General features: G+C 68.9%; 104 protein-coding genes, 3 tRNA genes and 3 pseudogenes (2 of these 110 cut by a window edge). 55 read left to right on the forward strand and 55 right to left on the reverse strand.

The window, feature by feature from the left end; translation table 11 throughout:
- The 9 genes and pseudogenes from fdnG to tolB all read right to left on the reverse strand — a co-directional run.
- Nucleotides 1-2,335 (reverse strand): annotated as a pseudogene (gene fdnG / locus ACQ86G_RS29855) (formate dehydrogenase-N subunit alpha); it reaches 733 nt to the left of the window's first position.
- A 373-nt stretch (nt 2,336-2,708) separates the two neighbouring features.
- Nucleotides 2,709-3,803 (reverse strand): iron-sulfur cluster carrier protein ApbC, encoded by a 1,095-nt coding sequence (gene apbC / locus ACQ86G_RS29860; protein WP_431258639.1) that lies wholly within the window; start codon nt 3,801-3,803, stop codon nt 2,709-2,711.
- A 152-nt stretch (nt 3,804-3,955) separates the two neighbouring features.
- A tRNA-Lys gene (locus tag ACQ86G_RS29865) sits at nt 3,956-4,031 on the reverse strand.
- Nucleotides 4,032-4,204: 173 nt separating this feature from the next.
- Nucleotides 4,205-4,280: transfer RNA gene (locus ACQ86G_RS29870), tRNA-Lys, on the reverse strand.
- A gap of 47 nt (nt 4,281-4,327) precedes the next feature.
- Nucleotides 4,328-4,403 (reverse strand) — tRNA-Lys (locus tag ACQ86G_RS29875).
- A 91-nt stretch (nt 4,404-4,494) separates the two neighbouring features.
- Entirely contained in the window at nt 4,495-5,307 is an 813-nt protein-coding gene (locus ACQ86G_RS29880) for a tRNA threonylcarbamoyladenosine dehydratase (protein ID WP_431258640.1), read from the reverse strand.
- A 50-nt stretch (nt 5,308-5,357) separates the two neighbouring features.
- On the reverse strand, nt 5,358-6,167 hold the full coding sequence (gene ybgF, locus ACQ86G_RS29885; RefSeq protein ID WP_431258641.1) for a tol-pal system protein YbgF: 810 nt from the start codon (nt 6,165-6,167) through the stop codon (nt 5,358-5,360).
- A 9-nt stretch (nt 6,168-6,176) separates the two neighbouring features.
- Entirely contained in the window at nt 6,177-6,707 is a 531-nt protein-coding gene (pal, locus tag ACQ86G_RS29890) for a peptidoglycan-associated lipoprotein Pal (RefSeq protein ID WP_431258642.1), read from the reverse strand.
- A 276-nt stretch (nt 6,708-6,983) separates the two neighbouring features.
- Nucleotides 6,984-8,309 carry a Tol-Pal system beta propeller repeat protein TolB gene (tolB, locus tag ACQ86G_RS29895; RefSeq protein WP_431258643.1) on the reverse strand — a complete coding sequence of 442 codons (1,326 nt, stop codon included), beginning with the start codon at nt 8,307-8,309 and terminating at the stop codon, nt 6,984-6,986.
- Between the two features lie 247 nt (nt 8,310-8,556).
- Between tolB and ACQ86G_RS29900 the strand changes: the two genes are divergently transcribed.
- Nucleotides 8,557-9,171 (forward strand): hypothetical protein, encoded by a 615-nt coding sequence (locus tag ACQ86G_RS29900; protein ID WP_431258644.1) that lies wholly within the window; start codon nt 8,557-8,559, stop codon nt 9,169-9,171.
- On the opposite strand, the gene rng is transcribed toward ACQ86G_RS29900, so the two are convergent.
- From rng to ACQ86G_RS29945, 9 genes are all read right to left on the reverse strand, one after another.
- On the reverse strand, nt 9,150-10,643 hold the full coding sequence (gene rng, locus ACQ86G_RS29905; RefSeq protein WP_431258645.1) for a ribonuclease G: 1,494 nt from the start codon (nt 10,641-10,643) through the stop codon (nt 9,150-9,152). The two genes, ACQ86G_RS29900 and rng, sit on opposite strands and share 22 nt — an antisense overlap.
- Before the next feature lie 114 nt (nt 10,644-10,757).
- Nucleotides 10,758-11,366: a Maf family protein gene (locus tag ACQ86G_RS29910; protein WP_431258646.1), complete on the reverse strand. Its 609-nt coding sequence runs from the start codon at nt 11,364-11,366 to the stop codon at nt 10,758-10,760.
- A gap of 7 nt (nt 11,367-11,373) precedes the next feature.
- On the reverse strand, nt 11,374-11,844 hold the full coding sequence (gene rlmH / locus ACQ86G_RS29915) for a 23S rRNA (pseudouridine(1915)-N(3))-methyltransferase RlmH (RefSeq protein ID WP_431258647.1): 471 nt from the start codon (nt 11,842-11,844) through the stop codon (nt 11,374-11,376).
- Nucleotides 11,845-11,848: 4 nt separating this feature from the next.
- Nucleotides 11,849-12,796 (reverse strand): ribosome silencing factor, encoded by a 948-nt coding sequence (gene rsfS, locus ACQ86G_RS29920; protein ID WP_431258648.1) that lies wholly within the window; start codon nt 12,794-12,796, stop codon nt 11,849-11,851.
- A complete protein-coding gene (gene nadD, locus ACQ86G_RS29925; protein WP_431258649.1) occupies nt 12,797-13,453 on the reverse strand; it encodes a nicotinate (nicotinamide) nucleotide adenylyltransferase in 657 nt (218 codons plus the stop codon). It lies immediately after the preceding gene.
- Nucleotides 13,454-13,483: 30 nt separating this feature from the next.
- The gene (hemF, locus tag ACQ86G_RS29930; RefSeq protein WP_431258650.1) at nt 13,484-14,419 is read right to left on the reverse strand and encodes an oxygen-dependent coproporphyrinogen oxidase; all 936 of its coding nucleotides are present in this window, start codon (nt 14,417-14,419) and stop codon (nt 13,484-13,486) included.
- Nucleotides 14,416-15,090: a 1-acyl-sn-glycerol-3-phosphate acyltransferase gene (locus ACQ86G_RS29935; RefSeq protein ID WP_431258651.1), complete on the reverse strand. Its 675-nt coding sequence runs from the start codon at nt 15,088-15,090 to the stop codon at nt 14,416-14,418. The genes hemF and ACQ86G_RS29935 overlap by 4 nt, the downstream gene beginning before the upstream one ends.
- Before the next feature lie 57 nt (nt 15,091-15,147).
- On the reverse strand, nt 15,148-16,431 hold the full coding sequence (gene purD, locus ACQ86G_RS29940; protein WP_431258652.1) for a phosphoribosylamine--glycine ligase: 1,284 nt from the start codon (nt 16,429-16,431) through the stop codon (nt 15,148-15,150).
- The gene (locus ACQ86G_RS29945) at nt 16,428-17,153 is read right to left on the reverse strand and encodes a YebC/PmpR family DNA-binding transcriptional regulator (protein WP_431258653.1); all 726 of its coding nucleotides are present in this window, start codon (nt 17,151-17,153) and stop codon (nt 16,428-16,430) included. The genes purD and ACQ86G_RS29945 overlap by 4 nt, the downstream gene beginning before the upstream one ends.
- 105 nt (nt 17,154-17,258) lie before the next feature.
- Between ACQ86G_RS29945 and ACQ86G_RS29950 the strand changes: the two genes are divergently transcribed.
- From ACQ86G_RS29950 to ACQ86G_RS30015, 14 genes are all read left to right on the forward strand, one after another.
- Complete coding sequence (locus ACQ86G_RS29950) at nt 17,259-18,881, forward strand: helicase HerA-like domain-containing protein (RefSeq protein WP_431258654.1); 1,623 nt, start codon at nt 17,259-17,261, stop codon at nt 18,879-18,881.
- Nucleotides 18,832-19,773, forward strand: coding sequence for a hypothetical protein (locus tag ACQ86G_RS29955; protein ID WP_431258655.1), 942 nt, complete (start codon nt 18,832-18,834; stop codon nt 19,771-19,773). The genes ACQ86G_RS29950 and ACQ86G_RS29955 overlap by 50 nt, the downstream gene beginning before the upstream one ends.
- 16 nt (nt 19,774-19,789) lie before the next feature.
- On the forward strand, nt 19,790-22,177 hold the full coding sequence (locus ACQ86G_RS29960) for a hypothetical protein (RefSeq protein ID WP_431258656.1): 2,388 nt from the start codon (nt 19,790-19,792) through the stop codon (nt 22,175-22,177).
- 223 nt (nt 22,178-22,400) lie between these two features.
- On the forward strand, nt 22,401-22,919 hold the full coding sequence (locus ACQ86G_RS29965; RefSeq protein ID WP_431258657.1) for a DUF6622 family protein: 519 nt from the start codon (nt 22,401-22,403) through the stop codon (nt 22,917-22,919).
- Between the two features lie 148 nt (nt 22,920-23,067).
- Entirely contained in the window at nt 23,068-24,267 is a 1,200-nt protein-coding gene (locus ACQ86G_RS29970; protein WP_431258658.1) for a sensor histidine kinase, read from the forward strand.
- A gap of 23 nt (nt 24,268-24,290) precedes the next feature.
- Nucleotides 24,291-25,133: a LytR/AlgR family response regulator transcription factor gene (locus ACQ86G_RS29975; RefSeq protein ID WP_431258659.1), complete on the forward strand. Its 843-nt coding sequence runs from the start codon at nt 24,291-24,293 to the stop codon at nt 25,131-25,133.
- A 73-nt stretch (nt 25,134-25,206) separates the two neighbouring features.
- Nucleotides 25,207-27,036, forward strand: coding sequence for a glutamine--tRNA ligase/YqeY domain fusion protein (locus ACQ86G_RS29980; RefSeq protein WP_431258660.1), 1,830 nt, complete (start codon nt 25,207-25,209; stop codon nt 27,034-27,036).
- 165 nt (nt 27,037-27,201) lie between these two features.
- Entirely contained in the window at nt 27,202-28,470 is a 1,269-nt protein-coding gene (locus tag ACQ86G_RS29985) for an efflux RND transporter periplasmic adaptor subunit (RefSeq protein ID WP_431258661.1), read from the forward strand.
- Nucleotides 28,471-28,585: 115 nt separating this feature from the next.
- Nucleotides 28,586-29,317 (forward strand): ABC transporter ATP-binding protein, encoded by a 732-nt coding sequence (locus ACQ86G_RS29990; protein WP_431258662.1) that lies wholly within the window; start codon nt 28,586-28,588, stop codon nt 29,315-29,317.
- Between the two features lie 23 nt (nt 29,318-29,340).
- Nucleotides 29,341-30,726, forward strand: coding sequence for a TolC family outer membrane protein (locus tag ACQ86G_RS29995; RefSeq protein WP_431258663.1), 1,386 nt, complete (start codon nt 29,341-29,343; stop codon nt 30,724-30,726).
- An 18-nt stretch (nt 30,727-30,744) separates the two neighbouring features.
- On the forward strand, nt 30,745-32,058 hold the full coding sequence (locus tag ACQ86G_RS30000) for an ABC transporter permease (protein WP_431258664.1): 1,314 nt from the start codon (nt 30,745-30,747) through the stop codon (nt 32,056-32,058).
- Between the two features lie 18 nt (nt 32,059-32,076).
- Nucleotides 32,077-33,309: an ABC transporter permease gene (locus ACQ86G_RS30005; RefSeq protein WP_431258665.1), complete on the forward strand. Its 1,233-nt coding sequence runs from the start codon at nt 32,077-32,079 to the stop codon at nt 33,307-33,309.
- Nucleotides 33,310-33,337: 28 nt separating this feature from the next.
- A complete protein-coding gene (locus tag ACQ86G_RS30010; protein WP_431258666.1) occupies nt 33,338-34,687 on the forward strand; it encodes a sigma-54-dependent transcriptional regulator in 1,350 nt (449 codons plus the stop codon).
- Nucleotides 34,684-36,093, forward strand: a complete 1,410-nt coding sequence (locus ACQ86G_RS30015) for a sensor histidine kinase (protein ID WP_431258667.1) — start codon at nt 34,684-34,686, stop codon at nt 36,091-36,093. Before ACQ86G_RS30010 ends, ACQ86G_RS30015 begins: the two co-directional genes overlap by 4 nt.
- A 3-nt stretch (nt 36,094-36,096) precedes the next feature.
- Here ACQ86G_RS30015 and ACQ86G_RS30020 read toward each other — a convergent pair whose 3' ends face one another.
- A complete protein-coding gene (locus tag ACQ86G_RS30020; protein WP_297532073.1) occupies nt 36,097-36,342 on the reverse strand; it encodes a DUF3297 family protein in 246 nt (81 codons plus the stop codon).
- Nucleotides 36,343-36,411: 69 nt separating this feature from the next.
- On the opposite strand from ACQ86G_RS30020, the gene ACQ86G_RS30025 reads away from it, so the two are divergent.
- The gene (locus tag ACQ86G_RS30025) at nt 36,412-36,954 is read left to right on the forward strand and encodes a DinB family protein (RefSeq protein ID WP_431258668.1); all 543 of its coding nucleotides are present in this window, start codon (nt 36,412-36,414) and stop codon (nt 36,952-36,954) included.
- Nucleotides 36,955-36,969: 15 nt separating this feature from the next.
- Here ACQ86G_RS30025 and ACQ86G_RS30030 read toward each other — a convergent pair whose 3' ends face one another.
- A complete protein-coding gene (locus ACQ86G_RS30030; RefSeq protein ID WP_431258669.1) occupies nt 36,970-37,236 on the reverse strand; it encodes a hypothetical protein in 267 nt (88 codons plus the stop codon).
- Between the two features lie 176 nt (nt 37,237-37,412).
- Here ACQ86G_RS30030 and ACQ86G_RS30035 point away from each other — a divergent pair, with 176 nt between their 5' ends.
- The gene (locus tag ACQ86G_RS30035) at nt 37,413-38,093 is read left to right on the forward strand and encodes a class I SAM-dependent methyltransferase (protein WP_431258670.1); all 681 of its coding nucleotides are present in this window, start codon (nt 37,413-37,415) and stop codon (nt 38,091-38,093) included.
- A gap of 14 nt (nt 38,094-38,107) precedes the next feature.
- Here the strand turns inward: ACQ86G_RS30035 and ACQ86G_RS30040 are convergent, their stop codons facing one another.
- The 5 genes from ACQ86G_RS30040 to ACQ86G_RS30060 all read right to left on the reverse strand — a co-directional run bounded on the left by ACQ86G_RS30040 (nt 38,108) and on the right by ACQ86G_RS30060 (nt 44,462).
- Nucleotides 38,108-38,452, reverse strand: a complete 345-nt coding sequence (locus tag ACQ86G_RS30040; protein WP_088409107.1) for a translation initiation factor Sui1 — start codon at nt 38,450-38,452, stop codon at nt 38,108-38,110.
- 30 nt (nt 38,453-38,482) lie between these two features.
- Nucleotides 38,483-40,783, reverse strand: coding sequence for an alpha/beta fold hydrolase (locus ACQ86G_RS30045; RefSeq protein ID WP_431258671.1), 2,301 nt, complete (start codon nt 40,781-40,783; stop codon nt 38,483-38,485).
- Nucleotides 40,780-41,877, reverse strand: coding sequence for a tRNA dihydrouridine synthase (locus tag ACQ86G_RS30050; protein ID WP_431258672.1), 1,098 nt, complete (start codon nt 41,875-41,877; stop codon nt 40,780-40,782). Before ACQ86G_RS30050 ends, ACQ86G_RS30045 begins: the two co-directional genes overlap by 4 nt.
- A gap of 76 nt (nt 41,878-41,953) precedes the next feature.
- Nucleotides 41,954-42,469, reverse strand: a complete 516-nt coding sequence (locus ACQ86G_RS30055) for a YgjP-like metallopeptidase domain-containing protein (protein ID WP_431258673.1) — start codon at nt 42,467-42,469, stop codon at nt 41,954-41,956.
- Between the two features lie 7 nt (nt 42,470-42,476).
- A complete protein-coding gene (locus ACQ86G_RS30060; protein WP_431258674.1) occupies nt 42,477-44,462 on the reverse strand; it encodes a M3 family metallopeptidase in 1,986 nt (661 codons plus the stop codon).
- 33 nt (nt 44,463-44,495) lie between these two features.
- On the opposite strand from ACQ86G_RS30060, the gene ACQ86G_RS30065 reads away from it, so the two are divergent.
- The 8 genes from ACQ86G_RS30065 to ACQ86G_RS30100 all read left to right on the forward strand — a co-directional run bounded on the left by ACQ86G_RS30065 (nt 44,496) and on the right by ACQ86G_RS30100 (nt 51,444).
- Nucleotides 44,496-44,891: a 2Fe-2S iron-sulfur cluster-binding protein gene (locus ACQ86G_RS30065; RefSeq protein WP_431258675.1), complete on the forward strand. Its 396-nt coding sequence runs from the start codon at nt 44,496-44,498 to the stop codon at nt 44,889-44,891.
- A 256-nt stretch (nt 44,892-45,147) separates the two neighbouring features.
- Nucleotides 45,148-46,692 (forward strand): methyl-accepting chemotaxis protein, encoded by a 1,545-nt coding sequence (locus tag ACQ86G_RS30070; protein ID WP_431258676.1) that lies wholly within the window; start codon nt 45,148-45,150, stop codon nt 46,690-46,692.
- Nucleotides 46,693-46,884: 192 nt separating this feature from the next.
- On the forward strand, nt 46,885-48,444 hold the full coding sequence (locus tag ACQ86G_RS30075) for a protein adenylyltransferase SelO (protein WP_431258677.1): 1,560 nt from the start codon (nt 46,885-46,887) through the stop codon (nt 48,442-48,444).
- Nucleotides 48,441-48,896: a peptide-methionine (R)-S-oxide reductase MsrB gene (gene msrB / locus ACQ86G_RS30080; protein WP_431258678.1), complete on the forward strand. Its 456-nt coding sequence runs from the start codon at nt 48,441-48,443 to the stop codon at nt 48,894-48,896. Before ACQ86G_RS30075 ends, msrB begins: the two co-directional genes overlap by 4 nt.
- A gap of 24 nt (nt 48,897-48,920) precedes the next feature.
- On the forward strand, nt 48,921-49,568 hold the full coding sequence (locus ACQ86G_RS30085) for a septation protein A (protein ID WP_431258679.1): 648 nt from the start codon (nt 48,921-48,923) through the stop codon (nt 49,566-49,568).
- Nucleotides 49,569-49,645: 77 nt separating this feature from the next.
- The gene (locus tag ACQ86G_RS30090) at nt 49,646-49,906 is read left to right on the forward strand and encodes a BolA family protein (protein WP_067281532.1); all 261 of its coding nucleotides are present in this window, start codon (nt 49,646-49,648) and stop codon (nt 49,904-49,906) included.
- Nucleotides 49,907-49,978: 72 nt separating this feature from the next.
- Nucleotides 49,979-50,776 (forward strand): foldase protein PrsA, encoded by a 798-nt coding sequence (locus tag ACQ86G_RS30095; protein WP_431258680.1) that lies wholly within the window; start codon nt 49,979-49,981, stop codon nt 50,774-50,776.
- A gap of 98 nt (nt 50,777-50,874) precedes the next feature.
- The gene (locus tag ACQ86G_RS30100; protein WP_431258681.1) at nt 50,875-51,444 is read left to right on the forward strand and encodes a DUF2062 domain-containing protein; all 570 of its coding nucleotides are present in this window, start codon (nt 50,875-50,877) and stop codon (nt 51,442-51,444) included.
- A gap of 166 nt (nt 51,445-51,610) precedes the next feature.
- On the opposite strand, the gene ACQ86G_RS30105 is transcribed toward ACQ86G_RS30100, so the two are convergent.
- Nucleotides 51,611-52,306, reverse strand: a complete 696-nt coding sequence (locus ACQ86G_RS30105; protein ID WP_421033046.1) for an ABC transporter ATP-binding protein — start codon at nt 52,304-52,306, stop codon at nt 51,611-51,613.
- On the opposite strand from ACQ86G_RS30105, the gene ACQ86G_RS30110 reads away from it, so the two are divergent.
- From ACQ86G_RS30110 to ACQ86G_RS30135, 6 genes are all read left to right on the forward strand, one after another.
- Complete coding sequence (locus ACQ86G_RS30110; protein ID WP_431258682.1) at nt 52,305-53,000, forward strand: arylesterase; 696 nt, start codon at nt 52,305-52,307, stop codon at nt 52,998-53,000. The two genes, ACQ86G_RS30105 and ACQ86G_RS30110, sit on opposite strands and share 2 nt — an antisense overlap.
- 77 nt (nt 53,001-53,077) lie before the next feature.
- Entirely contained in the window at nt 53,078-54,700 is a 1,623-nt protein-coding gene (locus ACQ86G_RS30115) for a phosphoethanolamine transferase (protein WP_431258683.1), read from the forward strand.
- A 47-nt stretch (nt 54,701-54,747) separates the two neighbouring features.
- On the forward strand, nt 54,748-56,070 hold the full coding sequence (locus ACQ86G_RS30120; RefSeq protein WP_431258684.1) for an NRAMP family divalent metal transporter: 1,323 nt from the start codon (nt 54,748-54,750) through the stop codon (nt 56,068-56,070).
- Nucleotides 56,071-56,079: 9 nt separating this feature from the next.
- The gene (locus ACQ86G_RS30125) at nt 56,080-57,174 is read left to right on the forward strand and encodes a tetratricopeptide repeat protein (RefSeq protein WP_431258685.1); all 1,095 of its coding nucleotides are present in this window, start codon (nt 56,080-56,082) and stop codon (nt 57,172-57,174) included.
- A 91-nt stretch (nt 57,175-57,265) separates the two neighbouring features.
- The gene (locus tag ACQ86G_RS30130) at nt 57,266-58,210 is read left to right on the forward strand and encodes a hypothetical protein (RefSeq protein ID WP_431258686.1); all 945 of its coding nucleotides are present in this window, start codon (nt 57,266-57,268) and stop codon (nt 58,208-58,210) included.
- A gap of 150 nt (nt 58,211-58,360) precedes the next feature.
- On the forward strand, nt 58,361-59,164 hold the full coding sequence (locus ACQ86G_RS30135; protein ID WP_431258687.1) for a tellurite resistance TerB family protein: 804 nt from the start codon (nt 58,361-58,363) through the stop codon (nt 59,162-59,164).
- A 135-nt stretch (nt 59,165-59,299) separates the two neighbouring features.
- On the opposite strand, the gene ACQ86G_RS30140 is transcribed toward ACQ86G_RS30135, so the two are convergent.
- On the reverse strand, nt 59,300-60,133 hold the full coding sequence (locus tag ACQ86G_RS30140) for an SPFH domain-containing protein (RefSeq protein WP_431258688.1): 834 nt from the start codon (nt 60,131-60,133) through the stop codon (nt 59,300-59,302).
- A gap of 11 nt (nt 60,134-60,144) precedes the next feature.
- The gene (locus ACQ86G_RS30145) at nt 60,145-60,327 is read right to left on the reverse strand and encodes a hypothetical protein (protein ID WP_431258689.1); all 183 of its coding nucleotides are present in this window, start codon (nt 60,325-60,327) and stop codon (nt 60,145-60,147) included.
- Nucleotides 60,328-60,854: 527 nt separating this feature from the next.
- Between ACQ86G_RS30145 and ACQ86G_RS30150 the strand changes: the two genes are divergently transcribed.
- The 3 genes from ACQ86G_RS30150 to ACQ86G_RS30160 are packed head-to-tail and all read left to right on the forward strand — an operon-like array spanning nt 60,855 to nt 63,316.
- The gene (locus tag ACQ86G_RS30150) at nt 60,855-61,037 is read left to right on the forward strand and encodes a hypothetical protein (RefSeq protein WP_331613886.1); all 183 of its coding nucleotides are present in this window, start codon (nt 60,855-60,857) and stop codon (nt 61,035-61,037) included.
- Nucleotides 61,030-63,009 carry an AAA family ATPase gene (locus tag ACQ86G_RS30155; protein WP_431258690.1) on the forward strand — a complete coding sequence of 660 codons (1,980 nt, stop codon included), beginning with the start codon at nt 61,030-61,032 and terminating at the stop codon, nt 63,007-63,009. The genes ACQ86G_RS30150 and ACQ86G_RS30155 overlap by 8 nt, the downstream gene beginning before the upstream one ends.
- A 7-nt stretch (nt 63,010-63,016) precedes the next feature.
- Complete coding sequence (locus ACQ86G_RS30160; protein WP_431258691.1) at nt 63,017-63,316, forward strand: hypothetical protein; 300 nt, start codon at nt 63,017-63,019, stop codon at nt 63,314-63,316.
- Between the two features lie 42 nt (nt 63,317-63,358).
- On the opposite strand, the gene ACQ86G_RS30165 is transcribed toward ACQ86G_RS30160, so the two are convergent.
- Entirely contained in the window at nt 63,359-63,844 is a 486-nt protein-coding gene (locus tag ACQ86G_RS30165) for a DUF4275 family protein (RefSeq protein ID WP_431258692.1), read from the reverse strand.
- A gap of 120 nt (nt 63,845-63,964) precedes the next feature.
- On the opposite strand from ACQ86G_RS30165, the gene ACQ86G_RS30170 reads away from it, so the two are divergent.
- A complete protein-coding gene (locus ACQ86G_RS30170) occupies nt 63,965-64,363 on the forward strand; it encodes a GFA family protein (RefSeq protein WP_431258693.1) in 399 nt (132 codons plus the stop codon).
- Nucleotides 64,364-64,488: 125 nt separating this feature from the next.
- Nucleotides 64,489-65,511 carry a tRNA pseudouridine(13) synthase TruD gene (truD, locus tag ACQ86G_RS30175; protein ID WP_431258694.1) on the forward strand — a complete coding sequence of 341 codons (1,023 nt, stop codon included), beginning with the start codon at nt 64,489-64,491 and terminating at the stop codon, nt 65,509-65,511.
- Between the two features lie 114 nt (nt 65,512-65,625).
- On the opposite strand, the gene ACQ86G_RS30180 is transcribed toward truD, so the two are convergent.
- Nucleotides 65,626-66,534 (reverse strand): AraC family transcriptional regulator, encoded by a 909-nt coding sequence (locus tag ACQ86G_RS30180; RefSeq protein ID WP_431258695.1) that lies wholly within the window; start codon nt 66,532-66,534, stop codon nt 65,626-65,628.
- A 149-nt stretch (nt 66,535-66,683) separates the two neighbouring features.
- Between ACQ86G_RS30180 and ACQ86G_RS30185 the strand changes: the two genes are divergently transcribed.
- The 4 genes from ACQ86G_RS30185 (at nt 66,684) to ACQ86G_RS30200 (ending at nt 68,805) form a co-directional block, all read left to right on the forward strand.
- Nucleotides 66,684-67,436 (forward strand): SDR family NAD(P)-dependent oxidoreductase, encoded by a 753-nt coding sequence (locus ACQ86G_RS30185; protein ID WP_431258696.1) that lies wholly within the window; start codon nt 66,684-66,686, stop codon nt 67,434-67,436.
- A gap of 216 nt (nt 67,437-67,652) precedes the next feature.
- Nucleotides 67,653-68,081: a VOC family protein gene (locus ACQ86G_RS30190; protein ID WP_431258697.1), complete on the forward strand. Its 429-nt coding sequence runs from the start codon at nt 67,653-67,655 to the stop codon at nt 68,079-68,081.
- Entirely contained in the window at nt 68,074-68,376 is a 303-nt protein-coding gene (locus ACQ86G_RS30195; protein WP_431258698.1) for a hypothetical protein, read from the forward strand. Before ACQ86G_RS30190 ends, ACQ86G_RS30195 begins: the two co-directional genes overlap by 8 nt.
- Nucleotides 68,377-68,412: 36 nt before the next feature.
- Entirely contained in the window at nt 68,413-68,805 is a 393-nt protein-coding gene (locus tag ACQ86G_RS30200; RefSeq protein WP_431258699.1) for a VOC family protein, read from the forward strand.
- A 99-nt stretch (nt 68,806-68,904) separates the two neighbouring features.
- Here ACQ86G_RS30200 and ACQ86G_RS30205 read toward each other — a convergent pair whose 3' ends face one another.
- The gene (locus tag ACQ86G_RS30205) at nt 68,905-69,345 is read right to left on the reverse strand and encodes a hypothetical protein (RefSeq protein WP_431258700.1); all 441 of its coding nucleotides are present in this window, start codon (nt 69,343-69,345) and stop codon (nt 68,905-68,907) included.
- Between the two features lie 276 nt (nt 69,346-69,621).
- On the opposite strand from ACQ86G_RS30205, the gene ACQ86G_RS30210 reads away from it, so the two are divergent.
- Nucleotides 69,622-70,263, forward strand: a complete 642-nt coding sequence (locus ACQ86G_RS30210) for a hypothetical protein (RefSeq protein ID WP_431258701.1) — start codon at nt 69,622-69,624, stop codon at nt 70,261-70,263.
- Between the two features lie 227 nt (nt 70,264-70,490).
- Here ACQ86G_RS30210 and ACQ86G_RS30215 read toward each other — a convergent pair whose 3' ends face one another.
- A complete protein-coding gene (locus tag ACQ86G_RS30215) occupies nt 70,491-71,318 on the reverse strand; it encodes a lysostaphin resistance A-like protein (protein WP_431258702.1) in 828 nt (275 codons plus the stop codon).
- A 247-nt stretch (nt 71,319-71,565) separates the two neighbouring features.
- Here ACQ86G_RS30215 and ACQ86G_RS30220 point away from each other — a divergent pair, with 247 nt between their 5' ends.
- Nucleotides 71,566-71,898 carry a hypothetical protein gene (locus tag ACQ86G_RS30220; RefSeq protein WP_431258703.1) on the forward strand — a complete coding sequence of 111 codons (333 nt, stop codon included), beginning with the start codon at nt 71,566-71,568 and terminating at the stop codon, nt 71,896-71,898.
- Between the two features lie 76 nt (nt 71,899-71,974).
- Here ACQ86G_RS30220 and ACQ86G_RS30225 read toward each other — a convergent pair whose 3' ends face one another.
- Nucleotides 71,975-72,868, reverse strand: coding sequence for an IclR family transcriptional regulator (locus ACQ86G_RS30225; RefSeq protein ID WP_431258704.1), 894 nt, complete (start codon nt 72,866-72,868; stop codon nt 71,975-71,977).
- 128 nt (nt 72,869-72,996) lie between these two features.
- On the opposite strand from ACQ86G_RS30225, the gene ACQ86G_RS30230 reads away from it, so the two are divergent.
- The 8 genes from ACQ86G_RS30230 (at nt 72,997) to ACQ86G_RS30265 (ending at nt 81,326) form a co-directional block, all read left to right on the forward strand.
- On the forward strand, nt 72,997-73,950 hold the full coding sequence (locus ACQ86G_RS30230; RefSeq protein ID WP_431258705.1) for an MBL fold metallo-hydrolase: 954 nt from the start codon (nt 72,997-72,999) through the stop codon (nt 73,948-73,950).
- A 15-nt stretch (nt 73,951-73,965) separates the two neighbouring features.
- Entirely contained in the window at nt 73,966-75,711 is a 1,746-nt protein-coding gene (locus ACQ86G_RS30235; RefSeq protein ID WP_431258706.1) for an FAD-dependent oxidoreductase, read from the forward strand.
- Nucleotides 75,702-75,992, forward strand: a complete 291-nt coding sequence (locus tag ACQ86G_RS30240; RefSeq protein ID WP_431258707.1) for a DUF2783 domain-containing protein — start codon at nt 75,702-75,704, stop codon at nt 75,990-75,992. The genes ACQ86G_RS30235 and ACQ86G_RS30240 overlap by 10 nt, the downstream gene beginning before the upstream one ends.
- On the forward strand, nt 75,989-77,353 hold the full coding sequence (gene hmgA, locus ACQ86G_RS30245) for a homogentisate 1,2-dioxygenase (protein ID WP_431258708.1): 1,365 nt from the start codon (nt 75,989-75,991) through the stop codon (nt 77,351-77,353). The genes ACQ86G_RS30240 and hmgA overlap by 4 nt, the downstream gene beginning before the upstream one ends.
- A 36-nt stretch (nt 77,354-77,389) precedes the next feature.
- Nucleotides 77,390-78,712 carry a fumarylacetoacetase gene (fahA, locus tag ACQ86G_RS30250; protein WP_431258709.1) on the forward strand — a complete coding sequence of 441 codons (1,323 nt, stop codon included), beginning with the start codon at nt 77,390-77,392 and terminating at the stop codon, nt 78,710-78,712.
- A gap of 161 nt (nt 78,713-78,873) precedes the next feature.
- Nucleotides 78,874-79,680 (forward strand): EcsC family protein, encoded by an 807-nt coding sequence (locus ACQ86G_RS30255; protein ID WP_431258710.1) that lies wholly within the window; start codon nt 78,874-78,876, stop codon nt 79,678-79,680.
- 74 nt (nt 79,681-79,754) lie between these two features.
- A complete protein-coding gene (locus tag ACQ86G_RS30260; RefSeq protein WP_431258711.1) occupies nt 79,755-80,357 on the forward strand; it encodes a hypothetical protein in 603 nt (200 codons plus the stop codon).
- A 156-nt stretch (nt 80,358-80,513) separates the two neighbouring features.
- On the forward strand, nt 80,514-81,326 hold the full coding sequence (locus tag ACQ86G_RS30265; protein ID WP_431261530.1) for a DUF481 domain-containing protein: 813 nt from the start codon (nt 80,514-80,516) through the stop codon (nt 81,324-81,326).
- Between the two features lie 1,095 nt (nt 81,327-82,421).
- Here ACQ86G_RS30265 and ACQ86G_RS30270 read toward each other — a convergent pair.
- Together ACQ86G_RS30270 and def are read right to left on the reverse strand one after the other, a co-directional pair.
- Nucleotides 82,422-83,456, reverse strand: a pseudogene (locus ACQ86G_RS30270) (DUF6600 domain-containing protein); the annotation flags it as partial.
- Nucleotides 83,457-83,672: 216 nt separating this feature from the next.
- Nucleotides 83,673-84,209: a peptide deformylase gene (gene def / locus ACQ86G_RS30275; protein WP_431258712.1), complete on the reverse strand. Its 537-nt coding sequence runs from the start codon at nt 84,207-84,209 to the stop codon at nt 83,673-83,675.
- Nucleotides 84,210-84,263: 54 nt separating this feature from the next.
- Between def and ACQ86G_RS30280 the strand changes: the two genes are divergently transcribed.
- Nucleotides 84,264-85,271, forward strand: coding sequence for an MBL fold metallo-hydrolase (locus tag ACQ86G_RS30280; protein ID WP_431258713.1), 1,008 nt, complete (start codon nt 84,264-84,266; stop codon nt 85,269-85,271).
- 45 nt (nt 85,272-85,316) lie between these two features.
- Here the strand turns inward: ACQ86G_RS30280 and ntrC are convergent, their stop codons facing one another.
- From ntrC to ACQ86G_RS30330, 10 genes and pseudogenes are all read right to left on the reverse strand, one after another.
- Nucleotides 85,317-86,813, reverse strand: a complete 1,497-nt coding sequence (gene ntrC / locus ACQ86G_RS30285) for a nitrogen regulation protein NR(I) (protein WP_431258714.1) — start codon at nt 86,811-86,813, stop codon at nt 85,317-85,319.
- A 42-nt stretch (nt 86,814-86,855) separates the two neighbouring features.
- Nucleotides 86,856-87,968, reverse strand: coding sequence for a nitrogen regulation protein NR(II) (glnL, locus tag ACQ86G_RS30290; protein ID WP_431258715.1), 1,113 nt, complete (start codon nt 87,966-87,968; stop codon nt 86,856-86,858).
- 87 nt (nt 87,969-88,055) lie between these two features.
- On the reverse strand, nt 88,056-88,604 hold the full coding sequence (locus tag ACQ86G_RS30295; RefSeq protein ID WP_431258716.1) for a hypothetical protein: 549 nt from the start codon (nt 88,602-88,604) through the stop codon (nt 88,056-88,058).
- A 228-nt stretch (nt 88,605-88,832) separates the two neighbouring features.
- Nucleotides 88,833-90,251 carry a type I glutamate--ammonia ligase gene (glnA, locus tag ACQ86G_RS30300; protein WP_431258717.1) on the reverse strand — a complete coding sequence of 473 codons (1,419 nt, stop codon included), beginning with the start codon at nt 90,249-90,251 and terminating at the stop codon, nt 88,833-88,835.
- A gap of 241 nt (nt 90,252-90,492) precedes the next feature.
- Complete coding sequence (locus tag ACQ86G_RS30305) at nt 90,493-91,287, reverse strand: competence/damage-inducible protein A (RefSeq protein ID WP_431258718.1); 795 nt, start codon at nt 91,285-91,287, stop codon at nt 90,493-90,495.
- A 59-nt stretch (nt 91,288-91,346) separates the two neighbouring features.
- The gene (locus ACQ86G_RS30310) at nt 91,347-92,315 is read right to left on the reverse strand and encodes an EI24 domain-containing protein (protein WP_431258719.1); all 969 of its coding nucleotides are present in this window, start codon (nt 92,313-92,315) and stop codon (nt 91,347-91,349) included.
- The gene (locus ACQ86G_RS30315; RefSeq protein WP_431258720.1) at nt 92,315-93,367 is read right to left on the reverse strand and encodes a sterol desaturase family protein; all 1,053 of its coding nucleotides are present in this window, start codon (nt 93,365-93,367) and stop codon (nt 92,315-92,317) included. The genes ACQ86G_RS30310 and ACQ86G_RS30315 overlap by 1 nt, the downstream gene beginning before the upstream one ends.
- Before the next feature lie 78 nt (nt 93,368-93,445).
- Complete coding sequence (locus ACQ86G_RS30320; RefSeq protein WP_431261531.1) at nt 93,446-94,336, reverse strand: polysaccharide deacetylase family protein; 891 nt, start codon at nt 94,334-94,336, stop codon at nt 93,446-93,448.
- 98 nt (nt 94,337-94,434) lie between these two features.
- Entirely contained in the window at nt 94,435-95,463 is a 1,029-nt protein-coding gene (locus ACQ86G_RS30325) for a YncE family protein (protein WP_431258721.1), read from the reverse strand.
- A gap of 350 nt (nt 95,464-95,813) precedes the next feature.
- Nucleotides 95,814-96,625 (reverse strand): annotated as a pseudogene (locus ACQ86G_RS30330) (TIGR00266 family protein).
- 83 nt (nt 96,626-96,708) lie between these two features.
- Here ACQ86G_RS30330 and ACQ86G_RS30335 point away from each other — a divergent pair.
- On the forward strand, nt 96,709-97,515 hold the full coding sequence (locus ACQ86G_RS30335; protein WP_431258722.1) for an IclR family transcriptional regulator domain-containing protein: 807 nt from the start codon (nt 96,709-96,711) through the stop codon (nt 97,513-97,515).
- A 129-nt stretch (nt 97,516-97,644) separates the two neighbouring features.
- On the opposite strand, the gene phbB is transcribed toward ACQ86G_RS30335, so the two are convergent.
- The 3 genes from phbB to phaC all read right to left on the reverse strand — a co-directional run bounded on the left by phbB (nt 97,645) and on the right by phaC (nt 101,592).
- Nucleotides 97,645-98,382, reverse strand: coding sequence for an acetoacetyl-CoA reductase (gene phbB / locus ACQ86G_RS30340; protein ID WP_431258723.1), 738 nt, complete (start codon nt 98,380-98,382; stop codon nt 97,645-97,647).
- Between the two features lie 116 nt (nt 98,383-98,498).
- Nucleotides 98,499-99,686: an acetyl-CoA C-acetyltransferase gene (locus ACQ86G_RS30345; protein WP_331613910.1), complete on the reverse strand. Its 1,188-nt coding sequence runs from the start codon at nt 99,684-99,686 to the stop codon at nt 98,499-98,501.
- Between the two features lie 112 nt (nt 99,687-99,798).
- On the reverse strand, nt 99,799-101,592 hold the full coding sequence (phaC, locus tag ACQ86G_RS30350) for a class I poly(R)-hydroxyalkanoic acid synthase (RefSeq protein ID WP_431258724.1): 1,794 nt from the start codon (nt 101,590-101,592) through the stop codon (nt 99,799-99,801).
- Nucleotides 101,593-101,774: 182 nt separating this feature from the next.
- Here phaC and ACQ86G_RS30355 point away from each other — a divergent pair, with 182 nt between their 5' ends.
- Nucleotides 101,775-102,113, forward strand: a complete 339-nt coding sequence (locus ACQ86G_RS30355) for a hypothetical protein (RefSeq protein ID WP_431261532.1) — start codon at nt 101,775-101,777, stop codon at nt 102,111-102,113.
- Here ACQ86G_RS30355 and pgeF read toward each other — a convergent pair.
- Both pgeF and maiA read right to left on the reverse strand, forming a co-directional pair.
- Nucleotides 102,033-102,833 (reverse strand): peptidoglycan editing factor PgeF, encoded by an 801-nt coding sequence (pgeF, locus tag ACQ86G_RS30360; RefSeq protein WP_431258725.1) that lies wholly within the window; start codon nt 102,831-102,833, stop codon nt 102,033-102,035. The genes ACQ86G_RS30355 and pgeF overlap by 81 nt on opposite strands.
- On the reverse strand, nt 102,823-103,461 hold the full coding sequence (gene maiA / locus ACQ86G_RS30365; protein ID WP_431261533.1) for a maleylacetoacetate isomerase: 639 nt from the start codon (nt 103,459-103,461) through the stop codon (nt 102,823-102,825). Before maiA ends, pgeF begins: the two co-directional genes overlap by 11 nt.
- Nucleotides 103,462-103,513: 52 nt before the next feature.
- Here maiA and ACQ86G_RS30370 point away from each other — a divergent pair, with 52 nt between their 5' ends.
- Nucleotides 103,514-104,062 carry an NUDIX hydrolase gene (locus ACQ86G_RS30370; protein WP_431258726.1) on the forward strand — a complete coding sequence of 183 codons (549 nt, stop codon included), beginning with the start codon at nt 103,514-103,516 and terminating at the stop codon, nt 104,060-104,062.
- A gap of 28 nt (nt 104,063-104,090) precedes the next feature.
- Here ACQ86G_RS30370 and ACQ86G_RS30375 read toward each other — a convergent pair whose 3' ends face one another.
- Entirely contained in the window at nt 104,091-106,019 is a 1,929-nt protein-coding gene (locus ACQ86G_RS30375; protein ID WP_431258727.1) for an EAL domain-containing protein, read from the reverse strand.
- A gap of 22 nt (nt 106,020-106,041) precedes the next feature.
- Nucleotides 106,042-106,665, reverse strand: a complete 624-nt coding sequence (locus tag ACQ86G_RS30380) for a transglutaminase-like cysteine peptidase (protein WP_431261534.1) — start codon at nt 106,663-106,665, stop codon at nt 106,042-106,044.
- A gap of 219 nt (nt 106,666-106,884) precedes the next feature.
- Between ACQ86G_RS30380 and ACQ86G_RS30385 the strand changes: the two genes are divergently transcribed.
- Nucleotides 106,885-107,751 carry an HDOD domain-containing protein gene (locus ACQ86G_RS30385; protein WP_431258728.1) on the forward strand — a complete coding sequence of 289 codons (867 nt, stop codon included), beginning with the start codon at nt 106,885-106,887 and terminating at the stop codon, nt 107,749-107,751.
- 120 nt (nt 107,752-107,871) lie between these two features.
- Here ACQ86G_RS30385 and ACQ86G_RS30390 read toward each other — a convergent pair whose 3' ends face one another.
- The 3 genes in view from ACQ86G_RS30390 to aceF are tightly spaced (at most 53 nt apart) and all read right to left on the reverse strand, a layout consistent with a single transcriptional unit that may run on beyond the window.
- Nucleotides 107,872-108,756, reverse strand: coding sequence for a delta(1)-pyrroline-2-carboxylate reductase family protein (locus ACQ86G_RS30390; protein ID WP_431258729.1), 885 nt, complete (start codon nt 108,754-108,756; stop codon nt 107,872-107,874).
- Between the two features lie 53 nt (nt 108,757-108,809).
- Nucleotides 108,810-110,645 carry a dihydrolipoyl dehydrogenase gene (lpdA, locus tag ACQ86G_RS30395; protein WP_431258730.1) on the reverse strand — a complete coding sequence of 612 codons (1,836 nt, stop codon included), beginning with the start codon at nt 110,643-110,645 and terminating at the stop codon, nt 108,810-108,812.
- Between the two features lie 15 nt (nt 110,646-110,660).
- Nucleotides 110,661-111,918, reverse strand: the 3' portion of a protein-coding gene (gene aceF, locus ACQ86G_RS30400; RefSeq protein ID WP_431258731.1) for a dihydrolipoyllysine-residue acetyltransferase. Its footprint extends 437 nt past the window's final position; only the last 1,258 of its 1,695 coding nucleotides appear in the window; the start codon falls outside the window, past its right edge; it ends in the stop codon at nt 110,661-110,663.

Below are 111,918 nucleotides of genomic sequence, written 5' to 3' on the forward strand. Positions count from 1 at the left end.
CGCGCCGGTTCGCCGGCCAGGCCCAGGCCCAGTTCAGCGTCTGGCCGATGCCCCACGGATCGCTGTCGTCGCGCCGCGCCATCTGGTTGCCGGCCTGCGTCCACGCCCCGGCGTAGATCCAGCAGCCGCTGGACGTGCTGCCGTCGTCGCGCAGCAGTGCGAAGCCCGAGAGCTGCTCGCCCGCCTTCGCCAGCACCTTGGTCGCGTCCTTCGGATCGGTCACGTCGGCCAGCGCCTTGCCGTTGAACTCCATCGCCAGTTCCTCGGCCGAGGGGCTGTTCGGGATCTTGTACGGCCAGCTCAGGTTGACGATCGGATCGGGGAAGGCGCCGCCGTCCTTCTGGTACATCGTCCGCAGTCGCAGGAAGATCTCCGCGATGATCTCCGCATCGCCCTTGGCCTCGCCGGGAGGCTCGGCGCCCTTCCAGTGCCACTGCAGCCAGCGGCCGGAGTTGGTCAGCGAGCCGTCCTCCTCGGCGAAGCAGGTGCTCGGGAACCGGAACACCACGGTCTGGATCTCTTCCGTCTTCACGTCGTTGTGCTCGCCGTAGTTCTTCCAGAACTCGGCGGTCTCCGTGTTGAGCGGATCGATGATGGCGAGGAACTTCAGCTTGGACAGGCTCTCGACCACCTTCTTCTTGTTGGGGAACGATCCGACCGGGTTGAAGCCCTGGCAGATGTAGCCGTTGACCTTGCCCTGATGCATCAGGTCGAACGCCTGCAGCACGTCGTAGCCCTTGTCCCACTTCGGCAGGTAGTGGTAGGCCCAGTCGTTCTCCTTGGTCGCGGCCTTGCCCCACCACGCCTTCTGCTGACTGACGAAGAACTTCGGATAGTTCTGCCAGAAGCTCATCTGGTTGGGGCGCAGCGGCTTGAGCGCCTTGGTCTTGTAGTAGGTCTCGAGGTCCTGCTCCGAGTCCTTGGGCAGCGTCATGTAGCCGGTCAGCGAGGTCGACAGCAGGCCCAGGTCGGTGAGGCCCTGGATGTTGCTGTGGCCGCGCAGCGCGTTCATGCCGCCGCCGGGCTGGCCGATGTTGCCCAGCAGCAGCTGCACCAAGGCGCCGGTGCGGATGATCTGCGAGCCCTGGCTGTGCTGCGTCCAGCCCAGCGCGTACAGGATCGTCATCACCTTGCCCGGGACCGAGGTCTCGCCGATCTGCCGGCAGATCTCGACGAACTTGTCCTTGGGCGTGCCGGTGATCTCGCTGACCTTCTCCGGCGTGTAGCGCGAGAAGTGGGTCTTCATGACGTTGAGCACGCAGCGCGGATGCTGCATCGTCATGTCGACCTTGGCGAAGCCCTTCTCGTCCATCTCGTAGGCCCACGACGCATTGCTGTAGGCGCGCTTGGCCTCGTCGTAGCCGGAGAAGATCCCGTCCTCGAACTTGTAGCCCTCATTGATGATGAAGGGCGCGTTCGTGTAGTGCCGGACGTACTCGGTCTGGATCTTGTTGTTGCTCAACAGGTAATTGATCACCCCGCCCAGGAAGGCGATGTCGGAGCCCGCGCGGATCGGCGCGTAGTAATCGCTCATCGCGGCCGAGCGCGTGAAGCGGGGATCGACGACGATCAGCCGCGCCTTGTTGTGGTGCTTGGCCTCGATCACCCACTTGAAGCCGCAGGGATGCGCCTCGGCGGCGTTGCCGCCCATGATCAGCACGAGGTCGGCGTTCTTGATGTCCACCCAGTGGTTGGTCATCGCGCCGCGTCCGAACGTCGGGGCCAGACTGGCCACCGTCGGTCCGTGTCAAACGCGGGCCTGGTTGTCGAACGCGAGCAGCCCCATCGAGCGCATCGCCTTGTGGGTGATGTAGCCCGATTCGTTCGAGGACGCGGACGCGCAGATCATGCCGGTCGAGAGCCAGCGGTTGACGGGCTTGCCGTCCGCGTTGGTCGCGATGAAGTTGGCGTCGCGGTCGGCCTTGAGCAGCTTCACGAAACGGTCCATCGCCTCGTTCCAGCTGACGCGCTTCCACTCCTTGGCGCCGGCCTCGCGGATCTCCGGATACTTCAGCCGGTTGGGGCTGTGGACGAAGTCCAGCAGGCCCGCGCCCTTCGGGCACAAGGTGCCGCGATTGACCGGGTGATCGGGGTCGCCCTCGATGTGGATGATCTCGGAGGTGACGTTCTTCGCCTTGTCCCCGAGCGAGTACATGATGATCCCGCAACCCACCGAGCAATAGGGGCAGGTGTTGCGGGTCTCGGTCGCCCGGGCAAGCTTGAACTGGCGTGTCTCGGCCAGTGCGGCAGTCGGGGAGAACCCCAGCGCCACGAGGCTGGAGCCCATCACGGCCGCCCCGCTCACCCGGAAGAAGTGCCTCCGGTTCATGTCCATCTTGTGCCTCCTGGGCTCGCCGTTCAGGCGACCTGGGTGAAATGCACGACCGTCACGCGGCCCGTTCGAGCATTTCGGCACAAAGCATCGGCTTTGTCCAATGGGGAGTCACCCTCTCGCGAGAGGAAGAACCGCAACGCGCACCGGGCTTGACGGTGGCTTTTCCGGAGCGGATCTTTTGTGCGGTGCAGCGGGGGCTCGTGTCGTCGCGGGGGTTGCATGCATCGATCGGAGCGCCCCGCCGCGCGAGCGGGTGCCCCTCGCCGCTCACAGTATTCCCTTCGGTCAGGGTTCGCTATGAGGGGCACCCGCCCGCGCGGCTCCCGTTGCGGTGCAGCACGGCGGCGAGGCTGCCAGCGCGTGCGTTGGGGGGTCAGGTGTTTTTCGAGATGGTGATCGTCGGGAATTTCGACGAGTAGTCCTTCGCCTGGCCGGCAAGCTTCACGGCGATCTTGCGCGCGATCTGCTTGTAGGCCTGGGCGTGGACGCCGTCGGGCTCGGCGACGACCGTCGGCTTGCCGCTGTCGGCCTGCTCCCGGATGGACAGCGCCAGCGGCAGCGAGCCGAGCAGTTCCTGGCTGTACTGGTCCGCCATGCGCTGACCGCCCCCGCTGCCGAAGATGTGCTCGGCATGGCCGCACTGGCTGCAGATGTGGATGGCCATGTTCTCGACGATGCCCAGGATCGGCACGCCGACCTTCTCGAACATCTTCAGGCCCTTCTTCGCATCGATCAGCGCGATGTCCTGCGGCGTGGTCACGATCACCGAGCCGCTCACCGGCACGCGCTGCGACAAGGTCAGCTGGATGTCGCCGGTGCCCGGCGGCATGTCGATGACGAGGTAGTCCAGGTCGCGCCAGCGCGTCTGGCGCAGCAGCTGCTCCAGCGCCTGCGTGGCCATCGGGCCGCGCCAGACCATCGCCTGGTCATCCTCGACCAGGAAGCCGATCGACATCAGTTGCAGGCCGTGGGATTCCAGCGGCTCCATCGTCTGGCCATCGGTGCTCTCGGGACGCCCGCTGATGCCCAGCATCAAGGGCAGGCTCGGGCCGTAGATGTCGGCATCGAGCAGGCCGACGGTCGCGCCTTCGGCCGACAGCGCCAGCGCCAGGTTGGCCGCCGTCGTGCTCTTGCCGACGCCGCCCTTGCCGGACGCCACCGCGATGATGTTCTTCACCCCGGGCAGCAGTTGCACGCCACGCTGGACGGCATGGGCGGTGATCTTCGTCGTCACGCCGACGCTGACATTGCCGACGCCCGGCACCGAGCGCGCCGCCTCGACCAGCGCGGCACGCAGCGCATCGACCTGGCTGGCCGCCGGGTAGCCCAGTTCGATCTCGAAGCTGACCGCGTCACCCTGCACCTTCAACTGGCGCAGTTGCTTCGTGGAGACGAAGTCGCGGCCGGTGTTGGGGTCGACGACCTGTTGCAGGGCCTGCAGCAGCGTGGTTTCTTGGATCTGGGACATGTCGGGGAAGGCAGGTGACGGTCTGAGGAATCTGGCAGTCAGTCTAGCTGAGCAGACAAAACCCGATACCGGCAGGCGTTTGACGTCGACCCGGTCGAGTTTCGGCGCGCCAATGACAAAGGGGTTGCAGCACTGCTGCAACCCCTTTTATTTGGTGGGCCCTGAAGGATTCGAACCTTCGACCAACGGATTAAGAGTCCGCTGCTCTACCAACTGAGCTAAGAGCCCGAAATTCTTTTCGTTCCTCAAGTTTCTGCTGAAACTTGCGAAGCCGAGATTATGTCAGATATTTTGATCTCGTCACGCCAAATCCTCTCTGACATCGTTTCGTCGTCCGTGAATCGCACGCTGATCGTTGTCGATCAACACGTTCTTCTCTCTGACGATCCGACAAGGATCGGTGGTGGGCCCTGAAGGATTCGAACCTTCGACCAACGGATTAAGAGTCCGCTGCTCTACCAACTGAGCTAAGAGCCCCCGAGAAATCAACCGCCAGTCATTCCACTGACAGTCATCTGAAGCGATGGTGGGTCGTGCAGGATTCGAACCTGCGACCAACGGATTAAAAGTCCGCTGCTCTACCGACTGAGCTAACGACCCGAAGCCTGCTTCAAGCAGTGAAAGCCAAGTCGAACCCGCCTCGGCTCCTCTGCATCGCTTCGAGGTGTTTGCCCCTCAGCAGAGCCTCACATTATAGGACGGTTTTTTGCGCACGCGCAAGCGTCTTCAAATACCTTGTCACCAGTTCGGCGGCGGCGGTCATGCCGAAGCCGGCCGTGACCGCGACGCTCGAGCCATAGCCGTGGCAATTCAGGTTGCCGTCGAGATCGCAGGCCTCGACCCCCTCTGGCCTCTTCACCGGTTCGCGCGAGAACACGCAGGTCACGCCCATCGCGCCCTGGCGCGGCGCGGCGTGGAACTTGCGCAGCCGCTGCCGCAGATTGGCCAGCAGCGGATCATGCGTCGTCTCGGACAGGTCGAGGATCTCGACGTCCTGCGGCCGGTGCTTGCCGCCCGCGGCGCCGATGCAGATCTGGGGCAGCTTGAGCGCCCTCGCCCACGCCGCGATCTGCGCCTTGGCCCGGACCTGGTCGCAGGCGTCGACGATGCCGTCGACCTGCACGTCGCCGAGCAGCGAGGGCCAGTTCTTGTCGTCGACGAAGTCCTCGACGGTGACGACCTCGCAGCCCGGGTGGATGTCCGCGATGCGCTGCTTGAGCGCCTCCGCCTTGGCCATGCCCAGCGTGCTGCCGAGCGCCTGCACCTGACGGTTGATGTTGGATTCGGCGACGTGGTCGAGGTCGATCAGCACCAGCCGCGCGACACCCATGCGCGCCAGCGCCTCGACGACCCAGGAGCCCACGCCGCCCAGCCCCACGACACAGAAACGCGCCGCGCGCAGCCGCGCGTAGTCCCGGTCGCCGTGCAGGCGGCGCAGACCGCCGAAGCGGCGCTCCGCGTCCGCTTCCAGATCGAGGGGGCCGTGCCCGGTCTCCAGACTCAAGATCGTTGCGCGCCGCAGCGCGTCCTCAGCAGGTCGAGATCAAGCAGGGATCAGCGCAGTCCCGCCGCGCGTTCCTTGGCCGCCTTGGCGGCCTCGCTGCCGGGATAGGCCTTCTGCAGGTCTTCCAGCGTCTTGCGGGCGCTCTTGGTGTCCTTGAGCTCGATCTGGCAGTTGGCGATCGCCAGCAGGCTCTCGGCCGCGCGCGGGTGGTCCGGGTTCGCGGCGACGAAGGCCTTGAAGGTCGCGATCGCGCCCTTGTAGTCGCGCTTGCCGTACTGCGCGTTGCCCAGCCAGAAGCGCACCGAGTCGGAGAAACCGCTCGCCGGAAAACGCGTCAGGAAGGACGTGAAGGCGGAGGTCGCCTCATTGAAATCGCCGCGCCGGATCAGGCCCATCGCGGCATCGAACTGGCGCTTCTCTTCCGGATCGGCCTGGAATTCCTTGCCGTCCAGCGACACCTTCTGCGGCTCCAGCGGGCGCAGCCGGTTGTCGAGCGTGGCCGACTGGTCGGTCACCTTGCGCTGGGTCTCGGACAGATCGCGCGCCAGCTGTTCGTTCTGGCCGCGCATCTTGGCCAGGTCCGATTTCAGCGCCTCGATCTGCCCGGACAGATCCAGCAGACCGCGTCGCGCGGTCTCGAGCTGGCTCTGCAGTTCCGTGACACGGGCACGCTGCGCATCGTCGTTCTGCGCCATCTTGGTCCGCAGGTCGAGGATGGCCTTGCGGGCCTCGTCGTCCTCGAACAGCGCCGCCCGCGCGGGGCCGGCGGCGCTCAGCGCCATCAGCACGCCGACCAGCACGGCCTTGGCCGTCGGGGTCGACGCGAACGGGAGGAAACGATCGCTACGCAGCATGCTCATGTCACCGGATTACTTGTCGCGCAGTTCGACGCGACGGTTCTTGGCCCAGGCCTCTTCGTTGTGGCCCGTGTCGGTCGGACGCTCCTTGCCGAAGCTCACCGCCTCGACCTGGGTCGACGTCACGCCCAGCAGCGTCAGCGACTTGGCGACGGCTTCGGCACGCTTCTGGCCCAGGGCCAGGTTGTACTCGCGGCCGCCGCGTTCGTCGGCGTGGCCTTCCAGGCTCAGCTGCAGCGTCTTCTTGTTGTTCAGGCGCTTGGCGTGGTTCTCGATCAGGCTGCGGTACTCGTCCTTGACGACGAAGCTGTCGAAGTCGAAGAACACGACGCGCTGGTTGGACACGGCGGCGTCCAGCTGGGCGCCGAGGTCGACGGTCTCGACCTTGCGCTGTGCGTTGGCGTTCGGATCGGCCACCGGGGCCTGTTGCGTCGGGACCGGCTCCTTGGTCTCGACCTTGGCAGGTTCATCCAGCTTGGTCGAGCTGCAGGCGGACAGGGCGGCCGCGGCCACCAGGCCAAGCATCAGTTTTTCGAATTTCATGGGCATACGCTCCTATGGGTCAAAGCGGGCGGGGAGTTACGGTCAGGACATGGCGGTGGACAGCGCCGCCGGTGAAGCCGCGGGGAACAACAATTGTGAATCATCGGCTAACACATCCGTGGGGCATGCAGGCCTGCACGGGCGGTTGGTCGAGTCGTCGCGATCACGCTTCGCACGGGACGGGCGAAGCGCGACGCCAACGTAGGCAATCCATGTGCCCGGCGTTGCGAAATCCTTCAATTCCTCGAACGGGGGCCACGCCGGCATCGTCGACGCTCAGTTGCCGAACGGGCCCCACGCCGGCTCCCGGATGTCCGAGACGCCGGGCGTGGCGAGCTTGGCCTTGACCTTGCCGTCGAGCGTCGTCGTCATCAGCACGTCGCGGCCGCCGGCGCGCGTGGCGTAGACGATCAGCTTGCCGTTGGGCGCGAAGCTGGGACTCTCGTCCTCGCTGGTGTCGGTGATCTGCTGGACCTGGCCGCTGCCGAGGTCCATCACGCACAGCTTGAAGGTGCCGCCGCCCACGCGGGTCACGTAGGCCATCGTGCGGCCATCGGGGCTGATGGACGGGCTGATGTTGTAGCTGCCGCTGAAGGTGACCCGCTCCGCGTTCCCGCCGCCAGCGGGCATGCGGTAGATCTGCGGCGCGCCGCCGCGGTCGCTGACGAAGTAGATCTGCGCGCCATCGGGCGAGAAGGTCGCCTCGGTGTCGATCGCCGAGGTCTGCGTCAGGCGCTTGGCGCCGGAGCCGTCCTTGTTGATCAGGTAGAGCTGCGAGCCGCCCTCGCGCGACAGCGTGACGACCAGCTGCTGGCCGTTCGGCGAGTACGACGGCGCGCTGTTGGTGCCGCGGAAGTCCGCCACCTTGCGGCGCTTGCCGGTGCGCAGGTCCTGGATCCAGACCACCGCCTTGCGCGACTCGAAGCTGACGTAGGCGACCTCGTTGCCGTCCGGCGACCAGGCCGGCGAGATGATCGCCTCGGGGCTGTTGAGCACGGTCTGCTCGCCCTCGCCGTCCGCGTCGGCGACGCGCAGCGAGTAGCGCGGACCGGCCTTGTTCACGTAGACCAGCCGCGTGGCGAAGACGCCGCGCTCGCCGGTGAGCTTCTGGTAGATCGTGTCGGCGATCTTGTGCGCCGCCAGGCGCAGGTCGCCGGCGACGACGGGGATGCTCTCGCTGCCCACGTCGGCGCCCTTGACGACATCCCAGAGCCGGTAGCGGACGTCGAAGCGTCCGTCGGCCAGCCGGGTCGCGGAACCGGCCGCCAGCGCATCGGCGGCGCGCGCGCGCCAGTCGACGAACTGGGGTTGGGAGGTCTCGCTCATGCCGGTCTGGCCGGGCACGATGCTGAACTGGCCGCTGCGCTCGAGGTCGGCGCGGATGATCGCGGCCAGGGGCTGGCCGGTGGCCGATTCGTTGTTGAAATCGCTGATCGCGATCGGCAGCCGGGTGGCGCCGACACCGGCGATCTCGACCCGGAACTGCGCGAGCGACGGCATCGCCAGCCCTGCGGCCAGGCCGCCGAGCAGTCCACGGCGCGTCAACGCGCTGATGCCGGGAGGAAGAAGAGCGGAGGGGGTGGCAATCGTCTTGGTGCTCATCGGCTTGCGGAACGAATGGAGGCCTGATTGTGCCCGAGGCCTGGACAGGGGTCGCGACTCGGCGAGGTTACAAAGGGCAAGGCCAACGGCAAGCGGCGCGCCACCCTCTCCTTCAACAAGTCAGTGACCGACCTGGACCAGCCGGTACCGCGCGAATCCTTGATGAGTCCCGGCCATGGCGCGAGGGCCTCCCGTTTTCCAGAATGACGGTTTTCGCTCGCACACCGGATCCCCCGGACACATCGCGATGACTCGCACCTCCATGACCGGCACCTCCTTCAAGCACCTCGTGGCGGCGACGGCGCATTTCCACCGCCTGGTCCGCGCCCAGCTGGTCACCGGCGGTGGCCTGGCCCATGCGCAGACCCAGATCCTGGGCGCTGCCCGGCTGGCCGGCCTGCTGATGTTCCGCAGCTTCCGCGTCGACACCGGCGCGCTCGCGCCGGGCATGCGCGTCCCGTCGGCGGAGGCGGAGATCCACGGCGCCCGGCTGCGCGAGGTGCTGCTGGCGACCCTGCATCAGTTGGGTCATGCCCTGCACCCGGACGACGTCGATCCCCATTGCATGACCGCGGCGCTGTCGCGCCTGGCGTTCATCGAAGTGCATGAGCGCCTCACCCTGCCGGTGCTGGCGTATCTGGAGCACTCGCCGATGGGGGTCCGGGATGCCGCGGTCGCCGCGGCCAGCGCCACCGCGGGCCTGATCCACGACCACGCACCCGCGATGCCGGCGCGCCAGGCGACGGCCCTCGCGCTCCACGGCTTCGAGGAGGGCCTGACGACGGTGCCCTGGCCGCTGGCGTCGACCTGCGCCGCCCTGCTGGGCAGCGCCAACATCGCTCACATCAAGACGATGTCGTAGTGTTCGGTCTGGTTGGTCGGCTCGGCGGTCAGCGAGATCGGCTTGCCGATGAAATCCGACAGGCCGGCCAGGTGCTGGTTCTCCTCGTCGAGCAGCATCTCGACGACGTTCGCCGCCGCCACCACGCGGAACTCCTTCGGATTGAACTGCCGCGACTCGCGCAGGATCTCTCGCAGGATCTCGTAGCAGATGCTGCGCGCGGTCTTGACCTGGCCGCGGGCCTCGCAGGTCGGGCACGGCTCGCAGAGCATGCGGGCCAGCGATTCGCGGGTGCGCTTGCGCGTCAGCTCGACCAGCCCCAGCTGCGTGAAGCCGCCGATCGTCACCTTGGTGCGATCGCGGCTCAACTGCTTGCGGAACTCCTGCAGGACGGCGGTCTTGTGCTCCTCGCGGGTCATGTCGATGAAGTCGACGATGATGATGCCGCCCAGGTTGCGCAGCCGCAGCTGGCGCGCGATGGCGCCGGCCGCCTCGAGGTTGGTCTTGAAGATCGTGTCGTCGAAGTTGCGCGCGCCGACGAATCCGCCGGTGTTGACGTCGATCGTCGTCATCGCCTCGGTCTGGTCGATGATCAGGTAACCGCCCGACTTCAGGTCCACGCGACGCGCCAGCGCGCGGGCGATCTCGGCGTCGATGTTGTTCAGGTCGAAGATCGGACGCTCGCCCCGGTACAGCTCCAGCTTGGCGGTCGCCGTCGGCATGTAGGTCTCGCCGAACGCGCGGACCACGTCGTACTGGAGCTTCGCGTCGATCCGGATCGAATTGGTCCGGTCGCTGGCCAGGTCGCGCAGCACGCGCTCGACCAGGCTCAGGTCCTGGAACAGCAGGCTGCCGGGCGGCAGGGTCAGCGACTTGTCGCGGATCGAGTTCCAGGTCTTGCGCAGGTAGTGGATGTCGGCGCCGAGTTCCTCGTCGCTCGCTTCCTCGGCGTTGGTCCGCAGGATGAAGCCGCCCGTGTTGCCGTCCTGGACGCCGGCCGACACCAGCGTCTGCATGCGCGTGCGCAGCGCGTCGCGCGCCTCGGGCGACCCGATCTTCTGCGAGATGCCGATGTGGTTGTCCTGCGGCAGGTGCACCAGCAGCCGGCCGGCGATCGAGATCTGGGTCGAGAGTCTCGCGCCCTTGGTCCCGATCGGGTCCTTGATGACCTGCACGGTCAAGGCCTGGCCCTCGTAGACCTGGCGCTCGATCGGCACGGCCTGCGCGGCTTCGCCATGCGGGCCGTGATGGCCGCGGGGATTCACGCCGTTCAGGTGCAGGTCGGCGACATGCAGGAAGGCTGCCCGCTCCAACCCGATGTCGATGAACGCGGACTGCATGCCCGGCAGCACCCGCGCGACCTTGCCGAGGTAGACGTTGCCGACGAGGCCCCGTTCCAGCGTCCGTTCGATGTGCAGTTCCTGCACGGACCCGTTCTCGACCACGGCCACCCGCGTTTCCTGCGGGGTCCAGTTGATCAGGATGTCTTCCATGTTCTTGTACTCCAGCGTTCTCGTCAGCCTCGGGGCTGGCGGCAACGCTCGAGTCGCCTTCCGGAAAGCTTTGTCGGTCCAGGGTCCGCTGCCGCTCCGCTTTCCCGTCCGTGTTCAGACGGGGAAACCGGCCTCCCGCAACAGCTCCGCCGTTTCAAACAACGGCAGGCCCATGATGCCCGAATAACTGCCGGCGATGTGTTCGATCCAGGCGGCCGCCTGACTTTGTATCGCGTAAGCGCCGGCCTTGCCCATGGGTTCGCCCGACGCCACATAGGCGCGCAGGCGTTCGTCGCCGATGGCGGCGAAGCGCACCTGCGACACGCTGAGGCCGTTCAGCACGCGGCCGTCCGGCAGGCCGACGGCCACGGCCGTCAGTACGCGGTGCTCGCGGCCTGACAGGCTGGCCAGCATCTGCGCCGCATGCGCCGCGTCGTCGGGCTTGCCGAGGATGCGGTCGCCCAGCGCCACGGTCGTGTCGGAACACAGCACCGGCGCGGGCGGCAGGCCGCGACGCTCGCGACGCTGCAGCGCAGCATCGAGCTTGGCGACGGTGACGCGGCGCACGTAGTCGTCAGGCGACTCGCCGGCGATCAAGGCTTCCAGCGCCTCGGCGTCCTCGTCGGCGCCGGGCAGCAGCAGTTCATGACGAACGCCGATCTGCTCCAGCAACTGTCGCCGACGCGGGCTCTGCGAGGCGAGGTACAGGAAATCTGCGGACATCGTCAGTTCATTCGCGGTGGTACGGATGGCCTTCCATGACCGACCAGGCCCGGTAGAGGCCTTCGGCCAGCAGCACGCGGACAAAGGCGTGTGGCAGGGTCAGGTCGGACAGGCGCAGCTTCTCGTCGGCACTCGACTTGATGCTGTCGTCGAGCCCGTCCGGGCCGCCGATGAAGATGGCGACGTCGCGCCCGTCGCCGCGCCAGAACTCGAGCCGCTGCGCGAGCTGCTTCGAGGTGACGCGCTCGCCGCGCTCGTCGAGGATGACGCGCCGGGCGCCCTTGGGGCAGGCGGCGTCGAGACGCAGGGCCTCGGCCGCCATCAGTTGCTCGGTCGACTTGCCGGTGGTGCGCGGTTCCGCCTTCACCGCCTTGAGCTCCAGCCGCATCTCGGGCGGGAAGCGCTTGGCGAAATCCTCATAGGCCTCATCGGCCCAGGCCGGCATCTTCTGGCCGACCGCGCACAACACCAGCCGCACGGGGTCAGGCCTTGGGCTTGGACTTCGTGCCGGTCTTCACCGTGGTCTTCTTGGCGGCCGGCTTGGAGACCGCCTTGGCCGCCGGCTTGGCGGCCGGCTTTCTCGGGGCGGTTGCCGGCTTGGCAGCGGCGACCTTCGGAGACACCTTCTTCGTCGCCGGCTTCTTGAGACCGACCTTCACCGTCTCGACCGGCGCCTGGGAGGCGGCGGGCTTGCGGGCGGTCTTGGCAGCGGGCTTGGCGGAGGCGGCGGTCGTCTTGATGCTCGTCTTCTTGGCGGCCGGCTTGGCGGACTTGGTCGCGGACGTCTTCGTCGCGGCGGTCTTCACCGGAGCAGCCTTCGTCGACTTGGCGGCGGCGGACTTCGTGCCGGTGGCGCGGGTCGGCGCCTTCTTCGACGCGGCACCGATGACCTCGCCGTCGACGGACTTGACCTTGGTCGCCTTCTTGCCGGCCTTGTCAGCCTTCTCGGCCTTCTCGGACTTGTCGGCCTTGCCCGCCTTCTTGTCCGCGGACTTGTCGGCCTTCTTGGCGGAAGACTTCTTCGCCTTCGGCGCGTCGTCCTCGTCGTCCATCGGCTCGGAAGCCTTCACCAGCTTCGTGCCGCCGTTGCCCAGCTTGAGCTTGACGGGCTTGCCGCCCCAGATCTCTTCCAGGTGGTAGTACTGGCGGATGGCGGGCTGCATCAGGTGGACCACGGCGGCGCCGCAGTCGACGATGATCCATTCGCCGTTGTCCTCGCCCTCGGTGCGCATCACTTGCATGCCGCGCTTCTTGACCGTCTCGCGCACGCTGGAGGCCAGCGCCTTGGTCTGCCGGTTGCTCGTGCCCGAGGCGATGATCACGCGCTCGAACAGCGGCGACAGGCGTTCGGTGTCGAAGACCAGGATGTCCTGGCCCTTCACATCCTCGAGACCATCGACGATGGCACGTTCCAGTTTCTTGATGTCCATTCAGTTCTCACTGTAGAGACGGTGCCGGGAAATATAACCCGCCACCTCTTCGCCCACCACGGGCCCTACGTCAGCGCCCTCGGCCGCCAGTCGGCGGGCCTCGGTGGATGACCATTCCAGCGCCGGCATCGTCAGCCGGACCAGCCGATGCGGCCGTTCCAGCAGCGCCGCCGGCGCCTGTACCTTGTCCTGCGCGCGGGCCGCGACTGCCAGCCCCATGCGCTCGACCAGTTCCTCCCAGCCGTTCCAGCCCGGGAAGCCGGCCAACTGGTCCTGCCCGAGGATCAGCCACAGCGCGTCGTCGGGACGCGCCTGCTGATACTCGCGCACCGAGTCGAGCGTGTAGCTCGGCCCGGCGCGTTTCATCTCGCGATCGTCGAGGACGAAGCGCGGATCCCCGCCCGGCCCCTCGATCGTCAACCGCACCATCTCGGCACGGTCCGCGGCCGCCGCCATCCGGCGGCCCGCCTTCTGCCACGGCTGTCCCGCGACGATCCAGCGGACCTCGTCCAGCGCCAGCTGCTCGAGCGCCGCATGCGCCAGCGCCAGATGCGCGCGGTGCACCGGATCGAAGGACCCGCCGAACCACCCGACCTGACGGATCCGACCCGGCCCCTTCGCCAGATCGTTCGGTCTTCCGGAAGCGCCGTCGCTCACTGCTGATCCCTCCGGCTCACGCGCGCGCCTTCAGAACCACAGGTGCGTCGGCACCTCGTCCGCCCAGTCGCGGGGGCGGAGGAAGTCGCTGTAGAGCTTCGCCTCGGGCGAGCCTGCCTCGGGCTGCCAGTCGTAGCGCCAGCGCGCGACCGGCGGCATCGACATCAGGATGGACTCGGTGCGCCCGCCCGACTGCAGCCCGAACAGCGTGCCGCGGTCGAAGACCAGGTTGAACTCGACGTACCGTCCGCGCCGGTATTCCTGGAAGTCGCGCTCGCGTTCGCCGTAGGCCAGACCGTGCCGACGATCGACGATCGGCTCGTAGGCGGGCAGGAACGCGTCGCCGACGGATTGGACCATGCCGAACGCGTTCTCGACGCCGCCCTCGGCGAAATCGTCGAAGAAGATGCCGCCGACGCCACGCGGCTCGTTGCGGTGCTTCAGGTGGAAGTACTCGTCGCACCACTGCTTGAAGCGCGGATAGAGCGCCTCGCCGTGGGGCTCCAGCGCCGCGCGGCAGGTGCGGTGGAAGTGCTGCGCGTCGCGTTCGAAGCCGTAGTACGGCGTCAGGTCCATGCCGCCGCCGAACCACACGACCGGCTCGCGGTCGGGCGGCAGCGCCGCGAACATGCGCACGTTCATGTGGACCGTCGGCACGAACGGGTTGTGGGGATGCAGCACCAGCGACACGCCCATCGCCTCGAACGGCGCGCCGGCCAGCTCGGGCCGATGCGCCGTCGCCGACGGGGGCAACACCCGGCCCCGCACATGCGAGAAGTTGACGCCACCGCGTTCGAACACGGCGCCGTTCTCGATCAGGCGCACCAGGCCGTCGCCTTCGAGGCGGCCGCCGGGCTCGCGCTGCCAGGCGTCGGTGATGAACTCCTGGCCGTCCAGACGCTCGAGCGTCGTGACGATCCGCTGCTGCAGGCCGAGCAGGTAATCGCGCACCAACTGCGTATTCATCGGGGATCTCCGTCCTTGGCGGGTTCTTTGTGGGATTCCTGGGAGGAACCGGGCTTCAACCGGATCGGGCCGGCGTTCTGGGGGTACTTGCCCCGACGGCCTTGCAGGACCTCGGCGAACAGCGCGAAGTCCCGCGCCGGATCGCCGCTGACCTCGACGAAGTCGGTGAACAGCACCCGCTTCGTCGCGAAGTCGAACGACGCCAGTCCGACCGGCACGTCGGCCTGCACGGCCACGTGGTACGCGCCGGACTTCCAGTGGTCGGCGTAGCCGCGCGTGCCCTCGGGCGCCACGATCAGCCAGAAGGACTCGTCGTGCGCCTTGGCGGCGAGCATCTGTTTCACCGTGTCGGCGACCATGCCGTTGGCCGAGCGGCGGTTCACCGCCACGCCGCCGATGGACCGCATCCAGCGGCCGACGACCGCCGGCCTGAACAGGCTGTCCTTGGCCCAGAACTTCAGCTGGAAGCCCAGGCTCCACTTGGTCAGCACGCCGATCGGGAAGTCCCAGTTCGACGTGTGCGGATAGACCATCACGACGCCCTGCCTCGCCGGCAGGCCCTCGTTGACGATGCGCCATCCGAAGACCCCCAGCACGGCGCGCGCGAGCGCGCTGCCGCCGGGCATCGGCGTCAGCGCGCCGGTCCAGCGGCGAGGGGCGGAAGGGGCCACGGCAGGTCGGGGGCGGAGTTCGTAGTTCGGAATTCGGAGCGGTCGGGTCGGCGCAGGTCAGCGCTTGATCGCCCGGTATCCGATGTCCTGGCGGTACTGCTTGCCGTCGAACTGGATCGATTGCGCGGTCTGGTAGGCCAGCTGCTGCGCGTGGCGCACGGCCTCGCCCAGCGCGGTCACGCACAGCACGCGGCCGCCGCTGGTCACGAGCTGGCCGTCGTCCTGCATCGTGGTGCCGGCGTGGAAGACCATCGCCTCCTCGCCGTCCACGGGCAGGCCGCTGATCGCGTCGCCCTTGCGCGGCGACAGCGGATAACCGCCGGCGGCCATCACGACGCCCAGCGCGGCGCGGCGGTCCCACTGCAGTTCGACCTGGTCGAGCGTGCCATCGGTCGCGTGCATCAGCACCTCGAACAGGTCGCTCTTCAGACGCATCATGATCGGCTGCGTCTCGGGATCGCCCATGCGGGTGTTGAACTCGACGGTGCGCGGCTGGCCGTGCGCATCGATCATCAGCCCGGCGTACAGGAAGCCGGTGAACGGCGCGCCGTCGCGGGCCATGCCCTGGATCGTCGGCATGATGATCTCGTGCATCGCCTTGGCGTGGACGTTGGGCGTCACGACCGGCGCGGGCGAGTACGCGCCCATGCCGCCCGTGTTGGGGCCCTGGTCGCCGTCGAGCAGGCGCTTGTGGTCCTGGCTGGTGGCCAGCGGCAGCACATGCTTGCCGTCGCACAGCACGATGAAGCTGGCTTCCTCGCCTTCAAGGAACTGCTCGATGACGACGCGGGCGCCGCCCTCGTTGTGGACCACGCCCAGCTTGTTGTCCGCCAGGATCCAGTCGATCGCCTCATGCGCCTCGGCCAGCGTCATCGCGACGACCACGCCCTTGCCCGCCGCCAGGCCGTCGGCCTTGATGACGATGGGCGCGCCCTGCGCGTCGACGTAGGCATGCGCCTGGGTCGCGTCGCTGAAGGTCTCGTAGGCGGCGGTCGGGATGCCGTGGCGCTTCATGAACTCCTTGGCGAAGGCCTTGGAGCTCTCCAGCTGCGCGGCCGCCTTGGTCGGTCCGAAGATGCGCAGGCCGCGGGCGCGGAACTCGTCGACGACGCCGGCGGCCAGGAAGGCCTCCGGACCGACGACCGTCAGCGTGATCTTCTGCTCGATGGCGAAGTCGGCCAGCGCCTTCACATCGGTGATCGGCACGTTCTTCAGCAGCGGGTCGCGCGCGGTGCCGCCGTTGCCGGGGGCCACGAAGACCTGGGTGACGCGCTCGCCCTGCGCCAGCCGCCAGGCCAGCGCGTGTTCACGGCCACCATTGCCAAGGACCAGGACCTTCATTCGGACAGGCTCGCGTTGTTGTAGACGTCCTGGACGTCGTCCAGGTCCTCGATCACATCCAGCAGCTTCTGCATGCGGGCGGCATCTTCGCCGGCCAGATCGATGGTGTTCTCGGCGCGCATCGTGACTTCGGCGATTTCGGGCTTCAGGCCGGCCGCCTCGAGCGCGTTCTTGACGGCTTCGTAGTCGGCGGGCGAGGTCAGCACCTCGATGGCGCCGTCGTCGTCGGTCAGGACGTCCTCGGCGCCGGCTTCCAGCGCGACTTCCATGACCTTGTCCTCGGAGGTGCCCGGCGCGAAGACCAGCTGGCCGCAGTGCTTGAACTGGAAAGCCACCGAGCCTTCGGTGCCCAGGTTGCCGCCGTACTTGCTGAACGCGTGACGGACCTCGGCGACGGTGCGCACGCGGTTGTCGGTCATGCAGTCCACGATGATCGCGGCGCCGCCGATGCCGTAGCCCTCGTAGCGGATTTCCTCGTAGGTCACGCCGTCGAGGTTGCCGGTGGCCTTGTCGACGTTGCGCTTGATGTTGTCGGCCGGCATGTTCGCGCCCTTGGCCTTCTCGATCGCCAGGCGCAGGCGGGGATTCATGTTGATGTCGGCGCCGCCGGCCCGGGCCGCGACGATGATTTCACGCGTCAGACGGGTCCAGACCTTGCCGCGCTTCTCGTCCTGGCGACCCTTGCGGTGCTGGATGTTCGCCCATTTGGAATGCCCTGCCATGTCCTCGTTCTCCTGTGACGCGGCCCGGAAGAAATTCTCCGGGGCGGCGCGGTGGTTGCTTCGTTAGACTGCGATTTTAGCTTTTTTGCCTCTGGAGACTTCCGCATGGCCGACCCGATCCTGCTGGCCCGCCACGGCGACATCGAGTGCCAGCTGTTGCCCGCGCTGGCCAACCGCCACGGCCTGATCACCGGCGCGACCGGCACAGGGAAGACGATCAGCCTGCAGAAACTGGCGGAATCCTTCAGCCAGATGGGCGTCCCGGTCTTCATGGCGGACGTCAAAGGTGACCTGACCGGCATCTCGCAGGCCGGCGCGCCGTCGACCAAGCTGCTGGCGGTGCTCAAGGAGCGCGGCTTCGAGCCGCCGGTGCCCATCGCCTGCCCGACGACGCTCTGGGACGTGTTCGGCGAACAGGGCCATCCGGTGCGCGCGACGGTCTCCGACATGGGGCCGCTGCTGCTGTCGCGGATGCTGGCGCTCAACGAGACCCAGGGCGGCGTGCTGCAGATGGTCTTCAAGATCGCCGACGACCACGGACTGGCGCTGCTGGACCTGAAGGACCTGCGCGCGATGCTGCAGCACGTCGGCGACAACGCCAGCGAGTTCACGACGCAGTACGGCAACGTCTCGGCGGCCAGCGTCGGCGCGATCCAGCGCGGGCTGCTGCAGATCGAGGCGCAGGGCGGCGACAAGTTCTTCGGCGAGCCGATGCTCGACATCCACGACTTCATGCAGACGTCGGATGGATTGGGCGTGATCAACATCCTGGCGGCGGACAAGCTGATGGCCGCCCCGCGGCTGTACGCGACCTTCCTGCTGTGGATGCTGTCGGAGCTGTTCGAGGCGCTGCCCGAGGTCGGCGACCTGGACAAGCCCAAGCTGGTGTTCTTCTTCGACGAGGCGCACCTGCTGTTCAAGGATGCGCCGGCGGCGCTGGTGGAACGGATCGAGCTCGTGGTGCGGCTGGTCCGCTCCAAGGGCGTGGGCGTCTACTTCGTGACGCAGAACCCCCTGGACATCCCGGACACGGTGCTGGGACAGCTCGGCAACCGGGTGCAACATGCGTTGCGCGCGTTCACACCGCGGGACCAGAAGGCCGTCAAGGCCGCGGCGGACACGATGCGTCCGAAGCCCGGCTTGGACATCGCGATGGCGATCACCGAACTGGGCGTCGGCGAGGCGCTAATCAGCCTGCTCGACGAGAAGGGCCGGCCCGCCATCACCGAACGGGTGTTCGTGCTCCCGCCGGGCAGCCAGATCGGACCGATCACGCCGGAGCAGCGCAAGGCGCTGCTCGCCGGGTCGCTGGTTGCCGGTGTCTATGAAAAGCACATCGACCGGGAGTCGGCCTATGAAAAGCTGACTGGCCGGGCGTCGACGACGGCGGACGCCGCGCCGCAGCCGTCGCAGGCGGGATCGCCGCGCGGAGGCGCCGGCGCGGGCTCGATCGCCGACGAAGCAGATCAGGCACTGCGCCGGGCGCCGACCACGGGTCGCGGCGGAGCGCCCGCTCCCGCGCCTGCGCAGGACGACGGTGGCGGCCTGCTCGGCGGGCTGAAGGACGTGCTGTTCGGCAGCACCGGCCCGCGCGGCGGGCGTCACGAAGGGCTGGCGGAGACGGCGGCCAAGTCCGCGCTGCGCAGCATCGGATCGTCGGTGGGTCGGGAGATCGTCCGTGGCGTGCTGGGCAGCCTGCTGGGCGGCGGTACTAAGCGCCGCCGCTGAGCTGGCGGCGCCGGGCGCCGCGGGGGCGGCCGAGCCCGCCAGGGCCACGACTGCAACCGCCGTCCCGGCCGCCACGTCCGCTGAGGCCGCCACGTCCACGACCTCCACGACGTCCGCAAGGCCTGACCCCGGGCCGTCGGACATCGCCTGGGTCTGGGACCACCACGCGCCGCCGGCCGGCGCCACGGCCTGGGCAGTCACCGTCACGCAGATGCGGCTGACGCCCGACGGCATCGAGGAGCAACCGCGACGGCAAGGCCTGCCCCCGCCGGGCGGGCGCCCGGTGACGCCGGTCGTGCATGTGGACCCGCTGCCCCAGGGCCGGCGGCCGGTGCCGGCAGGGGAGCTGTACGACGGCGCGGGCGCCAGCGCATCGCCGGGACGTGCGCTCACCGAGCGCCAGACCCGCGCCATCGTCCAGCGCGTGCTGGACGCGGCCTCCCGTTCGACGAGCGGCTGGGTGCAGCTCGACTTCGAGGCCGTGCCCTCGCAGCGCGACAGCTATCACGCGCTGGTGCGCCAGCTGCGCGCGGCGCTGCCGGCGTCGACGCGGCTGTCGGTGACGGTGCTGGCCTGGCAATGCCGCAGCCGCGCCTGGATCGCGCCGATCGTCGCCGACGAGGTCGTGCCGATGTTCTTCCGCCTGGGCCGCGACACGGCCCGCTGGCAGCGGGAACTCGCCGACGGCGCGGACGCGCTGCAGCCGCGCTGCCGCCACGAGGCCGCGGGTTTCTCGCCGCAGGACACGCCGCCGGCGGCCTGGCAGCGGCGCTGGCCGAAGCGCTACTGGTTCAACCTGGCGCGCGGCAAGACGACCCGTTGGCCGCTCGAATGGGAACGACGCGTCTGGGGCGACGCCAATACGACAACGCCTGCAACGTCATCACGCTGAAGAGGGAGACGAATCCATGACCACGACGACCCGCGCCAGGATCCGCCTGACGACGATCGCGCTGCTGCTGGCCGGCGGCGCCGCCACCGGACCGGCCCGCGCCAGCGGCTTCGACGACGCCAACGACTTCGTCGCGGAGAGCCGCACCGAGATCCGGCTCGACCGCTACGTGCAAGGCCAGTTGGGCGTGGTGCTGCCGACGTATTCGAGGCCGATGCTGTACACGGCCTGGCGCGCGATCGCGAGCGCGGACGCGCACCGCCCGCTGGTCCCGATCGCCGGCGAGTGGCTGGACAAGGCCTGCTGCGACGCGGGCGCCGGCCAGTCTTCCTGGGAGCCCGAACGGCAGCCGTCGGTGGCCGCCTGGCTGGCCGCGCGCCAGGAACTGGTCGCCGAGCCGCCGCGCTGGCGTCCGGGCACGATGAAGGAGACCGCCCCGCGCTCCTACGTCGAGTTCCTGAACTGTCCGGACGGCGCCTACGCCTTCGCGGTCGAGACGCTGGCCAGGCTGCGCCAGCGCCCGGACGCGACACCGGCCCGGCTGCGCGCCTGGGTCGACGGCCAGGACCTCGTCTTCGCGCAGTGCGCGCCCGACCTCGCGGCCAAGGCCTTCCCCCCGCCGAAGACACCGCCGGTCGCGCCGCCGGCGCTGACGGACCTGCCGGCGAACGAGGCGCTCGCGTGGCGTCAGGCGCGGCAGTACCAGCGCGCGGCATCCGCCTTCTACAGCGGCGACTGGGCGACCGCCGAGAGCGGCTTCGCGGCAATCGCCGCCGACGACGGCCACCCGTGGCAGGCCTGGGCGTCGCTCGCGCGGATGCGGACGCTGGTGCGCGAGGCGTCGCTGGCCACGCCCGGCCAGCCCGACGGGATAGGCGGTCCGCGACGCCTGCCGACGGTGCTGCTGGATCGGCTGCAACCGCTGGCCGCGCGGATCGCGTCCCACGCGGACTGGCCCGTCCAGCGCGAGGCGGCGGAGAAGCTGCTGAACCTCGTCCGCGCGCAGACCGATCCGGAGCGGCGCTTCGCGCAGCTCAGCCGCGAGCTGGCCCTCCTGGACCAGGCGCCGGCGCCGCAATCGCTCGCGGACTGGGCCCGGATCGCGGATCACTGGCTGGACGGCGGCCCGGACGGCGCGCAGCGCACGCGCTTCCCGCAAGTGGGCGCGCTGCCGGTGATGGACTGGATCCTGGCGTTCAGGCACTGCGGGACCGAGCCGTCGTCCACCCCGCCGTCGGCATCGGCGGTGGCGGCGCAGGTGGCGCGCTGGAAGACCCGCCCAGACAGTGTGCTGTGGCTGATCCCGGCCATGAGCTGCGCCCACGGCGACCTGCTCGCGAAGGACGCCGCGACGTGGCGGACGCTCCAGGCCGCCGCGGACCGGGTACCAGCGTCGCATCCGGGATGGATGACGGTCCGGCTGGAGCAGGTCCGGCTGCTGCGCGAGGCCGGCGAGTTCGACCGTGCCCGGGCCCAGTTGACCGCGCTGACGGCGACACCCGCACCAACGCCCAGCGCGCGCAACCTGATCGCCGAAGAATCATTGAAACTCGCCCGCACGCCGGCCGACGCACTGCCGTGGCTGAGCCGCGAGTACGGGACCTGGTCGCGCTTCAATGGGGGCGACACGCCCTATCCCTACGACTTCCCGCCGCCTAAGCAGCGGGCGCTGGACAACGACGGCGTGGAGGTCCTGCTCGGGCGATTCGGGCTGTCCGAGTGGAAAGCGGCCGTGGCATCGACCGCGGTGGCACCGTCGATCCGGGCGCAACTCGCCTTCGGCCTGTGGTGGCGGGCGGAACTGACCGGACGTACGGAACTCGCGCGCGGCGCCGCGACGGCACTGGCCGGGCTGCTGCCGCGTGCGGACGGCGAAGCGCTGACCGGCCCCTACCTCGGGGCCACCACCGACGCCGAGCGTCGGGCCGCGCTGTGGCGGGCCTCGGTCACGCGCCCCGGCCTGTCGGCGGCGCCGATCTCCGGCATGGGGTCGGTCGACGTGGTCTCCGGACTGAAGGCCGGCGATCCGCAGGAGGCGGCGGCCGGCATGTGGTGCCAGCTGGACACGAACGGCGGCGTGGCGGACGCGAAGGACGCGGCGACGCGCAATCCGGTACCGGGCGCGGTGTCCGGCTGGCCGACGCCCGAAGCCCTGGCGCAGGAACGCGCCGCGCTGCGCACGGTCGGCAGCGCGACCGGCGCCTATGCGAAGTGGGTGCTGGCCGAGAGCAGGCGGCCGGACCGTCCGGCCGACCTGCCCTGGCTGCTGTACGTCGGCATCCAGTCGACCAAGGGCGGCTGCGTGGACAAGGACAACAGCGCCCAGTCCAAGGCCATGTTCCAGACCCTGCACCGCCTGTATCCGAAGTCGGAGTGGGCCAAGCGCTCGCCGTACTTCTACTGAGGCACGGCTTCGGTACTGCCACCGCCGCTGGCCCTCACCCCACCCTCTCCCGCAAGCGGGAGAGGGAGCAAGAGGCTTCAGTACGTCCACGGCCGCCGCACTTCACGCCGTCCGGCCACCGCTCGCGCCGGATCCGGGCGCCTCATCGCAATCCCATGGCCGGCCCGGGCGGGCTCGAAGACAGTCGATCCCATCGACAACGCACTGCCTCACGGAGCCCGCCATGACCCCCACCCCGATCCAGATCCTGTCCCACATCCCCGGCTTCGTCTGGGCGATCCTGGTGATGATCCTGTACTTCGGCCTCAAGCAGACCCGCGACACGGCGATGCGCGCCAAGCGCCTGATCGTGCTGCCGGCGCTGTGGCTGGTGTTCGGCGCCTGGGGCGTCGAGAAGAGCTTCGGCCTGGACGGCCTGGCGGGCCTGGCCTGGCTGCTGGGCATCGTCGCCGGCGTCCTGACGCTGCGCGCGCTGCGCTGGCCCGGCAACGTGCGCTACGACGCCGGCAGCCGCCGCTTCATCGTCCCCGGCAGCTGGGTGCCGATGGCGCTGATGGCCGGCATCTTCGTCCTGAAGTTCGCCTCCGGCATGAGCCTGGCCCTGCACCCCGACTACGCCCGCAACCTCGCCTACGCGATCGGGTTCAGCGCCACCTTCGGCCTGTTCAGCGGCGCCTTCCTGGGCCGCGCCGTCAACATCCTGTCCCACCGCCCGCAGGCGTCCGCCGCCATCGCGGCCTGAGCTGGCAGACACCGGCACGGACGCCGGCACGACCCAGGGCGCACCCCGCCCCCTGGGCGCCCCTCGCACGCCCCCCGGCGGACCGCACGGTCCGCCCGGGAGCAACCACTAGCCGCCGCCCCGGCGCCATCGCCGACACTCCGCCCCCATGAGCCCCCTGCCCCTCTCTCCGCCCGTGCGCTGGATCGTCCGGCACGTGCTCATCGTGCTCACGCTGACCGTGGTCGTCTCCCTGGCGCTGGTGGCCATCTTCAACCAGCCCCTGCGCCCGACGCTGATCTACTGCTTCTTCATCTCGCTGTTCTGCGCCGCCAGCATCAACCTGCTGCGCTACGGCCTGGGCTGGGTCCGCTGGCGGCTGCTGGAGCGACTCGGCCGCGCGCCGGCCGAACCCTTCGACTGGCCGGGCTGGCCGCTGATGGTGGTGTGCCTGCTGCTGGGCACCCTGGTCGGCTACAGCCTGGGCGTGGAGGCCGGCAACATGGTGACCGGCCTGCAGGAGAAGAGCCTGCTCTCCAGCCCCTTGCGCCGCGTGTTCAGCGTGATGGTGATCGCGCTGATCCCCGGCTTCGGCGCGACGCTGTTCTTCCTGTCCCGCCATCGCATCGCCGCCGCCGAGGCCCGCGCCGAGACCCTGCGCCGCCAGGCCGCCGAGACGCAGCTGCGGCTGCTCGAATCGCAGCTCGAACCGCACATGCTGTTCAACACGCTGGCCAACCTGCGGGTGCTGATCGGGATGGACACGGACCGGGCGCAGGCGATGCTGGACCACCTGATCGCCTTCCTGCGCGCCACGCTGTCGGGCTCCCGCGCCGAACGGCATCCGCTCAAGGACGAGTTCGCCCGCATCGCCGACTACCTGGCGCTGATGCAGGTCCGCATGGGGTCGCGGCTGCGTTTCGAGTTCGAGCTGCCCGACGCGCTGCGCGAGATCCCGGTGCCGCCGCTGCTGCTGCAGCCGCTGGTGGAGAACGCCATCAAGCACGGCCTGGAGCCGCACGTCGGCGGCGGCACGCTGCGGGTGCGTGCGGTCGAGGCCGAGGGCCAGCTGTGGCTCGACGTTGAGGACGACGGCGCCGGCTTCGACGCCGAGGCCGCACGCTCACCCGAAGGCGGCTTCGGCACGGTGCAGGTCCGCGACCGTCTGGCGGTCGCCTGCGGACCGCAGGCACAGCTGGAACTCACCCGGCTGGACCTGTCCCGCCCGGCAGGCGGCGGCACGCGGGCGCGGATCCGCATGCCGCTGCCCTCGTCCGCGGGCCAGACCACCAGCACGACCCCGACCCCGCCGACGTCCGGCCCCGTCTCCGGCACCACGTCCGGCACCGCGCCCGGAACCGCACCCTGAACCGATCCGATCTTCCTGGAGGAATGCCCATGCCCACCGCCCTGATTGCCGAAGACGAGGAACTGCTGGCCGCGCACCTGCGGCAGGAACTGAAGGCGCTCTGGCCGGAACTGGAGATCGTCGCGATGGCCGCGCACGGCGAGGAAGCCGTGACGATGGCCCTGACGCACCGGCCGGACGTCTGCTTCCTCGACATCCGCATGCCCGGCATGACCGGCCTCGAAGCGGCCGCGCAGCTCGCGGACGACTGGGAGGACACGGCGGCCGGCGGCGCGCCGTTCCCGCTGCTGGTCTTCGTGACCGCGTATGACCAGTTCGCGCTGCAGGCCTTCGACCGCGCGGCGGTGGACTACGTGCTCAAGCCGGTGCAGCGGGAGCGGCTCGCGCAGACGGTGTCGCGCCTGAAGGCCGCGCTCGCGCAGCGGCAGCAGCCGCCCGCGGCCCTCGAATCGGCCATCGAGCAGCTGCGGGGACTGCTGGGCGTCCCGGCGACACCCGCGGCCGCGGGGGCGGGCGCCGCCCCGGCGGGCGGCACCGCGCCGACGCTGCGGCATCTGCAGGTCGGCGTCGGCGAGTCCATCGTGCTGGTGCCGGTCGACGACGTCGTGTACCTGGAAGCCGCGGACAAGTACGTCCGCGTGCTGACCGCCGATCAGGAGTACCTGGTGCGCATCTCGCTGCGCGAGCTGCTCCCGCAGCTCGACACCGAGCGCTTCTGGCAGGTCCACCGCGGCCACATCGTGCATGTGGACGCGATCGAGCGCGTGCACCGCGACGACACCGGCAAGCTCACCCTGCGGCTGCGCCACCGGCCCGAGCGGCTGGCGGTGAGCCGGATGTACGGGCACCTGTTCCGGGCGATGTGAACATCCCCGCCCGGGAGAGGCCCTGCCGGACGGCACGTAGAATCGTCGGCCTCCCTTGAGACTTCACCCATCGATGTCCAGCCCTGACAAGACCGCCGGCGCGAACGCGCCCGACAAGACGGACGCCGCCGTCAAGCCCAGCAACTTCCTGCGCGCGATCATCGAGCGCGACCTGGAGCAGGGCTTCCAGCCGGCGCGCCACTTCGGCGGCAGCCCGGGCGACGCGGCGCACCACGCCGCCGGCCCGCTGGACCCGGCGAAGATCCGCACCCGCTTCCCGCCCGAGCCCAACGGCTACCTGCACATCGGCCACGCCAAGGCGATCTGCCTGAACTTCGGCCTGGCGCGCGACTACGGCGGCATCTGCCACCTGCGCTTCGACGACACCAACCCGGAGAAGGAAGAGCAGGAGTACGTCGACGCGATCAAGGAGATGGTCGCGTGGCTGGGCTGGCGCTGGGACGCCGCCGACGCGAGCGGCCACGAGACCAGCCACCTCTACTACGCCAGCAACTACTTCGACCTGATGTACCGCGGCGCCGAGTACCTGGTGTCGCAAGGCCTGGCCTACGTCGACGAGCAGTCCGCCGAGGACATGCGCGCCAATCGCGGCGACTTCGGCACGCCGGGCAAGAACAGCCCCTTCCGCGACCTGCCGCCCGAACATCACCTGACCCGCCTGCGCGAGATGCGCGACGGGAAGCACCCGGACGGCGCGATGGTGCTGCGCGCCAAGATCGACATGGCGTCGCCCAACATCAACCTGCGCGACCCGGCGCTGTACCGCATCCGCCGCGCGACGCACCACAACACCGGCGACCAGTGGTGCATCTACCCGATGTACACCTACGCGCATCCGATCGAGGACGCGCTGGAGTGCATCACGCACAGCGTCTGCACGCTGGAGTTCGAGGACCAGCGCCCGTTCTACGACTGGCTGGTCGAGCACCTGGCCGAAGGCGGCCTGCTCGCCCGCCCGCTGCCGCATCAATACGAATTCGGCCGCCTGAACCTGACCTACGTCGTCACCAGCAAGCGCAAGCTGCGCCAGCTGGTCGAGGAAGGCCACGTGGCCGGCTGGGACGACCCGCGCATGCCCACGCTGGTCGGCATGCGCCGTCGCGGCTACACGCCGGAAGCGATCCGCGCGATGGTCGAGAGCACCGGCGCGTCCAAGACCAACGCCTGGATCGAGTATTCGGTGCTGGACGGCTACCTGCGCGCCGACCTCGAAGGCAAGGCCGCCCGCGCGATGGCGGTGCTGGATCCGGTGAAGCTCAAGCTCGAGAACTACGCCGAGATCTTCGGCTCGACCGACCACCGCGAGCCCTGCTCGGCGCCGGCCCATCCGCATGTGCCGGAACTCGGCACGCGGTCGTTCAGCCTCGGCCCCGAGCTGTGGATCGAGCGCGAGGACTTCATGGAAGTCCCGTCCAAGGGCTACCACCGCCTGTTCCCCGGCAACAAGGCGCGCCTGAAGTACGGCTACATCATCGAGTGCACCGGCTGCGAGAAGGAGGCCGACGGCACCATCACCGCGGTGCTGGCCAAGCTGGTCCCGGACACGAAGAGCGGCACGCCCGGCGCGGACGCGGTCAAGGTCAAGGGCGTCATCACCTGGGTCGGCGTGCATGAAGGCGTCGCCACCGAGCTGCGCCTGTACGACCGGCTGTTCACCGAGGCCCAGCCCGACGCCAGCGACCGCAACTTCCTGGAGCTGCTGAACCCGGCGTCCAAGCGCGTGGCGACCGGCTATCTGGAACCGTCGCTGAAGGACGTCGCGCCGGACACCAAGGTGCAGTTCGAGCGCCACGGCTACTTCGTCGCCGATCGCGTCGACCACCGCGCGGGAGCGCCGGTGTTCAACAAGATCACCGGACTGCGCGACAACTTCGCGAAGTGAGTCTGTCCGGACACTGTCCGTCCGAGTGTCCGCGGACACTCGGCGGGCAGACCTCGATGACGGCAAGTCATTGATCTGACAAGGACTATTGAGGAATCGCGGCCTGGCACAGGGCTTGCGATCCAGTGCGGCATCGATCACACGACACCGCCCTCGGACACCTCAATGATTCGCGACACCTCCGGACAGGACGTCCCCCTCGCCCGCCCCCAAGGACGCCGCCGCCTCTGGCTGGCACTGGCCGGCGCGGGACTGCTGATCGCCGCGTTCGCCGCCGCGCCTGCCGTGCAGCGGATGCTGGGCAGCGGCAACTCGGTCAGCCTGCAGCGCCTGTCGGTCGCCTCCGTCGAGATCGGCCCGCTGGTGCGCGACGTCGCCGGCGAAGGCAAGGTCGTCGCCGCGATGAGCCCCACCGTCTATGCGTTGCACGGCGGCAACCTGGTGCTCAAGGTGAAGGCCGGCGACAAGGTCGCCAAGGACCAGCTGCTCGGCGTCATCGACAGCCCCGACCTGCGCGCCAAGCTCGCGCAGGAACAGAGCAATGCCGACGCGCTGCGGACCGAGGCGCTGCGCGCCGAGGTGGACGGCCGCGAGCAGCGCGCCGCCCTGCGATCGTCGTATGAGAACGCCGCGATCGACCTGCAGACCGCGCGCAACGACCTCGACCGCCAGACCAAGGCCTTCGAGGCCGGCGCCGTCGCCGGCATGCAGGTCGAGAAGGCCCGCGACGCGATGGAGAAGGCCCGCATCACCGCGGCCCACGCACAGGCCGGCCTCGGTCTCAAGGACGACAGCCTGAAGTTCGAGCTCCAGTCCAAGCAGCAGGCACTGCAACGCCAGCAGCTGCTGGTCAAGGACCTGGAGCGCCAGGTCGCGGAACTCGAACTGCACTCGCCGGTGGACGGCCAGGTCGGCCAGCTGCTGGTGGCCGAACGCGCCAACGTCGCGGCCGGCGTGGGCCTGCTCACCGTCGTCGACCTGACCGCGCTGGAAGTGCAGATGCAGGTGCCCGAGAGCTTCGCCCGCGACCTCGCCATCGGCATGCCCGGCGAGATCTCCGGCAACGGCCGGCAGTGGAAGGGCCTGGTCAGCACGGTGTCGCCGGAGGTCGTCAACAACGAGGTCGCCGCGCGCCTGCGCTTCGACGGCGCCACGCCCGACCAGCTGCGCCAGAACCAGCGCCTGTCGGTGCGCGTGCTGCTGGACAAGCGCGACAAGGTGCTGACCGTGGCGCGCGGCAGTTTCGTCGAGGACGGCGGCGGCCGCTTCGTCTACGTCGTGCAGGACGGGCAGGCGGTCAAGCGCCCCATCCGCCTCGGCGCGCAGAGCCTGTCCAAGGTCGAGATCCTGGAAGGCCTCAAGCCCGGCGACCAGGTCATCGTCTCCGGCACGCAGTCCTTCGAAGGCGCGGAGCGCGTCACGCTGAGTCCGTGAGCACCCGGTCGATGCGCCGATGTGGCAGGGCGCCCTCGACCTCGTCGCCGCCGACCCTCTCCCCTCTCCCCTCTCAACGATTTTTCTCCCCAATTCAACGCCCGCGAGGAACCTCATGCTGAAGATGCAATCGCTCTCCAAGGTCTACCGCACCGAAATGATCGAGACCTACGCCCTGCGCGAGTTCAACCTGGACGTGCGCGAAGGCGAGTTCGTCGCGGTGACCGGGCCGTCGGGCTCGGGCAAGACGACCTTCCTGACCATCGCCGGCCTGCTCGAGGCCTTCACCGGTGGGCGCTACCAGCTCGACGGCGTCGACGTCAGCGGCATGGACGACACGCAGCGCTCGCGCATGCGCAACGAGAAGATCGGCTTCATCTTCCAGGCCTTCAACCTGATCCCCGACCTGAACGTGCTGGACAACATCGAGGTGCCGCTGCGCTACCGCGGCATGAAGGCCGCCGAGCGCCTGCAGCGCGCCCGCGACGCGCTGGCCCGCGTGGGACTGTCGGCGCGCGAACGCCACTACCCCGCTGAACTCTCCGGCGGCCAGCAGCAGCGCGTGGCCATCGCCCGCGCGCTGGCCGGCTCGCCGCGCCTGCTGCTCGCCGACGAACCGACCGGCAACCTCGACAGCGCGATGGCGCGCAGCGTCATGGACCTGCTCGAGGAACTGCACCGCGACGGCGCCACCATCGTCATGGTCACCCACGATCCGCAGCTCGCCGCGCGCGCGCAGCGCAACGTGCACGTGATCGACGGCCAGGTCGTCGACATCGCCGCCGAGCTCCACATGGACCCCGAGCTGCTGCGCGCGGCCAAGTCCTTCACGCCGACCTCCGCCTGATCCCGTCCCGACCCCGTCCGACCATGACACTGCCCTTCCCTTCGAGGCGCGCGATCGTCCCAGCGATCATGCCGGCGATCGCGGCGGCGCTGCTCTGCGCCGGCGGCTGCCTGCCGGCCGCCGCCGAGGACCTGCTCGAGATCTACGCGCAGGCCCGCGCCGCCGACCCTGTGCTGGCCGGTGCCCGCGCGGTGCGCGGCGAGCAGCAGGAACTCGCCGTCCAGGCCCGCGCGCAGCTGCTGCCGCAATGGTCCGCGCAGCTGAGCGAATCGCACACCCGCGACGACGGCCGCCAGCATCAGCTGACGCACAGCCTGAACCAGGTCCTCGTCGACCTGAGCCGGCTGCGCAGCTGGGACGCCGCCAAGACCCTGGCCACCGCCGAGGACGCCCGCGTGCGCGCCGCCGAGGCCGATCTCTGCGCCCGCGTCGCCCGCGCCTACTTCGGCGTGCTGAACGCGCAGGCCACGCTGCAGACCGCGCAGGCGATCGAGGACGTCTACGGCCAGCAGGTCGCGCAGGCGCAATCGCGCTTCGACGCGCAGCTGTCGGCGTCGCTGGACGTCGAGCAGGGCCGCGCGTATTACGAGCTCGCCCGCGGCAACACGGCCTCGGTGCGCGAGGAGCTCCTCGACGCGCGCCAGGCGCTGGCGCAGATCACCGGCCGCATGCCGGGCGAGCTCAAGCCGCTGGCGCCCGACCTGGCGATGTTGATGCCCGATCCGGCCGATCCCGAGGCCTGGGTGACACAGGCCCTGCGCGACAACCCGTCGCTGCAGGCCGCCGCGCTGGCGGTGAGCGCGGGCGACCAGCGCGTCGCCGCCGCGCGCGCCGCGCACCTGCCGACGCTGAGCGCCGGGCTCGATGGCCAGCGGCTGTCCGGTCCGGCCGTCGCGCCGCAGGACTCGGGGCGCTACACGACGACGGTCGGCCTGAAGCTGACGATCCCGATCTTCGCCGGCGGCGCCACCGAGTCGCAGAAGCGCCAGGCGATCTACCAGCGCGAACAGCTGCGCGACGACCTCGAAAGCGCGCGCCGGTCCATGACGCGCGAGACCCAGGCGCAGTACCAGGCGGTGCTGTCCGCGCTGAGCCAGATGCGCACGGCCGGCGCCGCGGTACAGGCCGCCGAGAAGGCGCTGGCGTCCACACGCAGCGGGCTCGACCTGGGCCTGCGCACGATGACCGACCTGCTGCTCGCGATCCAGACGCAGAGCAACGCCCGCAACGCCTGGGAGCAGGCGCGCCACCGCTACGTGCTGTCCAAGCTGCTGCTGCAGCAGGCGGCCGGCTCGCTCGGCGAGCCGGAACTCGCGTCCGTGAACACGCTGCTGAGCGCCACGACGATGCCCGCCCCGACATCGACGCCTGCGCAGCCGGTCAAGACCGTTCCGCCCGCCAAGTCGTGAGATGAGAGAGGACTCCCCATGCTGACCTACTACCTCGAACTCGCCCTGCGCGCCATGCGCAGCCACCGCGGCCTGACCGCGCTGATGCTGCTGTCGATCGCGATGGGCGTGGCCGCCTGCATGACGACGCTGACGGTGTTCCACGTCATGTCCGGCGACCCGATCCCGCACAAGAGCGGCCAGCTCTTCAATGTGCAGCTCGACGCCGGGGCCAGGCGCGACTGGAAGCCGGGCGACGAACCCGCACTGCAGCTCACGCGCTTCGACGCCGAACAGCTGTTGCGTGCCAAGCGCGCGGTGCACCAGGTCATCATGACCGGCGCGATCGTCGCGATCGACCCGGCGGGCTCCGGCGACGCCGCCCAGCCGCCGTTCTTCACCGGCGGACGCTGGACGACGTCGGACTTCTTCGCCACCTTCGACGCGCCTTTCCGCTACGGCAACGGCTGGACCGCCGCCGACGACGCGTCGGAGGCCCGGGTGGCCGTCATCTCGGCGGAGCTCAACGACAAGCTCTTCGGCGGCCAGGACAGCCGCGGCAAGACCGTGCGGCTGCGCGACAAGGACTTCACCGTCGTGGGCGTGCTGAAGCCCTTCCGCCCCGCGCCGCACTACTACGACCTGACCCTGGGCGCCTATGCGAAGGCGGCGGACGTCTACATCCCGCTGGCGACGTCCTATTCGCTGCGCTTCGGCGCCGCGGGCAACACGAACTGCTGGGGCCGCACCGACGGCATCGATTCACGCTCACTGAACGCGCCCTGCGCCTGGCTGCAGTACTGGGTGCAGCTGGACACGCCGCAACAGGTTGCCGACTACAGGACCTACCTGACGCAATACTCCGACCAGCAGCGCGAGGCCGGCCGTTTCGAGCGCCCGTCCAACCCCAGGCTCAGCAGCGTCAACGAGTGGCTGGCCATCCGCAAGGTCGTGCCCAGCGACATCAAGCTGCAAGTGCTGCTGGCCTTCGGCTTCCTGGCGGTGTGCCTGACCAACACCGTCGGCTTGCTGCTGGCCAAGTGCCTGCGCCGCAGCGGCGAGATCGGCGTGCGCCGCGCGCTCGGCGCGCCGCGGCGGCAGATCTTCCTGCAGTTCCTCGTCGAGGCCGGCACGCTCGGCCTGGTCGGCGGCCTGCTCGGGCTGGTGCTGACCTGGGTCGGCCTGTGGGTGGTGCGCCAGAACCCGTCGGACTACGCGCAGCTCGCGCAGCTCGACTGGCAGATGCTGGCGACCACGCTGGGCGTGTCGCTCGCGGCCAGCCTGCTGGCGGGTCTGCTGCCCGCGTGGCGCGCGTGCCAGATCACGCCCGCCATCCAGTTGAAGACGCAATGAGGCCCTGAGGAGCTCACCATGGACATCCTGCCCATCCTGTCGACGCTCAAGCGTCACAAGACCGCCGCCGGCCTCATCGTGCTGCAGATCGCGCTGACCTGCGCGATCGTGTGCAATGCGCTGTTCCTGATCTTCCAGCGTGTCGAACGCATCACCGCGGAGACCGGCGTCGCCGAATCGGCGCTGACCACCCTGTCGCTGTCGAGCATGGCGCGAGTCGACAATCCCGAGCCGCAGACGCAGGCCGACCTGGCCGCGCTCCGCCAGGTGCCGGGCGTGGACTCGGTCACCCTGACCAACCAGTTCCCCTACGGTCGCAGTTCCAGCAATACCGGCGTGCGCCTGAGCGCGGACGCCAGCCAGCCCAGCCGCGTCGTGGCCGGCCAGTACACCGTCGGCCCCGGCTTCATCCGGACGCTGGGATTGCAGCTGCTCGAGGGTCGCGACTTCGAGGCCAACGAGTTCGTCTCCGGCCCGTCGCTGGACAACAACCCCGACCCGCGGGTGCCGGCGGTGATCGTCAACAGGACGCTGGCGGAGCGCCTCTGGCCCGGCGAGTCGGCCGTGGGCAAGGCCATCTACGTCTACGGCAACGAGCCGCAGCGCGTCGTCGGCGTGGTGAAGGACCTGCCTTCGCCCAACCCGGGCTCCCAGGACGAGAACGCGCTGAACACGATGATGTTCCCCGTGCAGCCGAGCTTCCGCAGCGGCAACTTCATGATCCGTGTCGCGCCAGGCGCCGACCGGGCGGCGGTACTGAAGGCCGCCGGGGACAAGCTGCTGGCCAACAGTCCCGGCCTGCGCCGCGTGATCCGCGACCAGGACACGGTCGAGACGCTGCGCAGCAAGTACTACCGGCAGGACCGATCGATGATCCAGCTGCTGGCCGGCGTCTGCGTCGGGCTGCTGGTGGTGACGGCCTTCGGCATCGTCGGCCTGGCCAGCTTCTGGGTGCAGCAGCGCACGCGCATGATCGGCACGCGGCGCGCGCTGGGCGCCACGCGCGGCCAGATCCTGCGCTACTTCCAGACCGAGAACCTGCTGCTGTCCACCGCCGGCATCGTGCTGGGCATGATCGGCGCCTACGGCATCAGCCTGCTGCTGATGCGCAGCTACGAGCTGCCGCGCCTGCCCCTCGTCTACCTGCCGCTGGGCGCTGTCGTGCTGTGGGCGCTGGGCCAGATCGCGGTGTTCGCGCCGGCGCGCCGGGCCGCGGCGCTGCCGCCGGTGGCGGCGTTGCGCGGCGGTTGATGGTTCCCATTGCTATGCTGCGCCTCCAATGAGAACCGTCCTGATCATCGATGACCATGCCGGTGTCGGCGAGGCGCTGTCGCTGCTGCTCTCGCTGCACGACATCGATCCGCTCTACGCGGCCTCACCGGTCGAGGGCCTGGCGCTGCTGGCGCAGCGCCGCGTCGACCTGGTGATCCAGGACATGAACTTCAGCGCCGACACCACCTCCGGCGAGGAAGGTCGCGCGCTCTTCCAGCAGCTGCGCGAACGCCACCCCGACCTGCCCATCATCCTGCTGACCGCCTGGACGCAGCTGGAACAGGCGGTGGCGCTGGTGAAGGCCGGCGCGGCGGACTACCTGGCCAAGCCCTGGGACGACACCAAGCTGCTGGCGACGGTCGAGAACCTGCTGGAGCTGGCGGAGAACGGCCGCGCGCTGCGCGAGAGCCGGCACGAGCAGCGCCAGCGCCGCGACGAGCTGCGTCGCCGCTACCGCCTCGACGGGCTGGTCGTCGAATCGCCGGCGCTGCTGCGCTGCCTGGAACTCGCGTGCCAGGTGGCGCGCTCGGCCGCCCCGGTGCTGGTCACCGGTCCGAACGGCAGCGGCAAGGAACGCGTCGCGGCGATCGTGCACGCCAACTCGGCGGTGGCCGACGGTCCCTTCGTCGCGATCAATTGCGGCGCGCTGCCGGGCGAGCTGATCGAGGCTGAACTCTTCGGCGCGGAGAGCGGCGCCTTCACCGGCGCGGCGCGCGCGCGCGAGGGCCGCTTCGAGGCCGCCGACGGCGGCACCCTGTTCCTCGACGAGATCGGCAACCTGCCGCTGGCCGGCCAGGTGAAGCTGCTGCGGGTGCTGGAGACGGGCCGCTTCGAGCGCCTGGGCTCCAGCCGTTCGCGGCAGACGACGGTGCGGGTGATCTCGGCGACCAACTCGGACCTGCGCGCGATGGTGCGCGCCGGCACCTTCCGCGAGGACCTGTACTACCGGCTCAACGTGATCGAGGTCGCGCTGCCGGGTCTGGCCGAGCGCGCGCCCGACATCCTGCCGCTGGCGGAGCATTTCCTGGCCGGCCGCGCGACGCTCGGCGACGCCGCGCGCGAGGCGCTGCTGGCGCACCCGTGGCCGGGCAATGTCCGCGAGCTGAAGAACGCCATCGAGCGCGCCGCGCTGCTGGCGCCCGACCGGGTGATCGGCGAGCAGGACCTGGCGCTGCCGGCCGTGTCGCCGCTGACGGTGCCGCTGGGGTCGCGCAACCTCGACGAACCGAGCCGCGAGGCCGTGATCGCCGCGCTGGAATCGGCCTCGGGCGTGATCAGCCGGGCGGCGCAGTCGCTGGGCCTGTCGCGCCAGGCGCTGTACCGACGCATGGAGCGCTACGGGTTGGACATCGGATGAGCGAGGCGTCGCCGCCCCCACGGCAGCGCCCGGCGTCCCGACGATCGGGCTGGCACCGCTCGCTGCACATGCGGCTGGCGCTGTGCCTGATCGCGGCGGCCATCGCCGCCGTCCTGATCCACCTGACGCTGACCTTGTGGCCGGTGCCGCAACTGCTCCAGTCGATGGGCCACGAGGCGCCCGGCACCTGGAGCGCCGCCGCGGTCGGGCTCACCTTCGTGCTGATGCTGCCGATCGTCTGGGGCTTGGCGAGCCTGCTGCTGATGCCGTTGTCGCGTTTGCTGCGGGCGCTGGAAAGCACCGTGCTCAGCTACCGCGACGGCGAGTTCGGCAGCGGCATCGCCGCCGAGCCGCCCGGCGGCCTGTCGGAGCTGTCGACACTCACGCGCCTGCACAGCGAGCTGGGCCTGGCCCTGCGCGAACAGCGCCGCCACCTCGCGCAACGCGAGCTGCTGCTGGACACGGTGGTGCAGAACACGCCGGTGGCGCTGCTGCTGACCGATGCGAACGAGCGCATCGCCTACGCCAACATCGCCGCGCGGCAGTTGATGGACCAGGGCCGCAGCCTGGCCGGACGCGGGCTCGACGAGCTGCTGGTGCATGCGCCCGAAGACCTGCGCCTGGCCTTCGCGGGCGCGCAGGACGGCCTGTTCAGCGTCATGCAGGACGGTCAGGAAGAGCGCTACCACCTGTCGATGCGCGACTTCCGGCTGCAGGGACAGCCGCACCGCCTGCGGCTGCTGCGTCGCATGACGAAGGAGCTGTCGCGCCAGGAGGTCGCCAGCTGGAAGCGGGTGATCCGCGTGATCAGCCATGAGCTGAACAACTCGCTGGCGCCGATCTCCTCGCTGGCGCACAGCGGCGCGGAGCTGTCGCGCCGCGGCATGCACGAGCGCGTGCCCGGCGTCTTCGCCAGCATCGGCGACCGGGCCAGGCACCTGCACCAGTTCCTGGCGGGCTACGCGAGCTTCGCGAAACTGCCGGCGCCGGTGCTGGCGCCGGTGGACTGGCGCCCCTTCGTCGACTCGCTGGGGGCGCACTACGCCTTCGCGCTGACGGGCGAGCTGCCCGCGGTGCCGGGACGTTTCGACGCGGCGCAGATGGAGCAGGCGTTGATCAACCTGCTGAAGAACGCGCACGAGTCCGGCAGTGCGCCGGAAGACGTGAGCCTGAGCGTCGGCGCGGCGCGCGAGGACTGGCGCATCGAGGTCGGCGACCGCGGCCCGGGCATGACCGAGGCGCAGCTGTCGCAGGCGCTGATGCCGTTCTACTCGACCAAGCGCGGCGGCAGCGGCCTGGGCCTGGCGCTCGCGCGCGAGATCGCCGAGGCGCACGGCGGCCGCATCGCGATGGGCCACCGCGAGGGCGGCGGCCTGTGGGTGGCGGTCAGCTGGCCGAGGCGCTGAGCGTCACTTGTAGAACGCTTCGACCTTGCCCTTGAGCTTGATCATCATCGGCTGGCCCTTGCGGTCCACCGTCTTGCCGGCGGGGACGCGGATCCAGCCTTCGGAGACGCAGTACTCCTCGACGTCCTTGCGTTCCTTGCCGTTGAAGAGGATGCCGATGTCGTGCTCGAACACGGCGGCGACGTGATGCGGGCTGCGCGGGTCGATGGACAGGTGGTCGGGCAGTTCGGGGCGGGTGGTGTCGCTCATGACAGGATCGTGCGTGGGGAATCGGAAAACGCGTGATTGTCCCGCAGACCGGCGCCTAATATCGGCGGCATGACCGCCATCGCCAAGACATCCCTTTCCTGCTCCGCCATCGACGCCGTCACGCTGGACGCATTGGCGGCCTTCCCCGCGCAACTCGCCGCGCACTTCGCGCTCTTCCCCGTCGAAGCCCGGCATTGGGCGCCGTCGTCCTGGGACGGTGTCCCGAGCGAGCCGCTGACCGCGATCGAGCAGGTCTGCCACGTGCGCGACATCGAGATCGACGGCTACCAGCAGCGCATCCGCCGCACGCTGGCCGAGGACGATCCGCTCCTGGCGTCGCTGGACACCGAAGCGCTGGCGCGCGAGCGCAGGTACGGCGAGGACGATGCCGCGACCGCGCTGGCCGCTTTCGCCGCGGCCCGCCGGGAGACGCTGGCGCTGCTGGCGGCGATCACGCCGGAGCAGCTGGCACGCCGGGCACGTTTCGAGGGCTACGGCCCGTTGACCTTCAAGTCGCTGATCCACTACTTGTGCAGCCACGACCAGCAGCACCTGGCGGGACTGCAATGGGTGCTGGGGCAGTACGACGCGGCGCAGCTCGCGGCGCGCTGAGGTCGCAGCCGGGAACTACTCGTCGCAGCGCCGGACCACCGGCGTCGCGTACTCGTGACCGACGACGGCGCGGGCGAAGAGGTAGTTGTCGCGGGCCTGCTCGCTGAGCAGGTCCAGCATGACCTGGCCCCGCTCGTCGCAGGGGAAGGACAGGCCGCGGCCCGAGTGGAAGAGCGACTCGAACCGCAGCAGATATCGGCCCTGGCTGTGCCCGAAGGCAGGGCCGAGGCTGCTGCGCGAGCCTGTGTCGCTGTGGAGCGCACCGAACTGGGAAGGACGCATGGACGGTCTCCGCGGCCCCCGGGGAGGTGGGGCCGGACGAGGCAACCTTAGGACGCTGCCCCGGCGACCGCACGTGCAAACGTCGCAACTCGCGTCACCGGATGCAACCGGACCCCTCACTCGGGGGCCGGTATCCGCCCGGAGTTCTCGCCAGCGCTTGCGGCATCATGGAACGCATGGAACGCACCGACCCAGACACCGACGACTTCTACCGGCGTTACGCCGAGCGTCTCGCCTCGCAGCCCGAGTCACCTCGCAGCGCGATGCTGCCGGTCGTCGAGGCGGCGCTGCCGCGGGGCAGCCGGGTGCTCGATGTCGGGGCGGGTGCGGGACGCGATGTCGCCGGGATGCTGGCGGCCGGACTGGACGCGTACGGCGTCGAGCCGAGCGCGGAGATGCGGGCACGCGCGCTGGCTCAGTTCCCGGCGCTGGCGGATCGGCTGCATCGCCTGCATCGGCTTCGTGAAGGCGCCCTGCCCGACCTGGGCCGCCCTTTCGCCGACGCGGTGCCGGAGGGCTTCGATGGCGTCGTGTGCAGCGCGGTGCTGATGCATGTCGGGGAGGACGCCCTGCCGGACGCGCTGTCCGCGCTGGCCGCCACGCTGCGGCGGTCCGCCGATGGCCGCCATGCCGCGCCCGGCACGGTGATGCTGCTGTCGCTGCCCGAGCAACTCGACGGCTCGCTGGCCGAAGGTCGCGACGTCGACGGCCGACGTTTCGCGAATCACGCGCCGGCGCGCGTGGCGACGCTGCTGGCGACGATGGGGTTCTCGCTCGCCGCCCACACGGTGAGCGATGCGGTGCTGAGCGCGAGCGGGACGCGCTGGCACACGCTCACCCTGCGGGCGTCCGCTTGAACGGGCGCTGAGCCTCAGCCGCCCGCCTTCTTCGGCGCGAATCCCGCCGTCGTCAGCCAGGCCATCACCTTGTCCAGGTGATCGCCCTGGATCTCGATCGTGCCGTCCTTGACGGTGCCGCCGCTGCCGCAGGCGGCCTTGAGCTTCTTGGCCGTCTCGGTCAGATCGGCCGCCGTCATCGGCAGGCCGAGGATGACCGTCACGCCCTTGCCCTTGCGGCCCGCCGTCTCGCGGCGCACGCGCACCTTGCCGTCGCCCAGCACGGCGTTCGCCGCCTGCGCCTTGCAGCGGCAGTCGGCCTGCGCCTGCCGGCAGTCCGGGCACACGCGCCCGCCGTTCGTGGAATACACCAGCGCCATCGCTCCGCTCCTGTCTCGTGAGGCCGGCGCTCAACGCGCCAGCGTGCGCGCGAAGAAGGCGTCGATCGTGCGGTACAGGTGCAGCTTCGCGCTGCGCCCCGCGATGCCGTGCGCCTTGCCCGGGTAGATCATCAGTTCGAACGGCTTCGCCTCGTTCTGCAGCGCCTCGGTCAGGCGCAGCGTGTGTTCGAACAGCACGTTGTCGTCCGCCGTGCCGTGCACGATCAGCAGCGGCTTGGTCAGCAGCTTCGCGCGCAGCACGAGGTTGGCCTGGCGGTACGTGTCGGTCTGACCGCCCTTGCCGTCCTGCGGCATCCCGAGGTAGCGCTCGGTGTAGGCCGTGTCGTAGAGCGTCCAGTCGGTCGGCGGGGCGACCGCGACGGCCGACGCCAGCGGCGTGTCGGCGTCCAGCATCGCGCGCTCGGCCAGGAAGCCGCCGTAGGACCAGCCGAAGAAGCCGATGCGCTTGGGATCCACGCCCGCCACCTGCTTCGGCAGCTGGCGCACCGCGGCGAACAGGTCGTTCACGTCGACGGCGCCGAAGGCCAGCCGATGCGCGCGGGTGAACTCGCGGTCGCGGTTCTGCATGCCGCGCGTGTCCAGCGTGAACACGCCGTAGCCGCGCCGCTGCCAGTAGGCGATCAGCGCCGTGTCGCGGCTCCAGTTCCAGTTGGTCGTCGAGGTGCCGGGGCCGCCGTAGGCCATCGCGATCACCGGATGCGGGCCGGCCTTGCCGTCCAGCGGCGCGAAGTACAGCGCGTTCAGCGGCGTGCGGCCGTCGGCGGCGGTGATGTCGACCACCTCCGGTTTCGGCACGATGCGCGCCAGCAGCGCGTCCGGGGCGTCGCCCGGCAGCGCCACCGGCTTCGCGCCGGACTTCGCGGTCACCGCCTGCAACGACAGCGCCGGCGGCTCGCCCCACGCGCCGCGCGTGACCAGCACCCGCGAGCAGTCGCCATCGCCGCGGGCGTCGCGCCATTGGCGCGGCTGCGCGCCGTCGAGCGGGCGACTCGTTCCGTTCAGGTCGATCGCGAACAGCTCGCGCGAACGACCGCGGTCGCGCGCCGCCGCGTACACCACCGTCTTGCCGTCGCTGCATACACGATGCGCGACCGGCTCCGGCTCGTTCGTCAGCGGCCGGCGTTCGCCGGTGCGGCGGTCCACCAGCACGAGCTGGCGACGGCCCGAGGATTCGCTGGACCACAGCAGCGCCGGCTGACCCGACAGCGTCAGGCCGTCGATCTCCTGCAGGTCGTCATGCACCTCGACCCACGCCGGATCGCGCTCGTCGATCACGGTGCGGCCCGGGCCGGCGCCGTGGGCGTATTCGGTCAGCGCCAGCTTGTGCTGGTCGCGCGTCAGCGTCTGCAGCCACGGCGTACCGTCGCCGAACCAGCCGGCGCGGGCGATGTATTCCGCGTCCGAGGGCAGCGGCAGCGGCGTCATGCGGCCGTCCGACACCTGCAGCGTCCACGCGGTGACGCGGGCGTTGTTCTCGCCGGCGCCCGGGTAGCGCTGCTGCGTCATCGTCGTGCGGTCGGAGAAGATCTGCGCGCGCGTCTTCACGGGCACGTCGCGCTCGTCGACGTTCAGCGCCAGCAGTTGCTTGCCGTCCGGCGACCACCAGTAGCCGCGCTGGCGGCTCAGTTCTTCAGCGGCGATGAATTCGGCCAGGCCCCAGAACCGCGTCTCCGTCGCACCCTTCGTCAGCGCGCGGGCGGTGCCGTCGCCCTCCAGCGCCTGCACCCAGAGCTCGCCGCCCTTCACGTAGGCGATGCGGCTGCCGTCGGGCGAGCAGGTCGGATCCTGCTCCGGCACCTGGTCGTCGTTGGTGAGCCGTTGCGCCTTCGGCCCCTGCTCGCCGAGGCGCACCAGGTACAGGTCGCCCGACAGCGGGAACAGCAGCGCCTTGCCCGACGGACCGCACCACTGGTAGCCGGTGATGCCGCCCTGCGAGATCCGCTTGCGCTCCAGCGCCATGCGTTCCGCCTCGGTCAGTTGCTGGCTGCGACCGCCGAGCACGTCCGCCGCCGACACCAGCTTGCGCGGCGCGCCACCGGCCGCGGGCTGCGCCCACAGCTCGAGCTGCTCGCTGTCTGTCTCCGACGGGCGCAGGTAGCTCACCCAGGCGCCGTCGGGCGAGATCTCGGCCTGCCGGACCAGGCGGCCCTGCAGCGGCGGATCGCCGAGGACGCGCTCCAGCGTCAGCGGGACGACGTCCTTGGCGGCGGGCGAGGCGGAGGCGAAGGCGGCGGTCGCGGCGCCGGCGAACACCGGCGCCAATGCGGCGGCGAGCGCCAGCAGGCGCGAAGTCAGACGGTAGGCGGTCATGCGGCGATCAGCGTGTCGCTGTCTTGTTGTTGATCGGGATCGGCAGGGCCGACGGCGGGCTCGTCCGCTTCGCAGGCGCTGAAGGCGTCGACGAGGTCGTCGTCGTCCAGGTCGGGCGGCGGCGCCGTCGGATCGAGCGGGCGGCCAAACAGCGTCATCGCCATCACGTCGGGGGCGTTGATCGTGCGGACGCGTTGGTGGGTCTCCTCGGCTTCCGGATAGTGGCGGCGAAGGTAGTGCAGCCACTGCTTGAGCCGGCCCGCCTGGTGGCGCGTCGCCACGTTGCGACGCACCTGGGCGAAGAAGCCCTCCATCAGCGGGATCACGTCCGACCACGGCAGCGCGGCGGCGCCCTGCCCGTTGCCCTGCGAATGACCCAGCGCCGCGCGCACCGCCAGCGCCAGTCCGGGATCGGCCACCATGCCGCGCCCCAGCATCAGCGAGGTGCAGCCGGACTCTGCCAGGCAGCGCAGCGCGTCCTCGACGGTCCACACCTCGCCATTGGCGACGACGTCGATGCCGACGGCCTCACGGAGCACGCCGATCTGGTCCCAGTAGGCCGGCGGCTTGTAGCCGTCGCGCTTGGTGCGGCCATGCACGACCAGTTCCGACGCGCCGGCGGCCTCGATCGCGCGGGCGCAATCGAGCATGCGGCCGCGGTCCTCGTTGCCGAGCCGCATCTTGGCCGACACCGGCAGATGTGCCGGCACCGCGCGGCGCACCGCGGCGACGATCTCGCCGACCAGTTCCGGCTCGTCGAGCAGCACCGCGCCGCCGCGATGGCGGTTCACCGTCTTGGCCGGGCAGCCGAAGTTCAGGTCGATGCCTTCCGGGTCGAGCTCGGCGAGCCGCGCGGCGTTCTCCGCCAGGCACTGCGGGTCGGAGCCGAGCAGCTGCGCCCGCACCGGCACGCCGGCGCGCGTGCGTCCGCCGTGGAGCAGCTCCGGCACGATGCGCGTGAACACGCGGCGCGGCAGCAGCCGATCGGTGATGCGGATGAATTCGGAGACACAGCGGTCCACGCCGCCGACACGGGTCAAGGTGTCGCGCAGCATGTGGTCCAGCAGGCCCTCCATGGGCGCCAGCAGAATCATTGGAGGCAGGGAACCCGCCGCGCTCGTGGCGCCGCGGGTCGGCGGTCTGGAAAGACCGGGAGCATAGCGGAAGCGCCTATTCCTCGACCTTCCGGGCCTTCGCGCGCTTCTCCTCCTGGTCCCGCACGCTCAGCCACAGGCGCACATCGAACTCCAGCTGCGAGTAGTCCGACGCCATGTGATGGCACAGCGCGTAGAACGCCTTGTCGTGCTCGAGCTCCTTCAGATGCGCGAGCTCGTGCACGACGATCATCTTCAGGAACTCCGCCGGCGCCTCGCGGAACAAGGTCGCGACGCGGATCTCGCGCCGCGTCTTGAGCCGGTTGCCGTGCACCACCGCCTGCCGCGTGTGCGTGCCCAGCGCATGCTGGATGACCTTGAGCTTGGCGTCGTAGGCCACCAGCGCCAGCGGTCCCGCGTTGCGCATGAAGCGCTGCTTCAGGTCCTGGGTGTAGTCGAACAGCGCCTTGTCGCTGCGGACCTCGTGCGGCTGCGGGTACTTGCGCGCCAGCAGCGGGCCGAGTTCGCCCGCGTCCAGCAGCTGCTGCGCCTGCGCGACCAGCGCCGGCGAATATCCCTGCAGGTACTTCACGACGCGGTCAGTGCGCGACAGCGGCGGCCGAAGCGGCCGGCGTCCCGTAGTTCGCGACTATCCAGTGCTCGAAGCGATCGAACATCGCCTGCTCCGCCGCCGTGCCGCCGTCGCCGTTGTCGGCCAGCAGTTCCGCGCCATGGACCACGCGGACATGCGCGTCCAGCGGCGGACCGTCGTCGGTGCGTTCGCCGCGGCGCCCGGACGCCTCCAGCAGGTCCTGCGCCTTCGCCCAGGCCTGCTCGACCGTCTCGTCGCAGGCCTCGGCCAGATAACGCGCCGAGAAGCCCTCGCCGGTCAGCCGGCGCAACGTCGCGTCGTGCGACAGGCTGTTGCCCGGCGCCCAGTAGGCCTGCGCGAGCGCCGGTCCGATCGCCGGGTTGTCGGTGAGGTAGCCGTCGCGTTGCAGGAAGAACGCTCGCGTCTGGTAGACCGCCATGTGGGCCAGCAGGTAGCCCTGATACGAGGCCGCCGACTCCTGGTTCAGCAGATGCGGGATCGCCAGGATCGGCCGCGGCGCGCGGTCCACGCCCTGGATGCGGCGCTCCATCGCGCGGGCCAGCGCCAGCACGGCTTCGGGCGTGCGCTCTTCATCGGACATCGCGTACAGCGCGGCCTCGAAGTACGGCACCACGGCGATCGCGCGCTCGTCGAAGGCGCGCATCGGCTGCGCCGAAGCGATGCGGTCGTGGATCAGTTCGTCGGGAATCGCCTGTCCGTCGACGGTGCGCGCATACCGCTTGAGCCAGTCCGCATCGCCCAGCAGGCTGTCGCAGAACATCGACTGCGTCTCCGCATAGGCCATCGAGGTCGGCGCGAACTCCTGCGAGAAGCACGGCGAGTTCTGCGTCACGTTGGCGAAGTGGGCCGCATGGCCGCCCTCGTGGAACAGGGTCATCATCGCCCGCGCGCCGCTGCCGACCTGGTCGGGCTTGGCCTCGGCGGTGAAGTTGATCTCGCCGGCGTGCCAGCGGCCCTGCTCGTCGAACCAGGTCGGCAGCGGGCCGTGGCAGAAGCCGTTCTGGTACTTGCCCGGGCGCTGCAACAGGTCCAGGCGCATCGTCGCGCCGCGGTACTGGATGCCCAGCCGGCGGAAGCTCCGCACCCAGCGCCGCAGCGCCGGACCGAAGGGCATGTACGGGTCCATCCGGCGGGTCACGTCGCCGGTGCTGTGGAAGCGCAGGTTCCAGGGCGCCAGCGCATCGGCGCCGTGCTTCGCGATGAGCGCGTCGTGCGCGCGCTGCTGCGCCTGCTCGGTGCGGGCGACGAAGTCGTCGAGCACGCCGAAGAGCTCGGCCTTCGTCATGCGCTCGTTCTTGCGCAGCTTCATCTCGAAGTAGTCGGGGAAACCCAGCGCCCGCGCCAGCCGGTTGCGCAGCGCGACGATCTCCAGGAAGCCGTTCTCCAGCACCCAGCGCTCGATGCCGTGCAGCGCCTCGTAGGAGCTGCGGCGACGGGATTCGTCCGGGTTGGTGGCCGCGTTGGTCGACAGCATCGTCAGCGTGGCCGCTTCGGTCTCGCCGCAGTCGTTGACATGCGTCGGCGCGAAGTCCTTGCGTTTGGCGAAGAGCACCCGCTCCGCCTCGATCAGCTCGGCCATCAGCCGACGACCTTCGTCGTTGTCGACGATGTTGGCCTCGAACACGCCCAGCCAGCCGCGCAGGCCGTGGGCCAGTGCCTGGCGGGCGTCCGCGCCGGCATCACCGCCGGCGCCCGGCGCGGATCCGAGCACGGCTTCCACCGCAGCCAGGTGCGCACGCGTGGCCTCCAGCTTCGCCGGATCGGAGATGAAGGCCTTGTAGTCGGTCTCGGCACGGCCGAAGCCCTCGTGGTCCTCGCTGGTGGCCATGTAGGTGGCCCAGAACAGGTCTTCCTTGCGCTTGTGGACCGCGACGTAATCGCGGTTGAGCTGGTCGAAGAAAGCCCGGGCGGACTGGATGACCGGTGCGACGGACGCATCGTTCCCCGAGGTGGCAGTGGTGACGTGAGGCATCGGACAAGCTTAGCGCACGGCATGATGGCGCCCATGGATCACGCCCCTGATGCCGCCGAGGAGACCGGCGCGCCTTCACTGCCCCCGTCTGCGCCCGCGCCGGCGGTCCACGCGGTCGACCTTCATCCCCAGGGATGGCGCTTCGACGCGCCCGAGGACGAGACGCTGCTGCTCGCGGCGCTCGACCATGGCCTTCGCCTGCCCCATTCCTGCCGCAACGGCACCTGCCGCGCCTGCATCGCGAAGCTGGTCTCGGGCCGCGTCGACTACCGCGTCGAATGGCCCGGCCTGTCGCGCGAGGAAAAGGACGAAGGCTGGATCCTCCCCTGCGTCGCCTGCGCGCGTTCGGACCTGGTGCTGGACCAGCCGCAGGCGATCAATCTCTTCGACGTCCCGCCGCCGCCGGGGCGAGGTCCCGGGCAGCGCTAGGGGCGGGACCGGGGTCGGCCCGTGGCCTGCAAGTTGACCGCATCTCGCACAAGCTGCGGCGATTAACCCACACGCGGGTTCACGACAACGCCTTCCGCGCTTTTGTTCACGGCACACCCCGCATATCCACCGATCAGTTTTCACCTGAGGCAGGCAGCATCGCGTCCGCGTATCAAACATTTCAAAGCTGACATGACCGGCTCAGGGCCTCAGGCCTGCCGGGCCCGGTCTGCCGCGAAGAAGAAGGACTCCCGAGATGCTGAATCTGAATCGTTGGCGGCTTCGTAGCCGTGTGCTGGCCGGCTTCGCGCTGGTGATCGTGCTGATGGCCGTGGCCTCGGCGGTGGGCGTCGTGCGGGTGTCGATGCTGCATCAGCGCATCGAGCGCCTGGTCGAGGTCGACATGCACACGCTGGAGATCTCGCGCCAGTGGTCGGGTCTGACCGAAGGCAACATCCAGCGTCGCATCGTGCAGCTGGTCGTCGACGACGAGAACTTCGTCAAGGCGTTCACGTCGCGCTCGAAGGAGCTGTCGGCGCGGATCGACAAGATCCAGAAGGAGCTGGACGACAGCATCACCGAGAAGGAAGGCGCGCGCCTGATCGACGAGATCGGCGCGGCCCGCAAGAAGTACCAGGACGCCCGCGAGGCGGCCATCAAGGTCAAGGAAGGCGGCGGCGACGTGAAGGCGGCCGCTGCGGCGCAGCTGATCCCGGCGATGAACGACTATCTGGCCGCGATCGACAAGTTCGCCGAACACACCCGCGACCTGCTGCAGTCCGCCCGCAAGGAAGCGCAGGCCGAGGCCGAGAGCACCCGCAACCTGGTCATCGCGCTGATGACGGTGGCGATCGTGCTGGGCGTGGGCATCGCGCTGGTGATCACGCGTTCGGTGACCGAGCCGCTGGCCGAGGCGCAGTCGCTCAGCCAGGCCATCGCCGACGGCGACCTGAGCCGCCGCAGCGCCGACGTGGACGGCACCGACGAGGTCGCCTCACTGCGCCGCTCGCTGCAGGAGATGCAGCAGCGCCTGGCCGCGACCATCGCCAGCGTGCGCTCGTCCGCCGACCAGGTCCGCCACGCGTCCAGCGAGATCGCCACCGGCAACGCCGACCTCTCCAACCGCACCGAGCAGGCCGCCAGCAGCCTCGAAGAGACCGGCGCCGCGATGGCCCAGCTCGGCGAAGGCGTGAAGCTCAACGCCGAATCGGCGCGCGAAGCCGATGCGCTGGCGCAGACGGCCTCGCAGGTCGCCGGCCGTGGCGGCGCGATGGTCGAGCAGGTCGTCGCGACGATGAACGAGATCCAGCAGTCGTCCAACAAGATCGCCGACATCATCGGCGTCATCGACGGCATCGCCTTCCAGACCAACATCCTCGCGCTGAACGCCGCGGTGGAAGCGGCGCGCGCCGGCGAGCAGGGCCGCGGTTTCGCGGTCGTCGCCAGCGAGGTGCGCTCGCTCGCCCAGCGCAGCGCGGAAGCCGCCAAGCAGATCAAGACGCTGATCTCCGCGTCGGTCGAACGCGTGGACGGCGGCTCGCGCCTGGTCGGCGAAACCGGCAGCACGATGCGCGAGATCGTCACCAGCGTCGAGCGCGTGACCCGCATCATCGGGGAGATCTCCTCGTCCAGCGCGGCGCAGTCGCTCACCCTCGGGGAGATCGGCCAGGCGGTCCGGCAGCTCGACCAGATGACGCAGCAGAACGCGGCACTCGTCGAGGAGTCGGCAGCGGCGGCGGAGTCGCTGAAGGACCAGTCGGCACAGCTCGTCGATACGGTGTCGAGCTTCAAGCTCGGTTGACACCCTCGAGCGCCTGCGCTTCGCCAAGCGCGGGCTCTCCGCGGCGCAGGGGGCGTCCCTCCGGGAACCCCCAGCGCCACTCCGGCCCCAGTGAGCCCCTCTCACTGCGGGCCTTTTGTCTTTCTGGCCGCATCGTCCTCCGTCGGTACCCCGCGAGCCGCAGGGCCATGAGGGGCTCGGTAAACTGCCGCCATGAATGCGCCTCTCAACGCGGGCCTCCACACTGGCCTCGACGCGGACTTCCCAGGCGCCGAGCCTGATCGCTGGAGCCATCGCTTCGCCAGCCTCGGGTCCGACTTCTTCACCGAACTCCCCGGCACCGGATTGCCCGATCCGCACTGGGTCGCGACCAGTCCCGACTGCGCCGCCCTGCTCGGCTGGCCCGACGACTGGTGGACTCGCCCCGCGGCCCTCGAGGCCTTCAGCGGCAACGCCCGCCTCGCCGGCATGAAGCCGCTGGCCACCGTGTACAGCGGCCATCAGTTCGGCGTGTGGGCCGGACAGCTGGGCGACGGTCGCGCGCTGCTGCTCGGCGGCGTCGACGGTCCGAACGGCCACTTCGAACTCCAGCTCAAGGGCGCGGGCCTGACGCCCTACTCGCGCCGCGGCGACGGCCGCGCGGTGCTGCGCTCGTCGATCCGCGAGTTCCTCTGCTCCGAGGCCATGGCCGCGCTGGGCATCCCGACCACACGCGCGCTCGCAATCACCGGCTCGACCTCGCTGAAGGTGCAGCGCGAGCGCGTCGAGACCGGCGCCATCGTCACGCGCGTCGCACCCAGCTTCCTGCGCTTCGGGCACTTCGAGCACTTCACCCATCACGGCATGGAAGCCCGCACGCGCGAGCTGTTCGACTTCTTCGTCCGCCATCACGCGCCGGAGTGCGCCGACGCGCCGAATCCGGTGACCGCGGCGCTGTCCAAGGTCGCCGCGCAGACCGCCGAGCTGGTCGCGCAGTGGCAGGCCGTCGGCTTCATGCATGGCGTGATGAACACCGACAACATGTCGATGCTGGGCCTGACCATCGACTACGGCCCGTTCGGTTTCATGGACGGCTTCGATCCGGGCCACATCTGCAACCACTCGGACCACCAGGGCCGCTACGCCTTCGCGCGGCAGCCGCAGGTCGCGTTCTGGAACCTGCATGCGCTGGCGCAGGCCTTGCTGCCGCTGATGCCCGGCATAGCCACCGATGCGGAGGCGGCCGGCGACGAGCTGATCGAGGCGCTGGAGATCTACCGCGACCGCTTCGGCGCCGCGCTGCTCGGCGCGATGCGCGCGAAGCTCGGCCTCAGCGCCGAGGTCGACGAGCGCGGCGAGGACGGCCCGCTGATCGACGACTGGCTGCGCCTGCTGGCTGCACATCACACCGACTACACGATCGCGCACCGCCGGCTGGCGGGCTTCGATCCGGCGCAGCCGCTGGAGGCGGCGGCGGATTCGGGCCTCCGCGACCTGTTCCTGGACCGCGCCGGCTTCGACGCGTGGGCGTCGCGCTATGCGGCGCGCTTGAAGATCGAGCCGGCGGACGCACTTGCGTCCCGTGCCCGACGGATGAATGCCGTGAACCCGGCGGTGGTCCTGAGAAACCACCTGGCCGAGACGGCGATCCAACGGGCCGAGGCCGGCGACTTCAGCGAGGTGCGCCGGCTGCTCGACGTGCTGCGACGTCCGTTCGACGAGCCCGCGCTGGCGTCCGACGCCGGTTTCCCGCCCGACTGGGCGCAAACGCTGGAGGTTTCCTGTTCATCATGAGCCGCTACGACAAGTTCATCCAAGACGCCACCGACCAGGACCGCGATCGCGACACCGCCTACCCCGTCAAGAAGACGGACGCCGAGTGGCGCGAGCAGCTGGACCCGACGCAGTACCAGGTCGCCCGGCATGCCGCGACCGAACGCGCCTTCACCGGCAAGTACTGGGACCACTGGGAAGCCGGGAACTACAACTGCATCGGCTGCGGCACGCCGCTGTTCAAGGCGGACACCAAGTTCGACGCCGGCTGCGGCTGGCCCAGCTATTACGAGCCGATCAACGCCGAGGTCGTGGAGCGCGTCGTCGATTCGACCCACGGCATGGTCCGCGTCGAGGTGCGTTGCAACCACTGCGGCACCCACCTGGGCCACGTCTTCCCCGATGGTCCGGACCCGACGGGCGAGCGCTTCTGCATCAATTCCGCCGCGATAGACTTCGAGCCCCAGCGCTGAGCGCCTAGCCGTACTGATTCCCGAATGAAGCTCCTGCTCGATTTCCTGCCGCTCCTGCTGTTCTTCGTCACGTTCAAGGTCGCCGACGGACGGCCGGATGCGGCGGCGGCCTTCGCCACCGAGCACCTCGGTTTCCTGGTGTCCGGCGGCAAGGTCGGCGCGACCGAGGCGCCGGTGCTGCTCGCCACCCTCGTCGTGATGCTCGCGACGATCTCGCAGGTCCTCTTCCTGAAGCTGCGCGGCCGCAAGGTCGACCTGATGCTGTGGATCAGCCTGGGCCTGGTGGTCACGCTCGGGGCGGCCACCGTCTACTTCCATAACGAGACCTTCATCAAGTGGAAGCCGACGATGCTCTATTGGGCGTTCTCCGCGGCCTTCTTCATCAGCCACGTCTTCCTCGGCAAGAACCTGCTGCGCAAGATGCTGGGCGCTGAACTGCCGCTGCCCGATGCCGCATGGACACGACTCAACTGGGCCTGGGTGGCCTTCTTCGGGCTGATGGGTTTTGCCAATCTTTACGTCGCTTACGCCTTCAGCACCGAGGCCTGGGCCAACTTCAAGGCCTTCGGTTCGACCGGTCTGATCGTGCTGTTCACGCTGGGCCAGGGCGTCTACATGAGCCGGCATCTTCCGCATGAGACCGAGGCCGCCGCCGAGGAGCCCAAGCCGTGAGCGGCGACGGCACCGGCGCGAATCCCCCGTCGGCATCGGCCTCGGCGCCGAATCCGGCGGCCACGCCCTCGGTCGAGATCGAGGCCCGCCTGAGGGCGGCGCTGTCGCCCGTGGTGCTGCGCCTGAGGGACGACAGCGCGCATCACGCGGGGCATGCCGGCGCACGCGAGGGAGGCCATTACTACCTCGAAATCGTGAGCGCGCGCTTTGCCGGTTTACCCAGGGTGCATCGGCATCGGCTCGTATATGATGCCCTCGCCGATCTGATGCAGAAGGGCATCCACGCGCTCGCCATCGATGCGCGCGCGCCCGACGAACAGCAGAAACCAGGTCTCTAGCAGCGCCGCCAGTCGGCGCTTTGTTTTGGAGCGTTCACGCTCACCCGAGAGTCGAAAGGCCCTTTACCCATCATGAAGAAGTTTGTGCTCGCCGCCACCGTGGCGGTCATCGGCGCCGTGGCCCTGCCGGCCCTCGCCCAGAACATCGCGATCGTGAACGGCAAGCCCGTGCCGAAGGCCCGCGCCGACGTGCTGATCAGCCAGATCACCAAGGGTGGCCAGCCGCGCAGCCCCGAGATGGAGAACAAGGTCAAGGAAGAGGTCGTCCTGCGCGAGATCTTCCTGCAGGAAGCCGAGAAGCGCGGCCTGAACAAGACCGACGACTACAAGAACCAGATGGAACTGGCCCGCCAGTCCCTGCTGATCCGCGAGCTGTTCGCCGACTACGCCAAGAAGAACCCGATCACCGACGCCGACGCGAAGGCCGAGTACGACAAGTTCAAGGCCCAGGCCTCCGGCACCGAATTCCACGCCCGCCACATCCTGGTGGAGAAGGAAGAAGACGCCAAGGCGCTGGTCAAGCAGCTGAACGGCGGCGCCAAGTTCGAGGACCTCGCGACCAAGAACTCCAAGGACACCGGTTCCGCCCAGAACGGCGGCGACCTGGGCTGGTCCGCGCCGGACGCCTACGTGCCTGAATTCAGCGCGGCCCTGGCCAAGCTGAAGGCCGGCGAGATGACGCAGGAGCCGGTGAAGTCGCAGTTCGGCTTCCACATCATCAAGCTGGAAGAGACGCGCCAGGCGCAGTTCCCGGCCTTCGACGACGTCAAGGCCCAGATCGTGCAGCGCATGCAGCAGCAGAAGGTCGCGGACTTCCAGGAGGAACTGCGCTCCAAGGCCAAGACCGACTTCAAGTTCTCCCAGAACTGATCGCCGATCCGAACAGTCTTTGCTGTACTGTTCAGAGCCCGCGCCGCTGCAGGTCAGCCGCGCGGGCTTTTCACATCTGATGATCGCTTGATGACCTCATGACGGCTTCCCGCCTTGCCCGCCGACTGCTGCCCTCGCCCGAGTCCCTGGAACAGACCAAGGGCTTGAAGTGGCTGGGCCTTTACCTGAAGGAGCGCCCCTGGCTGTGGGTGGCGCACCGGCGGCGCGTGGCGTTGGGTGCGGGACTGGGATTGGCCGTCGGCGTGATCCCGTTGCCGACGCAGATGCTGCTGGCGGCCGTGGTGGCGATCGCCTGCCGGGCCAACGTCGCCGCGGCGATTGCCGCGACCTGGCTGACGAATCCGTTGACGCTGGTGCCGATCTGGACGCTGGCGATCTTCCTGGGCCGTCAGGTGCTGGGCATCCACGGCCCGATCTCCGCCCCGAAGGAACTTGCGCTCAACTGGAGCGATCCGTCGAGCTGGTGGCACGCGCTGAGCCAATGGCTCTCCGAGCTGGGCACGCCGCTGCTGGTGGGCCTGCCGCTCGCCGGCGTCATCCTGGGCCTGGCCCTCTACGTGATCGTCTACATCGGCTGGTGGGCCGTCATCCGCTTCGAGCGCAGAAGGCGCCTGCGCGAGCGCGCGGCGCGCCCCGCGCGCCACTGACGATCCCTGCCCGTCCCACCGCTCCCGACGTCTGCCGACGTCCCCGGTCGCAAAACCGTCGAAGGCCGATGGTGGTCGGGGACGGCATTGCTAGGGGTTCAGGCGCTTGCCGCCTGTGGCCCCTTGCAATGGCGGCCAACGCTCCATACGGGGCATGCCAGCGCCCTCAAGCCGGCAGATCCGCCATCGTGATGTCCTGCAGATGCCCGGCCGAGATCTTCAGCTGACGCTCACAGCGCGCCGCGATGCTCTGATCGTGGGTGACCATGACGAGCGTGGTCCCCAACTCCCGGTTGAGCTCGAACATCAGCGCCATGACCTGCTCGCCGGTGGCGTAGTCGAGGCTGCCGGTCGGTTCATCGGCCAGCAGCAGCGCCGGTTGCTGCACGAAGGCGCGGGCGAGCGCCACGCGCTGCTGTTCCCCGCCCGACAGCACGCGCGGATAGTGCGACAGCCGCTGCCCCAGCCCCACGCGTTCCAGCATGAGCTTGGCCTGCGCCCGCGCGTCCCGCTCGCCGCGCAGTTCGAGCGGCAGCATGACGTTCTCCAGCGCGGTCAGGTGCGCCAGCAGCTGGAAGCTCTGGAACACGAACCCCAGGTGCGCCCCGCGCAGCGCGGCGCGCCCGTCCTCGTCCAGCGCGAACATGTTCTGCCCCTGCAGCCGCACGGTGCCTTCGGACGGCGTGTCCAGGCCGGCGAGGATGGACAGCAGCGTGCTCTTGCCGGAGCCCGAGGCGCCGACGATGGCCACCGACTCCCGCGCCTGCAGCTGGAAATTGATGTCATGCAGAATGGTCAGCACGCCGTCGGCATCCTGGACCGACTTGCTGACGTGATCGACTTCGAGGATGTTCTGAACCATGAATCAACCGCAGATGCGCCGCCGTGAATGGATGTTGCACTGTAGCGCCTGTGTCGCGACCCTCGTCGCGACCGGGGTCCTGGCCGGGCCTGTCGCGGCGCAAGGTCGCACCGAAGGGGGTGCCGCGCCGGGCGCGGCCGCGCGCCGCATCGTCGTGCTGGGCGACAGCCTGTCGGCCGAGTACGGCCTGGCCCGCGGCAGCGGCTGGGTGGCGCTGCTGGACCAGCGCCTGAAGGCGCAGAAGCTCGGCGCCGAGGTGATCAACGCCAGCATCAGCGGCGACACGACCTCGGGCGGTCGCTCGCGGCTGCCGGCGCTGCTCCTGCAGCATCGCCCGACGCACCTGATCATCGAGCTCGGCGGCAACGACGCGCTGCGCGGGCTGCCGCTGAAGATGACCCGCGACAACCTCAAGGCGATGGTGCAGGCCGGCAAGGCGGCCGGCGCGAAGGTGACGGTGGTCGGCATGCAGATCCCGCCGAACATGGGCGCCAGCTACGCGCGCGATTTCGAGGGCAGCTTCCAGGTCGTCGCCCAGGAGGAGAAGGTGTCGCTGGTGCCCTTCCTGCTGGCCGGCGTGGCCGACCGCCCGGACATGGCGGAGTGGTTCCAGGGCGACCGCATCCATCCGCTGGCCAAGGCGCACCCGGTGATGCTGGACAACGTCTGGAAGGTCCTGAGACCGACCTTGTGAGCGGGTGCGTAGACTGCGCGCCTTTCCTCCCCCTTCCCGCCTTCTTCCCGCCTTCTTCCCGTCCGATGTCCGCTTTGATGTTCCAACGCCCCGCGCTCCTGCGCTGGGGTGCCCTGGGCCTGCTCGCGCTCGCCTGCGCCGCGGCGGTGCTGGCGGGCCACGAGAGCCGCCGTGCGGCGCAGGTCGGGCTGCTCGCCCTCCCCGCCCTGCTCTGGCTGCTGTGGCCCGTCGAGCGCCCTGCGTGGCGTCGCTTGCGCTGGGCCGCGGTCTTCGTCGTGATCTCGGCGTTCCTCGTCGACGGGGCGGTGCGAGGCTTCCTGCAGAGCCAGTACCAGGCGGCGCCGGACAGCTCGCTCGTGCTCGCCGCGGCGGCGAACACGACGCCGCGCGAATCGATCGAATACCTGACCTCGCAGGTTCCCGCGATGGCGCTGGCGCTTGCCGCGCTGATCGCGATGCTCGGGCTCGCCGGCGTCGCGATCACGCGCGCGACGCGCGATCAACCGGCGCTCTCGCGCCGTGCCCGCATCGGGCTCCTCGTGGTGCTGGCCGTCTGCGCCCTCGCCCACCTGAGCAAGCCCTGGCGCCGTCACCATCCGCTGCTGTTCTGGCCGGCCTGGACGCAGCAGGTCGCGGACCTGCGCGCCAACTGGGCGGACCAGCAGGTCCAGCGGGAACAGCTGATGCGCAACGCCCGCGCGGCGACCCCCACGATGGCGACGAACGCGCCGTCGACGGTGGTGCTGGTCCTGGGCGAGAGCGTGAACCGCGACAACATGAGCCTCTACGGCTACGCGCGGCCGACGACGCCGGAGCTGATCGCGCTGCGCGACGAGGAACGCGCCCGGCTGCTGACGCTGCGTCACGCGTGGTCGACGCAGGCGACGACGGTCGCATCGCTGAGCGGCCTGTTCAGCTTCGGCGAGCGCGACGAGGACGATCCCGCCGGCCGCACGCAGCACCTGCTCGCGCTGGCCAAGAGCGCGGGCTACAAGGTCTGGTGGGTGAGCAACCATGACGACGTCGCCGTCGACCAGCAGCATGCGCGGCTGGCCGACGTGGTCGAGATGATCAACCGGCAGCCGGGCCGCTCGTCGGGGTCGCTGGATGGCGAGTTGCTGGACGAGGTCGAGACCGCGCTGGCCGATCCCGCGCCTCGCAAGCTGGTGGTGGTGCATCTGCTGGGTGCGCATCCGCATTACCGGCTGCGCATGCCGCCGGGCGAGCATCCCTTCGACCACGACGACGGCGACGCGGTGGACACCGCGATGAAACGCGACGGTCGCGCCGCGTGGGTGCGGGAGTTCCGGCAGGACTACGACTCGGCCATCCACTATCACGACCACATCGTGGCGCAGACCTTGCGGCTCACGCGCAGTCACCTGCCGGCGGGTGGACGCGGCGCGTGGATGTTCGTCTCGGACCATGGGCAGGAGGTCGGCCACAGCCTCGACCACGCCGGCCACAGCCCGGGCACGGCGTCGGGCTACCGCATCCCGGCGCTGCTGTGGCGCAGCGAGTCGGACTTCGACACCTCGACGGCCTCGCGGCCGTTCCGCGCCGACTGGGCCGGGTGGACGCTGGCCGAGCTGATGCAGCTGCGCTGGCCCGGCATGCATGACGAGCGCAACGTGCTCCACGCCACTTACGCGTGGGAAGCGCCGGCGCTGCCGGTGAAGGGCGTGCGCTTCGAGCAGTAGGTGACGGGCACTGCGCTTGCCTGTGCTCCGGCAAACCAGGAGCCGGCATGGAGCGAATCGACAGGGACGCCGCGACGGATGCCGACCCACCGACGCCCAGCACGCCGTGGTGGAGCAAGCTCGGCCCCGGCCTGATCACCGGCGCGGCCGACGACGACCCGAGCGGCATCGCGACCTACTCGCAGGCCGGCGCGCAGTACGGCTACGCGGTCGGCTGGACCATCCTGGTCACCTTCCCGCTGATGGTGGGCATCCAGCTCGCCAGCGCCCGCATCGGCCGCATCACCGGCAAGGGTCTCACCGAGAACTTCTCGAAGCTCTGCCCGCGCTGGCTGGTGGTCGCGCTGGTGTCGCTGCTGGTCGTCGCGAACGTGATCAACCTCGGCGCCGATCTCAGCGCGATGGGCGACGCGATGCATCTGGCCGTCGGCGGCCCGCCCGGCGCATTCGTCGTCGTGATGGCGCTGCTCTCACTGCTGCTGCAGATCTGGCTGCCCTATGAGCGCTACGTGAGGCTGCTGAAATGGCTGACGCTGACGCTGCTGGCCTACGTCGGGGTGGGCTTCGCGGCGCAGGCGGACTGGGTGCTCGCGCTGAAGTCGCTGGTGCTGCCGGCGGCGCAGTGGGACCGCGAGTACGCGACCACCGTCGTCGCGATCCTCGGCACGACGATCAGCCCCTACCTCTTCTTCTGGCAGGCCAGCCAGGAGGCCGAGGAGATCCGCCGCATCGACGCGGACCGGCCGCTCGCCGTCGCGCCGGAGCAGGCGGTGGTCCAGTTCCGACGGCTGCGCACGGACACGCTGGTCGGCATGGGGTTCTCGAACACGATCGCGTTCTTCATGATCGTCGCGACCGCCGCCGCGCTGCATGCCCACGGCGTGCGCGACATCGAGACCACCGCCCAGGCCGCACAGGCGCTCAAGCCCATCGCGGGGGAATTCGCCTTCGTCCTGTTCGCGGCCGGCATCGTGGGAACGGGCTTCCTGGCCTTGCCGGTGCTGGCGGGATCGGCGGCCTACGCGGTCGCCACGCTCGCCGGCGTGCGGCGCGGCCTGGACCGCCCCGCCCACTCCGCCAAGGCGTTCTACGCGATCCTGAGCGGCGCCATGCTGATCGGCCTGGCGCTCAGCCTCTCGGGCTTCAACCCGATCAAGGCGCTGTTCTGGTCGGCGGTCGTGAACGCGGTGATCTCGGTGCCGATCATGGTCGCGGTGATGGTGGCCGCGTCGCACCGCAGGATCGTCGGCGAGCTCCGCATGCCGCCGCTGTGGCGCGTGCTCGGCTGGCTGGCGACCGCGGCGATGGCCGCGGCCACCCTCGCGATGATCGTGCTGCAGACTTCCAGCACGCTCGGGGGCAGTCGCTAGACTGCCCCGATGACCGCACCCGCCCCGCTCCACGACGCTTGGTCCCTGCGCCTCGACGACGTCTGGCGACGTGCGCCGGATCTCACCGGCGCGCAGCTCATCGCCGAGATCGATGCGCTCGCCGCCGAACGTGCCGTCGGTGATGCCCGCGCCCTCTTCGAGCGGGCCTGCGCGCGCGACACGGCCGGCCTCGAAACCGAGGCCGAGCCGCTCTACCGCGCGGCGCTGGAGACCGGCGGTCTCGATCCCTACCGGCGCACGCGCGCGGTCATCCAGCTCGGCAGCACGCTGCGCTGGCTGAAGCGCTACGACGAGAGCGAGGCGCTGCTCACCGGCGAACTCGCGCACCACATGCAGCCCGGCCATGACCGTCCGCTGCATGACGAGGCGCGCGCGATCCTGGCGCTCACCTACGCGGCGCAGGGCCGCGGCAACGAGGCGGCCGGACTGGCCCTGGCGGCGCTCGCGCCGCGGCTGTCGCGCTACAACCGGTCGATGCTGACCTGCGCGAAGCAGCTGGCCGGCGAGGTCTGGGACTACGGCGCCGTCGCTGCACCCGGCGCCGCGGGCACCGAACTGATCGAGGGCCGCTTCGTGCTGCGCCCCTACCGCCCCGCCGACCTGCCGGACTTCGTCGCGGCGGTCCGCGAGTCGCATGAGTCCATCGGCCGCTGGATGAAATGGGCGCATGCGGACTTCTCCGCCACCGAAGGCGCCGAGTGGCTCGACCACTGCGCACGCGGCTGGCAGAGCGGCACCGGCTACGAGTTCGGCATCTTCGACCGCGCGTCCGGCGACTTCGTCGGTGGCGGCGGGCTCAACTCGCTGCATGCGGTGCACCCGTTCTGCAACCTCGGCTACTGGGTGCGCTCGTCCTGGCAGGGCCAGGGCGCGGCCTCGTCGGCGGTGCGCGCGCTCAGCCGGCACGCATTCGACAAGCTCCAGCTGAAGCGCGTGGAGATCGTCGTCGCGCAGGGCAACGAACCGAGTCTGGCCGTGGCGCGCCGGAGCGGCGCCCACTACGAGGGCCTGCTGCGCAACCGCATTCGCGGCGTCGATGGCCAGCCGTGGGATGCGCACATGTTTTCGCTGGTGCCGGGCTAGTCCACCGCATTGCGGATCGGGCAGTCCGTCCGGAGGGCTCGGCCACCTGTTCCGGCGACGTGAAGGAGCGGCGCCACGACGCCCTCCTAGAATGATCCGCACCGCCGCAGTCGCGGTGCCTGCACGGATCGCCATGCGTCAACGCGTTCTCGCCCTTGCCTGTCTGGCAGCCTTGACTGCCTGCTCCAAGTCCAACGACACCGTCGATGACAAGGGCGCGCCAGCGACAGTCCCGCCGTCGAACACGCCATCGGAGGCTTCGCCACCGAACGCCTCGGCGGACACCGCGAAGGCGGCGGCATTCACGAACGCGGTCAAGGCCGATGTCGCCCTGCAGCTGGTCACCACCGCGTCCGACGCCTGCGGCAGCGTGAAGGGTCAGGACATGCCCGACCTGAAGTCGGGATCGCCGATGCAGTACACCGCGAGCGGCGTCATCAGCTGGGGCAAGGGGTCGCTCGACTACGTCAAGGAGCCTGGCGCGACGGTGGTGTTCACCAGCGTCCTCAACGAGAAGACGTTTGCGTTCGGTACCGACATCTACGAGCTTCCACAGGGCAATCGCAAATACGTGGCGGCCCTCAGCCAGTTGAAGGGCGGCTCCCTGAGCGCCACGGTCACCGACGAGACCAAGGCCGTAGATGGCGATTCCAAGCTCACCACCGGCAACCTCTGCGTCGGCAGTGCGCCGCCCGCGCTCGGCACGCAAGGGGCCTGGTCGGTCGCGGCCAAGCATCTGCAGGTCCCTGCCACGACGATGAACTGCACGCAGATCGGAAAGCTCGACGCGCAGAGCCTGTCGTTCTCGTTCGACGGCAAGACGATCCAGGCTGGGTCGAACAGCTTCACCCAGGCGGACAGCGCGTCCGGGGAGACCTTGACCATCGACCCGAAATCCGGAGCGACCAGCGTCGTCTATTCGGTGGCCAGGGCCGATGGCATGGGCGCCGGACTGGGACTCTCCGAGCCTCGGGTGCTTTCCTACGCGGCGCTCGATCTGCCCGGAGGCGTGCACCTGATCTGCGCGCCGAAGTGAGCCTGACCGCCAAGCGGCGGCGTCGCTAGCACCGCCTCACTCAACGAACAAGCCGGCGCGGCCGATTCCGCCGACAGGTCGATCGGACTGGGGATACCGCCCGACGCCCTCAACTGACAGACTCTTCCATCGTGTTGAAAGGGGCTGGCGATGAGTGCGCATGGACTTCTGGATCAACTGCTGAAATCGGGTCGGGATCTCCTTCAGGGCAGCGGCGGCGTACCGGGCCGGACCGGCTCGAGCGGGCTGGGTGGACTCGGCGGCCTCGGCGGACTGGGCAACCTAGGGAATCTCGGCAACCTGGGCGGACTCGGCAAGATCGGCGCGGGTGCCGGCGTGGCGGGTGTACTCGGCGCGCTGCTCGGCAGCAAGCGCGGCCGCAGCTACGGCGGGAAGGCGCTGAAGTACGGCAGCATCGCCGCGCTCGGTTTGATGGCGTACAAGGCCTATAAGGCCTGGCAGGCGCAGCAGCCGCCGCAGGGGCAACAAGGGCAACAAGGACAGGCGCCAGGAACGGCGTGGACGCCGGGCTCGCCCGCGGCATCGCAAGCGCATCTCGCGGCGGAGCCGCGCACGCTGGACCGGGTGCCGCAGGACGAGGCCGAGGAGCACAGCCGCGCCGTGCTGCTGGCGATGATCGCCGCAGCCAAGGCCGACGGCCATCTGGACGACCGCGAGCGCGAGCTGATCGAGCAGGCGCTCAGCCGCGTCGAGGACGATCCCGAACTGCGCCGCTGGCAGGAGGACGCGCTGCGTCGTCCGCTCGATCCCGCCGCGGTCGCACAGGCCGCCACCACGCCGGAGATCGCTGCCGAGATGTACCTCGCGAGCCTGCTGATGGTCGACGAGACCAGCTTCATGGAGCGCGCCTACCTCGACGAACTGGCCCGCCAGCTGAAGCTGCCGGACGGCCTGAAGTCGCAGCTCGAGGCGCAGGCGCTCTCGCAAAGCTGAATCAACCGTCCCCGCTGAGGAATCCGCGCTGACCGCTACCCCGATTTGGGATGCACAGCTAGGCGCAAACCGGAGCCATAGCCCAGCTATGGCGAGGATTTGCAACGACGCGGGGCGCCCAAAGCGGGGTGGCGGTCAGCGCGGATTCGCGTTCACGATGCCCTTGAAGTCGTAGGGCACGACGATCGTCTGCACCTTGCCGGCGGCCACGCCTTCGGCGATCTTCAGCTGGGCCTGCGCGTTCATGTACTCGATGGCCTTGCTGTTGGTGTTCAGCGCGGCGATGCGCTCGGCTTCCTTCTTGGCCGTCTCGACCTCGATCTCCTTGGCGCGCAGCGCGTTCTGCGCCGTCACCACGGCGTTGGCCGACGCGATGATGTCGTCGGCCGGCATCACCGTGCGGACCTGCACCAGCGACACCGACAGCGCCGTGCCCAACCCTTCCGAGGCCAGCGTCTCCGTGACGATGCGCTTGATCTCGGCCTCGATCTTCTGGCGGTTGTCGGCGACGGCCAGGGCCTTGTACTCGCGCACCGCCTTGTAGGCGGCGTTGTTGGTCACCGTGGTCATGTAGCCGTGCATCAGGATCCAGTCGCGGTCGTCGCGGCTGAATGCATGGAAGGTGCGGCTCTTCGTGGTCCACAGGTCCGACACCGCCGCCGGATTGATCGAGTAGACCAGCGTCATGTCGAAGTCCTTCAGCGTGCTGTTGTCGGACGTCAGCGGCTGCTTGTTCTCCAGCAGGACCGCGATGTCGCGGACCGGGAAGGTCAGCACGTCGCCGAAGAGCGTCTGGTTGAAGCTGCCCGGCAGCAGTTCGGCGCCGCTGATCTGCTTGTCGACGCCGACGCGCAGGCCGACCTCGCCGGTCTCGATGCGGGTGCAGCCGGCCAGCAGCGACACCGCGGCCAGCACGACGAGCGACAGGCGCGAGGAACGCAACGATTGCGCGTGAACCTGGGTGATCATTTTTCTTCTCCTCAGAATAGATAGATGGTGAGTGCCGCGAGGCCCAGCGCCAGCACGGCGCCGCCGATTGCCCAGCGCGCGAGCTGCAGCCAGGCCACGGCCTGTCTGCGCGTCATCGACCGCACCCACACCACCAGGCCCAGACAGGCCAGCCACAAGACGATGAGCACCAACCAGGCGCGAATGAGAGCCATGTTTTTCTCCTCGGCATGGATTGTGGGACGCCGCGCCTCGTCGACATGCGTCTGCGACAGGGGGACACCCCTCAGAGGGAGAACCACGCGGCTAGGACACCACATCGCGGCCCCGCAGGTTCGGTCCTTCGGTGTGGCGTGCCAGGACTTGCCTGCTTGATGGCATCGACGGTTCACGCCGTCGCGCGATGGCGAGGCGCCGTTGGCGCGCCGCAACGCGCAGACGAACCGCACTTGCGCGCCGGGCCCTCGCTCAGCATCATCCGCGTCCACTGCTGAAGGCGCCGACGACAGCGCCCGCACGACGGAGATCCCTCTTATGTCCTCCCTGTTCATCTCGACGATCGACTGAACACGGTTCCCGAGCCCCGGCTGGACCGTGTCTGTTCACAGATACGGCCTCAGACCGCGCGGCTTAGCAAAGCCCCGCCGCCATCGAGCCGGGGCTTTTGCTTTTCGGAAACCGAATGAGTGCACAACTTCGTTCCCGCGCCCTCCAGGAGGGGCGGGTCAAGGCCCTGCGCCGCATGAAACAAGCCATGACGCTGGTGCTCGAGACGAGCCCCGGTGCGCGCGACCCCGTGGCGCGCGCGATGGCCCAACGTGGACTGCGTGGCGCCGGCCAACACATCCAGAGCCGCGGCGCGCAACGCCGCGCCGACCGCGTGGCGCTCCAGGCGCTGCTGCGACGAGAGGATTGGGATGAATGAATCCAACGACCTGCGCGGGCAGCTGGCGCAGAGAAACCAGCAGCTGCAATCCGTCGCCGCCCAGCTCAAGACCGAGCTGTTCGGCATCGACGCCATCATCGACCGCGTCATCGATTCGGTGCGCGCCTGGTACGTGCTGCCCGAGCTCGTCTCGCGGCCCGTCATCGTCTGCCTCTGGGGACTGACGGGCACCGGCAAGACGCAGCTCGTGCGCCGGCTGGCGCAGCTGCTGGGCTTCTACAACCGTTTCGTCGAAGTGCAGATGGACGGCTTCTCCAACGGCGCCGGCATGCGCGGCGCGCAGAGCATCTCCGGGATGCTGGGGCGGTCCGGCGTGCGCGAGGGCGAGCCGGGCATCCTCGCGCTCGACGAGTTCCAGCGCTTCCGCACGATCAACGCCAAGCGCGACGAGGTGCGCGTCGAGCGCTACCAGGACGTGTGGGCGCTGCTCTCCGACGGCCGCCTGCCGCCGGCGCTCTCGCTGCTGGGCGACATCGAGTCGTCCATGGCGGAGGCGGCCTTCGACGCCGAGCGCGCCGATGCCGACGACGCGAAGCTGCGCTTCAAGCTGCGCAGCTGGGAGGCGCAGGAGCTGCAGCGCACCCTCAAGCTCGACGAGCCGCTGATGACGATCATGGCCTGGACGCCCGACCAGGTGCAGGCGCGCCTGCGCGAATTCCGGGAGCGCGGCCAGCAGCAATGGGACACCGACTACAGCCGGCTGCTGATCTTCGTCTGCGGCAACCTCGACGAGATGTACGAGGACCTCGCCACCAGCGTGGACGACTGCGACAGCGATGCCGACACCTTCCACGCGGTGACCGGCAAGCTCAGCGTCATCGACGTCAAGCAGGCGCTGAACAAGCGCTTCAAGCCGGAGCAGGTCGCGCGGCTGGGCAACGAGCATGTGGTCTATCCCTCGCTGTCGCGCCGCGCGTACGAGCAGCTGATCGAGCAGGGCTGCGCCCGATACGCCCGCGAGACCGAGGCCCGCTGCGGCCTGCGCTTCGACCTGACCGCCAGCGTGCGCGAGCAGATCTACGCCAACGCGGTGTTCCCCGCGCAGGGCACGCGACCGCTGTTCTCGTCGCTGCACGCGATCCTGGGCGCCGGCCTGGCGAATGCCGCGCTGTGGGCGATCGGGCGCGGTGCGGCTGCGGGCGACGACGTGCGGCTTGCCGCCGACCGTCGCAGCCTGATCGCGCAGTGGCGCGACGAGTCCCACGCGATCGCCGCGCCCTTCGAGATCAGCCGTCTGCGCCAGCGCAACAACGCGGACTTCCGCGCGCTGCTGGCGGTGCACGAGGCCGGTCACGGGCTGGTGCATGCGCTGCTGTTCGGTCGCGCGCCGCGGGAGATCAAGATCCATGTGGCGAGCTTCGAGGGCGGCTACAACGCCTATGCCTCGCGCAAGGTCTGGTCGCGGCGCAACCTGCTGGACAACATCTGCACCAGCCTGGCCGGCCGCGCCGCCGAGCTGCTCGTGTTCGGCGCCGACATGAGCTCCAGCGGCGCCGAGAGCGACCTTCGCAAGGCCACCGAGACGGCGGCGCGCATGCTGCGGCACCTCGGCCACGGTCCGCGCATCGGCCGCAGCGATGTCATCACCGCCAGCGACGACAACCTGTGCACGGACGTGGAGGCCAGCAACGCGCCGATCGAGGCGCTGCTGCAGGCCGAGCATGCGCGCGCGACGGACTTGCTCGAGACGCATCGCGACGCGCTGCTGGCGCTGGTGGACGAGCTGATCGCGCAGGGTCAGGTCACGCCGGAGCGGTTCGCCGCGGTGGTGGGTCTGCCGCTGGGCAGGCCGGAAGAGGCGCTGGATCCCTACGCGGAACGGCTGACGACGTTCCGGACGGCAACGTCGGAGCGACCGCCTCCGGCTGAGGTACAACGCGGCCATGCACTGGCCGCGCTTCCACGCCCGGCCTTCCTCCCTGCCCTGCGGACTGCCCCGCTCCTGAGGTGACCCGACGATGGCCATGACGCTCTACGCTGGCGAGCATCGCGAGCACATCGCGCCGCAGGACGAAGCCCTGCTCCAGCTGGCGGAGGCGGCACGTCATCCGCAGCTCAGCGCGCTGTGGCTGGCGTTCTACGACAGCCCTCGCCTGTCCTCGCGACAGGCGGGCGACCTGGTGCATGAGCTCCTGGTGCTGATGACCTGCGCCGACGGCTCGCTCAACCCCGCCCAGTTGCGGCGCGGCCTGCGGTTGGCAGCGTTCTTCAGCGCGGCCTCTCGCGACGGGTTGGAGATCCGGACGTCGAGCGATTGAGCCATCACGCCCGCGTACGGCGAGCGCCGCCTCCGACAGGAATCAGGTCCAGCCCTTGGCGCGGGCTTCCTCGACCTCGCGCCGCTTGCGGATCTGCGCGAGGTTGGCGGCGTGCAGGCGCTCGCCGTCTCGATGCGTCGCAAAGTACGGCCCGAGCCATCCGTCCTCATGGGTGAACGCCATGGTCCACGCGAAGTTGGACGGAAAGACGTACCAGTCGCCCATGTAGGTCCAGTCGGGCCGCTGGTCGGTCACGAAGGCGGTTTTCCGGTCGTTCGACAGGACGATGTACTCCGGCGCCTCGCGCGTCGCGTAGGCCACGAGCGCTTCCTTGCCGGAGAGGCTTTCGTAGCCACCCCCGCTGAACACGTGCCACAGGTAGGCCTTCAGATTCATCGCACGGACACCGCGCGCGAACGCGTCGAGCCACGATGCCGCCAGGGCGGCGGCCTCCACCTCGGACAGCTCGCGCAAGATACGGCCGGGTGTGATCAAGGGAGTCTCTTGCTTCGCCATGCGCGGGATCATGCCATCCGCGAGGACAGCGCCTGATCCGGTCACGCGGCCAGCGGCTCGACGCCGTCTTCACGCGTCTGGCCGATGGGGCACTTAGACTGCCTCGTGCCCGAGCTACGAGATCCATCAGCCATGAGAGTCCACGGTTCCTGCCATTGCGGCGCCATCCAGTTCAGCGGCGAGGTCGATCCGACCCAGGTCGTCGTGTGCCATTGCGACGACTGCCAGATCCTGTCCGGCGCGCCCTATCGCGCGGTCATCTCGGCGCCGATGGACACCTTCGAGATCTCCGGCGCGCCCAGGACCTACGTGAAGGTCGCGCAGAGCGGGAACCGGCGTGCGCAGGTCTTCTGCCCCGACTGCGGCACGGCGCTGTACGGCGCCGCGGCGGAGCACCCGACGCACGCGGTGCTCCGGCTCGGATGCCTGGCGGAGCGGGATCAGCTGCGGCCGTCGCGGCAGATCTGGACGCATTCCGCCGCCGACTGGACGGCAGCACTCGGCGACGTGCCAGCGTCGCCGGCGCAGTGAGACGACGACGTCGCGTCTGTTGACGCTCATCAACGCATGCGGCTGGAGCGAGAATCGCGGTCTGGACCGCCCCGGGTCGGCTAGGCAGCCTGTCGCTGTCTACACCTGGAGCCGTCAGACCGCTCATGACCGACGCTCACTACACGACCTTGCCGCAATGGCCCAACGCCTATCCGGCCAGCGGCGCCAGCGCCACCTTGAAACTCCTCAACGAGGATTTCATCGTGACCGAACTGCCGCTGCAACTGCCCTCCGGTGCCGGCGAACACCTCTGGCTGGACATCGAGAAGAACGGTGCCAACACCGCCTTCGTCGCCCAGCAACTGGCGCAGGCCGCCGGCGTGGAGGACAGGGATGTGGGCTACGCCGGCCTCAAGGACCGCTACGCCGTCACCCGGCAGTGGTTCAGCATCTATCTGCCGAAGGGCGAGACGCCCGACCTGACGCTGCTTCAGCATCCAGAATTCAAGGTGCTGAGCCAGAGCCGCCACGTGAAGAAGCTGCGCCCCGGCGATCTGCAGGGCAACCGGTTCCGCATCGTGCTGCGTGACGTGACCGGCGACCGCGACGCCATCGAAGCCAATCTCCAGGCCGTGGCGTCGCAGGGCGTGCCCAACTATTTCGGCGCGCAGCGTTTCGGCTTCGACGGCGGCAACGTCGAGCAGGGCCGGGCCATGCTCGCGCGCGAGATCCGCGTGCGCAACCCGAAGAAGAAGGGCATCTACCTGTCGGCGGTGCGCTCCTTCGTCTTCAACGAGGTGTTGGCGCTGCGCATCCATCAGGGACTCTGGGGCCAGACCCTGCCCGGTGACGTGATGGACGAGGCGGGCCAGCCCACCGGACCGCTCTGGGGACGGGGCCGCGTGAGCACCACCGATCAGGCGCAGGCGCTGGAGAACGGCGTGGCGCAACCTCACGCCACCTTGTGCGACGGCATGGAACACGCCGGCCTGGATCAGGAGCGCCGCGCGCTGGTGGCGAGCCCGGAGGACATGTCCTGGGAATGGCCGCAGGCCGATCAACTGGTGCTCACGTTCTCCCTGCCCGCCGGGAACTACGCCACGTCCGTCCTGAACGAGATCCTCCGCACCACGGAGCCTGAGCGGCACACGGAGAATGCGGAGAACGAGTCGGCGGCCGTCGAGTGACGGTGCCCGCCCCCATTCCGACGCAAGCGGTGTGAGGGCCGGTCCGGTGCCGTGAGCACCTGACCAGCCCCTGGCACTCGATTCACGGCCCGGGCGACCAGCCGCTCACGCCGCTCATGCCGCGATCCCGCCCGCCTGCGCACGCTGCTTGATTGCCGCCGCGAGCCGCAACGCATCCTTGGCTGGCGGCAGTCCGAACGCACGTCCATATTCCCGGCTGAACTGGGTGGGACTTTCGTAGCCCACCTCGTAGGCCACGGCGGTGACGTTCTGCCCCGCAGCCACCAGAAGCTTGCGCGCCTGGAGCAGACGCAACTGCTTCTGATACTGCAGCGGGCTCAGCGACGTGACGGCCTTGAAGTGCCGGTGGAAGGCCGACGCGCTCATGGCCGCCTCTTCGGCCAAGGCCTCCACCGCCAGCGGCTGGGCAAACTCGCGGCGGATGCGTTGGATGACCTTGTTGACCCGCGCCAGCGCGGAATCAGGCGTCGCGATGTCGCGCAGCATCCAACCCATGGGCCCCTGCAGCACGCGGTAGAGGATCTCGCGTTCGAAGGCGGGCGCCAGCGCCGGGATGTCGGCGGGCCGTTCCATCAACCGCAGCATGCGCACCCAGGCGTCCAGCAACTCGGGCGTCACGGGCGCCACCGAGAAGCCTCGTCCGGCGGTCGCGGGGGCGGGATCCGGGAGCGTGGACAGGAAGTCCGCCAGCACGGAGGCGCTCAGCGTCAGGGCGACCGCCAGATACGGGGCGCCGTCCGCCGCCGGTCTCACGGCGCCCGCCGCCGGCAGGTCCACCGACATGACGAAATAGGTGGCGGGGTCGTAGTCCAGCGCCTGGTCGCCCACCGTCAACGTCTTTCCTCCCTGCAGGATGAGGTTGACCATCGGGTCGTAGACCGCGGCCAGCTCATGCTCCGGGATGCTGCCCTGGACCATGAACACACGCGGGATCCCCGTCTGGGTGGGTCGGTTCTCCGCACGGCTGGCCAAGGCCCGAAGCTCGTCGAGTTGCTGTTCCATGGCGAGATTGGAACCAGTTCCACCGTTTCCGGCAGTACGCAGAAGCCGCAGACAGGAATAGGCAGGAAACGGGCAGGAACCGTTGCGACCCGAAGCGGCGGCGTCCCTATCGTTCAGTCATCCCAACCACTGAACTTCAGGAGCCTGAAATGAACAACGGCAAAGTCATCGTCATCACCGGCGGCAGCCGTGGCATCGGCGCCAAGACGGCCTTGGAAGCGGCCCGCCGCGGCCTCGGCGTCATCCTCACGTACAACGCCAACCCCGATGCGGCCCATGCCCTGGTGCGAGAGATCGAGGCGGCCGGCGGCAAGGCGGTGGCACTGCGGCTGGACGTCGCCATTGCGTCCAGCTTCGCCGCCTTCCGTGCCGACGTCGAACGAGCGCTCGCGACCACCTGGAACGCCACACACCTGTCCGGCCTGGTGAACAACGCCGGCTACGGCTTGTTCCAGCCCATCGCCGCCGTGACCGAGGCGGAGTTCGACGGCCTCTTCAACGTGCACCTCAAGGGTCCCTTCTTCCTGACGCAGGCGCTGCTGCCGCTGCTGCGCAAAGGGTCGAGCATCGTGAACCTGACCAGCGCCACCACCCGCGTCGCCTTCGCCGGCGTGGCGCCCTACGCCTCGTTCAAGGGTGGGCTGGCGGTGCTGACACGCTACATGGCCAAGGAGTTCGGCGAACTGGGCATCCGCGTCAATTCCGTGTCGCCCGGCCCGATCCGCACCGAGCTGGGCGGCGGGCTCAACGACGAATTCGAAGCGCTGCTGTCCTCCCAGACGGCACTGGGCCGCGTCGGCGAGCCGGAAGAGGTCGCCCGTGCGATCACGACGCTGCTCACCGACGACAGCGGCTGGATCAACGCGCAGGACATCGAGGTGTCCGGCGGCTACGTGATCTGACCCCCATGGGAGCGCACGCCATGTCTCTGTCTCCATCCAACCCTTGGCCACTCAGACTCGTCACGAGCGTGTTGCTGATTCTTGTAGCAACAGCGCTGGAGGCCTGGCTGCGTATCCCCATCGCCCCCTCCTCAATGACTATCTGCAGGCTGCGGCCTCGCGCGTCGCAGGTCTGCTGCGATGCCGCCCGGCGCGGAAATTCATTCCGGAGGTCCTGTGATCGACCACATCTTCCTGTCGGTCAGCGACACCGATCGCTCCGTCCATTTCTACGCTCGAGCCCTCGCGCCGCTGGGCATCGTCGATCGACTGGACTACGACGGGCGCAACGGCCCTCCAGGCCACCCCGACCTCAAGGGTTTTGGCGCCCATGGCCGAATGTTCTTGTGGCTTCGGCACGGTCCATTCGATGCACGCTCGGCGCACGTCGGTTTCGTTGCCAGCAGCCGGCATGCGGTTGATGACGCCTACGCGGCGGCGATGGCCGCCGGCGCAGCCGACAACGGAGCGCCTGGTGCGCGGCCGTACTACGATCCGCGCTACTACGCCGCCAACGTACTGGACCCCGATGGCTACAGCCTGGAGTTCGTCTACAAGCCGTGGCAGCACGCCGATGCCCGCACCACAGGAGCAAACGATGAGTGAAGCCATGGAACTCACGACCTTCCAGTTGGCGAAGGGAACGACGATCAAGCAGTTCATCGCAGCGAACGCCGACATCGATGCCTGGCTACAGAGGCAACCCGGCTTCATCCTGCGGCGCCTCTGCGAGGGTCAAGACGGATGGGTCATCGACATGCTGTTGTGGAGATCGGCGCGCGATGGGCAACGGGCTGCGGCTGGAGTCATGTCCGAGCTGTCCGACTCTCCCGTGCATGCGGCGATCAACCCATCGACGGTGGACTGGACCATCCAACCGTGCAGGCATCGACTCGGCTGACCCGTGTACGAACCGGTATTCAGAAGGAAGACTGAAATGACGACCTTGGATCACATCGAGTTCGCAGTCAGCGACTCAAGTGCCTCGCTCGCCTTTTACAAGGCGGCGTTGAAGCCTCTCGGCATGGACGTCGTCGTATCCCTCGGCCCGTCAAAGACGAGGGCCGGCTCCCGCCATGGCCTAGGTGCTGACGGGTATCCGCGCGTGTGGATTCACGACGGCAAAGAGGGTGGCGCCGGCCTGCACCTCGCCCTCTCGGCCAGCAAAAGATCGCAGGTGGACGCGTTCTGGAAATCCGCGGTCGCGGCCGGTGGCGTGGACAACGGCCCGCCAGGCGTCCGGGAGCGATACCACGACCACTACTACGCGGCCTACGTCCTCGACCCGGACGGCAACAACATCGAAGTCGTCTGCCAGGCACCGACGTAAGTGGTGCAGGTATCGGGTGTTGGCGTCGCCGTCGTCTCTGGCGGAGTCAACCGGTGGAGGCGGTCATCGATGCAGCCAAGTCCATCGATGAGGTCATGCTCAGACCTTGGCGAGGAAGGCCCCTGCATCGCCTGCTTCGCACTTCCAGTCTGCGAAGACGCCGACCAGGTTGCACTCCACGCAGCGGCACGCAATGTAGTACCAGCGCACGTCATGGGTACCTTCGTACACGGAGACGCCGGACACCAGCTCGAACACCTCGTTCTCGCACACGCACTCGTGCGCCTCTGGCGCGGCGTCCTCGACGTAGTCCGCACTGTCGCCCATCAGGTGTTCCTGCCCGCAGTCGGTGCAGGTGCGGATGGCCACGCCGGCTTCTTCATCAGTCTGCAGCGCGAAGGTCCGGCACCCGCATTCGCATTTGGACGAGGCAAACCGGACGGCCTCATGGCGATTCGCCACGCTGTAGCTGCGCAGTTCTGCTTGGGTGTCGCCGGACGTGGTCCCGTACCAGAACTCGCCCTTCTTCGTCAGTGCCATTGATGCTGCTCCATTCCTCAAGATCGGCTTCCCGGCACGCCTGACGCCGGCCTTGCCCCGTACGTCCGGATTCTGCCTTGGTGTCCGGTGCGCCATCGTGCAAGGCTTGGGTCGCGGTAGTCGCCGACAGGAACTGCGGACACCCTCCAATGACGATTCCTGGAGATTGCAGCCGCACGGCCTCTCGGATTCGCACGACCCCTATCAGCGTGAAGCGCCGACGGCATCGCAGCGATAGCGGACAATCGTTCGCGTCATCAAGAGTTCAACGCGGCCATGAAGCTTAGAGTTATCCGCGGATCTGCATTCACCGCTGCATGTGCGTTGTTTGCGCTGGTGGTCGCATGCAAGCCGTCAGAGCAGCGTAGCCAGACATTCAAAATCGAGTTCCCGGACGCTTCGTTTGTCGTGCCGGAAAGCTGGATTCCGGCTCGCGTCTGGGGCAGCCACGGACGCTTCAACTTTATTGTCGACGTACCCCTCTCCCACTTGCCACCCGCATTGACGGTCGAAGAAAGAGCGCTGCCCGGTGCAAGGCTGTCGACTGCGGCCGTGCATCTTCAGTTCGGCTACCTCCCGAACCCGGAGCGCAGGTCCAAGGTGGATCTGGTGGACGCGGGGTGGAGATCGTACCGACAGATCGCGGGCTTCGCCGAGTACACGCACAGCACCATTCGAGGCGACGGCATCACGGAGCATCTCCTGGTTTGGGAAGCCGACGATCGGATATGGGCGCGGTGCCTCGAATCTCCCGCCGAGAAAGTGGTCAGGGGGTGTGGGATGGTGGTGCCATACAAGACGTTCACCGATGGGAAAAGCACCCAGATCACCTTCAGCTTGTCTTACGCTGCCATCGAGGCATGGGAGCAGCAGGCCAATCGGCGACGGCAGATTCTCCGGATGCTCGAGGTCCAATGAAGCGTTGAAGCCTCCAGAAAAGGCTGAATGCCCCCCAACACGCTCTGGTTCTCTCTTCCCTTCAGAGCCGCAGGGTTCCGCGCGAAACACTCTCCAGAACTGACCTCCAATGCCGGTTCCACCCTGAAGCCGAACCCGACTATGCAGCGCCTGTGTTTCTACGCACTGCTGAGGTCGATCCCTGGAAGCGGCCGTTCAACCTAGCGAGGAAACGCCCTGCCGATGAATCAAGAAGTCGCCGTGGTGTTGAATCGGCCGCGCCGGTACGCGAGCATCAGTAAGACCGCTGTCATGGCCAGGCAGAGAACCACCGCGACAACCGAGCCCTCGGCGCCAAACACACCGCCTGACAGCCAAGCGGGACCAGTCAGTGTGCCGTGGAGCCAGGATTCCCCCGACTGACCGGAGACCGCGATCGAGAACACCGCGCCCTGCACGAAGTTCCAGGCGAAGTGCAGTGCGGTGCACATCCATATCCGCCGGGTCAACAGGTAGGCCGCGCCAAACAGCAGTCCGAGTTCCAACCCGAGCAAGATCCCGATCAATGGCGTCGCGCCGGCATTGCCCAAGTGGGCCAGGCCAAAGACGAGGCTGGAAATCGCCAGTGCCCAAGCGATGCCAAAGGAACGCTCCAGCAGGCGCAAGAGCACGAGCCGGAACAGCAGTTCCTCGATCAGCGCACCGGCTGCGATCCTCGGCACCATGCTCACCAGCACCGCACAAAGCTCGTCGAGCGTTCCCACCGATTCCAGCGAATACGCTCCCAAGACGGTGAGTATGGCCACCACGCAGGAGAAGAGCAGACCGCCAAGCAGCAGGCCGGCAATCAGTTCGGTGCCTGCCCCGGACGTGGAAAGCTCCCGCGCGGGTCGTCGTTCCCAATAACGGACGTAAGCCCAGTACCCAGCCACCAGGACCAGCGCCTTGATCAGATTGCGCCAATCTCGCAGGTCCGGGTCCGGCATGAAGAGTTTCGTGCAGATGTTTGCTGCGACGAAAGGGACGGCGATGAACAGGAAGGCGGCGAGCCAAGTCCCTGCGGTCGATTGGCCCAAGCGCTGAACCCACGGCGCAGGGCTCGTGGGCGACACAGCAGTTCCTTGTTTCATACCGGGAAGGTCCATGGTGCGACGCAGAGGCTGCGCGGTGAATGAATCGGTCAGGCACTCTGCCCGATCTGCAGATCGGATCCCACCTTTCGCCGACAGGCTGCAATTTTGGTGGATTGAACTGCAGGCATCATCTTGAATCCGCCGGCCGCTCTGCAGCGAAAGCGAACCAAGTTGAAGTAGGCTCCGCCCCATGGACTACCACCTGTCGGTCAACGAAGCTCTGGCACGCCTCCCTGAACTGGAAGGTCGGGACATCCGCATTGAGGGGGTCCTGAGTTTCGACTTTGAAGACGTGTGTGTGAGTCACTTTCCAGCCGACGAGCGAGCCGATGGATATCGGTCCTCGATTTGGCTCTGGGTCGGGACTGGTTCACTTGGATTCGACCGAGAAGCCTGTCGTCGTCTTAGCGGGAGGCGGGTGGTGGTCGAAGGCTCGCTGTCCGCCGCGACTCCCACCATGGGTTGTGGACACATGGGCCTATGGCCGGCGGAGCTGCTCGTCAGGACTCTGAATCGTGCTTGATGTTCGTCCGCTTCCAGCCTGAAACGGTCCTGCCACCACGGCTGGCTCCGTCCACACTTCGTGAACAGACCAAGCCTCAAGCCGGGAAGCGCCCACCGATCTCCCGCATCAACACCGTCGCCGCGCCGGTAAGTCCACGCGCCACGGCACCGTCCCACGCCGCATCGAACGCCCCCGACGGTCCGATCGCCGTCAGCGCCAGCGCCATCTGCGCGTCGCTGTCGAAGACGGGCACCGCCAGCGCGCTGACGCCTTCGACAATGCCGCCCACCGAGCGGTGCATCACCCGGCCACGGATCTCATTCAGGGTCGCTGAAAACGCGGCCCAGGTCGGCAGCTCGCGCGGTCGGTCGTGCGGGCCCACGCGCGCCAGATCCGCCGGTCCTTTGCGGCGCGCTTCCGCGAGCATCGCCTTGATCTCCGCCTCCGACCGGTAGGCCGCGAACAGCGGCCCCGACGCGGTGTCCGACAGCGACACCACCGTCCCGTGCCGCATCGTCACGTGCACCGCCGCCGGCGACGCCGCGGTGCGCACGATCGTCGCGCCCTGCGAGCCCCACACCGCGATCGCCACCGTGTGGCCGATCTCCTCGGCCAGCACCTCCAGCCGCGCCGTCGCCAGGCGGATCGGGTCGATCTGCTGCATGCCGATCAGCCCCATCTCCATCGCCAGCGGGCCCAGGCCGTAGTACCCCGTCGCCGGATCCTGCCTCATCAGCCCCAGCTTGCAGAAGCTCACCAGGTACGGATGCGCCTTGGCCGCGCTCATCTCCGCCGCCTGCGACAAGGCCTTCAGCGGCAGCGGCTGGCCGCGCGCCGCCGCCGCCTTCAGCAGACGACCGCCCACCTCGATGCTCTGGATGCCGCGTCGATCCTCGCGATCGTCCCGGTCGTCCCGGTCTTCCCGCTCACCGGGCTCCTCGCGGTCGTTGGCGTCCGGCACGTCGTCAGCGATGTCTGGCATGGTCATTTCGCTATTGTTGAACGAATTCAGCGACACAGCTATATTCGCATCCAACAAACGGATTCCGTTTTGCTGAATTCCTTCAGCACCCGCCCGCCCCCATCCTTCCCCCCAGCCAACGCCCGGAACACGCCATGACCAAGCAGTTCGCCAGCCACGCCGACGTCGAGGAGAAGCAGGTCTCCTTCGTCAAGCTCAGCGACAACGCCTATGCCTACACGGCCGAGGGCGACCCGAACACCGGGATCATCATTGGCGACGACGCGGTGATGGTGATCGACACGCAGGCCACGCCCGTGATGGCGCAGGACGTCATCCGTCGCATCCGGGAGGTCACCGACAAGCCGATCAAGTACGTCGTGATGAGCCATTACCACGCGGTGCGCGTGCTGGGCGCTTCCGCTTATGAGCCCGAACACATCGTCGCCAGCCGCGACACCTACGACCTCATCGTCGAACGTGGCGAGCAGGACAAGGCCAGCGAGATCGGGCGCTTCCCGCGGCTGTTCCGCAATGTCGAATCGGTGCCGGCCGGGCTCACCTGGCCGACGATCACCTTCCAGGGCGCGATGAGCATCTGGCTCGGCAAGCTCGAGGTGCAGCTGCTGCAGCTCGGGCGCGGGCACACGAAGGGCGATACCGTCGCGTGGCTGCCGGCGCAGAAGATCCTGTTCTCCGGCGATCTGGTCGAGTTCGACGCGACGCCTTACGCCGGCGATGCGTACTTCGGCGACTGGCCGCAGACGCTCGACAACCTCGCCGCACTCAAGCCGAGCGCGCTCGTGCCCGGACGCGGCGCCGCACTGACGACGCCGGAGTCCGTCGCGCAAGGGCTGGCCGGCACGCGCAGCTTCATCGCCGATCTGCACGAGTCGGTGAAGGCCGGCGTCGCGGCGGGCAAGGAACTGAACGCCGTCTACAAGGACACCTACGCCGTCATGAAGCAGAAGTACGGCCACTGGGTCATCTTCGACCACTGCATGCCCTTCGACGTCACCCGCTGCTACGACGAGGTCACGCAGTTCCGCGATCCGCGCATCTGGACGGCGCAGCGCGACCAGGAGATGTGGCAGACGCTTGAAGGCTGATCGACGGAGACCGCCGTGCCCGCCACCTCGACCGCGACGACCTCCGATGTCGACTATCAGCGCGTCGTCTATCCCTATCGCCGCAGCGACGATCAGGACGCGCACGCGCGCGGCCAGCCTGCGCGTCATCCCGTCGTCGTCGTCGGCGCGGGACCGGTCGGGCTGACAGCGGCGATCGACCTCGCGCTGCAGGGCGTGCCCGTGGTGCTGCTCAACAACGACGGGCGGCTCTCCGTCGGATCACGAGCGTTGTGCTTCGCGAAGCGGACGCTGGAGATCCTCGACCGCCTCGGCTGCGGTCAGCGGCTCGTCGACAAGGGCGTCTCGTGGAACGTCGGACGCGTGTTCTTCCGCAGTGAGCAGGTCTACCAGTTCGACCTGCTCGCCGAGGCCGGCCATCAGCGGCCTGCCTTCGTCAACCTGCAGCAGTACTACGTCGAAGGCTTCCTCGTCGAACGCGCCCTCGAGCTGCCGTCGATCGATCTGCGCTGGCATCACGGCGTGACGGGATTGACGCAGCACGACGACCACGTCGCGTTGGAGATCGAGACGCCGGACGGCCCGTACACGCTGCTCGCTGATCACGTCGTCGCCTGCGACGGGTCGCGCTCGACGATGCGCCAGCTGATCGGCGAGGAGAGCCACGGTCGCACCTTCAACGATCGCTTCCTCATCGCCGACGTGCGCATGAACGCGCCCTTCCCTGCCGAACGGTGGTTCTGGTTCGATCCGCCATTCCATCCGGGTCAGAGCGTGCTGCTGCACCGGCAACCCGACGGCGTGTGGCGCATCGATTTCCAGCTCGGCTGGGATGCCGATCCCGAATTGGAGAAGCGGCCTGAGCGCATCCTGCCGCGCGTCCGCATGCTGATGCGCGAGGCTTCGATCGCCGCGGGCGGCGACGGCGCGGTCCCGGAGATCGAGCTCGTGTGGGCCAGCGTCTACACCTTCGCCTGCATGCGCATGGATCGCTTCCGGCACGGACGCATCGTTTTTGCCGGCGACGCGGCGCATGGCGTGTCGCCGTTCGGCGCGCGCGGGGCCAATTCGGGCATCCAGGATGCGGACAACCTCGCCTGGAAGCTGGCGGCGGTCGTGCAGGGCCGCGCGCCCGATGCACTGCTCGACACCTATGCGCGCGAGCGCGAAATCGCGGCGGACGAAAACATCCTGAACTCGACACGCTCCACCGACTTCATCACGCCCAAGAGCGCGATCAGCCGGATGTTCCGCGACGCGACGCTGACGCTCGCCAAGGATTTCGATTTCGCGCGTCGGCTGGTCAACAGCGGACGACTCTCGGTGCCGACGGTCCGGTACGGCATGCCGGCGGCGGACGCGCCGATCACGATCGATGGTCTCGATGACTGGCTCCTGCGCCAGATGCGCCCGGGCCGTTTCACGTTGATGGTCTTCGACGAGACCGATGAAGGAAGTCGGAGTCAACGAGCGCCTGTGGGGCCGGAATGGGGCTTGGGGGTCCAGGAGGGATCCCCCATGCCCCGTGGAGAGCCCGCGCCTGGCCACGCGGAGTCCGGGCTTGAAGCGGTGCTCCAGCTCCATATCGACGATGCCTTCGACAGACGCGGACTCGTGCGCCGGCGCTACGACGCGACCCCGGGCGCGGTGGTGCTGCTGCGCCCCGATCAGCATGTCTGCGCGCATTGGCGCACGATGCCGACTGGGGATGCGATCCAGGCGGCGATGCGTCATGCGCTCGGCCACGGGGCATCGCTGGAGGAGCCTGCGGCATGCCACTGATCACTGCGCCCCACCTCGACGCCGGCGACGATTTCTACGAAGCATTGCTGAGCGCGCATCATGGGCTCGACATCGAGGCGAGCCACGCTTTCAACGCGCGGCTGATCCTGCTGCTCGCCAATCACATCGGCCGGCAGGACGTGCTGCTGGAAGCGCTCTCCGCCGCGGCCCGCGCCCATCCGGTGTCTTCCGTTTCCTCCGTTTCCTCCGTTTCCTCCGTTTCTCCCGCTTCCATCGATGCCCCGACCCCGGGCGACGCTTCCCCACGAGGACAAGCATGAACGCACCAGAGACCCTCCGTTCGCCCGACGCGACCGGCACGGCGCCAAGCGCGCTGACGTACCAGAGCGGCTTCGGCAACCAATTCGAGACCGAGTCCGTGCCCGGCGCATTGCCCAAGGGCCGCAACAGCCCGCAGCGCGCGCCGATGGATCTTTATCCGGAGCTGCTGTCGGGCAGCGCCTTCACCGCGCCGCGCGTCGAGAACCGCCGTACCTGGCTGTATCGCCGGCAGCCGTCGGTGGTGACGGGCGCGTTCCATGCGTATGAGCAGCCGTTCTGGACCAGCGGCGCCGCAGGCGGCGTCGCCGCGCCGCCGGATCCGCTGCGCTGGCATCCGTTCCCGATGCCCTCGGCGCAGGCGGATGCCCCGGGCGTCGACTTCGTCGACAGCATCAAGACCATCGTCAGCAACGGCGACCCGGACGCGCAGGTCGGCATGGCCTCGCTGATCTATGCCTTCAACCGGCCGATGACGCGGCGCGCGCTGATGAACGCCGATGGCGAGATGCTGATCGTTCCGCAGGAAGGCGGGCTGCGCGTCACGACCGAGATGGGCCTGCTCGACGTCGTGCCCGGCGAGATCGCGCTGATCCCGCGCGGCGTGAGCTTCCGCGTCGAGGCGCTGGACGGCCCCGGTGCGTCAGCGCGCGGCTACCTCTGCGAGAACTACGGCGCCGCCTTCCGCCTGCCGGAGCTCGGCCCCATCGGCTCCAACGGCCTGGCCAATCCACGCGACTTCCTCGCGCCCGTCGCGGCGCACGAGCCCGACGGCGCGCCGTACGAGGTGATCCGCAAGACCGGCGGCGCGCTGTGGCGCAACGCGCAGGCGGTGACGCCGTTCAACGTCGTCGCCTGGCACGGCAATCTCACGCCGCTGAAGTACGACACGAAGGACTTCATGACGATCGGATCGATCAGCTTCGACCATCCCGATCCGTCGATCTTCACCGTGCTGACCTCCCCGAGCGACACGCCCGGGACCGCCAACTGCGACTTCGTGATCTTCCCGCCGCGCTGGCTCGTGCAGGAGGACACCTTCCGTCCGCCCTGGTATCACCGCAACGTGATGAGCGAGTTCATGGGCCTGATCTACGGCCAGTACGATGCCAAGCCCGAAGGCTTCCGGCCCGGCGGCGCGAGCCTGCACAACTGCCTGGTGCCGCACGGCCCCGATGCCGACGCCTTCGAGGCGGCCAGCACGCGCACGCTGACACCGCAGAAGCTCGACCACACGCTGGCCTTCATGTTCGAGAGCCGCTGGCGCTTCCGTCCGTCGGACTGGGCGCTCAACGGCGGCGCGCTCGACATCCACTACGCGGCCTGCTGGGGCGGGCTCAAGGACAAGTTCAAGCCCGCCTGACGGCACGCTCCTCACCAGAATCCGAAAGGCTTTCCCATGACCGACATCGACCACACCCACGACCCCGCGCTGCGCAGCTGGATCTCCTCCGCCAACACGCCGGACACCGACTTCCCGATCCAGAACCTGCCGCTGGGCATGTTCCGCCTGGCCGGCGCGACCGGCGCGTTCCGGCCCGGCACGGCGATCGGCGACCAGGTGCTGGACCTGATCGCCGCGGCCGAGCTGGGCGCGTTGTCCGACGGCCTCGGCGCGGTGCTGCGCACCTGTGAAGGCCTCGGTCTTAATCCGCTGATGGCGATGGGCCCGGACCTGCGTCGGCAACTGCGGCATGAGCTCGTCGCCGCGCTCAACGCCGATGCGGGACCGACCTCGTCCGAGCAGCTCGCCCCGGCGCTCAAGCCGATGGCCGACGTCGAGATGACGCTGCCCTGCCGCATCGGCGACTACACCGACTTCTACGCCGGCATCCATCATGCGACGACGGTGGGCAAGCTGTTCCGCCCGGACAACCCGCTGCTGCCGAACTACAAGTGGGTGCCGATCGGCTATCACGGTCGCGTCTCGTCGATCGGTGTCAGCGGGCAGACCTTCCGCCGCCCCGTCGGCCAGACGAAGGCGCCGGACGCCGAGACGCCGAGCGTCGGCCCGATCAAGCGGCTCGACTACGAGCTGGAAGTCGGCGCGCTCGTCGGCACCGGCAACGAGCAGGGCCATCCGATCGCCATCGGCGACGCGGAGCGTCACCTGTTCGGCCTCGTGCTGCTGAACGACTGGTCGGCCCGCGACATCCAGGCCTGGGAGTACCAGCCGCTGGGCCCGTTCCTGTCGAAGAGCTTCGCGACGACGCTGTCGCCGTGGGTGATCACGATGGAGGCGCTGGCGCCGTTCCGCCGCGCGTTCACGCGGCCGGACGGCGATCCTCAGCCGTTGCCGTATCTGGACGGCGCGGACAACCGCGATCGCGGCGCGATCTCGATCCAGCTGGCCGTCCATCTGCAGACCCGCGCCATGCGCGATGCAGGCGAGGCGCCGGCGAAGCTGATGGCCTCGGACTTCGCCGATGCCTACTGGACCGTGGCGCAGATGCTGACGCACCACGCGAGCAACGGTTGCAACCTGCAGCCGGGCGACCTGTTCGGGTCGGGCACGATGTCGGGGCCCGACGCGGGCCAGGGTGGCTCGCTGCTGGAGCTGACCAACGGCGGCAAGCAGGCGATCACGCTGCCCAACGGCGAGCAGCGCACGTTCCTGCAGGACGGCGACAGCGTCGCGCTGGTGGGCCGCTGCGAGGCGGCGGGGCGTCGCGCCATCGGCTTCGGACCGTGCGTCGGCACCGTGTCGCCGGCCGCCGTCTGATCGACGCAACGGCCAATCCATGCAGCGCCCGTCACTCGGCGACCTCCCGCATGGGAGGATGCACGAGGCGCGAAAAATTCCGATTGCGTCCCTCTCCATGAGAGACCTCTCATTCCAGGCCCCCTACTCTCGCGAGTCCAACAACAGACAGGGAGAAGAGCATGGCAATGACTGCAGCGCATCTGGAAGAACTCAAACAGGCGCACCAGTTGCTTGAGAATCCCGGCTTTGCCATTCGGGCCGCCAATGTGCTTGGCAAACCATTGGAGTTTGTGCTCGAGCAATTGCCAAGTGCCGGCCGCACGGCCATTGCCACCGCGACCGAGAAAGCGCTCCGGGTGACGCTCGACGGCGCCGTGGCGACCATGGAAAACAAGCAGGACGAGGAGTCACCGATCCTGCACAAGGTCTTCGCAACCGTGACTGGCGCAGCGGGCGGCTTCTTCGGTCTGGCGGCCCTGCCCATCGAGCTGCCGATTTCCACTGGCGTCATCTTCCGCTCCATCGCCGACGTGGCGCGCGCCAACGGCGAGGACCTCGATGAGGCCGAGGTCAAGCTCGAATGCCTGAAGGTCTTCGCGATGGGCGGACCGTCCCCGTCGGACGATGCGAGCGAAACCGGCTATCTCGCCGTGCGGGCGAGCATGGCGCGCCTGGTGACTGAAGCGGCGGACTATCTGGCCGCGCACGCCGTCGCCGAGGAAGCCGCGCCCGTCCTGGCGAGGCTGATTGCCGCCATCGCCGCGAGGTTCCAGGTGCAGGTCGCGGAGAAGGTCGCGGCGCAAGCCGTGCCAGTGATCGGCGCGATTGCCGGCGGTTCCATCAACTATCTCTTCGTCAGCCATTTCCAGGAAATGAGTCGCGGTCATTTCACCTTCCGCCGACTGTCCCGCCTGTATGGCGTCGATGAGGTCACGAAGCAATACCGGGCATTGAACGCGAGTGCACCCGCTGCCGAGACGGCTTGAATGAACCGCATTCGTGCGACCGATCGACCGATCGGCCGCTCAATGTCGATCCGTCTCTCTATCAGTGGGCACCCATGAATCAGATCCGAGTTCAAGACAATGAAAAGGCGGGGTTCCTCCGCGCGCTCCATCAGACCTTGGAGGGCGCCGCCGCCGGCGTGGCCGTCCTGTGCGTGTTCTGGCTGTCCAATGCCGTGATCGGCACGCGGGTGACCAAGCACGCGCTCGAGAACGTGACGCATCACCTGACAGAGTCGCCGGTCTACTACCCGACGCTGGCCGGCGCGCTCGTGGCCATCGCGCTCCTTGTGGATGGATGTCTGTTCCTGTTGAGCCGCCCCATCAGCCAGCGGCCGCTGCTCCATCGCATCGCACAAGGATTGAAAGGCCTCCTGGAGCTCAGCCTGTCCGGTCTCTCCCACGTGCTGTCGTTCGCGATCATCCCCGTGGCGGTCTCGGCGGTCATCGCCGTGTGCCAGGACTTGCCCGCGCACGTCAGCAAGCCCGCAATCTTGGCGGGCGTCGTCGTGCTCGTCCTGGTCACGCTCATGGCCAATCTCTGCGCGGTCGTCATCAGGCACGAATACGAGGTCAAGACCCCCGCGGAGAAGTTGGCGCCCCTCCTCATGGCGCTCATCTTCCTGCCGCTGCTGTACTGGGTCGCGCACTGGCCTTGAGGCAGCCCCCGGAGAAGCCGTACCGTCCGATACACCCTCCGCGCGGTCCGCGCACACCACTGCCAGTGGTCATGCCGGACTGTTGTCGGAGGATGTCGACTGATCCTGTCAGATGGAGGCCCCGACAGCACCGATGTTGCCGGACAGGATCAAGACTTGCCGAAGCTCGCGCATGTTCACTCTCCCCAAAGGAATCGACATGCCGCCGACGCGCCTCCTCCTCGCCTCGCCGCCGCCACCTGCCTCGCCGCAATCCCGTTCGCGACCTTCGCCCAGGTCACCGTCAAGGATGACGGCGAATGGCGGGCACTGTTCACCGCCGGGGCCAGCGTCTCGTCGGGCAACAGCGATTCGACGACGGTCAACCTCAGCGGCGATGTCGTGAAAGCCACGAAGACCGACAAGCTGACGCTCAACGGCCGTGCGCTCTACGTGAAGAACGACGAGGCGGATTCCGAGCAGCGTTATGCGTTCGGCACGCGCTACCAGCGTGACGTCACCGAGCGCGTGTTCGGCTTCGGCCAGTTCGACGCGCTCAAGGACGAGCCGGCGAACCTGTCGTCCCGCTACTCCGTCGGCGCCGGTGCCGGTTATCACGTCATCAAGCAGGACAACGTCACCTGGGACGTGTCCACCGGTCTGGGCTTCACGCAGGAACGCTACGTCGAACCGGCGCTCCAGGACGGTGTGCTGCGCAGCAAGTACAGCAACACTGAACTGCTGTTCGCAGAGGAGTCGAATCACAAGATCTCGGACAACACGACGCTCAAGCAGCGGCTGGCCTACCTGCCGGACCTGCGCAACAGCGGCGAGTACCGCGCCACCTTCGACGGCGGCATCTCGGTCGCGATGACCAAGCGCTTCAGCCTCACGGCCACCGTCCAGCACCGCTACGACAGCAATCCCGGCGACGGCCTGAAGAAGAACGACACGCTGTTCATCACGGGCGTGTCGTACAGGATCGATTGATCCGCTGATCGAAACGCCCGCCCACCGCGTCCGTCCGGCAGCGCGATCAAGCGCTGCGCGCAGCCGGCGACCGTGGGCTCCGCGCGCCCCGCCTTCAACGCTCCATCTGGCGGCCAGGGCCGTCGCCACGGCGCGGCGGGTCGGCCGCGCGCGGTGGTTCCGCCGCGCGAGGGGCTCGGCACGCGGTGCCGGACGCGGCGCCTCGACGCGCGGCTGGGGTTGCGGCATCGGACGCGGTGCTTCCACGCGTGGTTGCTCCACCCGCGGTTGCTCCATGCGCGGTTGCTCGACCCGAGGCTGCTGCGGACGCTCGAAACGAGGCTGCTCGAAGCGCGGTTGCTCAACCCGGGGTTGTTCAACGCGGGGCGATTCGGTCCGGGGCTGCTCCATGCGGGGCTGCTCGATGCGATCCGGTCCACGATGACGCCACTCGTTGCGGTCGCCTTCACGACGCTCCGACGGACGCTGCACGTCGGGACCGCGCTGCGGCACCACCGTCTGCTGCGTTTGCGGCACCTGCGGTCTCGCCGTCGCGATGTCGGGTTCAGGGCGGATCACGCCGCGGACCGGACGGCTCTCGCCGGGCCGCGCGTCATTCGGACTGTCCGGACGACCATCGCCGTTGCGATCGGTGAAAGGCCGACCTTCGTTCCGACCACCATTGCGACCATCGTTGGGGCCGTTGTTCGGGCCATCCGGTCGACCATCGTGATTGCGATCCACGAACGGACGACCGGCATCGGGACGCCCATCCGGACGACCGTCGACCTGCCCGATCGGACGCGGCGGCCACGACCGCTGCGGCTGCAGCGCGGTCGCCGGCAACGGTGCCGACACCGGCCGCTGCGTGTACAGCGGACCATGGTCACGCTCGTTCCGGTAGGTCGGCGGGCGCTGGCCCGGGCGCACCACGGTGGCCTGATTCGCATCCGGATTCACGCGGCGCCAGTAGGCCTGGCTGTAGCGGAAGCCCGGGTTCCAGGCTTCGCGCGGCGCCAGCGGCACCCAGCTGCCGTAGCGCGGCGGCGGCGGGCGCCGCCCGCCATTCACGACCAGGCCGAAGGAGATCCCCGGCCCCACGCCGCCGACCAGCGCCGGCGCATACGCGGGACGGCGCACGTACGCCCCCGGCACCCAGCACCAGCGGTCGCGGTAGTAGGCCCAGCGGCCGTAATGGAACGGCGCGAAGCCCCAGGGCATGTCATCCACCCAGGTGTAGCCCCAGCGTGCGCTCCACATCCAGCGGCCATAGCGGTACGGCGCCCAGTCGGCGACGACCACCTGCGGGATCCACACGGCGCCGTACTCGGAACTCTGCTCCCAGGCGCCATAGCGCGCGAGGTCCTCGGCGCCGGTCATCTCGGGCGACACATAGGGCACGCTCGTCCCGCTGCCGACCAGCGGCTGCACCGCGTCGCGGCTGTCTTCCAGCATCAGGCGCGCGAAGCCGTCCTGCTGCAGCGGCTGACGCTCGGTGCGCGGGCCGTTCTCCCACCAGAACTCGGCCTGCTCGTTCGTCGACAGCCAGACCGGCTGCGCATCGGTCGCGCGCGAGTCGAAGCGCAGCTTGCCCTGCCAGGCCTGCGCCTCGCTGCCGCGATCCAGCTGCGTCATGCGGTACAGCCCCTCGCGCTCGAAGCCGAAGCGGCCTTCCAGCGTACGCACCGTCCATTCGTCGGCCGACTCCTGGCCGCGCACCCGCAGGCCGACCCCGCCCTTCACGATCTGCACCGCGATGCGGTTGTCGGCCAGCGCGTTGAATTCGATCTCGCTGCGCTGGTCGAGCCACAAGGTCGACGTGCCGATGGTGATCGTGGCACCGCTGCCGTCGTCGGCGCGGAGGCGGTCGCCCTCGCCGACGCTCTGGTTGCGATGCATCTGCACCCATTCGCGCTCATCGGCGTCGTACAGCCAGACGGAGCCGGCCAGATCGGCCAGACGTCCTGCGCGCGACGGCGCGTCCGCGAATGCCGGGCCATGGGCCAGCAGCGCGACCAGCGCGACCAGCACCAGCGAACTCGCCAGCCACCAGCGCGACAGCGGCGAGCCGCGATCCTGCGAGCATGCCCTGCCGGCGGTCGGCGATCGAGCCATCGAACGGTTCATCGAACGGGTCATCGAGTCAGTCATGGCCTGGAGCCTCCACCGGAATCCGGAGGAAAGCGGGACGCGGAGTTCCGCGATCGATTCTTAACGCTTCGGCGACGTTCTGGTGCACGCCTGCTTACAACTTGACGCCCTGTTGCGCGGAGGTCAAGCGGACGCCGTATGTCCACGATCGCCACGATGTCCCGCGGCGCCCTTCGATTCCGGCACCCGGCGCGCCCGGCCTCCCGCCGACGGCGTTCAATCGTCCGTGTTGGGGTCCAGGCCCGGGAACAGGATCTCGGTGTATCCGAAGCGGCTGAAGTCCTTGATGCGCATCGGATACAGCGTCCCGACCAGGTGGTCGCACTCGTGCTGCACGACGCGGGCGTGGAAGCCGTCGGCCTCGCGGTCGATCAGCGCGCCGAAGGCGTCGAAGCCGCGATAGCGGATGCGGCTCAGCCGCGGCACGACGCCGCGCAGGCCCGGCACCGACAGGCAGCCTTCCCAGCCCTCCTCTGTCTCGTCGGACAGCGGCTCGATGGTCGGGTTGATCAGCACGGTCATCGGCACCGGCGGCGCCTCGGGGTAGCGCTCGTTGCGCTGGAAGCCGAAGACGACGACCTGGAGGTCCACGCCGATCTGCGGCGCGGCCAGGCCGGCGCCGTTGGCCGCTTTCATGGTGTCGAACATGTCCTCGAGCAACTGCTTGAGCTCGGGCGTGTCGAAGTCCTCCACCGGCTTGGCGTGGCGCAGCAGGCGCGGGTCGCCCATCTTCAGGATTTCTCTCACGGCCATGGCGGGTCCTTGTAATCTGGACATCATTCTAAGAACCCGACCCGGAGACTGCCCGTGAGCGCCACCACCGCCCTGCCCGCCACCCCGGCATCGCTGCCCGTGTATCTGGAACCGCTCGGTCACGGGGTCTTCGCCATCGACACGGCTTTCCAGCGAGACCACTTCGACGCGGCCTTCCTGATCGTCGACGACGGCCGCGCGGCGTTCATCGACACCGGCACGCGGCTGGCGCTGCCGCGGCTGCTCGGTGCGCTGGAGGCGCTCGGCGTGGCCCGCGACGCCGTCGACTGGGTGATCCCGACGCACGTGCATCTGGACCACGCCGGCGGCGTCGGTCCGCTGATGGCGGCGCTGCCTTCGGCCACGATGCTGGTGCATCCGCGCGGACTGCGGCACATGGTGGATCCGTCGGCGCTGTGGGCCGGTGCGCTCGCGGTCTACGGCGAGGCGGAGATGCGCCGCTCCTACGGCGAGCTGGTGGGCGTGCCGGAATCGCGCGCGCAGGCGAGCAGCGATGAGCAGCGCATCACCGTGGGCGGACGCACGCTGCGCCTGATCGACACGCCGGGGCATGCGCGCCATCACCACTGCGTGTGGGACGAGACGAGCGAGGGCTGGTTCACCGGCGACACCTTCGGACTGTCGTACCGGGAGTTCGACGATCCCGAGCGCGGCGCGTGGATCATGCCGACAAGCACGCCGGTGCAGTTCGAGCCGGACGCGTTGCGCGCCTCCATCGCACGGATGATGGCGACGCGTCCGTCGCGCATGTACCTGACGCACTACAGCGTCGTGGGTCGCGACGCGGCGGACGTCGAGCGCCTCGCGGCGCTGCTGGTCGCGCAGATCGATGAAATGGAAGCGATCGCGCTGCGGCTGAAGGACGCGCCGGATCGCCACGTCGCGCTCAAGCGCGAGCTGCTCGCGCTGTACCGGCGCCGCGCGATCGAACATTGCGGCGAGGGCATGCCGCCGACGCGCGTGGCCGCGCTGCTGGCGATGGACGTGGAACTCAATGCGCAGGGACTGGGCGTGTGGCTCGACAAGCGATCCCGCCAATGACAACGGCGGCCGAGGCCGCCGTGAGGTGACGCGACGCGCGGTGGATCACGCGTCGAGATTCAGCTCCTGGATCTTCCGCGTGATCGTGTTGCGGCCGATGCCGAGCTTCTGCGCGGCCTCGATGCGGCGGCCGCGTGTCAGGTCCAGCGCGGTCAGGATCAGGCTGGCCTCGAAGCGGCGCGTCAGCACGTCCCACACGTTGGGTTCGCCGGCCGCGAGCAGGCGTCTGGCCTCGCGCGCCATCTCGGCGACCCAGGCATCCGGCGACGGCGGGATCGGCACCGCCGGCAGCGGCATCGACATCGCCGAGGAGGAACTCGTCAGACCGCTTGCCAGCGGCATCACGTCGGAAGACATCGTCGCGGAGATCGCCGATCCGGGCGCCCCCGGCGTCGCGAGCAGCTCCTGCGGCAGGTCCTTGGCCTCGACCACCAGGCTGGGCGCCATCACGCTCAGCCAGTGGCAGATGTTCTCCAGCTGCCGCACGTTGCCCGGGAAATCGAAATTCACCAGGCGCTGCAACGCCGCCTCCGCCAGGCGCTTGGGCTCGACGCCGAGTTCGCCCGCGCTGCGCTGCAGGAAGTAGCGCGCCAGCAGCGGCACGTCCTCGCGGCGCTCGCGCAGCGGCGGCAGCCGCAGGCGGATCACGTTCAGGCGATGGAACAGGTCCTCGCGGAAGCGGCCTTCCTTGACCAGCGTCTCGAGGTTCTGATGCGTCGCCGCGACCACGCGCACATTCGCCTTCTGCGGGCTGTGCCCGCCGACGCGATAGAACTGGCCGTCCGACAGCACGCGCAGCAGGCGCGTCTGCAGGTCCAGCGGCATGTCGCCGATCTCGTCGAGGAACAGCGTGCCGCCCTCGGCCTGCTCGAAGCGGCCGCGCCGCGTCGCCTGCGCGCCGGTGAAGGCACCGCGCTCGTGGCCGAAGAGCTCCGACTCCAGCAGGTCCTTCGGGATCGCCGCCGTGTTGATCGCGACGAACGGGCCGTCCGCGCGCGGGCTGTGCTTGTGCAGCGCGCGCGCCACCAGCTCCTTGCCCGAGCCCGACTCGCCGGTGATCAGCACCGTTACGTGGCTCTGGCTCAAGCGTCCGATCGCGCGGAACACGTCCTGCATTGCCGGCGCCTGACCCAGCATCTCGGGCATCTGCACCTGCTCGGCCTCGCCGACGGCCTCGCGCTGGCTCTCCTCCTGCGCACGCCGGATCAGCTCCACCGCGCGCGGCAGGTCGAAGGGCTTGGGCAGGTATTCGAAGGCCCCGCCCTGGAACGCGCTCACCGCGCTGTCCAGGTCCGAGTAGGCCGTCATGATGATCACCGGCAGCCCCGGCAGCTGCTTCTTGATCGTGCTCAGCAGCTCCAGGCCCGAGCCGCCCGGCATGCGGATGTCCGACACCAGCACCTGCGGCGTGTCCTCCTCCAGCGCGGCCAGCACCTCGCGGGTCTGGCTGAAGCTGCGCACTGGCAGCCCTTCGCGCGTCAACGCCTTCTCGAGAACAAAACGGATGGAATGGTCGTCGTCAACAATCCAGATCGACTTCATCTATGGCTCCCCTTTCCCCTGTTGTCGGCTTGTGGCCGCGGCTCAGGGCAAAGGCAGGGTGATTCGGAAATCGGTCCGACCCGGCTGGCTGTCGCAATCGATCATCCCCTGGTGCTGTTGGGCGATCGTCTGCGCCAGCGTCAGCCCGAGACCGGAACCGCCATCCCTCCCTGAAACCAGCGGAAAGAAGATGCGGTCCTTGATCTCCTCGGGCACGCCCGGGCCGTTGTCTTCGATATGCAATTCCAATGCCAAGCGCCACCGCTGCTTGCCGATGGTCACCTGCCGGGCCACGCGCGTGCGCAGCGCGATGAAGGCGTCGCCCGCCCCGATGCGCTCGTGCAGCGCCTGCGCGGCGTTCTGGACGATGTTGAGCACCGCCTGGATCAGCTGCTCGCGGTCGCCACGGAAGTCGGGCAGCGAGATGTCGTAGTCGCGGATCATCGTCAGCCCGCGCGGGTACTGCGCCAGCACCAGCGACCGCACCCGCTCGCAGACCTCGTGGATGTTGACGTCACCGACCACCTGGGCGCGCCGGTGGGGCGCCAGCAGCCGGTCCACCAGCGACTGCAGCCGGTCGGCCTCGTGGATGATGACCTCGGTGTATTCCTCGAGCTCGGGCCACAGGTCCGTCGGCTCCAGCTCCAGCGCCAGCAGCTGCGCCGCACCGCGGATGCCGCCCAGCGGGTTCTTGATCTCGTGCGCCAGGTTACGCGTCAGTTCCTTGGTCGCGTGGACCTGGTCGAGGTTGCGCTCCTCGCGGTCCTGGCGCGTCTGCTGCGCGTTCTCGATGAGTTCGATCACCAGCCGCTGCGGATCGTCGGTCTGGCTGACGATCACGTGCACCGGCAGCAGGTCGTCATGCGTGCGCGGGCCGCGGCGGATGGTCGCGTCGAAGCGCGAACTGGAGAACGCGTTGCGGCTCACCTCTTCGAGCGCCTCGACGACACGGCCGGTGTCGACGAACCATTCGAGCAGGTTGCTGCCCTGCACCGCTCGGCGCGGCAGGTTGAACAGCGTCTCGACCGCGGTGTTGGCGAACTCGCAGGTGCCGTCGGCGCGGACCACGGCGACGAGCGTGGCCAGCAGGTCGAAGCAGGCATATTGCGCGTTGTGCGCATCGTGCGCGTCGTGTGGAACCGGTGCGCGCGTCATGCGGCACCGCCCTGTCCGCCCTGTCCGCCTTGTCCGCCCGGCCCCGGCCAGGCAGGCGACCCCGCTGCGGCCGGCGCCGAGCCCCGGTCAGAGGTTGGGCGGCGGCAGCTTGGCGAGTTCGCGCTTGATGGCCTGGACGTCGGCCTCCTGGCGAGTGACCGACGCCTTGAGCTCGTTCGTGCGGTCCTGGTACTTCTGGAAGTTGCGCTCATCGCCACGGCGCTCGGGCTGGCCGCCGTTGTACTCCTGCTGGGCCTTGGCGAGCTTGCTCTCCGCGTCACGCAGTTCCTGCTCGAGGATGCGACGGCGGTCGTCGTCGCGGACGCGCTGGTCCTTGCCATCCACCTTGAGGTCAGCACTCTGGCCTCCCGCCGCGGGGCCGGTGGTCGCCGGCGCGCGGGGTTTGATCGGCGCGATCACGGAGATCGGCGTGCCCTCGATGCTGCGGCAACCCTTGTCGGCGGCTTCCTTGGCCGACATGGCATCGGTGTACAGCACCGGTGGCCCGGGGCAGCGATACACCACGCCCTGTGCCGAAGCCTGCCCCGCGATCCATCCTGCCGCGCCCGCAAGCGCGGTCAGCATCACGGCCATCCTCGAACGTCCCACCCGCTTGTGCTGCAGCGTCATCTGCATTCCCTGCTTCTAACTGACCAGAGTCGTCGGACATTGTGACGCAATCGGTCACCCCGGAGCGTGAGCGTACGCTCACTCGCTGTTGCCAGGTGTACGCGTGTGGAAGCTGAGACACGAGACTCCCGTGACTGGAAAAGAAAAGGGACGGCGCGAGCCGTCCCTCTGCAATGCGACGAACGTGCGGAGCGGGCCGTGCCGTAGCGGTCATGGCGCTCTCCGCGCGGTCGATCACAGCGAGTAGTACATGTCGAACTCGACCGGGTGGGTGGTCATGCGGAAGCGCTGGACTTCCTGCATCTTCAGCTCGATGTAGGCATCGATGAAGCTGTCGGTGAACACGCCGCCCTTGGTCAGGAACGCGCGGTCCTTGTCCAGGTACTCCAGCGCCTGGTCCAGCGAGTGGCAGACGGTCGGGATCTTCGCGTCTTCTTCCGGCGGCAGGTGGTACAGGTCCTTCGTGGCGGCTTCGCCCGGATGGATCTTGTTTTCCACGCCGTCCAGGCCGGCCATCAGCAGCGCGGCGAAGGCCAGGTACGGGTTGGCCGAGGGATCCGGGAAACGCGCCTCGATGCGGCGGCCCTTGGGGTTGGCCACGTACGGGATGCGGATCGAGGCCGAGCGGTTCTTGGCCGAATAGGCCAGCTTCACCGGGGCTTCGAAGCCGGGCACCAGACGCTTGTACGAGTTGGTACCCGGGTTGGTGATGGCGTTCAGCGCGCGGGCGTGCTTGATGATGCCGCCGATGTAGTACAGCGCGAAGTCGCTCAGGCCGGCGTAGCCGTCACCGGCGAACAGGTTCTTGCCGTCCTTCCAGACCGACTGGTGCACGTGCATGCCCGAGCCGTTGTCGCCGACGATGGGCTTCGGCATGAACGTGGCGGTCTTGCCGTAGGCGTGCGCGACGTTCTGGATGATGTACTTCTGCAGCTGCAGCCAGTCGGCGCGCTGGACCAGCGAGCTGAACTTGGTGCCGATCTCCATCTGGCCGGCGTTCGCGACCTCGTGGTGGTGGACTTCGACGGGGATGCCCATCTGTTCCAGGATCAGGCACATCTCCGAGCGCATGTCCTGGCCGCTGTCGACCGGGGGCACCGGGAAATAGCCGCCCTTGACGGTGGGACGGTAGCCGCTGTTGCCGTGCTCGTATTCCTTGCCGGTGTTCCAGGCCGCCTCTTCCGATTCGATCTTGACGAACGAGCCGGACATGTCGACGTTCCAGCGCACGCTGTCGAAGATGAAGAACTCGGGTTCCGGACCGAAGTAGGCGGTGTCGCCCAGGCCGGAGGACTTCAGGTAGGCCTCGGCGCGGCGGGCCAGCGAGCGCGGGTCGCGCTCATAGGCCTTGCCGTCGGTCGGGTCGATGACGTCGCAGCTCAGGATCAGCGTCGGCTCTTCGTAGAACGGGTCGATGTTGGCCGTGTTCGGATCCGGGATCAGCAGCATGTCCGACGCTTCGATGCCCTTCCAGCCGGCGATCGAGGAGCCGTCGAAGGCATGGCCTTCGGTGAACTTGTCTTCGTCGAAATGGGAGACGGGCACGGTCACGTGCTGCTCCTTGCCGCGCGTGTCGGTGAAGCGGAAGTCAACGAACTTGACTTCGTGCTCCTTGACCAGGTTCATCACGTCGGCGACGGTCTTGGTGGCCATCAATCACTCCTAGAGGGGGCTGGAAAGAAAGGAAGAGTCGTGGGGCATCGGCCCAGCGGGGACGATTTAGCAGTTTGCATGCCAACAGATGGCGGCACGGTGACAGGCAGGCGCCAGAGCGGTGCATGACGCGCAAGCCCTTGATGCCCAACGCGCCAGACGGGGGCGGAGGCGGCAGATCAGAGAGGACCGCGACCGGACCACCCGTGACGCGCTCCTCGCACACGTCCGAATCGGTGCATCATCGCACCAATTCAGTGCTGATGGCAGCACCAAACTGGACGACGCCCGTCCGCAGGGCGGCGTAGGCGGCATCCATGGCGGCGGCGTCGCCCTTGACGCCCAGTTCGATGTGCCGACCCCACTGGGGGTGGTCGACGCTGGGCAGCGAGAAGACCTTGATGCCGGGGAAGTCGGACTCGATGCGCTCCATCAGCGGCGTGAGACTCGCCTCCATCGCGCCCTGCACGATCAGCGAGCGCTCGCGCGTGCCGACCTCGCGATGCAGGTCGGCGTGCAGGTGGTCCAGGACCCACTCGATCATCGGATGCGCCATCACCGGGAAGCCGGGCACGAAGTAGGCGCGACCGACCGAGAAGCCGGGGATCTTGTTGTACGGGTTCGGGATGATCGCGGCCCCTTGCGGGAACACGCCCATCTCCAGGCGGCGCAACGTGTCGGGATGATCGCGCTCGGGCGTCGTGCCCTGCTCGGCGGCCATCTGCTGGACGCGCTGCCAGATGAGCTCCGCGGCCTCGGGGTGCAACTCGAGCGGCCGGCACAGCGCGGCGGCCGCGGCCTGCCGCGTGTGGTCGTCCGGCGTCGCGCCGATGCCGCCGCAGCTGAAGAACAGGTCGCCGCTGTCGAAGGCGGCGCGGTACTCGCGGATCAGGTGCTCGCGGTCGTCGCCGAGGTACTTGGCCCAGGCGAGCGACAGCCCGCGCGCGCTCAGGAACTCGATCACCTTGGACAGGTGCTTGTCCTGACGTTTCCCGGACAGGATCTCGTCGCCGATGATGAAGAGGCCGATGTTCATGCGGGGTTCCTGCGAAGACGTGGGAGCGGAAGTCCGTGCGCGCGTCAGTCGGCGCGGGCTCAGAGCGGCGAAGGCTTGTTCTCGATGCGTGGCGCCGGGCCGGGGGCCGGGTCTTGCCTGTCGTCGACTTCTTCGACGTCCTCGACGAGGCGAGGCGGCGCGGTCGCGTAGTTGGCCGGCAGCGCATCCATGACCGGATCGGGCGCGCGGTCGGAGACGGTGTCGGCGCGGCGCATCTCCTGCAGCGCGGCCAGCGCGTAATGCGAGAACCACAGCGAGCTGAACGCGAACACCAGCGTGTACAGCCACACCGACACCAGGATCAGCACCGGCGCGAAGGCGATCGTCAGCGCGCCCATCGCCCAGATCGCGGCGGGCGCGGCACCGAGGTAGCCGGTGGCCAGGCCGAGCACCAGCAGCGGCATCCGGTGCTCGTGGATCAACCGGCGGCGCTCGGGGCCGGAGGCGTGCTCGGCCAGCACGTCGAAGGTGAAGACGCGGTAGCCCAGCCAGCCCCAGATCAGTGGCGGCAGGATCAGCGCCAGCGGCGGGATCAGCCAGAACGGCAACGACGCGATCAGCAGCACGACGCACAGCACCGTGTGGCCCAGCGACCAGCCCAGGCTGGCGACGAAGCCCGCGCCGCGCTTGCGCTCCAGGCCGGCGAAGCGGCGCTGCGCGACGAGATCCACCATCGACGGCGTCATCAGCAGCGCCACCAGCAGCAGGCTCAGCACGACCAGCGCCGGCACGGCCATCGCCAGCACGACGATGGGCGCGAGCACGGTGCGGAAGGACGAGGCGCCGAGGCTGTCCAGCCACTTCAGCATCCCGTCGATGAGGCTCCACGACTCCATCGTCGCGCGCACGCCGGCGACCGCGGCTTCCCAGAAGAAGTAGCCCAGGCCGAAGGCCAGCGCCGCCGAGACGACCAGCGGCAGCAGCGACAGGCCGATCACCCGCGGATGCAGGCAGTACGCGGCCGCGCGCCAGAACGAGTCCGCCAGGCGGCTCATCGGCTTGATCATCAGTCGTTCCCTCCGGCCGGCGCGCGGCCGGCGATGTCCATGGGCGCGCCGCCGGACGGGGTCGATCCGCCGCCGGGCGCGGCCGCGATCTTGTCACGTCCGGCGAGCCGCTTGAGCCCCAGCCACTGCTGCGCCCAGAAGCCGCGCCCGTAGTCGCGGCCACCCTCTTCCGGGAGCTGGTCGCGCACGCCGGTCGGATCCCAGCGGTCCTCGAAGTTGGCGGTGCGGAACAGCACGTCCCAGATCGGGAACATCACCGCGAAGTTGTGGCCGCCCAGCGTGCCGCGGCCGAAGTTCTCATGACCGATGCCGATCGAGTGGTGCAGCCGGTGGAAGCGCGGGCTCACCAGCAGCCGCTCGCCGATCAGGCCGAAGGTCAGCCGCAGGTTGGCGTGCTGCAGGTTCTCCAGCAGCTGCGAGATCGCGACCAGCGCGACGAACTGTCCGGGACCGACACCGATCAGCCGCGCCGTGATCGCGACGGCGCTGTCGATGATCAGGTCGTCGAGCAGGTGGTTGCGGCTGTCGCTCCACATCGTCATCTGGCGCTGGCTGTGATGCAGCGAGTGCAGCGCCCACCACCAGTTCCACGAATGCTGCGCGCGATGCAGCCAGTACATCAGCAGGTCGAAGGCGACGAGGTAGAGCACGAAGCTGATCCAGGCCACGTCCGTGACGCCCGGCCACAGCGCATCGAGCTGGAAGGTCGGGATGCCGTGCATGCGCATCTCGCCGACGGCGCTGTCGAACAGCGGCTCCAGCGAGAAGAACATGACCAGCCGGAACAACCCCAGCCGCTGGATCAGCGTGTAGACGATATCGATGCGGATCGCATGGCGGTCGGTGACGGCCTCGGCCGGACGCCAGCGCTGCAGCGCACCGATCACCGCCAGCATCACGACGATCTGGATCAGGCCGACCAGCAGCCAGCCGGTCGCGTCGAATGCGTCCTCGAGCAGGTTGCCATAACCGAGGTTGAACACGATCGGTTGAATGACGCTCTCGAAGAGCGCCTGCTGCGCCTGTCCGAACAGATCGGTGAACCAGTCCATCACGCCGTCAGCCCTCCTGGGAAGCGATCCATCGTCGTCCTCGTCACGTCAGCCCCGTCACGTCGGCACTCGGGCGACTCAGCGCCGTTGCGCGTCCTTCGGCCCGAGCGGGCCCGCGCCGCTGGCGGAGGCGGCCGTGCCCGCGCCGGACGTCGCCTTCAGCGCGACGGCCTCCTGCGGCCGACGCATCCACGCGACGTACTCCGGATGATCGCGCAACGGCGCGAAGCACAGGCCCCGGTTTTTCAACCCTTGCAGCAGCGGCTCCAGCACGGTCGGCGCCCACGGGTCCTGCCGCGACCAGATGCCCAGGTGGGCCATCAGGATGTCGCCCGGCTTGACGCGTCGCAGCGCCTGCTCGAGCAGCGCCTGGTTGGGGAACTTGTCGCTCGGCAGTTCGTCGCCGAGGAAGCCCGACGGGTTCCAGCCCACGTGCCGGAAGCCGCAGGCCTGCGCCGCGGCGAGCAACGCCGGCGATGTGCGCCCGGCCGGCGCGCGGAAGATCATGGACATCGGCCGGCCCGTCATCTCGAGGAAGCGCTTCGCGGGACGCTTCAGTTCCTCGCAGTACTCGGCCGGGCTCAGCACCACGTTCTGCGGCACCTGCTCGCCGGCGGCGCGCTTGAAGCGGAACCTCCCGTCGGGCAGGTCCGCCGACCAGGCGTCGTGGAACCAGGTGTGGGAGCCGAAGTCGTGGCCCTGCTCGGCCAGCTGCTTCCACCAGGGCGCCCACTTGTCGTCGAGCGTCTGGCCGCCGTCCATCGTCGGCTCCTGCGCCAGGAAGAACGTCGCCTTCGCGTCGAAGCGCTTGAGGGTGTCGACGATCAGCGGCGCCACGCCCATGTGGCCGGTATCGAAGGTCAGGTAGACAGGCTTGTCGCAGGGCGCGGCCGGCGGCGCCGACGCGCCTTGCGGTTGCGCCTGCACGACCGCGGTCAGGCCGACCAGCAGCGCCGCGCCATGACGCAGCGCGCCACGCAGCAGAGGGCGGCGCGATGATCGCGATGAGCGCGATGAGCGCAATACGGGCGGAGTCGTCACGGGCAGCAGCCTGGGTCGGGTCGCGCTCACTGGCGCGGCATCTGGTCCAGCGTCCAGACGCCATGCGGCGACTTGCCGACCTTGACCTGCTGCAGGATCTGCTTGGTCTGCAGGTCCATCACCGTCAGCTTGCGGGCCCAGCGCGACGTGAACATCAGCGTGCGGCCGTCCGTCAGGATCTCCATGTCGTCCGGACCGCCGGGCGCCTTGAACGTCTCGACGACGCTGAAGTCCGCCAGCGCGATCTTGCTGATGGTGTTGGCCGCGCGGTTGCTCACCAGCACGTGCTTCCGGTCGCCGAGCGCGCGGAACGAGTGCGCGCCGTCGCCGGTCTCGATGCGCTTGACCAGCTTGGGCTGCGCGGCGCCGACGTCGTAGACCTCGACGCTGCGCTCGCCGGTCAGCGCGACCAGCAGGTACCTGTCGTCGGGCGTCAGGTACAGGTCGGCGGGCAGCTTCCCGACCGGGATCTTCCAGCGCGGGGCCATCGTGTTCAGGTCGATGGACAGCAGCTCGCTGCTGTCCTGCAGACTCGCGTAGACGACGCTGCTCTTGCTGTCGATGGACAGGTGGCTGGGCGTCTTCGGCGCGGAGAAGCGCTTGAACAGCGCCAGCGGCTGCGTCGCGTTCTGCGGCTGCCACTTGTAGATGTCGACGTGGTCCAGCCGGTTGCCGGCCAGCACCAGCCACTTCATGTCGGGCGAGAAGCGCAGGTGATACGGGTCGGGGATGCCGCGGACGGTGCGTTGCACCTCGGCGGTCACCGGATCGAGGAAGGTCAGCGAGTCGCCCAGCGCATTGGCCACGACCATCGTCTTGCGGTCGGGCGTCAGGTAGAGGTGATGCGGCTCCTTGCCGGTCGGGATGCGCTTGACCTCGCGGAAGTCCTTCGGGTCGATCACGCTGATGTCGGCGTCCAGCGAGTTCAGCACGAAGATGGGACTGCCGACGGATGCGAAGGCGGCCGGGGCCGCGGTCAGCGCGCCCAAGCCGGCAACGACCAGGGCGGAGACGACCAGGGCGGCCCGCACGGGCCGCACGAGGGAAGACAGCATGGAGATCCTCAACAGGAGATGCCCGGCGCGCCCAGCGCCACGCAGCCCTCAAGTGTAGGCGGGTTCACCCTAGGGTCCGGACGGAACAGGACCGCGGAGCCCCTGTTGATGCGGGCTTGGGCGCCAGACAGGCCCGGTGCCTGAGCCGTTCTTGAGCGTTTCGAGGCGCCGCCTTCACGCGGAGTGGGCGCGAGGTGGGCGGGGAGTGGGCGCACGGTCGGCGCACGGTCGGCCGGCGGGTCGCCGGCGAGGCGCCGTTGCATTCAGTTGCGCCAGACTTGCCGCCAGGGTTGCGGCAAGTCTGCGCATGGCGAACTTTTTGAAACGCCTTCCGGCCGCGTCGGGGCGCCTTATTCGTCGTCGCCGCCCAGCAGTCCGCCCAGCAAACCGCCGCCGGCGAGGCCGGTCAGCAGTCCCCCTTCTTCCCGCGAGCCCCCCGCTGCGGGGCTGCGGCGAAGACGCGCGACGCCAGGCGCGAGAACGGCAGGCTCTGCAGCCAGACTTCGCCGGGGCCGGTCATCTTGGCCAGGAACAGACCCTCGCCGCCGAACAGGGCGGTCTTGATCTTGCCTACGTACTGGATCTCAAAACTCACGCTGGGCGTGTAGGCGACGACGCAGCCGGTATCCACCAGCAGCGTCTGACCCGGCTGGAGCGTCCGTCGAACCACGGTACCTCCGGCATGCACGAAGGCCAGCCCATCACCATCGAGCTTCTGCATGATGAACCCTTCGCCACCGAAGAAGCCTGTCGACAGCCGCTGCTGGAGCGCGATCCCCAGCGACACGCCGCGGGCCGCGCACAGGAACGCATCCTTCTGGCAGATCAGCGTGCCGCCGAGCTTGCCGAGATCCATCGGCAGGATCTTGCCGGGGTACGGCGCCGCGAAAGCGACCCGCAACTTGCCATGACTCTGGTTCGTGTAGACCGTGGTGAACAGCGATTCCCCGGTCACCAGCCGCTTGCCGGCGCCCAGCAACTTCCCGAAGAAGCCGCCCTGGTTGGCGGACCCGTCGCCGAACACCGTGTCCATGCCGATACCGGCATCCATGAACATCATGCTGCCGGCTTCACCGATCGCCGCTTCGCCGGGGTCGAGTTCGACCTCGACGAACTGCATCTCGGCACCCTTGATTTCGTAGTCGACAACATCCATGGCCATGGTCTTCACCTTCTGTCTTATCACTTGGAAACGCGCGCGATATTAACGTTTCGCGGCCTTCCTCTACTGCGGTCATGACGCCCATGTCTCCTGACGAAAGCGAAACCAACACCCCCTTGAAGCCTGGCGACAGCTACGTGCAGTCCTTCGCACGCGGCCTGTCGGTGATCCGGACCTTCGACACCCACCATGCCCGGCAGACGCTGACGGAAGTCGCCAAGCGCTGCGGCCTGACGCGCGCCGGGGCGCGTCGCATCCTGCTGACGCTGCAGACGCTCGGTTATGTGAGATCGGAGGGGCGGCTGTTCGAGCTGACGCCCAAGATCCTCGATCTCGGCTTCGCCTACCTGTCCTCGCAACCGCTGTGGCGCTTCGCCGAGCCGGTCGCGATCCAGCTGGCCAACGACCTGCGGGAGTCCGTCTCCATCGCGGTGCTCGACGACGATGACGCGGTCTTCGTGCTGCGCGCGCCGCTGCGCAAGATCCTGTCCGACCCGATGGGCGTCGGCAGCCGCCTGCCGGCCTGGGCCACGGCCACGGGTCGCGTGCTGCTCGCCTCGCTGACGGTCGAGGAGCGCGAGACCCGGGTCGCGCGGGTGCAGCTGGCGCGACGCGCGAGCAACACCGTGCGCTCCCACGAGGAACTGCGCGCCGCGATCGAGCAGGCGCGCCGCCAGCACTGGTGCCTGGTGGACCAGGAGCTCGAGGACGGCGTGCTGAGCGTCGCCGTGCCGATCACCGGCCGCGACGGCCGCGTCGTGGCGGCGATGAACGTCAGCACGCATGCATCGCGGACGCCGCCGCAGCAGCTGCTCGAACAGGCGTTGCCCAAGCTCCAGGCCGCGGCGCAGAACCTGTCGCAGCTGCTGGTGCTGATGAAGAAGGATTGAGGAGGACACCTCGATGATGAAGGGCTGCGGAAGCAGCCCTTCTTTGCCAGCGCCCGGCCTTCGGACCTGCAGTCCGACAGTCGTTCGTCGGCGTCGATCAGCCCACCGGGCTGATCTCGGTCCGACTCACTACCCCATGTGCAGCCCGCCGTTGCAGCTGAAGTCCGCGCCGGTGGTGAAGCCGGAGGTCTCCCCCGCCAGCCAGCCGACGATGGACGCGATCTCCTCGGGCTCGCCGAGGCGTTTCACGGGGATGCCCGCCACGATCTTCTCGAGCACGTCGGGGCGCACCGCCTTGACCATGTCGGTGCCGATGTAGCCGGGACTGACGGTGTTCACCGTGACGCCCTTGGCCGCCAGTTCCTGCGCCAGCGCCATCGTGAAGCCGTGCATGCCGGCCTTGGCCGCCGAGTAGTTGGTCTGCCCGACCTGACCCTTCTCGCCGTTGACCGACGAGATGTTGATGATGCGGCCCCAGCCCTTGTCGATCATGCCCGGCACCACCTGCTTGGTGACGTTGAACATGCTGTTGAGGTTGGTGTCGATGACGGTGTCCCACTCGTCGCGGGTCATCTTCAGGAACATCCGGTCCTTGGTCACGCCGGCGTTGTTGACCAGGACCTCGATCGGGCCGTGCTCCGCGATCGCGCGGTCGAACGCCGCGACGGTCGAGTCCCAGTCGGCCACGTTGCCGACCGACGCATGGAAGGTGTAGCCGAGCGCCGACTGTTCACCCAGCCACTTGGCGTGATCGCGGCTCGGGCCGCAGCCGGCGATGACCTTGAAGCCTTCCTTGTGGAGGCGCTGGCAGATGGCGGTGCCGATGCCGCCCATTCCGCCGGTGACGTATGCAACTTTCTGACTCATGCTTGCCTCCTGTATGACACCGCGGAGCGCCGCGTCCGCGGCCGGGGTGTCTGGAATATCGGAACGGGAAAGACGCGAAAGGGAATGGGAGATCCGCTAGGGACGCGGGGACGGTGTCAGCGCTCGACGCACAGGGCGACGCCCATGCCGCCGCCGATGCACAGGCTGGCGATGCCCTTCTTCGCATCGCGCTTGATCATCTCGTGCAGCAGCGTGACCAGGATGCGGGCGCCGGACGCGCCGATCGGATGGCCCAGCGCGATCGCGCCGCCGTTGACGTTGACCTTGCTGACGTCCCAGCCCATCTCCTGATGCACCGCGCAGGCCTGCGCGGCGAAGGCCTCGTTGATCTCCAGCAGGTCCAGGTCCTTGGGCTGCCAGCCGGCGCGCTGCAGCGCCTTGCGCGACGCGGGCACCGGGCCCATGCCCATGGTCTTGGGATCGACGCCGGCGCTGGCGTACGACGCGAGCCGCGCCAGCGGCGTCAGGCCCAGCGCCTTGGCCTTGGCGTCGGTCATCAGCACCAGCCCGGCGGCGCCGTCGTTCAGGCCCGACGCGTTGCCGGCGGTCACCGAGCCGGCCTTGTCGAAGGCGGGCTTCAGGCCGGCCAGCGCTTCGGCGTTGGACTTGCGGTTGATGAACTCGTCGGCCGAGAACACGACCGGATCGCCCTTCTTCTGCGGGATCGTGACCGGCACGATCTCGGCAGTGAAGCGGCCCGCGTCCTGCGCTGCGGCAGCCTTCTGCTGGCTGGCGAGCGCCAGTTCATCCTGCTGGGCGCGGCTGACGTGGTACTCCTTGGCCACGTTCTCGGCGGTGATGCCCATGTGGTACTGGTTGTACACGTCCCACAGGCCGTCCGTGATCATCGTGTCGACCAGCTTCCAGTCGCCCATGCGCTGGCCTTCGCGCGAGCCCGGCAGCACGTGCGGCGCCAGGCTCATGCTCTCCTGGCCGCCGGCGATGATGATGTCCGAATCGCCGTCGCGGATCGCCTGCGCCGCCAGCATCACGGCCTTCAGGCCGGAACCGCAGACCTTGTTGATCGTCAGCGCCGGCACGGTCACCGGCAGGCCCGCCTTGATGACGGCCTGGCGCGCCGGGTTCTGGCCGACACCCGCGGTCAGCACCTGGCCGAGGATGACCTCGTTGATCTGGTCGGGCTGCAGGCCGCTTCTGCGCAGCAGCTCCTGGATGACGATCGCGCCCAGCTCGCTGGCGGGGGTCTTGGACAGCGTCCCTCCGAACTTGCCGATCGGCGTGCGCGCCGCGGCGACGATGACGATGTCTTGCGGTGAACTCATGACTCGCTCCTCTTTCGAAACTGCTGAACGACGGATGTCAGCGGGTGAATGCCGGATGAACTTGCGGGATCAACTCTGAACCGGTTCGGTTCTCACTGCGCGGGAGTGGGTTTCACGCGCGCTGCTTCACATAACGGCCTGGCGCCGGCTCGATGGCCTCGTGGCCGCGGCCGCCGGGCTTGCGCGGCGCCGCCTTCTGCGGACCCGCGTGGCCGGCCAGCCACTGCGACCAGTCGGTCCACCAGCTGCCGGGATGCTCGGTGGCGGATTGCAGCCATTGCTGGTGGTCGGCCGGCAGCGCCGCGCCCTTCCCCAGCCAGTGGCTGCGCTTCTTCTTTTCCGGCGGATTGATGACGCCGGCGATGTGCCCGGACGCGCCGAGCACGAAACGCTTCTTGCCCTTGAACACCTGCGTGCTGCGGTACGCGGCGTCCCAGGGGACGATGTGGTCCTCGCGCGAGCCGTAGATGTAGACCGGCGCCTGGATCGCGCCGAGGTCGACCTTCTCGCCGCAGACGGTCAGCTGGCCCGGGATGCGCAGGTCGTTCTGCAGGTAGGTGTGGCGCAGGTACCAGCAGTACATCGGGCCCGGCAGGTTGGTCGCGTCGCCGTTCCAGTACAGCAGGTCGAAGGCCGGCGGCGCGTCGCCCTTCAGGTAGTTGCCGACGACGTAGTTCCAGACCAGGTCGTTGGGACGCAGGAAGCTGAAGGTCGTGGCGAGCTCCTGGCCCTTGAGCAGGCCCGGGCCGCCCACCGCCTGGTCGCCGAGCGTCATCTCGCGCAGCTGCACCGCCTGCTCGTCGATGAACAGGTCCAGGATGCCGTTGCTGCTGAAATCGATCAGCGTGGTCAGCAGGGTGACGCTCTCGGCGGGCTGCTGGCCGCGCGCGGCCAGCACCGCCAGCGCGGTCGCCAGGATGGTGCCGCCGACGCAGAAGCCCAGCGTGTTGATCGTGTCGGTGCCGGCGATCTCGCGCGTGACCTCGATGGCCTTGATCGCGGCCTGGCCGATGTAGTCGTCCCAGGTCCAGCGCACGCAGTCGGCATCGGGATTGCGCCAGCTCACCACGAAGGTGCGGTGCCCCTGCGCCACCGCGTAGCGGATCAGCGAGTTCTCCGGCTGCAGGTCGAGGATGTAGTACTTGTTGATGCAGGGCGGCACCATCAGCAGCGGCCGCGCATGCACCTTCGCGGTGAGCGGCTTGTACTCGAGCAGCTGGAAGAACTCGTTCTCGAAGACGACGTGGCCCTCGGTGGTCGCGACGTTGCGGCCGACCTCGAAGGCGGATTCGTCGGTCTGCGACACATGGCCGCGCTGCAGGTCGGCCATCAGCAGCTGCAGGCCGCGCGTGAGGCTCTCGCCTTGGGTGTTCAGCGCGCGCTGCTGGGCTTCGGGATTCAACGCGAGGTAGTTGCTCGGCGAGGCCGCGTCGACGAACTGCTGCACCGCGAAGCGGACGCGGGCGCGGGTCTTGTCGTCGGCCTGCACCTGATCGGCCATCCGCTGCAGCGTCTTCGCGTTGAGCAGGTAGAGCTGCGCGGTGAAGTGGGCCAGGCGGTTGTCGTTCCAGGACGCGTCGGCAAAGCGGCGGTCCTTCAACGGCGCCGTCGCGGCTGCACCCGCAGCAGCGGTGGTGGTGGACGTCGTCGCGCCGTGCGCGGCGGCTTGCACGGCAGCCTGGGAATCACCGAGCGCGGCGTTCCACAGCGCACTGGCCTGGTTGATGTAGTCCGACTGCAGTTGCGACCATGCATCGGGCGGGATCTGCATCGCCTGCAATTGCTTGAAGGCGTCGCCGAACCCGTGCGACAGGCCGCTGGCCGCCTGTTGGGCCTGCTGAGCCCAGTGTTCGAAACCGTGGACCGATGGGCCGGTGAATCCGGCGGCGGCGTTGTTCGCGCTCATGTGTCTCCTCATGCCGACCTGAGCAAGAAGCTTGCCACAGCCGACCACGCGGAAGACGCGGATCGACGGGGAGGCTTCGCATATGCTCAGGCGCTTTGTAGCTCGATCAGCTTACCCCCGCGTGACGCTGCTGTCGCGAAGACCCGAGGAAATCGTTGATGTATCTGGTGGCCATCGCGTGGATGTATGTGGTGCTGATGATGGCGGTCGTCGAGGCCTTCAGCTCGCAGGGCACGGTGCTGGGCGCGCTCATCACCTTCGTGTTCTACGGCGTGGTACCGCTATCGATCGTCATGTACCTGATGGGCACGCCGAGGCGGCGCGCCGCACGCCGGAAGGCCGAAGCGTCCGGAACACCGCATGACGACGGGGAAGGCGCTGTTGCGCCGATGCCGACGACGAGGCCCGCATCGACGTCGACATCGCCGCCGACCGGCGTGTCAGCGCAGCCGGATGACGGCCGCCATGCGTCCGCTGCGCAGTCCGCTGACGCGCTCGTGGCGGAACGAAAAGAATCGTGACGGCTCGCTGAGCGTGCACCAGCCGCCGCCGCTGACGGCACCGATGACGAGCGCTTCGAGTCGGCGTCGCGCGAGGCCGTGGAGATCGGCCCGCCAGCGCGCCTCGCCCTGTTCGTTCCGTTGGAAGCGGAACATCGGTTGATCCTGATGGCGCGGCTCGGCACCGAAGGCCGCGAGCACATCGGCACCGACTTCAAACTGCGCCGGTCCGATGCACGCGCCCATCCAGGCGCTGATCTCGCCAGGCCCGCAATGTGCGGCGGCGCACATCGCCGCGACGGTGTTCTCGAGCACGCCGCCCGCGAGTCCTCGCCAGCCCGCATGCGCGGCGCCGACCACGCCCGGTCCGGCGAACAGCACCGGCAGGCAGTCCGCGACCATCACCGCACAGGCGAGCGACGGATCGGTGCTGATCGACGCATCCGCCGGTTCAGGATCGGCGTCCGGAAGAGCGTGCTCGGCGCGCAGGCGCAACACGGTCGTCCCATGCACCTGCTTCAGGAACACGGGATGACCGCCGATCGCGGCAGCAACGCGTCGGCGGTTCTCGACGACATGCGCAGGCTGGTCACCGACCGAGCGCCCGAGGTTGAGGCTCGCCAGTCCGCGCTGCTCGTCCGGCGCCTGCGGGCCTCCACTGACGCCGCCGGCGCGCGTGGTCATGAAGGCGTCGACGTGCGACGCGGCCCACACGGGTCGCAGCCAGTCCTCATTCAGCATCGGGACAGGCGCTCGGCTGCGTCTTGCTGAAGGCGTCGAGTGCCATGCACTGCTCGAAGATCTTCATGACCGTCGGCACGTGATCGAGGCGGCTGTCGAAGCGCTGCGCGTTGAAGATCTGCGGCACCAGCACGCAATCGGCCATCGTCGGCGTGTCGCCGAAGCAGAAGTGGCCCGATCGGCCTTCGGCCTTCAGACGGTGCTCGACGACCGCCAGGCCGCTCTCGACCCAGTGATGGATCCAGCGGGTCTTGTTGTCGTCGCCGACGCCGAGGTCCTTCACCAGGTAGCGCAGCACACGCAGGTTGTTCAGCGGATGGATCTCGCAGGCGATGTCCTGCGACAGCGCGCGGATGTAGGCGCGGCTCAGTGCATCGCCCGGCAGCAGCGGCGGCTCGGGGTGCGTCTCGTCGAGGTACTCGATGATCGCCATCGACTGCGTGACGAGCGCGTCGCCGTCCTTCAGCAAGGGGACCAGACGCGACGCGGACACGGCGGCGTAGGACTCGTTGAACTGCTCGTTCTTCGCGAGGTGGACCGGCTTGTAATCGAAGTCCAGGCCCTTGAGCGCCATCGCGATGCGGACGCGGTAGGAGGCGGACGAACGGAAGTAGTTGTAGAGCTCCATGGCCGACGATGATGCCACGGGGTCCGCGATGGAGGCCGGTACACTGCGGCCCATGTTCCAAGCGCGGCGCTACCAGCATTGCCCCACCTGCGGCGGCCAGATCGAATACCGCGTCCCGGCCGATGACAACCGGGAGCGCGCGACCTGCACCGCGTGCGGCGCGATCCATTACGAGAATCCGCTGAACGTCGTCGGCACCTTGCCGGTGTGGGGCGATCAGGTGCTGCTGTGCAAGCGCGCGATCGAGCCGCGGCTGGGCAAGTGGACGCTGCCGGCGGGCTTCATGGAACTCGGCGAGACGTTGGCCGAAGGCGCGGCGCGCGAGACGGTCGAGGAGGCCGGCGCCCAGATCGAGCTGCAGAACCTGTACTGCGTGATGAACGTGGTGCGCGTCGGGCAGGTGCACACCTTCTACCGCGCGAAGCTGCTCAGCCCGGCGTTCGATCCGGGCCCGGAAACCCTGGAAGCCCAGCTCTTCCTCGAACACGAAGTGCCGTGGGACGAGATCGCCTTCCACACGATCCGCGAAGCGCTGCAGCGCTTCTTCGAAGACCGCCGCAGCGGCAACGGGTATCCGTTGCATACGGCGGATATCGACTGAGGTCCACCGATTCACGCCCCCGCGGGAATCAGGGCTTGATTTCCTGCGCCGACGCCCACGGGCCGGTGATGCCGTCGAGTTCGCAATCCCACAGCGCCTGGGCATCGAGCGCATCGGTGACGCCTTCCGCATAGACCTTCAGGGAGAGGCTGCGCAGCATGACCACCAGGCTGCGCACGAACGCCGCCCGGCCCACGTCCGCCGACACCCCGCTGACCACCGAGCTGTCGAGCTTCACGTAGTCCAGTCCGGCCTGGAAAAGTCGATCGATTTGAGCCAGTCCGGCACCCGCGTGTTCAAGACCGAGCTGCACGCCCAGCGGACGAAGTTGACGACCGAGTTCCTGCAGCGCCTCGAAGTGCTGCACCGCCGCCGGCTCGGCCAGCTCCAGCCCGATCTGCCGGCGCACCGCCGCCGGCGTCGCCTGCACCAGTTCGCGGGCACGGGCGATGAAGCTGCCGTCGTTCAGCGACGCCGGCGCCACGTTGACGCAACGCATGCGGCTGTCGCGCTGCGTGGCCTGCAGCGCCAGCGCCAGCGCCTGCAGGTCCGCCTCGGCACTCAGCCGGTGGCGCAGCGCCAGAGGCAGCCAGCGCGCCGCCGGCTCGAACTCGCCGACCGGGTTCAGCTTCAGTTGCAGCGGGCACTCCAGATGCAGGACCTGACGCTCGCGGCCGATCAGCGGGAACTCCAGCAGCCGGCTGCGTTGATGCGCCAGCGCGTCCGAGATCAGCGCGCGCCAGGCGCGCTCGCCCTGCGCGACTTCGTCCGAGGGAGGCGCCTCGCGCAGCTCCAGCACGACGCCGTCGCCCTGCTCCGCCTTCGCCAACGCCGCGTCGGCCGCGGCGAACCAGGCGCTCATCGGCTGGTCGCGCATCAACTCGACCGCGCCCAGCGCGACACCGACATTCGACCCGAGGTTCTGCAGGCCGGCCCTCAAGGCATCGGCCAGCGCCTGCGCGGTGTCGCCGACCACGTTCGGCGCCGGCAGCCACAGCGCGAAGTCCGAGCCGTTCAGCCGTCCCGCGAGACAGCCGCGCACCTGCTCGGGATAGACGCGCAGCGCCTGCGCGATCGCCGTCAGCGCCTGATCCGTCGCCCCGTGACCAAGACGCTGGTTCAGGCCCGGCAGATCCCTCAGCCGCAACAGCACCAGCCCCGCGCGCAGCGGGCCGTCGTCGCGCTCCAGCGCCGAGTTCAGCTCCGCCACGAACTGCCGCCGGTGCGACAACCCGGTGAGCTCATCGCACAGCAGCTGATGATGCAGGGTGCGCAGCTGCTCGGCCTGGGCCTCGAACATCTGCCGCGTGCGCAGCACCATCGTATTCATCGCGCTCGTCAACTTGCGCATCTCGGGGACCCGCGGCTCCAGCACGGTCTCGAAGCGCCCTTGCGAGACGCCCTCGGCCTGCCGCACGGCGGTATCCAGCGGCCGGCGCAGCCGGGACAGCACGGCCGCCGCCGCCACGACCGTCGCCAGACCGACCGCGAGCAGCCACAGCGCCGTGCTGAGCGTCGCGCGCCAGAGCGCCTCGTGCACATAGCCGGTCTGGCCGCGCAGCTCGATCTCGCCGGCCGCCTTCCAGCCGTCCGACACCTTGGCCACGCCCGGCGCCACGTCCAGCGGCAGCAGCGCGACAAACCAGCGCGGCGCATGCGAGACCTGCGGCGTTTCCAGATGGCGCTCGAAGACCTGCGCCCCACTGCCGTCGCGCCAGCGCACGCTCTCGTACGCGCCCGCGTCGAACTGCGCCGAGATCAGCAGCGACATCAGCTCCGCATCGCCCTTCTGCTGCGACAGCGCCAGCGCCAGCGCGTTCGCGTTGTCGGCGTTCTTCAGCTGCGCCTGCGTCTGCAGCAGCTCGCGCAGCGACCAGGTGCTCACCGCGACGCCGCCCAATGCCGAGGCCAGCACCGCGCCCAGGACCAGCCACCAGATTTGTCTTATCAGGGACATGTCTTGAATTCTCCGTCGCCCATCAGAAGCCCTCCGACTTCGCCTTCGCCAGCAGGTCGCGCCACAGCGACAGCCGCACCAGCGGGTTGCCCGCCGTCGTGCCGCCGACGCCGCTCCACAGCCCCTCTCCGTTGAAGCTGAACACCGGGGTCAGGTCGGGCCGCAGCGACGCGGGCCGGATCTCCGGGTTGATATTGTCCAGAATCAAGGGCTCCGCCTCCGGCTGCGCATAGTAGGCCAGGACCATGTGCGCCTGCGGCCGGCCCTGGAACTGCGCCCGCACGTACACCATCCGCAACTTGGCCTGCGGCACGCCGGCGCTGAGCAGGCTCATGTACTTGGCGATCGCGTAGTCCTCGCAGTCGCCCGCGCCCTTGTCCAGCAGTTCGAGCGGCGTGGCCCAGTAGTCGATCTGGCCCCACACCTCGATGTCGTCCTTGAACGCGATGCGCTGGTTGAAGAAGCTGTTGACCGTCGTCAGCCGGTCGCGCTCCTCGGGCATCGCCGCGGCGCGGTCCGCCATCTGGATCATGGCTTTCACCGCGGCCTGCGTCTTCGGCGAGAGCTTCGCCGCCGACTCGGTCAGCCGGTCCTTGTCCCAGCCCCAGGCCAGCGCGGACCACAGGCCCGCCACGCAGACCAGCACCGCCAACGCCCGTTGCGCCGGCCGGATTGTCCGGCCTGCGCGTGGCGCTGTACGAGTGACGAAACGTGACATGCGCTGCAATGTATCTGCCCCAGCCCGCTTCCGAGGGCGAAGTGCGACAGGCGATGCGCCCCCGGGGACGCACCTTCGGACAAGCGGCAATTTGCCGCACCCCTTCACGCGCCGGGTCGGAGCGCACCGGGATAATCCGGCGCTCACATGAAGACCCAAGCCATCCGTCAGGAACTCGATCAGGCCCGCGCCAACGGCCCGCTGCGCCAGATCCAGATTCCGCCCTGCCCCGAGCTGCTGCAGCGCCTGCGCGCGGCGATGGCATTGCCTCAGCCCGACCTCAACGAGGTCGGTCGCGTCGCCGCCGCCGACGTGGCGATGTCCGCGACGCTGCTGCGCGTGGCCAACAGTCCGTTGCATCTGGTGGCAGGCCACGTGCCTTGCACCACCGTCGGCCAGGCGATGTACCGACTCGGCCTGGACGAGAGTGTCGCGCTGATGCAGGCCTTCCTGGTCCGTCACGCGATCCCGGTCAACAGCCCGCACCTGCTGCGTTTCTGGCAGCGGTCGACCAAGCGGTCGGTCGCGATGGGATTCATCGCCGGCCAGTTGCCCGGCATGCGGGTCGACCTGGCTCAGAGCTACGGCCTGTTCTGTCATGTCGGCATGCCGGTGCTGCTGCAGAGCGTACGCGGCTACGGCGCAACGATGGTGGAAGCCGGCGCGCGGATCGACCGCCCCTTCATCGCGACGGAGAACGCCAACCACCGCACCGACCACGCCGTCGTCGGCGCACTGGTGATCAAGGTCTGGCACCTGGCGCCGGAGCTGATGACGGCCATCCGGCTGCATCACGACTTCGAGGCGTTGAAGGACGAGAGCATCGAACCGGAGATCCGCTCGCTGATCGCCGCCGGCCTGATCGCCGAGCATCTGATGCGTCAGCATGAAGGGCTGGACGAGGACGCCGACTGGGCCGCCAACCGCGACGCGGCGCTGGCCTGGCTGCACCTGTCCGAAGACGAGCTCGAGCAGTGGGACGACGCGTTGCGTCCGTTGTTGGACGAGGCCTGAGTTCGGCTTGCGGGGCCAGGGGGCCGGCCCTCATACGTGTCACATGTTCCACAAATCGGGCCGGCCCCCTGGCCCCGCAAGCCTCCAGCTCGTGGTCGGCGTCGAGGTGGCGTGTGGCGATCAGGCGGCGCGGACAGCCACACGGGCAGCAGCCAGGTCCCAACGCGCACAACCGACACTTTTGAAGAGGCGCGTGCGGCCGTCGTCGACGGGACGCTGACCGAGCACGAGATCGTCGATCGCATCCTGCGGCTCGAAACGGCCGGCCGCCATCAGGTCGCCGGCCTCGGCCTGCGCACCGACCGGGTCGTCGACCCAGATCTGCGCGCCACGGACCAGTTCCTGCGGGAGCTCGACCATGTCGTCGCGGAACGCGCCGACACCGATCACCACCGCGCCTTCACCGACACCAGGACGCAACACCGGCACGCGACTGGTGGTCGCGCACACGATGACGTCCCAGGCGTGGCGCGTCTGGGACTCGGCCGGGAGCGGCTCGACACCGAGCTCCTCGACAAAACCTGGCACTGTCTGATGACCTTGCACATGGATCGTCGCCTGCGGATGCAGCGCCTGGAGCGCCTCCACGTGGGCGCGCGCCTGCACGCCGCCGCCGACCACCAGCACGCGGCGCGGCGCCTTGCGGATCAGGTGCTGCAGCGCCAGCATGCTGACGGCCGCCGTGCGGCGCGCCGTCAGCGCGGGGCCGTCCAGCACCGCCAGGCGCAGGCCGGTGCGGCTGTCCAGCACGACGACCTCGCCCGAGATCGTCGGCAGGCCGAGCGCCGCGTTGAGCGGATGCACGCTGACGAGCTTGGTGATCGACAGCGTGTCGCTCAGACAGGGCATCACCAGCAGCACGCCGTCCTGACGCAGCGGCAGCACCTGCCGGGGCGGACAGGTGAGCCGGCCGTCGCGGTGCTCGCGGCAGACCAGCGCGATCTCCTCCATCAGGGGAGACCACGGCAGCGCGCGCGAGGTGGCGGCGGCGTCGAGAACCAGCATCCGGTCGCGAGTTCCGAGGATGGCCTGAGCGGCGTGGATGGCGTGGCCCGCGCTTACTTGCGCGGCGGCGGCAGGTCGGTGCACGAGCCGTGCGCGACTTCCGCGGCCATGCCGATCGATTCGCCCAGCGTCGGATGCGGGTGGATCGTCTTGCCGATGTCGACCGCGTCCGCGCCCATCTCGATCGCCAGGGCGATCTCGCCGATCATGTCGCCCGCATGCGTGCCGACGATGCCGCCGCCGATGATGCGGTGGGTCTCCTCGTCGAAGATCAGCTTGGTGAAGCCCTCGTCGCGGCCGTTGGCGATCGCGCGCCCCGACGCCGTCCACGGGAACAGCCCCTTCTTGATCTTGAGGCCGCGCGCCTTGGCTTCGTCCTCGGTCACGCCGACCCAGGCCACTTCCGGGTCGGTGTAGGCGACGCTCGGGATCACGCGCGCATCGAAGCGCGACTTGGCCAGCGTGTCGTCGCCGAGCAGTTCGCCGGCGATGACTTCCGCGGCCACGTGGCCTTCATGCACCGCCTTGTGCGCCAGCATCGGCTGGCCGACGATGTCGCCGATGGCGAAGATGTTGGGCACGTTGGTGCGCATCTGCACGTCGACCGGGATGAAGCCGCGATCGCTGACGACCACGCCGGCCTTGTCGGCGCCGATCTTCTTGCCGTTGGGCGAACGGCCCACCGCCTGCAGCACCAGGTCGTAGACCTGCGGCTCCTTCGGGGCGCCCTCGCCTTCGAAGGTGACCTTGATGCCTTCGGGCGTGGCTTCGGCGGCTACCGTCTTCGTGTTCAACATGATGTTGTCGAAGCGCGGCGCGTTCATCTTCTGCCAGACCTTGACCAGGTCGCGGTCCGCGCCGGTCATCAGCGTGGGCAGCATTTCCACGACGTCCAGGCGCGCGCCCAGCGTCGAGTACACCGTGCCCATTTCCAGGCCGATGATGCCGCCGCCGACGATCAGCATGCGCTTGGGCTGGCTGGTCAGTTCGAGCGCGCCGGTCGAGTCGATCACGCGCGGGTCGTTCGGCATGAAGGGCAGACGCACCGCCTGCGAACCCGCGGCGATGATGATCTTGCGGAACTTCAGCGTCTGGGTCTTGCCGGTGCGCTCCTGGGCCTCGCCGCTGGTCTCCTCGACCGACAGGTGGTTGGCGTCCAGCAACGTGCCGTAGCCGCGCACGACGGTGACCTTGCGCATCTTGGCCATCATCGTCAGGCCGCCCGTGAGCTTGCCGACGACCTTGGACTTGTGCGCGGCCAGCTTGGGCAGCTCGACCTTGGGGGCGGCGAACTCGACGCCCAGGTCGGCGAAGTGCTTGACCTCGTCCATCACCGCCGCGACGTGCAGCAGCGCCTTGGACGGGATGCAGCCGACGTTCAGGCAGACGCCGCCCAGCGTCGCGTAACGCTCGACGATCGCGACCTTCAGGCCCAGGTCGGCCGCGCGGAACGCGGCCGAGTAGCCGCCGGGGCCGCTGCCGAGCACGATCACGTCGTACTCGCCTTCAGCGGGGCCGGTGTAGGTCGCGGCTTGCGGGGCCGGCGCAGCGGGAGCCGCGGCGGGCGCGGGAGCCGATGCAGCCGGAGCAGGCGCGGGCGCCGCTGCGGCCGGAGCCGGTGCAGCAGCGGCAGGCGCCGGTGCGGCGGCCGCGTCGCTCTCCAGCACGACCAGCAGGTCGCCCTGGTTGAGCTTGTCGCCCAGCTTGACCTTGAGTTCCTTGACCACGCCGGCGGCGGAGGACGGGATCTCCATCGAGGCCTTGTCAGACTCGACGGTGACCAGGCTCTGCTCGACCTTCACGGTGTCGCCGACCTTGACCAGGACTTCGATGATCGCGACGTCCTTGAAGTCCCCGATGTCGGGAACCTTGACTTCAACTTGTGCCATGTCCGGTGCTTCCGATCAGAGGACGATGCGGCGGAAGTCCGCCAGCAGGGACGCGAAGTAGACGTTGAAGCGTGCGGCCGACGCGCCGTCGATGACGCGGTGGTCCCAGCTCAGCGACAGCGGCAGGATCAGGCGCGGCTGGAACTGCTTGCCGTCCCACACGGGCTGCGTCGAGGACTTGCACACGCCCATGATCGCGACTTCCGGCGCGTTGATGATGGGCGTGAAGTAGGTGCCGCCGATGCCGCCCAGGGACGAGATCGAGAAGCAGCCGCCGGTCATGTCGGCCGGGCCGAGCTTGCCGTCGCGGGCCTTCTTGGCCAGCTCCGACATCTCCTGGCTGATCTGGAAGATGCCCTTCTTGTCGCAATCGCGGATCACCGGCACGACCAGGCCGTTCGGCGTGTCCGCGGCGAAGCCGATGTGGAAGTAATTCTTCAGGACCAGCGTGTCGCCGTCGAGCGAGGCGTTGAACTCGGGGAACTTCTTCAGCGCCGCGACGGTCGCCTTGATCATGAAGGCCAGCATCGTGACCTTGATGCCGGACTTTTCGTTCTCCTTGTTCAGCTGGACGCGGAAGGCTTCCAGCTCGGTGATGTCCGCGTCGTCGTGGTTGGTGACGTGCGGGATCGTGACCCAGTTGCGATGCAGGTTGGCGCCGCTGATCTTCTTGATGCGCGACAGGTCCTTGCGCTCGACCGGGCCGAACTTCTCGAAGTCGACCTTGGGCCAGGGCAGCAGGCCCGGGAACGCGCCACCGGCCGCAGCGCCGCCAGCCGGAGCCGCCGCCTTCTGCGCGACGGTCTGCGCCGTGCCCGCCATGACGGCCTTGACGAAGCCCTGGACGTCGGACTCGGTGATGCGGCCCTTGGCGCCGGAGCCCTTGACCTCGTCGAGCGGCACGCCCAGTTCGCGGGCGATCTTGCGGATGCTCGGCGACGCGTGCGGCAGCTTGCCCGACGGCTTGGTCGGCTCGTGCGGCGGCAGCGCGGCGGTCGGGATCTGGCGATCCGCCGGAGCGGCAGCGGGCGCGCTCGCGGCGGCCGGAGCCGGTGCGGCGGCGGCTTGCGCCGGAGCGGGCGCGGCAGCAGCCGGCGCCGGCGCGGCTGCGCCACCCGCGGCTTCGATCACGGCGATCTTCGAGCCCTTGGCGACCTTGTCGCCCAGCTTGACCAGCAGTTCCTTGATCACGCCGCCGTGCGACGACGGGATCTCCATCGAGGCCTTGTCGCTCTCGACGGTGATCAGGCTCTGCTCCTGCTTGACCGTGTCG

The organism is Roseateles chitinivorans (genome assembly GCF_050632145.1).
Taxonomy (GTDB): Bacteria; Pseudomonadota; Gammaproteobacteria; order Burkholderiales; family Burkholderiaceae_C; genus Roseateles; species Roseateles chitinivorans_B.

Bases quoted from the DNA above. Each gene is read 5' to 3' on its own strand.
- ACQ86G_RS30200 (WP_431258699.1), top strand. From the start codon at position 68,413: ATGACGACCTTGGATCACATCGAGTTCGCAGTCAGCGACTCAAGTGCC.
- ACQ86G_RS30050 (WP_431258672.1), bottom strand. From the start codon at position 41,877: ATGATTCTGCTGGCGCCCATGGAGGGCCTGCTGGACCACATGCTGCGC.
- def (WP_431258712.1), bottom strand. From the start codon at position 84,209: ATGGCCGTGAGAGAAATCCTGAAGATGGGCGACCCGCGCCTGCTGCGC.
- ACQ86G_RS30110 (WP_431258682.1), top strand. From the start codon at position 52,305: ATGAATCAACCGCAGATGCGCCGCCGTGAATGGATGTTGCACTGTAGC.
- glnA (WP_431258717.1), bottom strand. From the start codon at position 90,251: ATGGCCACCAAGACCGTCGCCGACGTGATGAACCTGGTCAAGGAGCAC.
- phaC (WP_431258724.1), bottom strand. From the start codon at position 101,592: ATGAGCGCGAACAACGCCGCCGCCGGATTCACCGGCCCATCGGTCCAC.
- ACQ86G_RS29965 (WP_431258657.1), top strand. From the start codon at position 22,401: ATGACCCCCACCCCGATCCAGATCCTGTCCCACATCCCCGGCTTCGTC.
- pgeF (WP_431258725.1), bottom strand. From the start codon at position 102,833: ATGCTGAATGAGGACTGGCTGCGACCCGTGTGGGCCGCGTCGCACGTC.
- ACQ86G_RS30095 (WP_431258680.1), top strand. From the start codon at position 49,979: ATGAAGAAGTTTGTGCTCGCCGCCACCGTGGCGGTCATCGGCGCCGTG.
- ACQ86G_RS30025 (WP_431258668.1), top strand. From the start codon at position 36,412: ATGACCGCCATCGCCAAGACATCCCTTTCCTGCTCCGCCATCGACGCC.
- ACQ86G_RS29985 (WP_431258661.1), top strand. From the start codon at position 27,202: ATGATTCGCGACACCTCCGGACAGGACGTCCCCCTCGCCCGCCCCCAA.
- fahA (WP_431258709.1), top strand. From the start codon at position 77,390: ATGACCGACATCGACCACACCCACGACCCCGCGCTGCGCAGCTGGATC.
- ACQ86G_RS30390 (WP_431258729.1), bottom strand. From the start codon at position 108,756: ATGCTGGTTCTCGACGCCGCCGCCACCTCGCGCGCGCTGCCGTGGTCT.
- ACQ86G_RS30230 (WP_431258705.1), top strand. From the start codon at position 72,997: ATGACCAAGCAGTTCGCCAGCCACGCCGACGTCGAGGAGAAGCAGGTC.
- ACQ86G_RS30295 (WP_431258716.1), bottom strand. From the start codon at position 88,604: ATGCAGATGACGCTGCAGCACAAGCGGGTGGGACGTTCGAGGATGGCC.
- ACQ86G_RS30145 (WP_431258689.1), bottom strand. From the start codon at position 60,327: ATGGCTCTCATTCGCGCCTGGTTGGTGCTCATCGTCTTGTGGCTGGCC.
- rng (WP_431258645.1), bottom strand. From the start codon at position 10,643: ATGGAAGACATCCTGATCAACTGGACCCCGCAGGAAACGCGGGTGGCC.
- truD (WP_431258694.1), top strand. From the start codon at position 64,489: ATGACCGACGCTCACTACACGACCTTGCCGCAATGGCCCAACGCCTAT.
- ACQ86G_RS30120 (WP_431258684.1), top strand. From the start codon at position 54,748: ATGGAGCGAATCGACAGGGACGCCGCGACGGATGCCGACCCACCGACG.
- ybgF (WP_431258641.1), bottom strand. From the start codon at position 6,167: ATGAGCATGCTGCGTAGCGATCGTTTCCTCCCGTTCGCGTCGACCCCG.
- ACQ86G_RS30100 (WP_431258681.1), top strand. From the start codon at position 50,875: ATGACGGCTTCCCGCCTTGCCCGCCGACTGCTGCCCTCGCCCGAGTCC.
- ACQ86G_RS29950 (WP_431258654.1), top strand. From the start codon at position 17,259: ATGGCCGACCCGATCCTGCTGGCCCGCCACGGCGACATCGAGTGCCAG.
- ACQ86G_RS30130 (WP_431258686.1), top strand. From the start codon at position 57,266: ATGATCCGCACCGCCGCAGTCGCGGTGCCTGCACGGATCGCCATGCGT.
- ACQ86G_RS30060 (WP_431258674.1), bottom strand. From the start codon at position 44,462: ATGCCTCACGTCACCACTGCCACCTCGGGGAACGATGCGTCCGTCGCA.
- ACQ86G_RS29980 (WP_431258660.1), top strand. From the start codon at position 25,207: ATGTCCAGCCCTGACAAGACCGCCGGCGCGAACGCGCCCGACAAGACG.
- ACQ86G_RS30205 (WP_431258700.1), bottom strand. From the start codon at position 69,345: ATGGCACTGACGAAGAAGGGCGAGTTCTGGTACGGGACCACGTCCGGC.
- ACQ86G_RS30180 (WP_431258695.1), bottom strand. From the start codon at position 66,534: ATGGAACAGCAACTCGACGAGCTTCGGGCCTTGGCCAGCCGTGCGGAG.
- ACQ86G_RS30305 (WP_431258718.1), bottom strand. From the start codon at position 91,287: ATGAACATCGGCCTCTTCATCATCGGCGACGAGATCCTGTCCGGGAAA.
- ACQ86G_RS30000 (WP_431258664.1), top strand. From the start codon at position 30,745: ATGCTGACCTACTACCTCGAACTCGCCCTGCGCGCCATGCGCAGCCAC.
- pal (WP_431258642.1), bottom strand. From the start codon at position 6,707: ATGAAATTCGAAAAACTGATGCTTGGCCTGGTGGCCGCGGCCGCCCTG.
- ACQ86G_RS30115 (WP_431258683.1), top strand. From the start codon at position 53,078: ATGTTCCAACGCCCCGCGCTCCTGCGCTGGGGTGCCCTGGGCCTGCTC.
- msrB (WP_431258678.1), top strand. From the start codon at position 48,441: ATGAGCCGCTACGACAAGTTCATCCAAGACGCCACCGACCAGGACCGC.
- ACQ86G_RS30225 (WP_431258704.1), bottom strand. From the start codon at position 72,868: ATGACCATGCCAGACATCGCTGACGACGTGCCGGACGCCAACGACCGC.
- ACQ86G_RS29990 (WP_431258662.1), top strand. From the start codon at position 28,586: ATGCTGAAGATGCAATCGCTCTCCAAGGTCTACCGCACCGAAATGATC.
- ACQ86G_RS30375 (WP_431258727.1), bottom strand. From the start codon at position 106,019: ATGTCCCTGATAAGACAAATCTGGTGGCTGGTCCTGGGCGCGGTGCTG.
- ACQ86G_RS29945 (WP_431258653.1), bottom strand. From the start codon at position 17,153: ATGGCAGGGCATTCCAAATGGGCGAACATCCAGCACCGCAAGGGTCGC.
- ACQ86G_RS30170 (WP_431258693.1), top strand. From the start codon at position 63,965: ATGAGAGTCCACGGTTCCTGCCATTGCGGCGCCATCCAGTTCAGCGGC.
- ACQ86G_RS30165 (WP_431258692.1), bottom strand. From the start codon at position 63,844: ATGATCCCGCGCATGGCGAAGCAAGAGACTCCCTTGATCACACCCGGC.
- purD (WP_431258652.1), bottom strand. From the start codon at position 16,431: ATGAAGGTCCTGGTCCTTGGCAATGGTGGCCGTGAACACGCGCTGGCC.
- ACQ86G_RS30075 (WP_431258677.1), top strand. From the start codon at position 46,885: ATGAATGCGCCTCTCAACGCGGGCCTCCACACTGGCCTCGACGCGGAC.
- hmgA (WP_431258708.1), top strand. From the start codon at position 75,989: ATGAACGCACCAGAGACCCTCCGTTCGCCCGACGCGACCGGCACGGCG.
- ACQ86G_RS30370 (WP_431258726.1), top strand. From the start codon at position 103,514: ATGTTCCAAGCGCGGCGCTACCAGCATTGCCCCACCTGCGGCGGCCAG.
- ACQ86G_RS30220 (WP_431258703.1), top strand. From the start codon at position 71,566: ATGGACTACCACCTGTCGGTCAACGAAGCTCTGGCACGCCTCCCTGAA.
- ACQ86G_RS29910 (WP_431258646.1), bottom strand. From the start codon at position 11,366: ATGTCCGCAGATTTCCTGTACCTCGCCTCGCAGAGCCCGCGTCGGCGA.
- lpdA (WP_431258730.1), bottom strand. From the start codon at position 110,645: ATGGCACAAGTTGAAGTCAAGGTTCCCGACATCGGGGACTTCAAGGAC.
- ACQ86G_RS30015 (WP_431258667.1), top strand. From the start codon at position 34,684: ATGAGCGAGGCGTCGCCGCCCCCACGGCAGCGCCCGGCGTCCCGACGA.
- ACQ86G_RS30185 (WP_431258696.1), top strand. From the start codon at position 66,684: ATGAACAACGGCAAAGTCATCGTCATCACCGGCGGCAGCCGTGGCATC.
- ACQ86G_RS30150 (WP_331613886.1), top strand. From the start codon at position 60,855: ATGAAACAAGCCATGACGCTGGTGCTCGAGACGAGCCCCGGTGCGCGC.
- ACQ86G_RS30135 (WP_431258687.1), top strand. From the start codon at position 58,361: ATGAGTGCGCATGGACTTCTGGATCAACTGCTGAAATCGGGTCGGGAT.
- ACQ86G_RS30210 (WP_431258701.1), top strand. From the start codon at position 69,622: ATGAAGCTTAGAGTTATCCGCGGATCTGCATTCACCGCTGCATGTGCG.
- ntrC (WP_431258714.1), bottom strand. From the start codon at position 86,813: ATGAAGTCGATCTGGATTGTTGACGACGACCATTCCATCCGTTTTGTT.
- tolB (WP_431258643.1), bottom strand. From the start codon at position 8,309: ATGAGCACCAAGACGATTGCCACCCCCTCCGCTCTTCTTCCTCCCGGC.
- ACQ86G_RS30325 (WP_431258721.1), bottom strand. From the start codon at position 95,463: ATGCTGTCTTCCCTCGTGCGGCCCGTGCGGGCCGCCCTGGTCGTCTCC.
- ACQ86G_RS30010 (WP_431258666.1), top strand. From the start codon at position 33,338: ATGAGAACCGTCCTGATCATCGATGACCATGCCGGTGTCGGCGAGGCG.
- ACQ86G_RS29995 (WP_431258663.1), top strand. From the start codon at position 29,341: ATGACACTGCCCTTCCCTTCGAGGCGCGCGATCGTCCCAGCGATCATG.
- ACQ86G_RS30105 (WP_421033046.1), bottom strand. From the start codon at position 52,306: ATGGTTCAGAACATCCTCGAAGTCGATCACGTCAGCAAGTCGGTCCAG.
- ACQ86G_RS30315 (WP_431258720.1), bottom strand. From the start codon at position 93,367: ATGGACTGGTTCACCGATCTGTTCGGACAGGCGCAGCAGGCGCTCTTC.
- ACQ86G_RS30160 (WP_431258691.1), top strand. From the start codon at position 63,017: ATGGCCATGACGCTCTACGCTGGCGAGCATCGCGAGCACATCGCGCCG.
- ACQ86G_RS30335 (WP_431258722.1), top strand. From the start codon at position 96,709: ATGTCTCCTGACGAAAGCGAAACCAACACCCCCTTGAAGCCTGGCGAC.
- ACQ86G_RS29900 (WP_431258644.1), top strand. From the start codon at position 8,557: ATGACTCGCACCTCCATGACCGGCACCTCCTTCAAGCACCTCGTGGCG.
- ACQ86G_RS30195 (WP_431258698.1), top strand. From the start codon at position 68,074: ATGAGTGAAGCCATGGAACTCACGACCTTCCAGTTGGCGAAGGGAACG.
- ACQ86G_RS30355 (WP_431261532.1), top strand. From the start codon at position 101,775: ATGTATGTGGTGCTGATGATGGCGGTCGTCGAGGCCTTCAGCTCGCAG.
- ACQ86G_RS30140 (WP_431258688.1), bottom strand. From the start codon at position 60,133: ATGATCACCCAGGTTCACGCGCAATCGTTGCGTTCCTCGCGCCTGTCG.
- ACQ86G_RS30045 (WP_431258671.1), bottom strand. From the start codon at position 40,783: ATGACCGCCTACCGTCTGACTTCGCGCCTGCTGGCGCTCGCCGCCGCA.
- ACQ86G_RS30005 (WP_431258665.1), top strand. From the start codon at position 32,077: ATGGACATCCTGCCCATCCTGTCGACGCTCAAGCGTCACAAGACCGCC.
- ACQ86G_RS30155 (WP_431258690.1), top strand. From the start codon at position 61,030: ATGAATGAATCCAACGACCTGCGCGGGCAGCTGGCGCAGAGAAACCAG.
- ACQ86G_RS30040 (WP_088409107.1), bottom strand. From the start codon at position 38,452: ATGGCGCTGGTGTATTCCACGAACGGCGGGCGCGTGTGCCCGGACTGC.
- phbB (WP_431258723.1), bottom strand. From the start codon at position 98,382: ATGAGTCAGAAAGTTGCATACGTCACCGGCGGAATGGGCGGCATCGGC.
- ACQ86G_RS29975 (WP_431258659.1), top strand. From the start codon at position 24,291: ATGCCCATGCCCACCGCCCTGATTGCCGAAGACGAGGAACTGCTGGCC.
- ACQ86G_RS30345 (WP_331613910.1), bottom strand. From the start codon at position 99,686: ATGAGTTCACCGCAAGACATCGTCATCGTCGCCGCGGCGCGCACGCCG.
- ACQ86G_RS30385 (WP_431258728.1), top strand. From the start codon at position 106,885: ATGAAGACCCAAGCCATCCGTCAGGAACTCGATCAGGCCCGCGCCAAC.
- ACQ86G_RS29970 (WP_431258658.1), top strand. From the start codon at position 23,068: ATGAGCCCCCTGCCCCTCTCTCCGCCCGTGCGCTGGATCGTCCGGCAC.
- ACQ86G_RS30030 (WP_431258669.1), bottom strand. From the start codon at position 37,236: ATGCGTCCTTCCCAGTTCGGTGCGCTCCACAGCGACACAGGCTCGCGC.
- ACQ86G_RS30070 (WP_431258676.1), top strand. From the start codon at position 45,148: ATGCTGAATCTGAATCGTTGGCGGCTTCGTAGCCGTGTGCTGGCCGGC.
- ACQ86G_RS30035 (WP_431258670.1), top strand. From the start codon at position 37,413: ATGGAACGCACCGACCCAGACACCGACGACTTCTACCGGCGTTACGCC.
- ACQ86G_RS30020 (WP_297532073.1), bottom strand. From the start codon at position 36,342: ATGAGCGACACCACCCGCCCCGAACTGCCCGACCACCTGTCCATCGAC.
- apbC (WP_431258639.1), bottom strand. From the start codon at position 3,803: ATGTCCCAGATCCAAGAAACCACGCTGCTGCAGGCCCTGCAACAGGTC.
- rsfS (WP_431258648.1), bottom strand. From the start codon at position 12,796: ATGGACATCAAGAAACTGGAACGTGCCATCGTCGATGGTCTCGAGGAT.
- ACQ86G_RS30310 (WP_431258719.1), bottom strand. From the start codon at position 92,315: ATGATCAAGCCGATGAGCCGCCTGGCGGACTCGTTCTGGCGCGCGGCC.
- hemF (WP_431258650.1), bottom strand. From the start codon at position 14,419: ATGAATACGCAGTTGGTGCGCGATTACCTGCTCGGCCTGCAGCAGCGG.
- ACQ86G_RS29960 (WP_431258656.1), top strand. From the start codon at position 19,790: ATGACCACGACGACCCGCGCCAGGATCCGCCTGACGACGATCGCGCTG.
- ACQ86G_RS30260 (WP_431258711.1), top strand. From the start codon at position 79,755: ATGAATCAGATCCGAGTTCAAGACAATGAAAAGGCGGGGTTCCTCCGC.
- ACQ86G_RS30255 (WP_431258710.1), top strand. From the start codon at position 78,874: ATGGCAATGACTGCAGCGCATCTGGAAGAACTCAAACAGGCGCACCAG.
- ACQ86G_RS30065 (WP_431258675.1), top strand. From the start codon at position 44,496: ATGGATCACGCCCCTGATGCCGCCGAGGAGACCGGCGCGCCTTCACTG.
- ACQ86G_RS30085 (WP_431258679.1), top strand. From the start codon at position 48,921: ATGAAGCTCCTGCTCGATTTCCTGCCGCTCCTGCTGTTCTTCGTCACG.
- glnL (WP_431258715.1), bottom strand. From the start codon at position 87,968: ATGACGCGCGCACCGGTTCCACACGACGCGCACGATGCGCACAACGCG.
- ACQ86G_RS30125 (WP_431258685.1), top strand. From the start codon at position 56,080: ATGACCGCACCCGCCCCGCTCCACGACGCTTGGTCCCTGCGCCTCGAC.
- ACQ86G_RS30240 (WP_431258707.1), top strand. From the start codon at position 75,702: ATGCCACTGATCACTGCGCCCCACCTCGACGCCGGCGACGATTTCTAC.
- maiA (WP_431261533.1), bottom strand. From the start codon at position 103,461: ATGGAGCTCTACAACTACTTCCGTTCGTCCGCCTCCTACCGCGTCCGC.